This is a genomic window from Streptomyces sp. NPDC059169, from assembly GCF_042755225.1.
Taxonomy (GTDB): domain Bacteria; phylum Actinomycetota; class Actinomycetes; order Streptomycetales; family Streptomycetaceae; genus Streptomyces.
The window spans coordinates 60,352-148,307 of record NZ_JBHZCF010000022.1 but is presented as its reverse complement, the minus strand read 5'-3'; the positions used below and the strand labels follow the sequence as shown (position 1 = coordinate 148,307).

The 87,956-nt window shown below is 69.9% G+C and carries 72 protein-coding genes and 6 pseudogenes; 37 read left to right on the top strand and 41 right to left on the bottom strand.

From position 1 onward, the window contains the following. Positions 1-80: 80 nt before the first annotated feature. The 3 genes from ACFXOM_RS31695 to ACFXOM_RS31685 all read right to left on the bottom strand — a co-directional run bounded on the left by ACFXOM_RS31695 (position 81) and on the right by ACFXOM_RS31685 (position 2,560). The gene (locus ACFXOM_RS31695; RefSeq protein WP_385040711.1) at positions 81-839 is read right to left on the bottom strand and encodes a transposase; all 759 of its coding nucleotides are present in this window, start codon (positions 837-839) and stop codon (positions 81-83) included. A gap of 280 nt (positions 840-1,119) precedes the next feature. Then, positions 1,120-1,521, bottom strand: coding sequence for a hypothetical protein (locus tag ACFXOM_RS31690; protein ID WP_385040709.1), 402 nt, complete (start codon positions 1,519-1,521; stop codon positions 1,120-1,122). Positions 1,522-1,705: 184 nt separating this feature from the next. Beyond that, on the bottom strand, positions 1,706-2,560 hold the full coding sequence (locus tag ACFXOM_RS31685) for a hypothetical protein (protein ID WP_384945972.1): 855 nt from the start codon (positions 2,558-2,560) through the stop codon (positions 1,706-1,708). 387 nt (positions 2,561-2,947) lie between these two features. Between ACFXOM_RS31685 and ACFXOM_RS31680 the strand changes: the two genes are divergently transcribed. Further along, a complete protein-coding gene (locus ACFXOM_RS31680; RefSeq protein WP_385040706.1) occupies positions 2,948-3,397 on the top strand; it encodes a hypothetical protein in 450 nt (149 codons plus the stop codon). Here the strand turns inward: ACFXOM_RS31680 and ACFXOM_RS31675 are convergent. Both ACFXOM_RS31675 and ACFXOM_RS31670 read right to left on the bottom strand, forming a co-directional pair. Beyond that, positions 3,357-4,229, bottom strand: a complete 873-nt coding sequence (locus tag ACFXOM_RS31675; RefSeq protein WP_384941958.1) for a serine hydrolase — start codon at positions 4,227-4,229, stop codon at positions 3,357-3,359. The two genes, ACFXOM_RS31680 and ACFXOM_RS31675, sit on opposite strands and share 41 nt — an antisense overlap. A gap of 277 nt (positions 4,230-4,506) precedes the next feature. After that, positions 4,507-4,755 (bottom strand): hypothetical protein, encoded by a 249-nt coding sequence (locus ACFXOM_RS31670; RefSeq protein WP_384941956.1) that lies wholly within the window; start codon positions 4,753-4,755, stop codon positions 4,507-4,509. Positions 4,756-5,212: 457 nt separating this feature from the next. Here ACFXOM_RS31670 and ACFXOM_RS31665 point away from each other — a divergent pair, with 457 nt between their 5' ends. Next, positions 5,213-6,430: an MFS transporter gene (locus tag ACFXOM_RS31665; protein ID WP_385040703.1), complete on the top strand. Its 1,218-nt coding sequence runs from the start codon at positions 5,213-5,215 to the stop codon at positions 6,428-6,430. On the opposite strand, the gene ACFXOM_RS31660 is transcribed toward ACFXOM_RS31665, so the two are convergent. After that, positions 6,341-7,039: an SAM-dependent methyltransferase gene (locus ACFXOM_RS31660; protein ID WP_384941952.1), complete on the bottom strand. Its 699-nt coding sequence runs from the start codon at positions 7,037-7,039 to the stop codon at positions 6,341-6,343. The genes ACFXOM_RS31665 and ACFXOM_RS31660 overlap by 90 nt on opposite strands. A gap of 32 nt (positions 7,040-7,071) precedes the next feature. Between ACFXOM_RS31660 and ACFXOM_RS31655 the strand changes: the two are divergent. After that, positions 7,072-7,197: pseudogene (locus tag ACFXOM_RS31655) on the top strand (XRE family transcriptional regulator); the annotation flags it as partial. 30 nt (positions 7,198-7,227) lie between these two features. On the opposite strand, the gene ACFXOM_RS31650 reads toward ACFXOM_RS31655, so the two are convergent. The 5 genes from ACFXOM_RS31650 to ACFXOM_RS31630 all read right to left on the bottom strand — a co-directional run bounded on the left by ACFXOM_RS31650 (position 7,228) and on the right by ACFXOM_RS31630 (position 11,209). Then, entirely contained in the window at positions 7,228-8,289 is a 1,062-nt protein-coding gene (locus ACFXOM_RS31650; RefSeq protein WP_384941950.1) for an NAD(P)/FAD-dependent oxidoreductase, read from the bottom strand. Between the two features lie 953 nt (positions 8,290-9,242). Further along, positions 9,243-9,734: an RNA polymerase sigma factor gene (locus tag ACFXOM_RS31645; protein ID WP_384941948.1), complete on the bottom strand. Its 492-nt coding sequence runs from the start codon at positions 9,732-9,734 to the stop codon at positions 9,243-9,245. A 60-nt stretch (positions 9,735-9,794) separates the two neighbouring features. Further along, positions 9,795-10,409 carry a class F sortase gene (locus tag ACFXOM_RS31640; protein ID WP_384941946.1) on the bottom strand — a complete coding sequence of 205 codons (615 nt, stop codon included), beginning with the start codon at positions 10,407-10,409 and terminating at the stop codon, positions 9,795-9,797. Continuing rightward, a complete protein-coding gene (locus ACFXOM_RS31635; protein ID WP_385040701.1) occupies positions 10,406-10,780 on the bottom strand; it encodes a sortase-dependent protein in 375 nt (124 codons plus the stop codon). The genes ACFXOM_RS31640 and ACFXOM_RS31635 overlap by 4 nt, the downstream gene beginning before the upstream one ends. A gap of 132 nt (positions 10,781-10,912) precedes the next feature. Beyond that, positions 10,913-11,209, bottom strand: a complete 297-nt coding sequence (locus ACFXOM_RS31630) for a hypothetical protein (protein WP_384941942.1) — start codon at positions 11,207-11,209, stop codon at positions 10,913-10,915. Positions 11,210-11,480: 271 nt separating this feature from the next. Between ACFXOM_RS31630 and ACFXOM_RS31625 the strand changes: the two genes are divergently transcribed. The 12 genes from ACFXOM_RS31625 (at position 11,481) to ACFXOM_RS31570 (ending at position 30,513) form a co-directional block, all read left to right on the top strand. Next, positions 11,481-11,651, top strand: coding sequence for a thiazolylpeptide-type bacteriocin (locus ACFXOM_RS31625; protein WP_031128743.1), 171 nt, complete (start codon positions 11,481-11,483; stop codon positions 11,649-11,651). A 449-nt stretch (positions 11,652-12,100) separates the two neighbouring features. Further along, a complete protein-coding gene (locus ACFXOM_RS31620) occupies positions 12,101-13,951 on the top strand; it encodes a BTAD domain-containing putative transcriptional regulator (RefSeq protein WP_385040698.1) in 1,851 nt (616 codons plus the stop codon). 124 nt (positions 13,952-14,075) lie between these two features. Then, entirely contained in the window at positions 14,076-16,340 is a 2,265-nt protein-coding gene (locus tag ACFXOM_RS31615) for a TOMM precursor leader peptide-binding protein (protein ID WP_385040695.1), read from the top strand. Further along, the gene (locus ACFXOM_RS31610; RefSeq protein ID WP_385040692.1) at positions 16,330-18,282 is read left to right on the top strand and encodes a TOMM precursor leader peptide-binding protein; all 1,953 of its coding nucleotides are present in this window, start codon (positions 16,330-16,332) and stop codon (positions 18,280-18,282) included. Before ACFXOM_RS31615 ends, ACFXOM_RS31610 begins: the two co-directional genes overlap by 11 nt. Positions 18,283-18,353: 71 nt before the next feature. Beyond that, complete coding sequence (locus ACFXOM_RS31605; RefSeq protein ID WP_385040689.1) at positions 18,354-20,027, top strand: nitroreductase family protein; 1,674 nt, start codon at positions 18,354-18,356, stop codon at positions 20,025-20,027. A 20-nt stretch (positions 20,028-20,047) separates the two neighbouring features. After that, entirely contained in the window at positions 20,048-22,876 is a 2,829-nt protein-coding gene (locus ACFXOM_RS31600; protein WP_385040686.1) for a lantibiotic dehydratase, read from the top strand. Continuing rightward, positions 22,876-24,009 (top strand): lantibiotic dehydratase C-terminal domain-containing protein, encoded by a 1,134-nt coding sequence (locus ACFXOM_RS31595; RefSeq protein WP_385040683.1) that lies wholly within the window; start codon positions 22,876-22,878, stop codon positions 24,007-24,009. The genes ACFXOM_RS31600 and ACFXOM_RS31595 overlap by 1 nt, the downstream gene beginning before the upstream one ends. Further along, on the top strand, positions 24,006-25,214 hold the full coding sequence (locus ACFXOM_RS31590) for a peptidase M50 (RefSeq protein WP_385040680.1): 1,209 nt from the start codon (positions 24,006-24,008) through the stop codon (positions 25,212-25,214). The genes ACFXOM_RS31595 and ACFXOM_RS31590 overlap by 4 nt, the downstream gene beginning before the upstream one ends. Positions 25,215-25,337: 123 nt before the next feature. Beyond that, positions 25,338-26,300 carry an ATP-binding cassette domain-containing protein gene (locus tag ACFXOM_RS31585; RefSeq protein ID WP_384941927.1) on the top strand — a complete coding sequence of 321 codons (963 nt, stop codon included), beginning with the start codon at positions 25,338-25,340 and terminating at the stop codon, positions 26,298-26,300. Further along, on the top strand, positions 26,297-27,052 hold the full coding sequence (locus ACFXOM_RS31580) for an ABC transporter permease (protein WP_384941925.1): 756 nt from the start codon (positions 26,297-26,299) through the stop codon (positions 27,050-27,052). Before ACFXOM_RS31585 ends, ACFXOM_RS31580 begins: the two co-directional genes overlap by 4 nt. A 29-nt stretch (positions 27,053-27,081) precedes the next feature. Further along, positions 27,082-29,058 carry a TOMM precursor leader peptide-binding protein gene (locus ACFXOM_RS31575; protein ID WP_384941982.1) on the top strand — a complete coding sequence of 659 codons (1,977 nt, stop codon included), beginning with the start codon at positions 27,082-27,084 and terminating at the stop codon, positions 29,056-29,058. A gap of 60 nt (positions 29,059-29,118) precedes the next feature. Beyond that, positions 29,119-30,513 carry an amidohydrolase gene (locus ACFXOM_RS31570; RefSeq protein ID WP_385040677.1) on the top strand — a complete coding sequence of 465 codons (1,395 nt, stop codon included), beginning with the start codon at positions 29,119-29,121 and terminating at the stop codon, positions 30,511-30,513. A gap of 129 nt (positions 30,514-30,642) precedes the next feature. Here the strand turns inward: ACFXOM_RS31570 and ACFXOM_RS31565 are convergent, their stop codons facing one another. After that, a complete protein-coding gene (locus ACFXOM_RS31565; RefSeq protein WP_385040675.1) occupies positions 30,643-31,023 on the bottom strand; it encodes a hypothetical protein in 381 nt (126 codons plus the stop codon). Positions 31,024-31,756: 733 nt separating this feature from the next. On the opposite strand from ACFXOM_RS31565, the gene ACFXOM_RS31560 reads away from it, so the two are divergent. Together ACFXOM_RS31560 and ACFXOM_RS31555 are read left to right on the top strand one after the other, a co-directional pair. Further along, on the top strand, positions 31,757-33,139 hold the full coding sequence (locus ACFXOM_RS31560) for a hypothetical protein (protein WP_384941919.1): 1,383 nt from the start codon (positions 31,757-31,759) through the stop codon (positions 33,137-33,139). Further along, entirely contained in the window at positions 33,136-38,115 is a 4,980-nt protein-coding gene (locus tag ACFXOM_RS31555; protein ID WP_385040672.1) for a CHAT domain-containing protein, read from the top strand. The genes ACFXOM_RS31560 and ACFXOM_RS31555 overlap by 4 nt, the downstream gene beginning before the upstream one ends. A 16-nt stretch (positions 38,116-38,131) precedes the next feature. Here ACFXOM_RS31555 and ACFXOM_RS31550 read toward each other — a convergent pair whose 3' ends face one another. Next, complete coding sequence (locus ACFXOM_RS31550) at positions 38,132-38,656, bottom strand: Pycsar system effector family protein (protein ID WP_384941915.1); 525 nt, start codon at positions 38,654-38,656, stop codon at positions 38,132-38,134. Between the two features lie 261 nt (positions 38,657-38,917). On the opposite strand from ACFXOM_RS31550, the pseudogene ACFXOM_RS31545 reads away from it, so the two are divergent. Further along, a pseudogene (locus ACFXOM_RS31545) lies at positions 38,918-39,535 on the top strand (transposase); the annotation flags it as partial. Then, a pseudogene (locus ACFXOM_RS31540) lies at positions 39,421-39,660 on the top strand (hypothetical protein); the annotation flags it as partial. The pseudogenes ACFXOM_RS31545 and ACFXOM_RS31540, both read left to right, overlap by 115 nt. Before the next feature lie 234 nt (positions 39,661-39,894). On the opposite strand, the gene ACFXOM_RS31535 reads toward ACFXOM_RS31540, so the two are convergent. The 9 genes from ACFXOM_RS31535 to ACFXOM_RS31495 all read right to left on the bottom strand — a co-directional run bounded on the left by ACFXOM_RS31535 (position 39,895) and on the right by ACFXOM_RS31495 (position 48,957). Further along, complete coding sequence (locus tag ACFXOM_RS31535) at positions 39,895-40,770, bottom strand: DUF4394 domain-containing protein (RefSeq protein ID WP_384941913.1); 876 nt, start codon at positions 40,768-40,770, stop codon at positions 39,895-39,897. Positions 40,771-41,294: 524 nt separating this feature from the next. Then, the gene (locus ACFXOM_RS31530; protein ID WP_384941911.1) at positions 41,295-41,912 is read right to left on the bottom strand and encodes a hypothetical protein; all 618 of its coding nucleotides are present in this window, start codon (positions 41,910-41,912) and stop codon (positions 41,295-41,297) included. Between the two features lie 158 nt (positions 41,913-42,070). Beyond that, a complete protein-coding gene (locus ACFXOM_RS31525; protein WP_384941909.1) occupies positions 42,071-42,292 on the bottom strand; it encodes a hypothetical protein in 222 nt (73 codons plus the stop codon). An 86-nt stretch (positions 42,293-42,378) separates the two neighbouring features. Continuing rightward, positions 42,379-43,065 carry a M15 family metallopeptidase gene (locus ACFXOM_RS31520; RefSeq protein WP_384945941.1) on the bottom strand — a complete coding sequence of 229 codons (687 nt, stop codon included), beginning with the start codon at positions 43,063-43,065 and terminating at the stop codon, positions 42,379-42,381. Positions 43,066-43,337: 272 nt separating this feature from the next. Continuing rightward, positions 43,338-44,081: a hypothetical protein gene (locus ACFXOM_RS31515; protein WP_385040669.1), complete on the bottom strand. Its 744-nt coding sequence runs from the start codon at positions 44,079-44,081 to the stop codon at positions 43,338-43,340. A 72-nt stretch (positions 44,082-44,153) separates the two neighbouring features. Further along, positions 44,154-44,633 (bottom strand): ATP-binding protein, encoded by a 480-nt coding sequence (locus tag ACFXOM_RS31510; RefSeq protein WP_384936271.1) that lies wholly within the window; start codon positions 44,631-44,633, stop codon positions 44,154-44,156. Positions 44,634-44,933: 300 nt separating this feature from the next. Next, complete coding sequence (locus tag ACFXOM_RS31505; RefSeq protein WP_384945939.1) at positions 44,934-46,034, bottom strand: DUF917 domain-containing protein; 1,101 nt, start codon at positions 46,032-46,034, stop codon at positions 44,934-44,936. A gap of 23 nt (positions 46,035-46,057) precedes the next feature. Then, positions 46,058-47,605 (bottom strand): hydantoinase/oxoprolinase N-terminal domain-containing protein, encoded by a 1,548-nt coding sequence (locus tag ACFXOM_RS31500; protein WP_384945937.1) that lies wholly within the window; start codon positions 47,603-47,605, stop codon positions 46,058-46,060. 26 nt (positions 47,606-47,631) lie between these two features. Next, on the bottom strand, positions 47,632-48,957 hold the full coding sequence (locus ACFXOM_RS31495; RefSeq protein ID WP_384936280.1) for a purine-cytosine permease family protein: 1,326 nt from the start codon (positions 48,955-48,957) through the stop codon (positions 47,632-47,634). A 148-nt stretch (positions 48,958-49,105) separates the two neighbouring features. On the opposite strand from ACFXOM_RS31495, the gene ACFXOM_RS31490 reads away from it, so the two are divergent. Next, positions 49,106-50,122: a DUF917 domain-containing protein gene (locus tag ACFXOM_RS31490; protein WP_384936283.1), complete on the top strand. Its 1,017-nt coding sequence runs from the start codon at positions 49,106-49,108 to the stop codon at positions 50,120-50,122. Further along, positions 50,119-51,642: a PucR family transcriptional regulator gene (locus ACFXOM_RS31485; RefSeq protein WP_385040666.1), complete on the top strand. Its 1,524-nt coding sequence runs from the start codon at positions 50,119-50,121 to the stop codon at positions 51,640-51,642. Before ACFXOM_RS31490 ends, ACFXOM_RS31485 begins: the two co-directional genes overlap by 4 nt. Positions 51,643-51,895: 253 nt before the next feature. On the opposite strand, the gene ACFXOM_RS31480 is transcribed toward ACFXOM_RS31485, so the two are convergent. Beyond that, complete coding sequence (locus ACFXOM_RS31480; protein WP_384936290.1) at positions 51,896-52,042, bottom strand: hypothetical protein; 147 nt, start codon at positions 52,040-52,042, stop codon at positions 51,896-51,898. Positions 52,043-52,359: 317 nt separating this feature from the next. Here ACFXOM_RS31480 and ACFXOM_RS31475 point away from each other — a divergent pair, with 317 nt between their 5' ends. Next, entirely contained in the window at positions 52,360-52,815 is a 456-nt protein-coding gene (locus ACFXOM_RS31475; protein ID WP_384936292.1) for a DUF5946 family protein, read from the top strand. A 109-nt stretch (positions 52,816-52,924) separates the two neighbouring features. On the opposite strand, the gene ACFXOM_RS31470 is transcribed toward ACFXOM_RS31475, so the two are convergent. Both ACFXOM_RS31470 and ACFXOM_RS31465 read right to left on the bottom strand, forming a co-directional pair. Further along, positions 52,925-53,218, bottom strand: a complete 294-nt coding sequence (locus ACFXOM_RS31470) for a winged helix-turn-helix domain-containing protein (RefSeq protein WP_385040716.1) — start codon at positions 53,216-53,218, stop codon at positions 52,925-52,927. A 178-nt stretch (positions 53,219-53,396) separates the two neighbouring features. Further along, the gene (locus tag ACFXOM_RS31465) at positions 53,397-54,653 is read right to left on the bottom strand and encodes a protein-glutamine gamma-glutamyltransferase (RefSeq protein ID WP_385040714.1); all 1,257 of its coding nucleotides are present in this window, start codon (positions 54,651-54,653) and stop codon (positions 53,397-53,399) included. Between the two features lie 1,278 nt (positions 54,654-55,931). Here ACFXOM_RS31465 and ACFXOM_RS31460 point away from each other — a divergent pair. From ACFXOM_RS31460 to ACFXOM_RS31445, 4 genes are all read left to right on the top strand, one after another. Then, a complete protein-coding gene (locus tag ACFXOM_RS31460; RefSeq protein WP_385040664.1) occupies positions 55,932-56,426 on the top strand; it encodes a transposase in 495 nt (164 codons plus the stop codon). Beyond that, positions 56,419-56,904 (top strand): hypothetical protein, encoded by a 486-nt coding sequence (locus ACFXOM_RS31455; RefSeq protein ID WP_385040662.1) that lies wholly within the window; start codon positions 56,419-56,421, stop codon positions 56,902-56,904. Before ACFXOM_RS31460 ends, ACFXOM_RS31455 begins: the two co-directional genes overlap by 8 nt. A gap of 278 nt (positions 56,905-57,182) precedes the next feature. Further along, a complete protein-coding gene (locus tag ACFXOM_RS31450) occupies positions 57,183-58,082 on the top strand; it encodes an ETX/MTX2 family pore-forming toxin (RefSeq protein ID WP_385040659.1) in 900 nt (299 codons plus the stop codon). A 49-nt stretch (positions 58,083-58,131) separates the two neighbouring features. Further along, complete coding sequence (locus ACFXOM_RS31445; RefSeq protein WP_385040656.1) at positions 58,132-59,010, top strand: ETX/MTX2 family pore-forming toxin; 879 nt, start codon at positions 58,132-58,134, stop codon at positions 59,008-59,010. Positions 59,011-59,519: 509 nt separating this feature from the next. Here ACFXOM_RS31445 and tpg read toward each other — a convergent pair. Together tpg and tap are read right to left on the bottom strand one after the other, a co-directional pair. Then, a complete protein-coding gene (gene tpg / locus ACFXOM_RS31440; RefSeq protein WP_384936306.1) occupies positions 59,520-60,077 on the bottom strand; it encodes a telomere-protecting terminal protein Tpg in 558 nt (185 codons plus the stop codon). A 15-nt stretch (positions 60,078-60,092) separates the two neighbouring features. Beyond that, complete coding sequence (gene tap, locus ACFXOM_RS31435) at positions 60,093-62,324, bottom strand: telomere-associated protein Tap (protein WP_385040653.1); 2,232 nt, start codon at positions 62,322-62,324, stop codon at positions 60,093-60,095. A gap of 399 nt (positions 62,325-62,723) precedes the next feature. Between tap and ACFXOM_RS31430 the strand changes: the two genes are divergently transcribed. From ACFXOM_RS31430 to ACFXOM_RS31415, 4 genes are all read left to right on the top strand, one after another. After that, positions 62,724-63,503 (top strand): nuclear transport factor 2 family protein, encoded by a 780-nt coding sequence (locus ACFXOM_RS31430; protein WP_384936311.1) that lies wholly within the window; start codon positions 62,724-62,726, stop codon positions 63,501-63,503. A gap of 673 nt (positions 63,504-64,176) precedes the next feature. Next, positions 64,177-64,305, top strand: a complete 129-nt coding sequence (locus ACFXOM_RS31425) for a hypothetical protein (RefSeq protein WP_384936314.1) — start codon at positions 64,177-64,179, stop codon at positions 64,303-64,305. A gap of 179 nt (positions 64,306-64,484) precedes the next feature. After that, positions 64,485-65,372: an SDR family NAD(P)-dependent oxidoreductase gene (locus ACFXOM_RS31420; RefSeq protein ID WP_384936317.1), complete on the top strand. Its 888-nt coding sequence runs from the start codon at positions 64,485-64,487 to the stop codon at positions 65,370-65,372. Positions 65,373-65,429: 57 nt separating this feature from the next. Then, positions 65,430-66,221 carry an enoyl-CoA hydratase/isomerase family protein gene (locus ACFXOM_RS31415; RefSeq protein WP_384945925.1) on the top strand — a complete coding sequence of 264 codons (792 nt, stop codon included), beginning with the start codon at positions 65,430-65,432 and terminating at the stop codon, positions 66,219-66,221. A 426-nt stretch (positions 66,222-66,647) separates the two neighbouring features. On the opposite strand, the gene ACFXOM_RS31410 is transcribed toward ACFXOM_RS31415, so the two are convergent. Both ACFXOM_RS31410 and pip read right to left on the bottom strand, forming a co-directional pair. Then, positions 66,648-66,824 (bottom strand): hypothetical protein, encoded by a 177-nt coding sequence (locus ACFXOM_RS31410; RefSeq protein ID WP_384945922.1) that lies wholly within the window; start codon positions 66,822-66,824, stop codon positions 66,648-66,650. A gap of 118 nt (positions 66,825-66,942) precedes the next feature. Then, positions 66,943-67,908: a prolyl aminopeptidase gene (pip, locus tag ACFXOM_RS31405; RefSeq protein ID WP_384936596.1), complete on the bottom strand. Its 966-nt coding sequence runs from the start codon at positions 67,906-67,908 to the stop codon at positions 66,943-66,945. A 186-nt stretch (positions 67,909-68,094) separates the two neighbouring features. Between pip and ACFXOM_RS31400 the strand changes: the two genes are divergently transcribed. Further along, positions 68,095-68,907, top strand: coding sequence for an amidohydrolase family protein (locus ACFXOM_RS31400; protein ID WP_384936323.1), 813 nt, complete (start codon positions 68,095-68,097; stop codon positions 68,905-68,907). Positions 68,908-68,917: 10 nt separating this feature from the next. On the opposite strand, the pseudogene ACFXOM_RS31395 reads toward ACFXOM_RS31400, so the two are convergent. Next, positions 68,918-69,490: pseudogene (locus ACFXOM_RS31395) on the bottom strand (IS5 family transposase); the annotation flags it as partial. Positions 69,491-69,760: 270 nt separating this feature from the next. Then, positions 69,761-71,167 carry a cytochrome P450 gene (locus ACFXOM_RS31390; protein WP_384936326.1) on the bottom strand — a complete coding sequence of 469 codons (1,407 nt, stop codon included), beginning with the start codon at positions 71,165-71,167 and terminating at the stop codon, positions 69,761-69,763. Between the two features lie 293 nt (positions 71,168-71,460). Between ACFXOM_RS31390 and ACFXOM_RS31385 the strand changes: the two genes are divergently transcribed. Beyond that, a complete protein-coding gene (locus tag ACFXOM_RS31385; RefSeq protein ID WP_384936329.1) occupies positions 71,461-72,828 on the top strand; it encodes a cytochrome P450 in 1,368 nt (455 codons plus the stop codon). 243 nt (positions 72,829-73,071) lie between these two features. Here ACFXOM_RS31385 and ACFXOM_RS31380 read toward each other — a convergent pair whose 3' ends face one another. The 6 genes from ACFXOM_RS31380 to ACFXOM_RS31355 all read right to left on the bottom strand — a co-directional run bounded on the left by ACFXOM_RS31380 (position 73,072) and on the right by ACFXOM_RS31355 (position 78,769). After that, positions 73,072-74,193 (bottom strand): selina-4(15),7(11)-diene synthase, encoded by a 1,122-nt coding sequence (locus tag ACFXOM_RS31380; RefSeq protein ID WP_384936331.1) that lies wholly within the window; start codon positions 74,191-74,193, stop codon positions 73,072-73,074. Positions 74,194-75,134: 941 nt separating this feature from the next. Continuing rightward, the gene (locus ACFXOM_RS31375) at positions 75,135-75,461 is read right to left on the bottom strand and encodes a hypothetical protein (protein ID WP_384936334.1); all 327 of its coding nucleotides are present in this window, start codon (positions 75,459-75,461) and stop codon (positions 75,135-75,137) included. A gap of 188 nt (positions 75,462-75,649) precedes the next feature. After that, entirely contained in the window at positions 75,650-75,955 is a 306-nt protein-coding gene (locus tag ACFXOM_RS31370; RefSeq protein WP_384936337.1) for a DUF1330 domain-containing protein, read from the bottom strand. Further along, complete coding sequence (locus ACFXOM_RS31365; protein WP_385040650.1) at positions 75,952-76,641, bottom strand: type 1 glutamine amidotransferase domain-containing protein; 690 nt, start codon at positions 76,639-76,641, stop codon at positions 75,952-75,954. Before ACFXOM_RS31365 ends, ACFXOM_RS31370 begins: the two co-directional genes overlap by 4 nt. 89 nt (positions 76,642-76,730) lie before the next feature. Continuing rightward, on the bottom strand, positions 76,731-77,324 hold the full coding sequence (locus tag ACFXOM_RS31360; RefSeq protein WP_384945918.1) for a TetR/AcrR family transcriptional regulator: 594 nt from the start codon (positions 77,322-77,324) through the stop codon (positions 76,731-76,733). A 209-nt stretch (positions 77,325-77,533) separates the two neighbouring features. Then, positions 77,534-78,769 carry a cytochrome P450 gene (locus tag ACFXOM_RS31355; protein WP_384945915.1) on the bottom strand — a complete coding sequence of 412 codons (1,236 nt, stop codon included), beginning with the start codon at positions 78,767-78,769 and terminating at the stop codon, positions 77,534-77,536. A gap of 876 nt (positions 78,770-79,645) precedes the next feature. Here ACFXOM_RS31355 and ACFXOM_RS31350 point away from each other — a divergent pair. Further along, entirely contained in the window at positions 79,646-80,077 is a 432-nt protein-coding gene (locus ACFXOM_RS31350; protein WP_384936349.1) for a GNAT family N-acetyltransferase, read from the top strand. Between the two features lie 334 nt (positions 80,078-80,411). On the opposite strand, the gene ACFXOM_RS31345 is transcribed toward ACFXOM_RS31350, so the two are convergent. Both ACFXOM_RS31345 and ACFXOM_RS31340 read right to left on the bottom strand, forming a co-directional pair. After that, the gene (locus tag ACFXOM_RS31345) at positions 80,412-81,530 is read right to left on the bottom strand and encodes an NADH:flavin oxidoreductase (RefSeq protein WP_384945913.1); all 1,119 of its coding nucleotides are present in this window, start codon (positions 81,528-81,530) and stop codon (positions 80,412-80,414) included. A gap of 139 nt (positions 81,531-81,669) precedes the next feature. Further along, entirely contained in the window at positions 81,670-83,163 is a 1,494-nt protein-coding gene (locus ACFXOM_RS31340; protein ID WP_384936353.1) for an MFS transporter, read from the bottom strand. Positions 83,164-83,319: 156 nt separating this feature from the next. Between ACFXOM_RS31340 and ACFXOM_RS31335 the strand changes: the two genes are divergently transcribed. The 3 genes and pseudogenes from ACFXOM_RS31335 to ACFXOM_RS31325 all read left to right on the top strand — a co-directional run. Then, positions 83,320-83,745, top strand: coding sequence for a MarR family winged helix-turn-helix transcriptional regulator (locus tag ACFXOM_RS31335; RefSeq protein ID WP_384945912.1), 426 nt, complete (start codon positions 83,320-83,322; stop codon positions 83,743-83,745). 339 nt (positions 83,746-84,084) lie between these two features. Continuing rightward, the gene (locus ACFXOM_RS31330; protein ID WP_384945909.1) at positions 84,085-84,933 is read left to right on the top strand and encodes an alpha/beta fold hydrolase; all 849 of its coding nucleotides are present in this window, start codon (positions 84,085-84,087) and stop codon (positions 84,931-84,933) included. A gap of 72 nt (positions 84,934-85,005) precedes the next feature. Beyond that, positions 85,006-85,134: pseudogene (locus ACFXOM_RS31325) on the top strand (IS5/IS1182 family transposase); the annotation flags it as partial. A 367-nt stretch (positions 85,135-85,501) separates the two neighbouring features. On the opposite strand, the gene ACFXOM_RS31320 reads toward ACFXOM_RS31325, so the two are convergent. Together ACFXOM_RS31320 and ACFXOM_RS31315 are read right to left on the bottom strand one after the other, a co-directional pair. Next, a complete protein-coding gene (locus ACFXOM_RS31320) occupies positions 85,502-85,921 on the bottom strand; it encodes an RNHCP domain-containing protein (RefSeq protein ID WP_384945906.1) in 420 nt (139 codons plus the stop codon). A gap of 25 nt (positions 85,922-85,946) precedes the next feature. Further along, positions 85,947-86,057, bottom strand: a pseudogene (locus ACFXOM_RS31315) (RNHCP domain protein); the annotation flags it as partial. A gap of 376 nt (positions 86,058-86,433) precedes the next feature. On the opposite strand from ACFXOM_RS31315, the gene ACFXOM_RS31310 reads away from it, so the two are divergent. Further along, positions 86,434-87,486: a phosphatidylinositol-specific phospholipase C domain-containing protein gene (locus ACFXOM_RS31310; RefSeq protein WP_384936366.1), complete on the top strand. Its 1,053-nt coding sequence runs from the start codon at positions 86,434-86,436 to the stop codon at positions 87,484-87,486. Positions 87,487-87,956 lie beyond the last annotated feature (470 nt).

The window sequence follows — 87,956 nt, the reverse complement described above, 5'->3', positions numbered from 1 at the left end:
GAGCCATCGGAGGCAGCCAGCATGAAAACCATCCCTGCCCCACCCGCGCAGTCCCAGAGTCGCGAACTCACGGGACGCACTCAAGAAGGTAGGGCTGCATGACCTTCTAGAAGGGCGGTCGCTCGGTGTCCCTGCCCATCCTGATCGTCTCCATGAGCTGGGTAAGAGGGACGAAGCCGTCGGCCATTTCCGTGTTCCCTCGGAGTCGGGCCGGCCGGAGCCGTGCGCAAGGTGGCGATGTGCGCTCGGACCATGCCATAGGTGACGGGAGCCTGCTCGGCGACCAGCTCGCTGTGCAGTCGCGTGACGCTGGTGCATCCCTCGGCGAATCGCCGTTCCAGGTAGGGCTTGTAGGGGTCCAGCCTGCTGGACCGGGGCCGGTTCTCGCGGAGGGTCTCCCGCCAGCGTGCGGCGTTCGCGTATCGGAGCACGGTGTTGAGACCCCAGCCCAGTTGCCGGGCGATCGCCCGACGTGAGTGGCCCTGGGCGAGCATCTCGTGGACCAGAGCGTGCGCTGCCTTCTTGCGCTCGGCCCGCCGGCCGACGGGCTCCGCGTCGGTCTGCGGCCGATCCGAAGCCGGTCGAGTGTCCTGTGACAGGAGAGGCCGTTGGGCCTTGCGCAAGCAGTCACGATGCGCGGCGACGCAGGTCTCCTCGACGCGGTCGAGGCCCCGCCACAGATGGAACCGGTCGGCGACCTGCAGAGCTTCGGGTGCGCCGCGCCGGGCGCCCTCGGCATAGGCGCCCGCCCGGTCCCGGCAGATGATCTCCACGCCAGGGTGGCGGTCCAGCCAGGCAGCCAGCGGCCCGGCTTCACGCCCCGGGAGCACATCGACCACGCGGTGATCTTCAACACTGGTCAGCACGGTGGAGTAGGTCTGGCCACGACGGATCGCGCGTCGTTCTGCATGGCCAGCACCATCACCGCCCATCGCCGACTACAGCAGCAAACGGGGGCAACCTGAGGGAGCGTCACTTTCAGCTGTCATGGGACAAGACATACGCCGTCTCGCACGAGCCAGTCCCTCGCAATCGAACACCGACGTCACGCTCCGCGATGGCACCCCAAGATCTGTGCCAGAACCCAAAAGAAGGCACCTACGTGAGACCGGCGTTCCTTCACAGCGCGGCAGGACCTCCGCGATCCGCCAACTCGTCCTCCACGCAACGGCCCCCGTCATCGCGAAGGCACTCGGCTGCCACGACAAGACCGCCATCCGCCTGGTCACCGAAGCCGGAGACACCTGGAGCCGATACGCCCCCGGTGACCCCACGCGGTGAGTTGTCGTTCCACTCCAGCTGGCATGCTTCGTCACTCGGGAAAGGAAACCCCAGGTCACGCAGGCGGGGCAGGCAGGCTTCGAGGCACTGCTGCACCGACGCGACATCGGTACGCACGAGGACGTCGTCACGCAACGGGGCGCCACTGACCGCGAACGTCCAGGGCTTCCGCCTCTCTGCCATCCGCTCGGCATCAGCCTTGAACAGCACGGTTATCCCCTGTTCAGCCAGCGCTTCCATGATCGCGACAGCGTCCACCGGTGCCCCCAGAAGTGACTCGGACACACCGCGCCGAACCCATCCGCCCAAGGACGGACCACGAACACGGGCCTCGCCACGCAGAGTGATCACCGAGGACCGTCCACGATGGAATGCGCGACGCCTCACCATGCGGGACTACCAGTCACACCCGGGCTTTGTCCGGTCAGCCCACGAGCGGGCCGCCGACCGAAGCGGCAGGCACGGCCTGCGCACCCTTGGGAGGTGACGCCACGGTGACGGGCTTGCCCATATCAGTCAGGTTCATCGTCGAAGAGACCTTCATGCCGCCGAGCTCGCAGACCAGAAGGATGCGGGTGATCAGTCCGTCCTTGGTGACCCACACGTCAGCGGTCGCCGGAAGCCTGTCGCCGATCTTCACCATCGGCTCTTCCACCTTCTCGCGACGCTCCTTCACCATCCGCAGCAGCAAAGGCTTGTGGTTCAGCTTCCCGGTGTAATGCCGGGCCGCAACTCCGTTCACCTTCTGCTCGCCGACCACAGTGAGGCTGTGCGCCATGCTCACCTGGCGCAGCACGAACTCCGGATCGTTGAGGGGTGCGCGCAACAGTGCGTGGACTTCGGCCTTGTCCCGGGAAGTAGAGCGCCAGCCGGTGTCGCCGTTCGTTTCCTCGGGCATCCGGAAATAGACGGTGCTCCCGTGGAAGATCTCATCCAGGGGGACCGCAGCATCGGAGGAAGTGCCGGTCTGCGCCAGTGAGACCCTCAGGCGCCCATGGTCGGCCTTCATGTCAAAGGAGCCCTTGACCGTGGTGGTGAAGTCCTGGCCCATGCCGGCCACCCTGATCCGGTCGTCGATCCGGGCCGTGCTCTGCTTCGTGGTGTCGACCGCGGCCTGTACTTCCCGGCCCGCGTCGACGGCCGGTGCCGGAGACGACGCTGCGGACGTCGCCTGGCCCACGGAGCCCGACGAGCAACCGGACGCGAGTACAGCTATGGCACTGATGCCGATGAGAGTGGCTGAACGCCGCATGTGATCCCCGTAGATGCTGGTCGACAAGGCGGAGCCCGCCTTGCCTGTTACAGAACGGGCATTCTATTACCACGGCTCAGCCCGCCCACCCGCGCCGCAACTTGACCGCGGCCCCACCCCTCAGGGCAGAACATGCCCGGCGGCTGAGGCCGGAGCCCCCTACTCGCAGAGCCGCTGCGATCCCGCCTGCGATCACTGCTACGTCCACCGGCACGCCGACCAGAGCCGGCGCGGCCGCCCGGTGACCATGACCCGGGAGATCTTGCGGCTCACGGCCGACCGCATCGCCGAACACGCCGCCGCACACGGTCTGGCCCGGGTGCATGTGGTCTTCCACGGTGGTGAGCCGCTGCTCGTCGGAAGGGCAACGCCTGCGCGGACTCGCGCGCGAGTTGCGCCGCGCACTCGGCGGGGGTGCGCGACCTCGACCTGCGCAGGCAGAGCAACGGACTGCTGCTGGACGACGCGTTCTGCGCCATGCTCGCCGAGGAGGGCATCGTCGCTGGCGCCTCCCTCGACGGAGACCGCGCCTCCAACGGTCGGCACCGGATCAGATCCGACGGGTACGGCAGCTACGAGAGCACGGTCCGCGCCATCCGCCGGCTCGGGGCGCCCCGGTACCGGAGTGCCTTCGGAGGCATCCTGTGCACTGTCGATGTGGACAACGACCCGGCGGCCGTCTACCGTGCCCTGGCCGAACTGGACCCGCCCGGAATCGACTTCCTGCTCCCCCACGCCTCCTGGGATCGGCCGCCACCACGCGACGATTCATCCGCCGGCGGTGGCGAGCCGGGCGACCGCCTCGGCGATCTGGGTGGCGCAGTCAGCTCGTATGCGTCTCGACGGCCTTCGCTGCGAAGTTGAGGCCCTTGTGGATCGCGCTGGCCACCGCTTCGGTGGTGGCGACTCCGGCGGCCATTGTCTTGTTGTCGTGGGTGAGCACGGTGATGGTGTAGTCGTGCCCGTGGCCGGTGAAGGCGCCCAGGCCGTGCACCCGCCAACCGTGCGTGGCACGCGACAGCCAGCCGTTCTTCACATGAAGCACCGCGGAGCTCGGCGCGCCTGCGGATGTACCCCAGCGCTGTGAGGCGACGACCTTGTTCATCAGCTTCAGGGCGTAGGCGCGCGCCTTGTCGCTGAGCACGCTGTTCCTGCCCGTTATCAGGTCCATCAGCTTTTGCTCGTCACTGGCCGTGATCTGGGTCAGGCCCCACTGGCCGTTGCTGCCCGGCACTGTCCGGGTCATGTCTGCCGCAGACAGAAAGTTCTTGATCTTCGGCACTCCGAGCTGCTGCCACAGCGCGGTCGTCGCATCGTTGTCCGACTTCGTGATCATCGCGGTCGCGAGTTCGGTCTCACGCGTGGTGAGGTGGCGGTTGTGCCTGTTCACGTCCCACAGCAGCGTCGCCAGGACGGTGACCTTGACGGTGCTGGCGGAGTCGAACTTCTGGTCCGGCCGCAGCGTGCACACCGTGTTCGTCGTGCGATCGTGCAGTGAGACGGCAGTGATGGCTGTCCTGCCCCTGAGCGCGGCGGTGATGTCCCGCTGCAGCTTCGCGGCCAGCCCAGCCTTCTCCGAGCTGCACCTCACCCTCGGTGTCGCCGCGACGGCGTCCGCCGCCTCTGCCCCCACGACCACGGGAACGGCCGTTCCGGCGACGATCGCGGCGGTCAGGACACACTGGGATGATCGCATTCGTCCCACATTGCTCCGTCTCTTCTTGAAATCGGCCGGTTTGCTTGACCAGTGTTGGTGAAGAGGTCATGAGATGGGATGTGATCTCGGCCACGGAGGAGCTGGGCGGCCAGGGTCACGACCCTCGTGTCGGGTGCGGTGGACCGCTCTGCGCGGTCCCGCGCCAGGCCACGCCTTCCCGCCCCTGCCGGTCGCGGCTCAGCCCGGCTGTGACGAAGAACTCATCGTGTCCGTGGCCAGGTACGACCGCTCCGAGCCTCCCCGCCAGCGCGGAGTGTCAGCCGTACGACGGGCGAGGCACGAGATGCGGAAAGAGCGCCCACCACGGCTCCTTCTCGACGCTCAGCGGGCGCGTACGGCACAGCCGGCCGTAGGTCTTGTCGGCGTCGGTCGTGTCGGTGTCCCGGTCGATCGGGTGGATGTTGTCCAGCGACGTGATCCCACTGTCCTGTTTCGGCTCAACGGCGACGACCGGGCTCTTCCCCGGCAGCGGCGCGAGCCTCTGTGCCCGCTCCGGAGTGGCCACGGCAGGGGTATGCCAGCGACCGTCCGGGGCGACGCCCCAGATGCGGACTGCTCTCCGGTCACCCTTGCTTGGGTCGTAGCGGCCGATTGTGTTTCCAGCACAGGGTTTTTCCTCGTCGGGGAGGCCGGTCAGGGAGGCGCAGCAGGTGGTGGAGGGGTGTCAAGCCCTGGTTTCTGGAGTGACGTAGGAGGTTCGGCCGCGAGGTAGTGGTCGGCCTCGTGTTCAACGGAGGCGATGTGGCCGAGTTCGCCGTGGAGGCGGGCGCCGGTCGAACCGGTCGAGGTACTCGGCGACCGCGACCTCGGCGTCGTTGATGCCGGCCCGCCAAACCCGGAACTCTCCTCCGAAGGGCCCCGCGGCCGGTCCTCTCGGGCGAACAGCGTGGCGTAGTCGTCCGCGGAGTGTGCCCCGGTACAGTCGCGGGACATCCGTGCCGGGGAAGGAAAGCTTGCCGCCCGTGAAATGGGGACGTTATACCGACCTTGGCCCTGGATTCCGGTTCATCTGGGCCTCCGTGGCCGTTTCGGGCCTCGGCAGCGGGATGAGATTCGTGGCGCTGCCGCTGCTCGCGGCTGAGATGACGTCCGATCCCCGCAAGGTCTCCCTGGTCTCCCTCGCGGGCCAACTGCCCTGGCCCCTTGTGATGCTGTACGCCGGTGTGATTGCAGACCGCTTCGACCGGCGCCGGGTGATGTACACCGTGGACGCAGCGCGTGCCGGGGTCGCCGGTGCCCTTGCCGCCGCCGTCGCGTTCGGCGAGACAACGCTCCTGCTGCTCATGACGGTCGCCGCGCTGCTCGACCTCGGCCAGCGTTTCTACACCGGAGCCTGGGCGGGAATGGTGCCCGCGGTCGTGGCACCGACCTGGCGGGACAGAGGCAACGCCGCACTGCAGGGTAGTTCGGTGGTGGCCACGCTGCTCGTCGGGAACCCTGTGGGCGCCTTTCTGTTCGACGTGGACCATGCGCTTCCGTTCACCTTCGACGCGTTGTCCTTTGCCGTCGCGGCATTGCTGATCTTCTTGCTCAAGGGAGATTTCCGACTCCCGCACGAGACAGGACCAGGTGTCCGGAAGAGCTTCCGGCAGCAGGCCGCGGACGGATTCCGCCTCCTGTGGGGCCACCCCGTACTGCGCCGCATCGTCGTCCTCTCGGCCCTCTTCAATCTGGTCGGTGCCGCACAGATCGCGATCGGCGTCCTGTTCGCCAAGCAGGACCTGGGGCTGAGCAGTACGGGATTCGGCTTTCTCGTGGCCGCGTTCGGCGCGGGCAGCCTCGTCGCCTCCGTCTTCGAAGAGCGCCTCGTCCTCGCCATGGGCAAGGGACGTCTTCTCGTCACGGCACTGGTGACCTCCACAGCCGCCGCGGTGAGTGTCGGCCTGTCGGAGTCCGGCGGGCTGGCCGGCGTCTTCACGGCACTCTACGGTGCGTCGACAACCTTCTGGACCGTCACCGTGACGACCGTACGCCAAGACTGCGTACCCGCAGCGTTCATGGGCCGAGTGACCATGACGCACAAGACGGTGGTGCGCGCGGCAGCCACCCTGGGCGCCGCCGCCGGTGGAATCGTCGCGCACGCTCTCGGCCTACGCTCGGTCTTCCTCATCGGTGCCGTGCTCCTGCTCGCCGGAGTGCTGTCGGGTGGCCGACTGCTCCTCAGACATCCCCTCCCCTGACGGTCCACGACGGAGCCCATCTGTCACGGTCGCGTCGTCAGGGTGTCCGTCCCAGAGCGAGGACGTTCTCGCTGACGGTCGCGGTCTGGCCGTGGGGGCCGGTGGCGGTGCGCCGGGTGCGTGGCAGCGCTCGGTGCGCCGGCCGTCGCCGAGTTCCAGCGAGGCCAGGGTTTCCTCCGGAGTGGGGACGTGCACGTCTTGGTCCGCCTGCCAGGTCCGGGGCGCCACGGAGGTGTGCTCCATGACGATCAGCAGGCCTCCGGGGGGCGACAGTCCGGGTCGCGCGGCGCAGCACCTCGGCTCGGGGGATGTCGATGGAGGTAGGGAAGTCGGCGGCGCCGACCAGGTCGACGTCCCTGAGGAGAAGGTCTGGGCAAGGTCGTGGAGAGCAGGGTGCACCCGTTCGGACACGCCGGTGGCCTTGGCACCGGCGGCTACCCGGTCGAGAGCGGTCCGGGCGACGGCGACGGCGGTGACGTCCCAGCCGCGGGTGGCGAGCCTGATCGCACCGCCGCCGTGTCCGCAGCCCAGGTCCAGAGCCGTGCCGGGCGCGGGCGCGAGAGCGGTGACGAGGTCCTTGACGACGGCGTTGGGCCGCGGGTGCCCCACTGGTTGTCGAGGCGGAAGTAGTGGTTTTCCCGGAAGATCGCGGGTTCGACACCCATGTGCCCCACTGGCTCGGCCCCGACGGCGAACGTACCGTCGAACTCCTCGCCCTGTTCGGGCGCCAGGGAGAGCGGGCCCATCTCAAGGCCCGCACCACCTGAACCCGTGTCGCAGGACCGGCGCCGGACGCCTCAACTGCTGCCGGGGTGCGGATCCAGCCCGTGCGCCCGCACTCCGCGTGCACGCCGTGACACTTCGGCCTCCACCGGCCCGCTGAACACTCCCCCACCGGCCGCCCACGAGACGGCGGCCGCCCTGGCGTCAGCGGTGAGCAGGTCCATGTGGATCGCTGCCGCTGCGGTGACCCCGGCCGCGGCAGCGGCCGGAACCCCCGCGAACACATCACTGATGTTCCCGGCCGCCCAGACACCTGGCACCCCGGTGAATCCGGATCTGTCCACCTGTAGTTGCTCACCCGCCCCCGTGGGATGCCCACGCCGCGTCAGCCCCAGTCCGTCGAGGAAGTCCGCACGGGCGACGAAGCGGGGAGCGACCGCAAGTGCCCGCACCGGCACCACCGTCCCCGATGCCAGCCGCACCCCGGCCAGCCGGTCCTCGTCGTCGATCTCGAGGCCCGTGACCTCGCCGTCTACCACGGCGACGCCCAGAGAGGCCAGCTGCTCCCACTCCCCGTAGGCCAGTTCCGCCTCGGTATGCCGAAACAGCGTGACGTCCTCGGACATCTGGCGGAACAGCAGCGCCTGATGGAAGCTGCCCAGCACCCCGATCGGCGTGTCTCGGATCTCCCAGCCGTGACAGTACACGCAGTGCAGCACGTCCCGGCCCCAGCGTTCGGCCAGCCCCGGCACGTCCGGCAACTCGTCGATCAGCCCCGTGGCCAGCAGAACCCTCCGCGCCCGGACGCGGTATCCGCCCTCGGTGACCACCGAGAACTGCGCGCCGTCCCGATGGATGCGCACGACCCGGCCCGAAACGACACGACCGTCATAAGAAGCGACCTCTTTGCGACCGAGCCGCAGCAGCTCCAACGGGGAGATACCGTCGCGGCCGAGAATCCCGTGCGCCCCGACATCGTCCGCCGGAGCGTTACGCGGTTCCCCCGCGTCGATCACCAGCACCGACCGGCGGACCCGGGCCAGGTTCAGGGCGGCCGAAAGACCAGCCGCCCCACCCCCTATCACCACGACATCCCATCCCCGCTCTCCTGCCTGCGCCAGCTCGCATTCGCTCATGACGCCACCATCCGGCCTGCAGCGCCCGTCCAGCAAAGCCTCTTGCCGTTCCAGCAAGCGGAGCGCGGAAGTCGACGTCCTGAGTCCTGCAGCAGCGTCGGACGACCTCGCCGGTCGACGGGCGCCAGGCCCTGCGTACGCCTGTGGAAGGTCGGCATCAGACGGCGGTCACCAGCATCGACCGCATGCGGGGGAACACCGGCAGCCCCCACAGCATCCTGCATCGCAGCGATCTGACGGCCCGTACCGTGCGCACCGTCTGGACCGCACGCCGCACTGCCCGACCCGTGATCAACTCGGCATCCCTGCTCCCAGGTCGGGTACCGAAGCCCAGACGCAGCACATCTCCCCCACCGCCGCGGCTGCCCACACTGAGTGCGGTCGCTGCGGAGCGGAAACGCATCTCGGTGATCGTGTCACCCCGAACGTCACGTCGCGGGCCGGGGGATGCTGACGCCGCACCTGTCCCGGGGCACGTTCACCCGGGCCGATGGGGGGACACGGAGGCTTCTGCATCCGACCGCGGAGCGGTCGAGGTCGGAACACGGCGATGGGCGCCCCCGTTCCTCGGTGCACTGGGACTGCCATTTCCGGGCTGCGCGGTGGGGCGGGGGCTGACTTGCTCGAGCGGCACCGAGGGAGCCGACGGTGCGGGGGCTGGCTGAGTGGGGTTCCGCGGGACGGGAACGACCGTACGGTCGCTCACGGGGGGTGGCGACAGGGGGACCGCCGGGGGCGCGGGTGCCGCGAGGCGTAGCGGCAGTGCGACGAGGACGGCGAGGACACAGCACACACCGATTCCGGCCGCGGTTCGCAGCAGCCGTCGGCGGGCTGCAGCGCGACGGACGGCCGCGAAGTGGCCGGGGGGCGGTCCGAGGTAGGCCGACAGGGGCCGCAGGATCACCGCCAGTGGATCGTCGGCGGGATCGGCGGCGTCGGATTCCGGGCCTTTGTCAGGGCGTGTGGTCAAGGCTTCTCCTCATGTGCAGGCGGAGCAGTTCGCGGGCCGCGTGGAGGTCGGCTTTGACGGTTCCCTCCTTGCGCCCGGTCAGCATGGACACCTCCCGGATCGGCATGTCTGCGTAGTAGTGCAGGAGTATCGGGATGCGCAGCCGGTCGGGCAGCGACTGCACGATCAGCCGTACCGAGGGGTCGGTCTGTTCGGTGTGCTGCCGTACGGCGGCTTCGACCGTGGCCCGGCGCACGGCTCTGCGCTCGCGTTCCAGCTTTCGCCAGTGGTCCCGCACCAGGTTGGCCGCGGTGACGTAGAGGAAGCCGCGGGGCTCCTCCACTCGCGTCCAGCGGGCCCAGAGCCGGGTGAACGCCTCCGAGGCGATCTCGTGGGCCGTCTCGTCGTCGTCGACGAGACGGCGGCACCAGCCGGCGAGGCGCGGGTAGAGGGCGGCGAACAGCTCGGACGCTGCCTTGTCGCGGGTCCGTTTCAACGCTCTCCAGGTAGTGAGGGCACTTGATGGGACTCGGGGAGTCCCGGGAAGCAGAGGAACTCAGGACGCGGTGGAACCCAGCGTGGCGAAGACGATCACGTTGTCGAGGTAACCGTCACCGCCGCGGGAGCCTCCGCAGGTGATGACCCGCAACTCGGGCCGGTCCACGTCCCCGTAGACGTCCGCCGCCGGAAAGTCCGCCTTGGCGACCGTCCGCACCGAACTGACGGTGAACACCGCGGCGGTACCGTTCTCCAGGCGCGTCACGATCCGGTCGCCCCGGTGCAGCCGTTCAAGATGGCGGAAGACACCGTCCCCGTAGGAGCCGACGGTGACGTGGCCGAGGATGACCGACGGTCCGGTTTGGCCGGGGGTCGGCGAATGCCCGTACCACCCCGCCGGATCGTGCGCCGTGACCGGGGGTACCTGCACGGTGCCGTCCGCAGCCAGACCCAGCCGTATGACCGGGGTGTCGACACCGATGGCCGGTATCTGCAGCCGGACCGGAACCGAACGCCGCAGGGCGTGCACGGTACTCCCGGCGCCCGACGTGGACGGTGACGTACCCCGGGACGGCGCGGACACCGCACCTCCGCCACGTCCGTGTCCGCCGCAACCCGCGAGCAACGCGACGAGCACGGACGTGGCCAGGACGCGCCTGGAGAACGAGGTCATACGCCGGTCACCCGGCGGCGGCGTACGAAGTAGACTCCCGCGGCACCCGTGACCGACACCGCGGCTGCGCCCGCGCCGATCAGGCCTTTCTGACCACCGGAGACGGAGGACACCGCCACTCCGGTGTCGGGCGCGCCTTTCGGCACCACGGTCACCTGCCCCTGGCCCGTCCGCTCGACCGGAACCGGGCTGGCCGCCCCTTCGCCCCGGGTCGGTACGGCGCTGGGCGCCTCCGAGGGGTCGGCCGGAGTGGCGGCGCGGGAGGGGGCAGTGGTGGGGGTCGGGGACGCCCCGTTGGCGAACGCGGGCACGGTGCCCGCGAGGACGGCAGTGCACGCCAGGGCCATGGCGCTGAGGACGGTTCGGCGCATCGGATCGCTCTCTCTCGTCGGTCGGCCGACCCGGTGTACGGCGGGTCGGCTTACGGATCGAGCGGAGAGACGAAGCGGCGATACACCAGGTTGCAAAGAGAAGGTAAAGCCCTCGCCCGGCCATCACGAAGCTCACCAGGGATCGGTCGGCAGCCACGGAAGTGAAGGGGCGTCGGTATCAGGCGCCCGCCTGCCGCACGAAGCCCTCGGCAGTCCATTCTGGCCCTGAAGCCACCGAGCACGATCAGAGCTGCCAACGGGCCCGCGATCACCGGGACGGTGCACCGCATCAGGGCGGGCAGGCCCAGGTCGAGCGGGAGTCGAGCGTGCTCGTCTTGTACTGGCCCTGCGCCGTGTCGCGGCGTCGAGCCGCTTGTGCACGTCGTCGTCCTGCGCGGCGGCCCAGGCGACGACGCCGTCCGGACGCACGAGCAGGCTCGGCCGCTGCGAGTTCCTCGAGGTGGGTGACGATGCGGTTCTGCGACACGATCGGGATCTCGCGCACGGTCGCTGTTCCGGCCGCCTCCCGCCCTCCCGTCTGCCGCACCGCACTCCCACTTCCTCTTCGCGCCAGCGTCATGCCAGCGGTCTGCCAGCGGTTGGACCGCTGAACGGTGAGCGGCACGCGCTGGAATGGCCCCTAACTCACGGCGTACGCCGCCGGACGGCGGAGGAGCGCCTCGACGTATCGGGAGGCAGCATGAACAAGGACCTGAGCACCCTCGCGGACGAGATCCTGGAGCTGGAGGCGGAGACCTTCGAGATCTCCGACTACTCGGACGCCAGCGAGGTCGTACTGGCCGGCTGCACCAGCACCAGCTCGACCTCGACCTCCAGCTCCACCTGCAGCACCACCTCCTGCTCGGCCTGACCCTGCGTCGGGTGCGGCAGCGCCCGGTCGGCATCGTCCCCGCCGGGGGCGGGTGTCGACCGGGCATCCGGCATGCCCCGGGGCGGGTGGCCGGGGGTGCCCCTGCGGCGCGGATCCCGCGTTCCGCTGCATCCGCCTTCTTTGGCGCAACTCGGTTTTTTCAAAGGAAAGTTATGGACTTTCGGACGCGGCGGAAGTCCTCTCCCAGGTGTTACCCCAACCCCCTTGACCGCTGTTCTACGCCGGTAGAAACTCACCACTGCCGCACGACCGGGCGTTGCGTGACGACGTTGTCGCATGCATACCGGCCTGCCCTGGCCAGAGGGCGGACCGGTGTTCTGTGCGAGCCACCGCTCCCGACGGGGCGGACGGGGCGGCAGGAACACGCTTCCCGGGGGTGCCCTGGTGCACCGGTGCGGCAGGTGACCGACGGCCAACAGGGGACTCCGGTGCGATTTCAACTACTCGGCCCGCTCAGCATCACCGACGGGCGCGACGTGGTCGTCCTCCCGCCGGCGAAGCCGACGTCGCTGCTCGCGGCGCTGCTGGTCCGCCCGGGCGAAGTGGTCCCCGCGCACCGGCTGCGGGAGGCCGTCTGGGGGGAGGAGCAGCCCGCGACGGCCAAGGCCGCGCTGCAGAGCTGCGTCCTGCGCCTGCGGCGCCTCTTCGCCAAGTACGACATCGAGGAGCAGGCCGTCGTGGCGGTCGCCGGTGGGTACCGCGTACCGGCCGACGGGGACACCCTGGACCTGCTGCACTTCCGCCGCCTGGTCTCCGAGGCGTCCTCGGCCGGGGAAGCGGAACTCCCTCTGCTGCGCACGGCTCTCGGGCTGTGGCGGGGACCGCTCCTCGCCAACGTCCCCTCGGAGCTGCTGCACCGCGACGAGGTTCCCCGCCTGGTCGAGGAGCGCCTGCGCGTACTGGAGCGCGTCTGCGAGATCCAGCTCGCCCGGGGCCGGTGCCGCGAGGTCTTGGTGGACCTCTGGGAGGCCACCAGGACCCACCCGCAGCATGAGGGGTTCGCCGCGCAGCTGATGCGGGCGCTGTACCGGGTGGGACGCCAGATCGAGGCGCTGGCCGAATACCGCAGGATCCGGACCCACCTGCGCGAGGAGCTGGGCGTCGATCCGGGGGCGGAGCTGCAGCGCCTGGAGTTGGCCATCCTGCGCGGGGACGACCCCGGCGGTCCGGGCGCCCCGGCGGCCGCGGTGGCGGTGCTGTCGGATGCGTCCGACACCACCGGCGGACGGGAACCCGCCGCGGCCCCCGCCGTCACCACGGGGCTCCCTCAGCCGGACGGGCCGCAACTGCCCGAGATCCCCGGTTTCGCGGGACGGGCCCGGGAGACCGCCCTGCTGACGGAGGTGCTGAACGGCGGTCCCCGTGACGCGCGGCGCACCGTTGCCCCGGTGCTGGCGGTGGTCTCCGGCGGCCCCGGCATGGGCAAGACCGCACTGGTCCTGCACGCGGCCCGGCAGGCGGCCGGCCACTACCCCGGAGGGGGCGTGCTGCTGCCGCTGACCGGGCCCGACGGCCAGCCGCGAACCGCCGATGACGCGACCTCGGCGCTACGCGCCGCGCTCCCCCACCCGCGGCACGGGCCCTGTCTGGTCGTGCTCGACGACGTGGTGCACCCGGACCAGGTGCGGGACCTGCTGGACGTACCCGGTTGCGGGGCCGTCGTCGTCACCAGCCGCATGGGGCTCGCCGCCCTCGTCGCCACGCACGGCCCCGTGGTGCTGCCGCTGGCTGCGCTCACCCCCGTCGAGTCGCGGGACCTGCTCACCGCCGTGCTGGGGGGCGGACGTGTGACGGCCGAGCCGGCGGAGGCAGCGGACCTCGCGGAGATCTGCGGGCACGTTCCGCTGGCCCTGCGGATCGTCGCGGCCCGGCTGCTGACACGGCCCAGGCTGCGACTGGCGGACTGCCTCGCGTTGCTGCGACGGGACCCTCCCGCGTGGCTGGCGCTGCCGGACGACCCGCGGATGTCGGTGCCCCTCATCCTCGAAGGAGCCCTCGGACGGCTGCCCTCCCCCGTCGCCGAGGCCCACCTGCGGCTGGCCCGCTGTGAGGGGCGGATCACCCCGGCGGTGGCCGCCGCGGAGCTCGCGGCACCCGAGGCGGACGCCGAGGAGCTGCTGGAACGGCTGCTCGACGCCGGGCTGCTGGAGGAGGAGCAGCCCGGGGCCTTCCGGATGAACGCCCTGTTCCGCGCCCACGCCCTGCGGGCGGCCCGCTCCGGCGGCCCGCCCCCACCATCCGTCGCGGTCCGGCGCGCCCTGCCGTCCGCGGCGGGCTGATGCCCCGCGCGGCGGGTGGAGGCTCGCGAACACCCTGCCACGGCGCCCCCACCCGCCCTTGACCACCCGTTGCCGACCCGAGCGGCCGCCACGGCCCCGAAGACCCGAGAGGTGCGACGCCCGCATGCCCCCCACGCCGTACGAGGAAACCGCCGCCACCCGGCCCAGGGTGCGCCGCGACGTGCTGTTCACCGAGACCCCCAAGGGCGTGGTCTTCCACAACGCCGACGGCGGTTTCCAGCTCAGCTCCCCCTCCGCCTACCGGTTCGCCACCCTGCTCGTGCCGCATCTGGACGGCAGCCGGACCGTGGCGGAGATCTGCGCCGGGTTCGGCGAACCGCAGAAGGCGATGGTGGGCGGCCTGGTGAAGGCCCTGTACCAGCGCGGGTTCGCCCGCCCGGTCCCGGACGACGCCGAGGCGGGCGAGCGGGTGGAGCCCGCGGTCGCGGCCCGGTTCGCGGAGCAGATCGCCTATCTCGACCACTACGCCGACGGCGCCCAGGCGCGGTTCGCCCGCTTCCGTGCCACGCGCGTCGCCGTGTTGGGCGACGGCGGGACGGCCCACTGGTGCGCCCTGTCCCTGGTGCGCAACGGCTGCGCCGCCGTGGGCGTGGAGGCCGCTCTGGCCCAGGGTCCCGCGACCGTGGAGGGGTTCGGCCGGCTGCGGGCCGAGGCGGCGGAGCTGTCGGAGGAGTCCAGCCCGGTCGAGGTTGCCGTCCTGGCCCGCCCGGGGTCGGGCGGGGCGGCCGACTGGGCGGCGTACGAGGGGTATGACGTGGTGGTCGCCGCCTGCGGCGGGGACGCGTTCCGCACCGCGCTGGGCCTGCTGGGCCAGGGCGTGCCGCGAGGGCGTCTGCTGCTGCCGGCCTGGACCTTCGGGGACCGGGCCGTGGTCGGGCCGGTCTCCGGCGCGGGGACCCGGGGATGCGTGTCCTGCGCCGCCCTGCGGCTGGGTGCCACGGGGGACGCAGCGGTGGCGGCCGACCTCTGGAGCGGGCTGGCGCTGGGAGCCGCGCCCGGGGCCGCGCCGCGCGGCCCGCTGGCCGCGATGCTCGGCAACCTGCTCGGCTACGAGGTGTTCCGGCTGGTCACCGAGGCGCTGCCGGCCGAGACCCGGGGGCAGGTGCTGCTCCAGGACATGGCCTCCTTCGACGTCCTGGCGGAACGCCTCCTGCCGCACCCGCGCTGCGGCCTGTGTGCCACGGGGCCCGGGCCGGTGGAGCCCGTGGACCTGACCGCCGCGCCGGAGCGGCCCGCGTTCCGGCCGGTGGCCGCCGCGGCCCCGGAGGACGGCGCCGACGAGGGGCCGCTGGCCGAGCTGGAGCGGCGTTCGCCGGCGCTCCGTCCGTCCGTCGGGCCCTTCACCCGCTACGCGGACGAGCCCGTCACCCAGACCCCGTTGAAGGTCGGCGCGGTGGAGGTCCCGCTGGGCTCGGCCGGGACCCGGACGATCTCCGCCTTCGACGTCCACCACACGGCGGGTGCGCGGCTGCGTGCCCTCAACGCCGCGGCGGAGGTGTACGCCGAGCACGCGGTGCCGGCCTTCCCACAGGGGGACGGGGCGCGGAGCGGGCTGCGGCCGGGGGCCGAGGCGCCCCGCCTGGCCCCGGAGACGCTGACCACGGCCACCGGAGCCGGCGGGGACCCGGTGGCCGCCTGGACCCCGGCCGTCTCGCTGCTGACCAAGAAGCAGATGCGGGTGCCGTCCGGCGCGGTGCGGCCCTTCGGGCCGGACAACGGCGACCGCCGCTTCGAGCCCTCGCGGGCGGGGGCCGGGGCGGGCGGGGGCCTTGCCGAGGCCACGGCGGCCGGGCTGCTGTCGGCGCTCGCGTACGACGCGCTGCGCCGGGCCGTCCGGGGCACGGGCTCCGCCGCGGTGCTCGCCCCGGCGAGGCTCTCGGCGGATCCGGAGGCGGTGTTCCTGCTGCGCTCGGCGGGGCACCTCGGCCTGGAGGTGGACCTGATCGACCTCGGGGAGCGGGAGCGCACCGGGGTCACGGTGGTGCTCGCCCGGAGCCGGGCGACCGACGGACGGGGGCGCTGGGCGGTCGCCGCCGCCCTGGACCGCTCGGCGGCGGCCGTCGACGCCCTGCGCGACCTGCTCGGCGCTGTCCAACTGGGAACGGAGGGGGTGCTGGGCGTCCCCGACATGGGAGATCCGCTGCTCGCCGACCTGGACGCCTCCCTCGTCGCGGCCGCGGCGGAGGAGGAGGCCGCGGCCCGGGACACCGCCGGGCTCGCCACCGCGACCTGGTCGGGCGTGCTGGATCGGCTGGCGGCGGCGGGGCGGGACGCGCTGGTCGTGCCGACCCATGCGGCGGACCTGCCCGAGGCCGGCATCCACACGGTGCGGGTCCTGCTGACGACGGAGGCGGACGATGGCCGCTGACGTCGACACGGGCACCGTCGGCGCCGGCGTCCGGAGCGAGGCGTGCCGCCTCTTCGCTGAGCGGCTGCGGAGCGCGCTCGCGGACCAGGGGACGGCGGGGCCGGGCGGTGGTGTTCCGGAGCCGGCAGTCGCCGCCCTCGGGGTGGACGACGCCTTCGCCGCGCCCGTGGAGGACGGCGCGGCCGCACGCGGCGCCCTCCCGGTGCACCTCCACGGCCGCCAGGTGATCGTGGGCCCCTGGCCCCTGCCGGGGCGCCCGGGCTGCGGTCGCTGCCTGCGGCGTCGCTGGCAGGGGGTGCGGTCGGTGGGGCTGCGGGAGGGACTGGAACTGCGCGGCGGCACCCGCGAGGCGGGGAACTGGCCCTACGACACCCCTTTCGCCGCACAGGCGGTGGCGGCCCTCGTCGCCCGGATCGCCGCCGCGGGCGGGGACGCCGCGCGGCCCTTCCCCACGGTCTGGCTGGTGGACGCCGAGTCACTGACGATCCGTCACCACCCCTTGGTGCCCGAGCCGGACTGCCCCGTCTGCGCGGTCCCCGAGCCGATGACGGCCGCGTCAGCCGCCTTGGTGCTGCGGTCCGCGCCCGAGCACCGGCCGGGCGCCGGGCGGGTGCGGCCCCTGGAGTCCTACGGCTTGCCGGTGGACGCCTTCGCCAACCCCCACTGGGGTGCCGTCGGGCCGTCGGTGGTCTGCGACGTCACCTCGCCGACCACCGCGGCCACCGTGGGGTGCTTCTCCAGCCGCTCGGGCGACTACCTGCGGGAGACATTCTGGGGCGGCCACGCCGACTCCTACCGGGCCAGCACCCTCGTCGGCGTTCTGGAAGGGCTGGAGCGGTTCGCTGGAATGCGCGCCCGGGGGCGGTCCGTCACCCTCACGTCCACCCTGGACGCGCTCGGTCCCTCGGCCGTCGACCCGCGCGAGACGGGGCTGTACACGGCGGACTTCCACCGCGCGCACCCCTTCGTACCGCCGTTCGCCCCCGACCGGGAGATCCCCTGGGTGTGGGGCTGGTCGCTGCGGGACGCCAGGGCCCGGGCGGTCCCCGAGGTCCTCGCCTACTACCACAAGCCCGGTATCGAGCACCGTTTCGTGCAGGAGAGCTCCAACGGCTGCGCCTCGGGGGGCAGTCTGGAGGAGGCCGTGCTCGGGGGGCTGCTGGAGGTCCTGGAGCGGGACGCCTTCCTGCTCGCCTGGCACGGGATGCAGCCGCTGCCCGAGATCGATCCGGCCACGAGCACCGAACCGCACACCCGCGTGATGGTGGAGCGGCTGGCCCTGTACGGGTACCGGGCCCGCTTCTTCGACACCCGGATCACCTTCCCCGTCCCGGTGGTCACCGCCGTCGCCGAGCGCCTCGACGGCGGTCCCGGCCGGATGTGCTTCGGGGCCGGCGCGGCCCTCGACCCGGAGGCGGCGCTCGCCGCAGCCCTGTGCGAGATCGCCACCGACGCGGTGCAGCTGCTCGATCGGTTCCACCGCGACGAGGCCGGCTACCGCGCCATGGCCGCGGACGTCACCCGGATCACCGGCCTGCACGACCACCCGTTGGTCTACGCGGTGCCGGAGATGGGCCGTCACGCCGACTTCCTGCTGCGCCGCCCCGCGCCCCCGGCCCCGTCGGCCGTGGCAGACCTCCGCTGGGAGACAGCCGACGGCGCCGGGCCGGACGTACGGGACCGGCTGCTCGCCACCGTGCACGCGGTGACCTCGGCCGGCTTCGACGTGGTCGTGGTCGACCAGACGGCGCCCGAGCAGCGGGCACTTGGCCTGTCGACGGTGAAGGTCCTGGTGCCGGGGCTGCTCCCGCTCGACTTCGGCTGGACGCGGCAGCGCGCCCGGCACATGCCCCGGATGCGCACGGCGCTGCGCGAGGCGGGGCTGCGGCCGGACGACCTGGGCGCGGACGACCTGAACCCAGGCCCCCACCCGTTCCCGTGACCGCCGCGGCGAACCACCCCGGCGCGGGCATCGCGCCGTCCAACCGAGACCGACCACAGAAGGGGGAGCCCGTGGGGTACGCCCATGAGTACGCGCACGCCGTCCTGCACCGCGGCCGCGTCCCGATGGAGCCCACCGACCACGTGGTGGACTGGGCCGACGGGCCGCGCAGGGGCAAGTACTACCCGCACGCCGAGGTGTTCGCGCTGCCGGGGGCGGAGGACGTCCCGGACGTGCCCGTCGCCCCCGGCCTGCTGCCGGAGACCGCCGGCCCACTGCGGGAGACCGCCGGCGAGCCGGGGCGGGCCGGCACGCCCGGGTTCAGCCTCCCGCTGCTGTCCGCGATGCTCCGGGACTCCTACGGGCTGACCGGGCGGCGCCTGGGCATCCAGGCCAACACCGACCTGGCCGGGCTGCCCTTCTACCCGCACGCGAACTGGTCGCGCGGAACGGCGGGTGGCGGCGGGCTGTACCCGGTTGGCGTCCACTGGGCGTCGGGCGCCTCCGGCCCCCTCACGCCGGGGCTCCACCACTACGACGTCCACCGGCACGCCCTCCAGCGGCTGCTGGCCGGGGACGTCACCGACCTGGTGCGCGACGCCCTGGGGCCGGACGCGCCCCCCGAGGCCCTGGCGACCGACCAGTACCTGGTGCTGAGCGTGAAGTACTGGCAGAACTCGTTCAAGTACAACAGTTTCTCCTTCCACGTGGTCTGCACCGACGTCGGCACCCTGGTGCAGACCTGGCGGATCTGGGCCGCAGCCCGGGGCCTGCGGATCGCCCCGCTGCTCTGGTTCGACGAGGCCCGTCTGGCCGGGCTCCTCGGCGCGGAGGAGGGCCGGGAGGGCGTGTTCGCGGTGGTGCCTTTGCACTGGGACGGCGCCTCCTCCGGCGGTCGGGGCGCCGCGAGGTCGGCCCCCCTGACCGGTCCGCGTGACCGCCCCGCGGTCCACCACCGCCCGGCCGTCCGCCACCGGGACGCCGAACGCTCCCGCAGGCTGCTGGACTTCGGTGCGCTGGACGCCATGCACGCGGCGACCGCGGCGTGCGCCGACCGGCGGCCCGACCCCGGTGCGCTGGCCGCCGCCGCGGCACGCCCCGTCGCGGCCGGGGGCCGGCGGGAGCCGCTGCCCGCGCCGCAGGTGCCGGACACGGGGGTGCGCAGGGCGCTGCGGGACCGCCGCTCCAGCTTCGGGCGGTTCGACGCCCGACGCCGGCTGACTCCGGTCGACCTCTCCGCGGTCCTCGCCGCCTGCGCGGCGACCCGGCTGGCCGGCGACACCGACCCGTCCGGTGCCGTACGACCGTGTGGGCTGTACGTGTTCGCCAACCACGTGGAGGGCCTGGAGCCAGGGGCGTACGCCTACGACCCCGAGCCGGGTGAGCTGCGCCTGGTCGCTGCCGGGCCGCAGGGCGCGTTCCTCCAGCGGAACTACTTCCTGTCCAACTACAACCTGGAGCAGGCCGGTGCGGTCCTGGTGCCCACCGTGCGGACCACGGCCTTCCTGGACGCCCTGGGCGAACGCGGCTACCGGCTCGCCGTCGGCACGGCCGGCGCCGTCGCCCAGAGCTTCTACGTGGCCGCCTCCGCCCTGGGTCTGGGCGCGGGCGTGGCGCTGGGCTTCGACAACGTCTCCTTTGTTGAGCGCCTCGACCTGTCCGACGGCGACGAGGCGCCGCTGCTGGTGATGGCCCTCGGCCACGAACACCCCGCTCCCGCCGACTTCCGCCACGAGATCGCCTGACGGCCCCGGAGGAGAACCCCATGAGATCCGCAGAGCCCCGCGCCGCCGACCCGGGCGCCACCGTGCCGACCGAGGTCCGGTGGGAGCCCGGCGGACGCTTCGTCCTGCGCGCGGCGGGCCTGCCCATCGAGTCCGTCCACGGTCTGCGCTGCCCCGGCACCGGGCGCTGGGCCGACACCGTGCTCGCCGAGGAACGACGGCTGACGGAGGAGGGCGCGGCCCTGAGCGACCTGCTGCACACCCTGGTGAAGGCCACCACCCATGCGGACGGGGCCGCTGGCGGAGCCGTCGAGCGCCGCTCCCTGCTGGCCCTGCGGCGCGGGGTCTTCAACAACCGGCTGCCCGCGGACCCGGAGGCGGCCGCCGCGCTGGTGACCTCGCTGGACGCGGCCACCGGACGGCACACGAGCCGGTGGCTGCAGGGCCGTGCGCGCTTGGACGCGCTCCGGGCGGAAGGGGCGGAGCTCCTCGCCGGAGAGCTCCGCTCCAGCCGGGCGGCCTTGCGGAGCCTGCTGGAGGACCCCCGGCTGCGCAGTGGCCTGCTGCTCGCCTCCCCGACACTCGACGCGCGGCTCGACGCCTACCTCGGCGACCGCGCTCCGGTGCCCGGCAACCGCCTGCGCAAGGTGGAGCGTTCGGCCCTGGCGTACGTGTACCGCACGGCGTGCAAGACGAGCCCCTTCAGCACCTTCACCGGCATCGGCCTCGGTGGTTTCTCCGAGGACGGGCCGGCGGGCGGGTCCGCGAAGCGCGCTCGGGACGCCACGGACCTGCGCACCGGCGAGGGGTGGGTGAGCCGGGTGCGCCTGAACGTGGTGGTGCTGGCCCGGCTGACGCAGCTGATCACGGCCGACCCGGGGCGCCGTCGCGACCTGCCCGTGGTGCTCTCCCCGGGCTGGGGGCGGGACGCCGACCGCGTCCGCTTCGTCCGCCACGTGGTGGCGGCCGGGGACGACGAGGCCGCCGTCACCTTCGACGCGGTCCGGGACCGGCTCTTCTACCTGCGACGCAGCGGCACGCTGGAACAGCTTCTGGAGTGGCTCGGCGGCCGCTCCGGGCCGGTCCGCCACCGGGAGCTGGTGGACTGGCTGGAGCTGCGGCACGACGCCGGGCGCGAGGAGTGCGAGCGCTACGCCTCGGCCCTGTTGGAGCTGGGCATGGTGCAGGTGCCCGTGCTCCGGACCGACGTGCACGACGCCGACCCGCTGCGCGTCTACCGAAACGCCCTGCGCTCCCTCGGCGTGCCCTGGGCGGACCGGCTGGCAGCCCTGCTCGACGGGGCGGCCGAGCGCCTGGCCCGGTACCCGGAGGCGGACGTCGACGAGCGGCGCCGCCTGCTCACGGCCCTGCGCGAGGGGCTCCTGGAGGCCCAGCGGGAGCTCGGTGCCGCCGAGCCGTCCCTGCCGGGGACCCTGCTGTACGAGGACGTCGGCACCGGCGGCACGGCGCTGTGCGGTCCGGACGTCCTGCGCGGCGAGACGGGCCGGTCGCTTCGGGCCGTCGAGGACGTGCTGCCGCTGTTCGACCTGACGCTCCCCCAGCGCATCACCCTGACGGGCTTCTTCGTCGCCCGCTACGGCCGCGGGGGGCGCTGCGACGACCTGCTCGGCCTGGTGCACGACTTCCACGAGGACTTCTTCGACCAGTACGTGTCCTTCACCGCCCAGCGGTCCGCCTTCGACGAGCAGGGCGAGTACCGCCCCGAGGAGAACTGGCTCGGGCAGGAGGAGATGACCGCCCTGGACCGGGCGCGACGCCACTTCCACAGCGGCATGCGGGCCCTGTGGCACGACGCTGGGGCCGGCGGGGCGAAGGAGATCGAGATCCCGGAGCCGCTGCTGAGCGGGGCCGCTGAGCACCTCGCGCCGCTGGCGGGCCGCTTCGTGCCGCGGAGCCACCACGTGCAGCTCTCCCGGCCGCCCGGCGGCCGGCCTCTGCTCGTCCTCAACCGGTCCTACGGCGGACCGGCCTTCCCCTTCAGCCGGTTCACCCACCTCTTCGACAGCGGACCGGACGGGCACGGGGACGCTCCCTCCCTCTGCGACGTCCTGCGCGCGGAGACCGCGGCCCGCCGACCTCCCGGTGCCGTGTTCGCCGAGGTCACCGGAGGTCCGGTCACCAGCAACCTCAACCTGCACGGCCGCCTGACCGACCACCGGATCGTCTGCCCGGGCGAGGGCGGCGGCGTGCCGGAGGGGTCCCGGATCCCGCTCGAGGACCTGTTCGTCGAACACGACCCGGAGGAGGGCCGGCTGGTGCTGCGCTCCCGGCGTCTGGGCCGCGAGGTCGTGCCCGTCTACCTGGGGTACCTGGTGCCCCTCGCCCTGCCGGAGATTCCGCGCACCCTGCTCCTGCTCTCCCCCAGCACCCTCTCGCCCTTCGACGTGTGGGCCGGGGTGCCCGAGGGTGAGGCGGTCGACGGGGTCACCCACCGCCCCCGCGTCCGGCACGGGGACGTGGTCGTCGCCCGGCGCTCCTGGACGGCCCGGGCCGACACCCTCCCGGCCCGTCCGACCGGTGCCGGCGAGGCGGAGCACTATCTGGCGTGGCGCCGCTGGCAGCGCACCCACGGCCTGCCCGACCGGTGCTTCGCCACGGTCTCGCGCGTGGGCCGGGGGCCCATCGGCGCCAAGCCCGTGTACGTCGACTTCGACAGCCCGCTGTCCCTGGACGCGCTCGAAGCCCAGGTGAAGCGGGACCCGGACGTGCGGGTCGCCTTCCGGGAGATGCTCCCGGCCGAGGACGGGCTGCACCTCACTTCCCCCCGCGGCCGGCACGTCGCCGAGCTCGCCGTGGAGACCTTCACCACCCGCCATCTGCCGCCGTCGTCCCCGGAGGTCGCACCCTGATGCCCGAACTGACCGAGCCGGCCGCATTCCGTCCGGCGCCCGGAGAGGACGGCTCCTCCCCCTGGCTGGCGCTGCACGTCTACTACGCCGCCAACCCCCAGCCGCTGCTGGTGCACTGCGTCCGTCCGCTGGTGGACCGGCTGACCGAGGAGGGACTGCTGTCGGGGTACTTCTTCATCACCTACTGGCTGGAGGGCCCTCATGTGCGGCTGCGCCTGCGGCCGAGCTCCCCGGCCGCGGAGGCGGAGGTGCGGCGCCGCGCCGAGGAGGCGGTGAGCGGCTTCCTGGCCACCCGTCCCGCGCTCTACGAGGTCGACGCGGGCTTCCTGATGGACTTCTACAACGCCCTGTTCGACATCGAGTTCCCCGGTGAGGACCGGGCCCGGTACATGGGCGAGGACGGCCGGATGAACCTCCGGCCGAACAACTCCTTCTCCTACGAGGTCTACGCACCCGAGTACGCCAAGTACGGCGGGCCGGCCGGGGTGGAGCTGGCGGAGTGGCACTTCCGGCACTCCAGCGACCTGGTCCTGGAGGCCTACCGCACCATGAACCTGCACCTGAGGACGGTCCTGCTGGGCACTTCCGCCCAGCTGATGATGGTGATGGCCGGGTGCTTCCTCCCCGAGGAGGAGCGCCTCGCCGACTACCTGGATTCCTACTACGCCTTCTGGCACCGGCTCTTCCCCGGAACCGGGTTCATCGGGTCGGCCGAGTACGAACGGGCCTACGCGCGCATGGCCCCCTCCCTCGGGGCGCGCTTCGCCCACGTCAGGAAGGCCCTGGCGGACGGGGAGCCGACGCGGCTGCCGCCGTTCCTGCGGGGCTGGGCCGCGCACTGCCTGGAACTGCGGGAGCGGGCGGTGGAGCTCACCCGGCGCGGCGACCTCGCGTTCCCCGCCTGGGACGGCCCGCCGCGCGAGGACACCGGGCAGGAGCGCACCGCGGACCCCCAGGCGGCCCCCCTGGTGACGGCGACGCACGTGCCGGCGGTCCTGCCGAGGTTGCTGTCGCCGTACATGCATATGACCAACAACCGGCTGCACGTGACGATCCGGGACGAGGCGTACCTCGCCTTCGTGCTGGGCCGGGTGCTGCGGGAGTCTGCGGACGGACGGCGGGACGCCTCGTGAGCACCGCAGACGCGTCCGCCGGCCCGACCGCCGCCGACCGCCCGACCGCCGCCGGGCAGGTCGGGTCCGCGGGGTCCTCCGGCGGGCCGGCCGGTCGCGGTGGAGCGCTGTCCGGTGCCGCGCGCGCCTACCGGCCCGCCCTGCGCGCCGGCGTGCAGATCGGGCCGCCGCTACTGCGCGGACCGCGCACGGTCCACCTCATCCGACACCCGGTCAGCGGAGCTGCGTTCGAGGTCGGCCCCAAGGAGCACTTCGTCATCAGCCGCCTGGACGGCACCCGCACAGTCGACGACGTCGTCGCGGAGTACGCGGCCCACTTCCGCCTCCGGCTCCCCGAGGAGCAGTGGACGCGGCTGCTGGGGCTGCTCGGTGCCCGCGGGCTGCTGGAGGGCTCGCCCGACCCCGAGCCGCCGGCGCCGCGGCCGGCGCGCACCGGGAACGTCTGGAAGGGCAGCAGGAGGACCGTCGCCGACGCGCACGCCACCACCGGGCGCCTGCACCGGCTGCTGCGGCCGCTGCTGCGGCCCTGGGTGCAACTCCCGCTGGTGGCGGCCGAGCTGGCGATGATCGCCGTGCTCCTCGCCGATCTCCCGGGTCTGGTGGCCGGCGCGCGCGAGCTGGCGGCGCGTCCCTGGGTGCTGCTGCCCTTCGCCGTCTTCCTCTGGGTGAGCATCTGCCTGCACGAGCTGGCCCACGGCATCGCCGCCCGGCACCACGGCGGCGTGGTCTCCGAGATCGGGGTGCGCTGGCGGTTCCCGGCCGTGATCATGTACTGCACGGTCGACAACTACCTCTTCCTGCCCGGCCTGCGGGCGAAGCTGGTGGTCGCCGCCGCCGGGGCCCACGCCAACCTGCTGCTCCTGCTGCCCCTCGCCGTCGCCCGGGCCCTGCTGGACGCGGACGACCCCGCCCGCCCGGTGCTCACCGGAATGCTCGCCGTCGGCGTGGTGCAGGCCCTGAGCAACCTCGTTCCCCTGCCCCCGCTGGACGGCTACCGGATGCTCGGGCACGCCCTGGGGTCGGCCAACCTCGCACCGGAGACCCGGATCTACCTGTCGCTGCGCCGTCGGGGACGCGAGGCCGTGGCCGCCTACCCGCGCCGGGCGCGGCGGATCCACACGTCCTACGCCGTCGTGGCGCTGGCACTGGTGCTGTCGGCACTCGCCGGCACCTGCGCCGCCGCCGTCCTGCTGGTGCTGGGCTGACCGCCCCTACCCGGTGCCGACCGCCCGTGTCCGACCCTTCCGACTCTTCCGACCGCCCAGACGTCCACCGGGGCGCCGTCCGCCCCCGAACCGAAAGCCCCGTCCCATGAGCGAGGTACACCGATGAGCACCACCTCCCCCAACCCCGACCCCGAGGTGCCGCCGCCGGCCGTGATGGTCGACGGCGTCACCAAGAGCTACGGCGACCGGCGCGCGGTGGACGGGGTCACCCTGAGCATCCCGCGCGGCGAGTTCTTCGGGCTACTCGGCCCCAACGGGGCGGGGAAGTCCACCCTGGTGGAGATCATGGAGGGGCTGCGCAGGGCCGACGCAGGGACGGTGGCCGTCCTCGGCCGGTCCCCCTGGCCCCGGGACACGGGACTGCTGCCGCGGATGGGAGTGCAGACGCAGTCCTCCGCGTTCTTCGTCCGGCAGACCGTCCACGAGCACCTGCGCACCGTCGCCGCCCTCTACGGCGCGGACCGCGGGGCCGTCGACGCCACCCTTGACGCCGTGGGGCTCGCCGGGCGGCGCGATGTCCGGGTCGACGACCTCTCCGGAGGGCAGCGCCAGCGGCTCGCGATCGCCTCCGCGCTGGTCCACGGACCCGAGCTGATCTTCCTTGACGAACCGACCGCCGCTCTCGACACGGAGGGCCGGCGGGACCTGTGGGCGGTGCTGCGGGCACTGAAGGCCGAGGGCCGCACCATCGTCTACACCACGCACCACCTCGACGAGGCGGAGGCACTCTGCGACCGGGTGGGCATCCTGGTGGCCGGACGGCTCGTCGTCACCGACGCACCCCAGCACCTGATCGGCGCCTTCGGTGCGACCAGCCGGCTGCTGGTCCCCCTCGGCCGCGTCGACGAGGAGCAGGCCGCCGCCCTGCCGGGCGTGGACGGCGTCGCTGTCCGGGGCGGCCATCTCGTCCTGGAGACCCGGGCCACCGGCCGGGTGCTCGCCGCCCTCGACGCCCTCATCGGGCTTGACGGCGTGCAGACCCGCACGCCCAGCCTGGAGGACGTCTACCTGGAGCTGACCGCCCGCCACACCCCCCTCGCACCGGACCACCAGGAGCAGGCATGAGCGCCTACACCGCGCTGACCGCGGCGGGCTACCGAGCCCAGGTACGCGACAAGACCACCGTTTTCTTCACCTTCGCCTTCCCCCTCATCTTCCTGGTGGTGTTCGGGCTGGCCTTCCGCGGCCGGGACGTGGAGGAGAGCGGCTTCTCGTACCTGTCCTACACCGCCTCGGGAGTGCTCTCCTGGGGTGTGGCCAACGCCGCCGTCTTCGGCATCGGGTTCACCTTGATGCAGTGGCGGGCGGACGACATCCTGCGGATGATCCGCATGTCGCCGGCCCCGCTCTCCGCCGTGATCGGATCGCGCTACGTCCTGGCGCTGGGCGTGGGACTGGTGCAGTCGGTGCTGTTCGTGGGGGTGGCTATGCTCCCCGGGTTCGGTCTGGTGCCTTCCGGCCGCTGGCCCCTGCTGGTGCCCGTCCTTCTCCTGGGGATCACCACCTTCCTGCTGCTCGGGGTCGTGATCGGGAGCATCGCGGACACCCCCGAGTCGGTGGCCGGGATCGCCAACTTCCTGATGCTGCCGATGGCGTTCCTGTCCGGCTCGTTCTTCCCCCTGGACGCCATGCCCGACTGGCTCCAGCAGGTGTCGCGGATCCTGCCGCTGCGCTACCTCAACGACGCGGTGTCCGCGGCGCTGACGGGCCGCGGCGGCCTCGTCGACGTGGGCACGGGGTGTGTGGGACTCGTGGTGTTCGCGGTGCTTTTCGGGGCGCTCGCGGCACGCACCTTCCGTTGGACGAAGAGCTCGTGAGCGCGCCGCCCCTGCGGCTCGCCCGCCCGATGGATGAGGCGTGCAGCGCGCTCCAGGAGCACCTGGTCGCGCGGCTCGGCACCGACGGCGCCCCGCAGGTGGTGCCGCTCGGCGCAGTCGGCGCGGACCGCGCCCCCGAGGCACAGGGCCCCGAGGACGGGCACCGTGACCCCGGTGGGCGCCGTATCGGCGGCGACCCCTGGGCCGCGGTCCGTCCCCTGGCCCGGGTCCACATCAGCGCCTCGGCGATCCTGGTCGGCCCCTGGGGGGGCGACGGCGACGCACCCGCGTGCGGAAGCTGCCTGGGGTTGCGGTGGCAGCGGCTGCGCAGCCGCAGCGAACGGGACGCCCTCGAGGCCGGCGGGCCCGACGGGCCGCGCCCGGCCGGCAGGTGGCCAGTTCTCACCGACCACCACCGCGACGCCGTCCACGCCCTGTGCGCGGCGCTGCTGTGCGGACCCCGCGCGAGCCCCCCGGCCGGCGACGCGGCGGACCGGGCCCTGCCCCAGGTGACGCGGCTGGACCTGGCGTCGCTGACGGTCCGCACCTACCCGCTGCTGGCCGACCCGCTCTGTCCGCACTGCGGCCCCCGCTCCGGGGCCGACGGCGGGCACGCCGGCGCGCGGGGGCTCGCCCTCGCTCCGCGTCCCAAGCCGGACCCGGGGGTGTACCGTCTGCGCTCCGCCTTCGACCACCCGCTGCCCACCGCGGCGCTGGCCAACCCGGTCTGCGGGGCCCTGGGCGCCGGCACCTGGACCGACATCACCTCCTCGACCACCGCGCCGGTGGCGGGCAGCGTGTTCGTGCGGGGGTACGCGGGGCTGCACGACGTCACCTGGAGCGGTCAGGAGAACTCCTTCGCGACCAGTCGCCGGCTTGCCTTCCTGGAGGGGCTGGAGCGGTATGCGGGGACCCGCCGGCGGGACGGCGCCGAGCCGGTGGTCGGCTCCTACAACGCCCTGCGCGACGACGCCGTCGACCCCGCGGCCTGCGGCCTGTACGCGGCGGACACCTACCGCGACGACCCGGCGGTCGAACCCTTCGACCCCACCCGGCCGATCCCCTGGGAGTGGGGGTGGTCGCTGCGGGACAAACGGCCGGTGCTGGTCCCGTCGCGGCTGGTCTACTACAGCAGCCCCACGGCGGGCGACGCCTTCGTCTTCGAGTGCTCCAACGGCTGCGCGATCGGCGGCTGCCTGGAGGAGGCCGTCCTCGGCGGCCTGCTCGAACTCGTCGAGCGGGACTCCTTCCTGATCGGCTGGTACGGTGCCGCCCGGCTCCCCCGCATCGACCTCGCCACGGTCGGCCGGCCGGGACTCGCGGCCATGGTCGAACGGGCCGCCCTGCAGGGGTACGACCTCCACGCCTTCGACAACCGGATCGACCTCGCGATCCCGGCGGTCACGGCACTCGGCGTCCGGCGGGACGGCGGACCGGGCACCCTGTCCTTCGCAGCCGCGGCCTCGCTGGACCCGGCGGCGGCCGTCGAGGGCGCCCTGTCGGAGGTGCTGAGCTACCTGCCGCACCTGGCCCGGCAGACGGCCGAGCGCCGCGGCGAACTGGAGGCGATGGCCGACGACTTCAGCCGGGTGCGCCACCTCAAGGACCACCCGCAGCTCTACGGGCTCCCCCGGATGGCAGAGTACGCCCGCGCCTACCGGGAGCCGTCCGTGCCACTGCCGTTCGACGAGGTGTACCGCGACTGGGAGGACCACGGCCGTCCCCGCACGGGCGATCTGCGCGACGACGTCACGGCGGTGGTGCACACGTTGACCGACGCGGGGTACGACGTCGTCGTGGTCGACCAGACCCCTCCCGAACAGAAGCGGATGGGACTGCGCACGGTCAGCACACTCGTGCCGGGGCTCCTGCCGATCGACTTCGGCTGGAATCGTCAACGGGCCCTGGTGATGCCCCGGTTGCGCACCGCGCTGCGGCGCGGGGGGCACCGCCCGGACGACCTGCCGGACGCGGAGGTCCTGCGGGCCCCGCACCCCTTCCCCTGACCCCTCCCGCTCCGGGGCCGCGGCGCCGGAGCGGATCCCGTCGCATCCCCGGAGCCCGCCGTGACGCCTTCACCCCCCGAGACGCCGCACGCCCCCGGCACCCGGTATCGCCCCGATGCCGCAGCCCCGGAACCGTCCCCGGAGGACCTGCTCGCGCGGGCCGGCGGGGTCCTGCGGCCCGCGCTCGGCCTCTACCTGGACATCCACGCGGATCCGGAGCTCTCCGGTCAGGAAGCCCGCACCGCCGACCGGTTCGCCCGCGGCCTCGCGTCGGCCGGCTGCGAGGTGGTACGGGGCGTGGGCGGCCACGGGGTCGTCGGCGTCCTGCGCAACGGCGGCGGGCCGCACGTGTGGCTGCGTGCGGAGCTGGACGCCCTGCCGGTGCGCGAGAGGACCGGTCTGCCCTACGCGAGCACCAGCGAAGCCATGCACGCCTGCGGCCACGACCTGCACCTGGCCGCCGCGGTCGGGGCCACCGAACTCCTCGCCCGCCTCACCGACCGGTGGCGGGGCACCCTCGTGGTGGTGGGGCAGCCGGCCGAGGAGACGCTCACCGGCGCCGAGGCCATGCTGCGGGACGGCCTGTACGAGCGCTTCGGTCGGCCCGGTGCCGTGCTCGCCCAGCACGCCGCGCCACTGCCCTCCGGCACCGTCGCCCACGCCGTCGGCGGTGTGCCGGCGGCCGCGGCGTCGGCGATGCTCGACGTGGTGCTGCACGGCACGGGAGGCCACGCCGCGGCCCCACACCTGGCCGTGGACCCGGTCGTGACGGCAGCGGCCGCCGTCATGCGACTGCAGACCGTCGTCGCCCGCGAGACCGCGCCACAGGACCAGGTGTCCGTGACCGTGGGCACCCTGCGGGCGGGCACGGCAGCCAACGTCATCCCCGACAGCGCGGCGCTCGGGATCGGAGTCCGGGCGACCGACGAGGCGTCCCTGGACAGGGCGCTGTGCGCCGTGCACCGTGTCCTGGCCGCAGAGAGCGCCGCGTCCGGGGCTCTGCGGGAACCGTCCGTCACCGTCACCTCCCGTTCCGCGTCGCTGCGGTGCGACCCGGCAGTCACCTACGCGGTGATGCGGGCACACTCCGGGCTCCTGGGCGCCGCGCGCGTGCTGCCCTGGCCGGGCTCGATGGCCGCCGAGGACTTCGGACTGTTCGGGGACGCGGGCGCCTCGGTCCACGGGCTGCGGGGTATCCCGCTGTGCTACTGGATGCTGGGCGTCGTGGACCCGGGAGTGTGGGACCGGGCAGCGACCGGCGACCGGGGCTCCCTGCCGGCCCCGAACCACTCCCCGCACTTCGCCCCCCACCTCGGCAGCGCCCTGCGGCCCGCGGTGGCCGCGCTCACGGCCGCGGCCCTCGACCGCTTCGCGGGGCCGCGCGTGGCGGAGGGCCGTCCCGGGGCACGGGCCGACGGAGGGAGCGGGCGTACGGGCCCGGACGACGCGTCGTGAGGTGCGTCGGAGGCGCCCCGCCGGGTGTCACGACGCGGACCTGAGGCCCGGGACGCCCGGCGGGAAAGGCCGCACCGCCCGGTCAGCCGTCCCGCTCCCCCGTCGAACTCCCCCGGCCGGGGTGCGGGTTCAGCGATCCGGCACATCCGTGCCACTCCGTCCGGCGGGGTCCGCCGCGGCTTCGCCTGCCCTCCGGCGTTGGTCCCCTCCGCCGCTCTCCGGGCGCAGCTCCAGCGGCAACGGACTGCCGTCGAAGGATCCGGCGGGCACGAGGGCGAGGGTGGGGCCACCCTGCGGGCGGATGGAGGCGTTCGTCCGTGTCCGGTCGCCGGCACGCGCGGCCGCGCCCGCAGTGCGCCGGCACGGTTCGACAAGGCAACCGCGCCGCGGATCGCCGGCGGTGAAGGCCGCGATCGCCGCCGTCCCCATCGCGACGGCCTCGTCCGCGACGCCGCCGTCACCGGTGCGTACGAACAGGGACACCAGCGCGCTCTGCAGGTTGCCCGTCACGACGCCGCGCAGGGAGTCGCGGCGGTCCCGGGTGAGCGTCTCCGCCTCCTGTCCACGGCCACCGCCTCGTCCAGGGCTGCCCGTTCCCGGATGTCCTCGCCGTACAGCGAATGCTGGGAGTTGCACAGGTCGGCCATGCAGCCCCGCCGGTATGGGTCCTGGCGTCCCGAACGTCGTACGGCTTCCCGGTTCACCTCAACCGCTTCGGCCAGCAGGCAGGTGTCTCCCCCGTCGTTGGTGGAGTTCTTCCAGGGCCGCGCCGAGATTCAACGGCAGGGCGACCCGCGAGGCCGTCCGGCCGCCGCTTCACGGTCCCGCGCCCCCGGCCCGTCTCGACGGCCGCGGCCGACACTACGGTCTTCCCGGTCCGCTGGAACAGGGTGCAGCAGAGCGCCAGCGGGCTGGAAGAAGAGGGCCCGGAGGCCTGAAGGTTCCGCGACGGCTCTTCTCAGCGCACGTACGGCCTCGCGCAGCAAGGCGTCCGGGGCCTCCGTGCGCCGGCAGGTGTCCAGCCGTTCGCCGATGGACAGCCTGTGTGATAACTCGGGATCGACAAGCTCGGGAACGTCCACGTGTTCTCCCCGCTTTGCCGCTCTGTCGGGCTTTCGTCCGACCGAATGACTACGCTTCGTACTGCATACACCGCGCGCCACGAGCCGCGGGGCGGAACGTCCGAGTGCGGACGGTCATGACTCGTCGGGCCGGCGGGCCCGTACAGCGACGGAAGCGAGCCGTGTCCATGGAGTTCCTGGCCGAAAGCGCAGAATCCAGTGCCGAGTTACCCCCGCAGGAAGCCCAACCGCTGGCCGAGGTCGGGCTGTACCTGGTGGACGACGTCCGCTCCTGGACGGCACACCCGACGGGGGCCGCGGTCGGCAACATCGTCTTCCACGGCTGGCAGGTGCGGTCCCTGCCGCGTACGCCGTCCGGGCTACCGGACGTCGACGCGTATCTCGTGAAGGCGCGGTACGACGTGGATTTCGACCCGGAGGTGCCGGGGCCGCGCTGGGCGGAGGCGGGCTTCTCCTTCGACACCAGGGACCTCGTCGTCACCGCGGCGCTGCCCGCCGGCGTGACCGAGCCCGAGCCAGCCCAGACCTACGTACTGACGCGGGACCTGGACTTCGCCCTGCCGGAGGCAAACGGCACGGGGGGCTGGGACGGCGGCGGTGACGGCCCGCTCACGCGCGTGCCGCTGCCCGCGCTCACGCCGGACATCACCGTCTTCGGCGTCGGGGGACACACCTGTCGCTGGCGTCACCGCGCGGTGGACGGCGGCGAGGTCCGGCTGGGCTCGCACACCGGATGGTTCGTCCTGCTGGTGCCGGCCGATCGCGAGGAGGTGCACGTCACGGCGAAGGCGGGCTACGCCCTCGCCGAGGAGGCGACGCTGGGCATGCGCCCCCACACCGGCACCGAAGGGTTCACTGTACGACTGCCCGTGCCCGTCCCCGCTCTCCAGGTGGCCGAGCCGTCGGCGCCGCCCATGGCGCGGGACCCTGCATCCTCGTACGGGGACGGGGCGGAGGTGGCGAGCCGCTTCACCGAGATACGCATGGGCTTCGGCGTCGATGTGGTGGGCTACTCCGACCGGGACGCAACGGGCAGATCGGCCCTGCAGCGGCGTCTGGACCGACTCATTCACGAGGTCCTCAGCGACCTCGGGTTCGACCTGGCGCAGGTGAACCACCAGCGCAACGGGGACGGCATGAACGTCGTCCTGCCGCTGCGAACCGATGTGACCCGGGCCTTGCCAGGGCTGGTCAACTCAACGGAGGCCCGGCTCCGTCAGGACAACGACCGGCACACCGACCGGATGCGCCTGCGGATGGCCTGCGACGCCGGTACGTTCACGGCGGGCGCCAACGGCTACGAAGGCGAGGCGGTCCTCGGCTTCTGCCGCTTGTTGGACAGCCCTCCGCTGCGCGACGCCCTCGCGCCCCATCGGAACGCCGAGCTTGGCGTGCTGATCAGCACGTTCCTCTACGGGCAGGTACTGGCTCCGGGCCATCCTGGGCTGGACCCGGGCGACTTCACCCGGGTGACCGCAGTGGTTAAGCGCTTCCAGGCGGACGCCTGGCTGTACACGTCTCCGGCTGCCGGGGCCACGAGGTGACCCGGCCCGCGGCCGACCGCGCGGCCCTCCTCGCGACCGTCCGGGCGTACGCCGAGACGTCCGCCGGCGACGGCAGGGATGCCGCTGAGGATGCCTTGGCTCGCCTGCTGGAGCGAACCGGCGACCTGTTCGACGACGTCGAGGTGGCCGTCGCGGCCGGACGATTGCACCTCCGACACGCGGCGGCCCGAGAAGCCGACGGGGAAAGCGCGGAGGCGGAACTGCGGACGGCCGCCTGGTACTTCCTCCCCTTGGTCGCCGAGGGCTCGGAGCCGCCTCTGGCCGTCCGCGACCTCTACGAGCGGGCTGCGGTGACCGGTCTGCCCGGCGTCGGCCCCCCGGCGGCCCCTGGTCTCTCCCTCGGCGCGTGCCACGACGGGATGGTGACCGCGATGGAACGGCACGGACAGGGCCGCCGCGGCGGAACGGCCCTCCGGCCCGCCCTGTTCGTCCTGCGGCACCTGGCGGCCACCGAGCCGGCCGGCACCGGCCGCCGGGCAGGCTACCTGTCCAACCTCTCTGCCGCTCTGCTCACCCTGGCCCGCTTCGATGACGCGGCTGGGCTGCTGGACGACGCCGTCGCGGCGGCACGTGAGGCTCTCCGGCCTGCCGAGACCACGGCGGCCGCGACGACGGAGCCCGCCGAGGCCGCGCACCCCCGCACTGGCAGCGGCCCCGGGTCTGATCCCGGGTCCAGCCCCGGAATCGGTCCGGCTCCGACGGCGCAGGACGGACCGGCCGCCGGACCAGGCGACCACGCCCTGGCCGACCGCCTGATGAGCCTCGTAGGCGCCCTGCATGCCCGCTACGACCGGACCGGTGACGTGGAGGACCTGCGCGAGGCACTGGCAGCGGGCCGCAGGGCCGTCTCCCTCGATCCCGCACCGTCCGGAAGCCGGGCGCGCAAACGCACGAACCTCGCCTTGGCCCTCCTGTCGCACTACGAACTCACTGACGACGAAGACGCTCTCACCGAGGCGGCGACCCACGCTCGGCTGGTCGTCTCCCTCGAGCCCGACGGTCCCTCGGCCGCCGTACCCCTCGCCAACCTCTCCGCCGTCCTGGGAACGCTGGGAACACTCTGCGCGGACGCCGACACCGTACGGGAGTCCGTCGACGCGGCCAGACGAGCCGTGCAGTGCGGCGGCGACGCCCTCGACGGACCCGAGGAGTTCGGGCTCGCGCTGGCCCAGTCCCTCTTCGACCTGTACCGCGTCACCGGCGACCCATCCGTCCTCGACGAGTGCTCCGGGATCTGCCGCGGGGCTCTCACGGCATTGCCCGCTCGCCATCCGGAACGGCACCGGTACCTGCTGACGCTCGGCCGGGCACTGCGCGCGACGGCACGTTCCGCGGCGGACTGCGGACCCGCGCTGTCCGCCGTCGAAACCCTGCGGGAAGCGGTGACGGCCACGCCGCCCGGCCACCCGGCCAGAGCCGACACGCTCGGCAACCTCGTGCTCGCCCTGCAGGACGTCTACGACCGTACCGGCGTTCCCCGGATCCTGGACGAGGCGATCGACGCCGGCCGGTTCGCCGTACAGGCCGCAGCCTACGGCGGATCCGCACACCTGAAGATCCAGGGCAATCTCGCCAACTCCCTGCTCGACCGCTACTACCGGACCGGCGCCACAGCCGATCTCGACGAGGCGGTGGAGATCGGTCGCGGCGCGGTGGCTGCGACGCCGCCCGGCCACGCCGACGAAGCCGCACATCTCACGTCACTGGCTCACCAGTTGTTCGTCCGAGCCCAAGCGGTGGGGGAGGAGTCGGTCCTGGAGGAGAGCATCACCACGGCGCGCCGGGCCGTCGACGCGGCGCGCCCGGGGAGCACCACCGCGGTCGCCGCGCGCTCCAACCTGTCCACCGCGTTGGCGACGCTTTTCGAGCGGACCGGGGAACTGGCGGTCCTGGACGAGGCGGTGGCGCTCCGGCGCGAGACAATCCGCGCCACGCCGGCCGGCTCACCGGCGCTCGCGGGCCTGCTCTCCAGCCTCACCGGGGTACTCCGCATGCGCTACGACCGCATCGGAGACCGTGCCGCGCTGCGGGAAGCCGCGGAGTGTGCCCGCCACTTGATGTCTACGCTGCTCCCGGGGCAGCCGGAGTACCCCCTGCGCATGGCGAACGCGGCCGCCACTCTCCACCAGTGGAGCGACCTCGCCCAGGACGACGACGCGGGCGAGGCGGCCGCGGCCGCGGCCGGGCTCGCGGTGGACTCGGTGCCCGAGACTCACCAGGCGAGGCCTGCCCTGCTGAGCAACCACTGCGGCATCCTCCTCGGGCGCTACCGGCGGACCGGATCCCTCGCCCTGCTCACCGACGCCATATCCGCGGCCGACGCCGCCGTCCGCACCGCGCACCCCGACGACCCGGACCGGCCGCTGTACCTGCTGAACCTCGCGATGGCATCGCGGTCGCGGCACGAACGCGCCGGCGAGCCGGACGTCCTGGTCGAGGGCCTCCGCGCAGCCGAGGAAGGGCTTCGCCTCGCTCCAGCTGGCCATCCGCTCCGGCCTCGGCTGCTGTCCCAGATCAGCCTGGGGCTCCAGGCCCGCTACCAGCGCGGCAACGAGCTGCGTCACCTGACCGAGGCGGTCGAGGCGGCCCGCGAGGCCGCCGAGGCGTGCCCGTCCGGTCACCCGGACCGGTCCATGTACCAGTCGAACCTCTCAGGAGCCCTGCTGATCCTGCACCAGCGGCAGGAGCCGCAAGACGCCGAGCGGACGATCCGCGAGGCCGTCGCCGCCGCCCGTACCGCGGTCGTCGTCACCGAGCGCAGCCACCCGGACCTACCCGTCTTCCTCTCCCACCTCTGCGCGGCGTTGATGTTCCAGTACGCTGTGACCGGCGGCGCGCGGGAACTGGCCGCCGCCGTCACCGCCGGGCGCCGGGCCGTCGCCCTCTCGCCGGCCGGACACCCCGAGCAAACGCACCGTCTCGCCAACCTCACAGCCGCGTGGCGGCTCAGGTACCGCCACGACTCCTCGCCCCGCGCCCTGCGCGAGGCGGTGGCGACCGCCCGTCAGGCCGTCGCCTCCCTGGCCTCCGACCATCCCGACGAGGCGTCCGTCCTGACCGGCTGCGCCGCAGCGCTTCGCAGCGCCTGGCGCGCGGGGGCGGACCGGACCGACCTGGAGGAGGCGCTGTGCCTCTTAGACCGGGCCGTACGCTCCGCGGTGAGCCCGGTCGGCGACCGCATCCAGGCGGCCCGCGCGCTCGGCCGGGCCGCCCTGGAAGCCGCCGAGCCCGATCGGGCGCTGCGATCTTACGAGTCCGCCGTGAACCTGCTCGCGCAGCTCGCTCCCTGGCGGCTGACGCGCGCGGATCGGGAGTTCGGGCTCGGGGAGATGGAGGGGCTGGGCAGCGAGGCGGCGGGAGCGGCACTGAGCAGCGGTCATCCGACACGGGCCGTGGAACTGCTGGAGCAGGCACGCGGAGTGATGCTTCAGCAAACCCTCGACATGCGTGGCGACCTGGACGAGCTGCGCGCAGCCTCCCCGGAGCTGGCCGACGAGTTCGAGGCCCTGCGGAACAGACGGGACGCCGCCGACCACATCAGACTCGCCGAGGAGTTCGACGAGGCGTACGCCGGGCGGCCCTATGAAACGTCCGGTGCGGACAGCCCCGGCGGTCGCAACAGTGCCGACGGCGGTCCGCATGGTCCCGGTCGGGCCCTGCGGCGCATCGCCGCCGAACGGGCCTCGATGGACGCGGAATGGCACGCACTCCTCACCCGGATCCGGGCCCTTCCCCGACTGGAGGGCTTCCTGGGGCGCCCCGCCTTGGAGACACTCCGCGAGCAGGCGGACGGCGGCCACATCATCATGCTGGCGGTCGGCAGGCACCGGGGTGACGCACTGGTGGTGACCCCGGACCCCCGCTCCCCCGTGATCGTGATCGGCCTGCCGGACGTGACCGAGAACCAGGTGATAGAACGGGCCGAACGGCTTCTCGAGGGACGTGTACCGGGCTCCCCGCCGGTGACCGACTACGCGCAGGCCAAGCGGCGCATGCGGGTACTCACCGAGACCCTGGAGTGGCAGTGGGACCGGGTGGCGGGGCCCGTGCTGGAGCGGATCGGACTGACCCGGTCGTTCGGGCCGGAGGACGGCCCCGGTGAATGGCCTCGGATCTGGTGGTGCCCTGCCGGTGTCACCGCCTTCCTTCCCTGGCACGCCTCCGGCCACCACCAAGAGGACGCGACACGCGGCGGGCCCGCCCGCACCGTCATGGACCGGGCGGTCTCCTCGTGGACGCCGACCATCCGGGCCCTGGCCCACGCTCGGCGCCCCGCGCGGACGACGGCACCGGTCACCGGTTTCGGTGCCACCGCGCCCGGGACCGGTACGGGTGCCCTGCTGGTCGACATGGCCCGACCGGCCGGAGCTCCCCGCCCGCTGCGGCACGTGACCACCGAGATCGAACGCCTCGCCGTCCTGCTGCCCGGCGCCACCCGGGTCGGTCCTCCGCACAGCACGCCGCGGACCGTGCTGGACGGGCTGCCCGCCCACCCGGTGGTGCACTTCGCCTGCCACGCCGTCAGCGAATGGGGTGCTCCGGGACGCAGCGGACTGCTGCTGAACGACGACGGCGGCAGCGGACGTGATGGCGGGACGGCGCGGCTCACGGTCGACGCGATCTCCTCCCTGCACATCAAGGGCGCCGACCTCGCCTACCTGTCGGCGTGCAGTACCACGCTGACCAACCAGCGGCTGGTGGACGAGTCCGTGCACATCACGGCCGGGTTCCTGCTCTCCGGCTACCGCCGGGTGATCGGCACCCTCTGGCCCGTCGACGACACCGCGGCCGCGGAGATCGCCGTGGACTTCTACACCCGACTGACGGAGAACGGTGGTACTGCTCCGCAGACGGGGGACTCGGCGTACGCGCTCCACCTCGCCCTGCACCAAGGGCGAGCGCGGCGGCCGTGGGCCCCGTCCCTCTGGGCGGCGCACCTGTACGCCGGTGCGTGAGCGGGGCCGGGCGCGATCAGGCCGAAACCGCGGCGAGCACCACGAGGGCGAGGCCGAGCGCGAAGGAGACGAGGGACGACTGCAAGTGCCGGTGCTTGGTCCAGGCGATTCTGCTCATGATGATCAGTTGCCGGCTGAGCACGGGAAGCGGCTCGGCGCGCCGCAGCGACTCGGCCAGTTCCTCGGCCTCACGGTGCATCAGATGACCGAAATAGACGAAGTTATCGGGCGCTTCGGCTCGCAGGTCGGAGGTCCGCAGGCGGGGCGTGACGACGAGGGCCGCGAGAACGGCCGCAACAAGGATGGACGCACAGCCGGACCAGAGCAGGCACCGGACCACCCAGCCATGCGGGCCGAAGAAGATGTTGCCGTTGCCGGAAAGCGCGATGATCCCGGCCCCGGCGGCGGATTCGAGGGTGAGGGCGAACGATGCCTTGGCATCAACCCGAGCCGTCCACTCCCCCACCGCGGCGTGAACGCGCCAGGCCGTGTCCACGGCCTTCTCCTCGGCCTCGGGGCTCACCGCGCCGCTGGCGGGCATCAGGGCCTCCACCGGGGGGAGATGTGGCAAAACATCGTCGGTGTCCTCCTCGCAGGCGGCGCACGGCCCTTGCCGGTGCCGTGTTTATCGGAGGGCATACCCAACTTCCGGCCGGACAACGACGCGTATCCGGCACCCGCTCCCTGTCCTGCATCTCGCTGCCGGGTGGAGATGACGAGATGAACCGGGGTGAAGGGCGTGTGCCCTGGCAGGACAGAGGCATTCGGCGCAGTGCACCTCCCGTGCGGCCGGGCGCGGTTCATGCCGCATGTCGACCGTGCGCGGCCCGCGGAGGACGTCCCGGGCCGGTATGGTCGGCACCGGGTCAGGACAGGCTTCCGGACGGCCACTACCCTTCCGATCGCCGGCGGCTGTGCCCGCGGACCGGGCCACCGGCGGACTGCCCCGACCGGAGATCCGCATGCCGCCGTCGACACTCATCTCTCTCTGCCTCTCGTCACCGCCCTCCACCACCCGGCCAGGCCGGGCCGCCGGTCTCCCGGCCGAACCGGACGACCTGCGGGGTCGTGCTCCCCGAACCGCCGACACCCGATCCCCCCACACACCGGGCGGCGCGTGGCACTGACCCGCAGCATTCACAGTGTTCACCGAACCGAAGAGCCGCGGTCGGACGATGTGCCACTGCTGGTCTGCGGCAGCTTGAAGGATCTGCCCGATGCGTGGAGGCCGTCTGCTCGCACCCTTGTCCAGACGTGCATGGTTCACCTGCTGCGGAACCGGTTTCGCTGTGCCGCCCGTCAGGACTGGGACACGGTCGCCGAGGCCCTCGAGCTCGTCTACACCGCCCCGAAAGAGGACGCCGCCACGGAGCGGTTCCCGGAGTTCCAGGAGTCCTGGGGCCAGACGCATCCAGCGACCGTGAGGCTGCGGTCGAACGCCTGGGCCCGGTTCGCGTCCTTCCTTCCTTCAACGTCGAGAAACGCAAGGTCATCTGCAACACGCACGCGATCGAAAGCGTCAACCCTCGTATACGCAAGGCCGTCCGAACCCGCGGACACTTCCCAGACCAGGCCGCCGCCCTCAAGTGCATCTACACGGCGCCGGGGGCGTCCACCCGACCGGGGCAACGGCCGGCGCCGCTGGACGATGCACCGGAAGACACCGCTGAAGGCCTTCCAGATCGCCTTCGAAGGACACCGCATCCCACCAGCAGCCGCCGACCCTCAACCGACCGAGACGAGCCGTTGATTGGACACACTCTGAAAGGCGGCCGGGGATCAGGATCCGGTGAGGGAGATGGCCACATCCGTGATGTTCAGCGGGAACTGGCCGATGGATGTGGCCTGGCCGGTGAAGACGTCGACGCTGTACAGCGAGGGGGTGCTGGCACCGTACGGAGTGAGGGAGGCGAAGGCAGCGTTGTCGACCGTCTTCCCGCCGGACAGGGTGCTGTAGATGTCCAGGCCGGCGTTGATCCCGGCGTCGATGCCGAGGTTGCCGGTCGGGGCGAGCGTGCCGTTGTTCGCCGGGGACTGGAGGACGACCTGGTCGCTGGTCGTGTTGATGTCGATCAGCGTGGTCGCGGTGGACGCGTTGAGGTCGTTGTTCGTGTAGGCGGCGGCCGAGACTCCCTTGGTCGTGCCCTCGAGTGGTGGAGTGGTGAGGTTCAGGTCCTGGATGGTGCTGTGGTCGTTGAGGTTGTGCCGGAGGTTCTGGCCGTGGTCGCTGATCACGCGCAGGCGGTCGGCCGCCGGGTTGAAGTCGACACCGAAGTTCGTGCCGCTCAGCGCGTACTGGAGCTGGGACACCTTGGTCACCACGACGTCGGGGGTGGTCGGCGGGGTCTTGATCGTGTAGATGCCACCCTTGTTCCCGACGCCGTACATCAGGCCGTCCTGCACCCTGAAGTCGATCCCGACCAGACCCGTGTCGCCGCTGAGGCCGATGACGACCCTGACCCAATCGAGGACCTGCGGCCGGTTGGTCGTGAACGTGGCCATCAGCGTGCCATCGCCACTGATCCCGAACGCGCGCAGACTCGCCGTGGCGGCGGGGGTGGCTGAGCCGGTGCCCGGTGTGCCGAGCATGAGCGCCGTCGAGGTGACCACGACTGCGACCAACGCCGTGATTCTCTTTCTCGCGCCTGCTCTCATCAGAGTTTCCCTCCCGTTTGGGCGAGCGCCATTCGAGGCGCCTGACTGATAATCCCCCGCTCCTGCCCGTACTGATCACCCAGCCATGCCGGAGTCACTCCGGAACGATTCCGAAGGTGTTCCCACTACAGGCTTGTATGAGGTTCTCATCAAGGCTGGTTCACGACTCCCCCACAAGCAGAAGGAGTTGAGAGAACGCCCGGAGCCGGTAACTTTGCGCACTACAGCAGAGGCCGCGCCGATACGGTCGCCGCCCTGAGCGAGACTTCGCACCGAACCCGTCCGGCCGGGAGGCCGGGAGGCGCCAGGTCGGCCCTGTCCACCACCGTGCCGCCCCGCAGACTTCATCGCCGGTCAGCGTCCTTCATGTCTGCCGGACACCGCATTCACACTCCGGACGGTCAGCCGCGTGCCCGAATCACCGAGCGATATGATCACACGTCGACATGCAAGAATTGAAGGGAAAAGAGGCTGGGAGTCGTCATGTAAAGGCCTCACGACTCATCTCTGGGAGCAGCCCTCGACTATCGCACCTCAAGGCCCAGGATGATGCCGTCGAAGTCGAATCCGTTGGTATCCACGGCGAGTGGACTCCGGCCGCCCCCCTGCCCGGCCCAGGGAGTGTGGGCGGGGATGCCAGGCTGGTTTTTGTCGACCGCGGTCACCGACAGCCGAAAGTCAACGAGCGACGCCGACGAAGGCCAGGCACGGGAGTCGAGGAAGAGTCGGTACTGGTCCGGGTCCCATCCGTTGTCGTCCGTGACGAGGGCTGATTCCCCGCCGCCTGCACTGGCCCACGGCGTGTACTGGATCGGCCCGTAGTGGCTGCCCTTGTCCATGGCTTGGGCGCCGATACGGAAGTCGCGCCCTACCAGAGGATCGCCCGGGTTGGTTTCCAGATTCAGCCGCACGGCGTCGGGGTCAAACTTGTTCGCATCGCCGGCCCAGTTTGACGAACTGTTGCCGAACTTCACATTGTTGGTGAACTGCTCCAAGCCGAACTGGGAAGAGCCTCCGTCGTCGGCCAGTTGGATACCTACCCGGAACGTAGGGAGATCCGCAGCTTGCGCGGCGGCCGGGCTCATCAAGAACGAAAACCCGGCCACAACCGCAATCGAGCCTGACAGAATTCCAGACTTCACTCTCGTCGCCACTTTCCCCTGTCGAAGAAATCCATTGCCAGTAGACCGCCCATCACATTAGAGAAGTTCACTCGCACGCTGAAGAACACATTTGGCCAACTCCCTCAGGGCATGATCGGTTGAGTTGGCCTCCGTCCTTCAGGCCTGATCGCCGCCGGTTAAACTACCGCGCTGCACACCGGCTGCACTATCTGGCACAGCAGGTGCATGCCGTGGCTCGCAAGGGGGTCGCGGACGGCACTGCCCATCGAGGCAGGCGTCGAAGCCGCCTCCGGCTCGCGCAGTCGCTCCCGCACACCGACCTGACGCGGGGACTGCTCACCCAGGACGGCCAACAGCACCACGTGCCGGACGGTTCCCATCTCGTCGCGGATGCCCAAGTGCCGTGGACGGGACTACCCGCCCGTTCCGCATCGGCAGGACAGCGAGCGACCACTCAGCACATCGACGAGCGCCCTCCCGAGCGTCACCAGGGCTCACTTGAGTGGGCTCCAGATCCTCGCCTGAACTCGATCGGACCGTAGACGGCCGCCTCGGACTGCGTGGCCAGGGCCCAGTACCGATCCCCGAAAGACCAGTGCCACCACTCCGTCGGATAGTTGACCATACCGACAGCGGTCAGGGCAGATGCCAGGATCTGCCGATAGGTTCGAGCTTCCTCGCTGATGTTGTCGGCCTGCGTGTAGCAGGCACCTGCGCTCACCTCCGGATTCGCATTCACCGGGGATCCAAGGTCAAGCTCGCGGCCATCGGCATCGGCGAGCGTCAGGTCAACGGCCGCCCCAGCACTGTGCGGGGCGACCTCAGGCGGTGACACGTAGCGGCTGGCTGCCGAACGGATCCGCTCGGCCGGCCAGTCGGGATGGGCAGCACTCAGCCCGGCGGCGTACTGGTCGAAGTAGCGCCGTTGCAGAGTCGACGGACGGTACCCCTCGACGAAGAGCACACGCAGTTTCTCGGGAAGGTTCTTCTGGGCTGTCAGGAGGCGCTCGAAAACACCCTCCCGTAGCTGGGTGAACGCGCCGGAGCCGTCCTGTTGCCGCTCGTCGATCAATATCTGACCGCCGCGGCGCGCATCCACGAGCCGCTCGCCACAGTCGCGCGTGGGTACGGCGGCAACCTTCGGATCGGACATCAAGATGATCTCGTTCATGGGGTGATGGCCTCGAAAAGGAAGTGCGTCCTGATGATCACTGCTGGGGCTATGGGGGTGCGGGCGGAGGTGGGAGGCCGTCGGCCGTGGCCTGTCGCGTCCGGTCAGAACTGAGGGCTGAGTCTGATCCGGGTGCTGCCGGGAAGGACGGGAGCGCCTCGACAACAGCATGGTGGGGCGGCGCTGTGGAGTGGCGCGGGACCGGTTGAGCGGGACGGCCCCTCTGCTGCCGTGGCTCCTCGGTGACCGTGCGCCCCTCGGTCGCGGCGGACTCAAGGGCTCCATGTCATACGACCGCTTGCCGCGCCGAGCAGGGTGCGCAAGCCACCCCCGGCGGCTGGACGCGGGGTGGCGGCCGTGTCTTCGCCCGGAGCTTCGGGGGGATTCGACGGTTCCTGGAGGGCGCCCGACTGTGGGATGAGGTAGGCGTCGACGTCGCGGTGGTACAGATGGTGAGCTAATGTCCAGGCAAAGTGGACCAGATCTTCCTCGGTCTCGGTCAGCGCGTGAGCGACCAGTGGTCGTTCCAACTGGGGCCACTCGGTCAACAGCACGCCTCGAAGGGCGGCTGCGCGGACCGGCGGCTGCGGGGCGAAGAGGGCTGAGATGATGGCTTCCCCCACGTCAGGACAGTAGCGATCGGGAGCTGATGCGGCGACGGCCGTGAGAACGCGCGGTTTGGCCTCAGCGCCCGTTGAACGCAGCAAGTTCAGCGCTTCCGTTCCCGTGAAGCACCGGAAGGCGCGGCGCACCATGGCTTCTGCCTCAGCCATGGCGCGTTGGTGGAACTCCGGTTCGGCCGCGCTCACCTCCGCGATGGCCACGCAGACGTCGGCTTGCGGGTAGAGGCGGATGACGGCACCGTCGAGGCTGGACCACGTCGGTGTGGGGCCGAACCACCCGTGTTCCACTCGGCCGGAATAGGTCCAGCCCGTGCGTGCCGCGAAGCCGCCGAACGCCTTCTCGTCCGGGGGGTCGGTGAAAGCGACCCTGCGCCATCGCCACCAGCCTGCCATGTGCGTTTGCTCCTTTCCGGTGATCTCGCGGGTCGCGACCGGTGGCGCGCCCGTCGTGACGGTCACGGCGCGCTAGGGCGCCAACCGGCCGCCTGCGCCCCGATGCAGACTCCGGCGCCCTTGTGCGAGCCCCTGGGGGCGCATGAGTTCACACCAGATGCGTTTGCCGTGTGCGAACGCGTCCTGACCCCACCGGTCTGCCAAGGTCTCGACCAGGTCCAGGCCCCGTCCGTGCTCGTCTTGTTCCGCGGGTTCTTCCCGTTGGGCCGGCCTGGTCGAAGCGTCGGTGACTTCGACACGCAGCACGGGATGTCCCCCGCGCCAGGTGTGGAGGAGCAGGAGCCCGACTGGTCCCTCGGCATGTGTCACCGCGTTGGTGACCAGTTCGCTGACGAGCAGTTGTGCGGTGTCCAGGACGTCATGGGGAATCAACCATTCGGCGAGTGCGTGTCGCACCAGTCGACGGGCAGCGGACGGGGTCCGGATCGTCTTGGGGAGTTGGAAGGCCTTGCACCGGCTTCCGGTACCGAAGGGCTGGAGCGGTGTGGTCATGGCCGTGCCAATCGTCGGGAATCGACGGGGGTTGCATCTCGCGGATCGGCCGGATCCGCGGCGACGGGTGTGTGGTCAGCTGCGGACCGGTGTCAACCGTGTCTCTCCCCCTATGCGACGGATGGTGCGGAGAGCCGGGGCACGGAGCACGATGGACGGTGCACGAGCGGATCACGGGCGGCGCCCTTCGGTGTCTGGGTCGGTCGGGCCGTCGATGGTCTGCGTTCCGGTACCAGACGCCGGCGCCATGCCCGTCACGCGCCGCGGTTTCGCAGGGGGTCCGCGGCGCGTGACGCGCTTTCAGTTCATGATCTCCTCCAGGGGCTGCCATGGCTCGGTCAGGCCGAAGGCGGCCGGGCCGAAGACTTCGAGGGCGGCGGAGGTGCGCATGATCGGCGGAGTGGAGATCCCGAAGACACGGACGCGCATGCCGTAGCGGAGGGTTTCCGTGGTGATGGGCATCGCCGTGTCGGCGTCGAGCAGGGTGATCAGATCCGGCACGATCGCCACGACTCGGCCGTCCACGGTGGCCAGCAGGTTCTCGTTGCGGAACTCCACGCGCATTCCGGCGGTGCCGCCGCCGAACTCCTCGATGAGCGCGTGTCCTTGGGTGAACCCGTCGCTGACTCGTCGTACGACGTCGACCACCTTGCCGGTGAACAGCACCCGTCCATGCTCGTAGGGGGTGTGCCGCAGCGCGTCGACGAGCGCATCGAAGGGGTCTTCGTGGCGACGCTTTGCCTCGCGCGTCGTCCGGCCCAGGGTGAGTGCCAACTGCAGCGTCCTGGGGATGGCAGTGCGCTTGACCTGCTCTCCGGTCATGGGGTATTCAGCGATGTGTGCCGAGCCTCCCATGCGGATGGTCAGCGCGCGTGCGTACCACTCGGTCCGCTGGTTGTCGGCACCCGTGTCCACGATCGCCGTGTGGCCTCGCTCGTCCGCGATGGCCAGGGGGGACGCCGATATCCCGTAGACGCTGAAGGTCTCCATCTGCAGTTCGGGAAAGGCTCTGCCCATCCCGTCGGCGTCCACTACCGGCAGATCTGCGCGGGCGGCGACGAGGAGCGGGATCATCGAGTTCAGACCGCCGCATTCCATCGGGATGATCGCATCCGCCTTCCGCCCGAGATGTTCCTCGAGGCGGCGGAGTGCGGTCAGCGACTCGAGGCCCGTGGGGATCTTCTCCAGCACCACTGTCGGTGCTCCCATCATCGCCGACGCGACGACCAGCGTGTCCTGTTGGAGTTCGTCGGGGTCAAGGACCCGGATTCTGCAGCCGTCGGCAAGGGCCTGTTCCACCAGGAGCCGTCCGATCAGCGGGTCTCCTCCACCACCGGTGCCGAGCAGCGCGGCACCGGTTGCGAGATCGACGAGGTCTTCTTTCATCAGTTCGTAGGCCATGATGGCTCCTCCCTCGTGGGTCGTCAGGACGTGGCAGCGAGGTCGCCGGCGGCCTTCACCCGAATGCGGGTGGCGTTGCCGGGCAGATAGGCCAGCGGCACTTCGTCGACGTCGACGATGTGCACGGTGGAGGGCTCTGCACCCGCCGCGACAGCTTTGGCCACCGCCTCCTGGCGTGCCTGGTCCAGGACGGCGTCGCGGGTTCCGGGAGCGACGGAGAACACCCGGTCCACTTCCGCTCCGATCTGGGCCATCGCCGCGCCGACGGCGTTCGCCACGGCGAAGTGCTCAGGCCGAAGCACCTTGGTCGCGCCATCAAGTTCGTCGGGGACGAGGATGCTGCCACCGCCGACGGCGACCACGGGCACCGGAGTCGGGCTCGTGCGCATCCGGTCGACCACGTCCTGGATGCCATGGGCGATGTGTTCGAGAGCCGTGCTCACCAGGGTCTTGTCCAGGTGGGCGACACGGGCGGGATCTCCGATGTCGGCGCGCCCCGCGGCCACCGCGATGTCGGTGGCCGTGAGGGTGTCCCCGCCGAAGACGAGGGCCTGTTGGGTCACCTGGTAGCCGACGCTGTCCGGGCCCACCGTCACCGGCCCGTTGCGGAACACCCGGCTGCCGCCTCCGATGCCGACCGAGAGGACGTCGGGCATCCGGAAGTTCGTTCGCACGCCGGCGACTTCCACCTCGGTGGCCGCTTCCCGTGGGAACCCGGACTGCAGCATGCCCACATCCGTGGTTGTCCCACCGATGTCAACCACGACGCACTGATCCACTCCGGAGAGGTAGGCGGCGCCGCGCATGGAGTTCGTCGGTCCGGACGCGAAGGTCGCCACCGGGTAGCGGCGGGTGAAGCCGATGTCCATCAGGGTGCCGTCGTTCTGGCTCAGGAACAGCGGCGCGGAGATACCCGCTCGGTTCAAGGCATCGCCCAGTGCGGTACAGACGTGCTCGGCGACATCGCGAAGACATCCGTTGATCACCGTGGCGTTCTCCCGCTCCAGCAGCCCCATCCGTCCGATCTCGTGGGACAGACTCACGTGAACTCCCGGAAACCTGCTGGTGATCAACTCTTCTGCCTGCCGTTCGAACTCGGCGTTCACCGGCGAGAACACGGAGGAGATGGCGATGCTGCGGATGCCGTTGTCGACCGCGTCCTCGACCGCAGCTACCACTTCCCCCTCGTCGAACGGGGAGATGGTGCGCCCGTCGAACTCGTGGCCCCCGTGGCAGAGGTACGACCTGCCCTTGATGGCTGCAACCAGTCGCTCGGGCCAGGCGATCAGTGGTGGCAGACCGGAGGTCGCGGGCAGCGCGAACCGGATGGCCGCCGTCGGTGCCAGCCCCTTCGCCTCGACGAGTGCGTTGACGAAGTGCGTGGTTCCGATCATGACGGCTTGGATATCCGCAGGGTCGAACTGCGCCTGCCGGCGCAACATGTCGACGGCCCGCGAGATTCCGGTGGTGACGTCTGGTGTGGTGGAGGTCTTCGCCGTGGACCGCACCTGGCCGCCTTCAGTGAGGACGGCATCGGTGTTGGTACCGCCGACATCAATCCCGATCCGCATTGCGGTTCCCCTCTCGTGACAGTTGCTCACATCGCCACCAGTGTCTTCGGCGCCTCGATAGCGGTGGGCTGAGTGGAGGCGGGCCGGATCAGCCCAGTCTTGCCAGCGAGTGTGTAGAGCACGATCGAGGCGATGAGCGAGTTGAGGGCACCGATGCCGATCGGGGCGTACCAGCCGATCAGAGCGGATGCCAGCCAGACGACCAGAGTGGCGGGTACCCAGGTGGGCTCACTGGCAGGCAGCGCCGTCCCAGCGGCTTCGAGCTCGCCGCGGAAGCGCTTGACGACGAAGTACTCGGCGACCATGATCCCGGCGATCGGTGGGAAGGCGACCCCGAGCAGGATGAGGAAGTCGATGAAGTGCCCGAGGATCCCCGCAGCCGCCAGCACACTGCCCACCAGTCCGACACCAGCCGTGACGACCTTGCGATTGAGTGAACGTCCGGTCGTGGTCGAGACGAAGTTGACGACACCGAGGGAGCCGGAGTACAGGTTCCAGTCGTTTATCTTGAGCGTGCCGGCGATAAGGATCAGTGTTCCTACCCAGCCGGTAGTCGAAGTGATGATGTTGACGATGTCGCTGGTCCTCAGGGCATGAGCAAGCAGTACTCCGGCCAGGGCGACCATGTACTCCCCCAGGGTCACTCCCACCAGCGTCTGCTTGACGACGTCGCTGGGCTTGCGGTTGAAGCGGGTCATGTCCGGGGTTATCACCATGCCCACCATGAAGCCGCCCGCGACGAGGGTGGTCCCGGCAGCCAGACTCAGCGCCTCCCCTGGCGGGCCTTCGGTGACGAGTGCGCCGATGTCGTGCCGAGACAGTTCGGAGACGATCGACCACCCAGCCAGCGCAAGGAAGGCAGGAACGGTCAGGTAGGCGGCCCAGGCCATCGAATGAAAGCCGAAGATCACTACTGAGGTGACCACGAGACCGAAGAGGAGAGAGAGCACCCCCACCGGCAGCCCCGGTAGGAACTGGTGCAGCCCCTCAGCGGATACGGCGCTCTGCACACCGAACCAGCCGATCAGGCTCAGCGCGATGACCAAGCCGATGAGGCTCGAGCCGTACCGACCGAAGCCGGTCCACCGCGCGAGCACCGACGTGCTCAGCCCCTCCCGCTGGCCGATCAGGCCGGTGCAGATCGCCACGGCTTCGAGGATCACCGAACCCAGCGTGATCGCCAGCACGGCGTGCCAGAACGTCATGCCGAATCCGAGTGCCGCGCCGAGCAGAAACTGCGACAGAGCGGAGATCTGGCCGAACCGCTGGACCGCGACGGTCCACCAGGAGTAGCGGGCACCTGCGGGGACACGCTGAAGCACGTAGTCGTCCCCGGCCTGTCTTTGTTCCATGGAACACCTCTGTTCAAATCAGGATGAACTGGACCACTGCGGTTGTCTCCGACGCTAGGTCTTGAAGGGGGGACTGTCAGTGGGCAAACTGTCCATGAATCACGATGCAGGTGGGTAAAGTGCCCTCTCCGAGACGAGAGAGGTGACCATGAGCTGGATCCTTGACGCGGCCGATCTACGGCCTCTGGCCACCGGGGCCTCGGTACTGGGCTCAGGGGGCGCTGGGGACCCCTGGCTGTTCGAACTGTTGGCCCGGGAGGTGCTGGCCACGTACGGACCGGTCACCGTCTACGACCACGCTGATCTACCGGACGAAGGCATGCTGATCAGCACCGGTCTGGTCGGCTCCGTCACCGCGTTCACCGAGAAGCCGAGCAACGGCTATGAATGCACCCGTGCGTTCACCCGGCTACGCGACGCACTCACCCCAACGCGCCCCGTGTATGTCTGCGGCTACGAGACCGCCGGCGTGAACGCCTTCCTCCCCCTGATCGTGGCCGCACAGACACAAACGCCCCTGGTGGACGTCGACTGCATGGGGCGAGGGCTGTCCTGGCTGGACCAGACCACCTACGACGCGGTCGGTATTCCGATCGCACCGTTCACTCTGAGCGACTCTCGCGGCCACACCATCACCGCCGAAGCCATCACCGGCCACGAAGCCGAGCGGTACATTCGCACCCTCACGGTGACGATGGGTGGCTGGTCGGCGTTCGCCGGGTATCCCGTCGACACTGCAGCTGCGGGAGCAGCAGGCGTCCATGGCGCACTCGCCCGAGCACTGGGACTCGGACGCTCCCTTGACGCCGAGCCGAGCCGTCACCTCGGATCCGGGCGTGTCAGCGAGGTGACGTGGCAGCCCGGAGTCGAAGCCGCGCACGGCAGCGTTGTCGTGTGGCTGGGCCCACCGGACAATCGCCCGCTACGCATCGAGACCCGCAACGAGTTCCTCATGGTGCTCGACCGGGGCCAGATCGTCGCCACGGCACCGGACATCATCTGCCTGCTTGACCAGCGCACCAGGACGCCCTTGCTCACGGAGACGGTAGCCGCCGGCTACCAGGTCGACGTGCTTGTCTACCCAGCCCCCAGCCGGTGGACCGAACCAGCGTTCTCCCATCTCGCTTCACCCGCGGCATTCGGATACAGCTGGGCTCAGTCATGACCGGTCATCCCACAGTCCGTCAACTTCTCGCCGGCACGGTGCTCGACGGAGCATCCCTGCTCGGCGGGGCCGGGGGACTCGAGCAAGCCGTGGCCGACGTACACCTGTGCGCCCCGACGGAACCGGACCTGACCAGGTTCAGTGCTCATGCGGCCCTGGTCCTCGACGACCCGAGCGGATACCAGCTCGAGACCTTGCTGCCGAGGGCCCGCGTATCCCAGGCCAGCGCACTGATCGTGCACACCGCAACGGCGTCGGTCCTCAGCTCTACCAGGTGGCTGGCCGATCGCCTGGCGCTGCCCCTCGTCTCCGCGTCCGGAGCCACGCCATTGGACCTCGCGCAACGCCTGCACGCCCTTGTACACAGCGCTGAAACACAGCGGGGACTCACCTGTGCCCGGCTCGCGGCGCACCTCAGTCGACGCCCCGCCAGTCCTGCGAGCACCGTGCGAGCCCTGAACACCCTTCTGCCCGCTCGCTGCGCGATCCTGAGCTCCGAGGGGACCCCGCTGGCCGGGGAGGCTCCGACCCGACAGTTGGACGACACGCTGCGCACTGCGGTTGCCGCGACGATCCGAGACGAATCCGGGGTGCTCGTCGCACTACCGGCCGGCACGACCGGCAGGCGTGGAGCACCGCTATGGCTGATCGCCGAGACACCCGACGTCACCGACGCCGAACTCGACACCGTCAAAGCCGCCCTCGATATCGCCGCTTGGGCCGTCACGGCCTGGTCCACGACCAACCAACTCGAAGCCGCGCGTGATGCCGCCTTCCAGTCCTCGGTGCTCACCGAACTCCTGACCCTGGGCGACCAGGTCACGCCGCCAACAGTCGAGCAGGCCCTCGAAGCAGGCTGGACCCTGGACGGCTGGCACATCGGCGTACGCATCCGCCCGACGGCGACGACCACCCCGCGGAGCCAAGCCACCACTTCACGCCTGCGCCACGCCCTGGAATTCCAAGGGCTCGTCGCTCCCCTGGTGGAACTCGGCGGCAGCTGGGCAGCGTGGCTGAGTGAGCGAGACGAACCGACTCCCAGTCGGTTCTCCGCCATCATCAACGCCGTCCGCCGATCACTCACCTCCATCCCCGGCACGGCCCTGGTGGCTGGAATCGGCAGAGCGCAGCCGGGGCCCTCCGGGCTGGCCAAGTCCCTCACCGAAGCCTGGGAGCTCGCCCAGATCGCAGGATTGTCCCCGGGCCGGCACCGGGTCGAGCACGCCGACACGACGGATCCCCGCCGCCTCATCCTTACCGTCGCGTCGGGCAACGAGACCGTACGCCGTAGCCACCTCCTGCTCGGCGCACTGCTGGAACCTGCCAACAAGACACTCCTGGACACCCTGGAGACGTATCTGACACTGGAGTCCTCGGCTTCCGCCACCGCCAAGAGCCTCCACGTCCACCGAAACACCGTGCTCAAACGGCTGGACCGGATCGAGAAGCTACTCGACATGCGGCTGGAGGACCCAGCCATCCGATTCGCCCTGCGCATCGCCTGCCGTGCAGCGCGCTGAGTTCTTTCGTCCGTGGTGGTGTACCTCTTCGCGGTACGGCCGATCAAGCGCTCGGATGCGCGGGTCATCGCCGCATCGACGCGGCTCGGGCCGTCCATGGCGCTGATGGCAGGTCAGCCGTCCGCGGCACAAGAGGCATACCGCGACGATCACATATCGCCAGCCCCGACGACAGCACGCCAAAGTCAGCGGCTCGACTCGGTGCAGGGTGAGTTGTGCAGGAGCCTTCCACTTTGATCGTGTACACCGGTTGTCACTCTGCGATGGCCAACGTAGTTGATCTTTGTTCGAAGACGGCTGACGTGGGGTAGCCGATCGTGGAGTGTCGGCGCAGGCGATTGTCGAAGTCGAGCCAGCGGAAGACCACGAGCCGGGAGGCTCGTTCGGTCGTGCCAGCCACGCCCGTCGGGAAGGATCTCCCGCTTGAGCGAGGCGAAGAAGGACTCCGCGGGGCGTTGTCCGCGGAGGTGCCGACCGCTCCCATGGATAGGCGGATCCCGGCCTGGTGGCAGGCGCCGGTGAACACCTTCGCCCCGTACTGAGCCCCGTGGTCGCCGGGAGGTGCGGTGCGGTCGCTTCAACCCCACAAGACGGAAAGCAACCCGTCTCTACCGTCACGGAATCGGGACGCACTGCACCGTCCTGAGGAGCCAGGATTTTCAGCTGCGCGACTGTCGCGAACGTCCTACGCTGCGCTTCGACGATCAAGGAGAGGGCATGGAATCCTGCGCGGAGTGCGGTGTGTCCCTGGACCAACGATCCTGTGGCGATCTTTTCCATGTCCTGCTCGCGTTGGACCATGAGCGGCAGGCACCCTGGGGGCCGTTGCACGGCGTCTCGGTCGCTTGCTTCCTGTTCCAGCATCCCAGCCGGCTTCCCGCTGACGGCGGTGCGATGGCATGGACGCTCCTACACACCTATCTCGAAGGCGGCCTCAGCGAAGTGGACCGGCTTGTCGGTCGGGCTCGTCGTGGCAACTCCCATCGCGTGACGGGCATGCCTTCACGAGTCGCCGGCGAGGCAGCACTGCCGCAACGGGACACGCCGCCGCTCCGTTTCTCTGTCACGATCGAAGATGTCGCTGTCGACGGGACGTTCCCCGCCGAAGAGTTCACGGAACGCGTCCGGGCCTGGGCCGCCGCCACCGTCGACGCGTGGAGTCGCAGCACGTGACCGACCGTGGGCCCGTCGAGGAGTGAACCCACAGCCTGCTGGGGATGCTGAACGTGACATGGGTGATGCCGGTCAGCCATTCATGATCAGGCCGGTGCCGGTGCGGCAGCTATCGAGCAGGTCCGGGCGGTGCTGGATCTGCTTGAGCCGTTGCTTGACGGCCCTGGTGATCTGGCACAGGTCGGCTACGGCGCGGTTGCGGACTGACCGGCCTCGTCCTCGAACACGATCCAGCCGCCTCACTCAGCCGTGGTGCTCTGGCCCACGGCCAGTCCTCCTTTTTCCACAGCTCGACCGCCTCGTCGCTACGTTCGATGGCTCGGCACGCGGGCGGCTGCCGGGACCAGCCGTGCTGTTTGAGCAGCCGCCACGTGCCTTCCACCGTGTAGGAGACGCGGAACAGTCACCCGATCAGCGTCTTCACCCGCGCCAGCGTCCACCGCTGGTCCACCCACCCGTGAGCAAGCGGACCGCGCTCCAGTTCCCGCTCCAGCCTGGCGATCCATCCCGGGAGCCCGTCGCATGAGGCAGCGGCAACGTGAAGGCAGCTGCGCCAGGCTGGTTTCCGGTGAGGGGCCGGGTTACGGCCAGCCTTGCGTCACCTTGGCGGGGGCTGTGTTCCAGCTTTTGGGTATGAACGTGATCACGTAGGCCCCGCGGTCGAAGTCTGCGTATCCGGCAGACCAGTTCCGGAATTTGCTCTCGTATACCCGCATCGGGCCCATGCCACCGTTGGGCGAGTGATAGTGGTTGGCATGCGTCCACACGGTCTGGTTGCGATCTGCTACTTTTTGGTCCCCAAACCATCCGTAGTCGAAATTGACATAGCTTTCGCCGGAGTTGCTGGGGTTGCGCGAGGTGTTCCTGTCCTTCGACATGTCGACCAGGCCGGTGCTCTGGTTGGGGCGGAAAGCATCAGGGTCGCCGTACTTCCTCTTGTCGGAGGAGCTCCGCGGGTCCTGTCCGCTCCAGAAGTGCTTGGAGTAGATGACCGCCTTCATCCTGGACGGGTCGTAGTTCCCCCCATCTCTGCTCCTGAAGGAGGGGGTGTTCCTCAGCGCCGCGTAGAAGTTCGAGCGGGCGTCTTCGTTGCGCAGTGCGTCGTTGTTTCTTGCGAGTTCTGCCTTGAGGTTATCGAGATAGGTCCCCTCGTCGTGGGCGTTCTCCAGGGCCTTGTTCATGATGGATGCCACGTCGCGAGCCCGTTTGAATCCCTTTCCTTCGTCGAAACTCTCCTTGGCGATGCGCCCTTCGAGCTCTGCCTGTGTCTCGCCTGGCCGGGGGTTGGTGTTCTCCAGAGCGTTTTTGTATGTGCTCTCGTCGAAGGAGGCGAACGCCAGTCTGTTCGTCGGGTAGGGGCCTGAGTTGACCCAGGTGACGCCAACGCAACCGTAGGACAGTTGCTCTCGCTGCTCTTCGGTCATCTGCCGTACCCGGCCATCGCGGTGGCTGTAGACCTGTTGCCACTTGCGTATGTAGTTGCTGACGCCCGTGGTCGCCCTTCCCCCGTACGCTCGGTAGGCGTCAGGGATTCTGTCAAGCGGCTCGGCGGGAGGCGTAACCCTGCCGCTTGCCGCAGCGGAAGCCCCAAGGGATTCGATGGGGCTCGGCAGCGACACCCCTGACGGCTTGCCGGGCTGCCCCAGGCTCAGAGCCTTCTCGTTCAATGCGTTGATGTGCCTGACATCATCTGCCGTCAGGCCGTGCTCTGTGGCGTAGGACTCCCTTTCCTCCCCGTCAACCCTGTTGGCGGCCTGGCTGACCGAAGGTACGAAAGCAGCGGTGCACATCACTACGCCCACGGTGGTGAAGGCGAGAAGTCTCGAGCGTTTGTGCATGAAAATCACGAACTCCTTTGCAGTGAAACGTCATGGAGCGACGGCATGCGAGAGGGACGACGCCGTACAGGGGAACGTCGTGCGCTGCCCTCCGGGACCTGGCCTCGCACTCCTGCGTCGCTGCACCGGAAGCGGTGAGGCATCGGCGCAAGGAGACGCACGGGGGTGCGGGGGACGGCGATGGTGAGTCGCCGGACAGATGGCCACGTCGTCTCAGCCGACCGGAGACCACCACGATCAGGATCCGGTCCGGCCGGACCGATCAGGCAGGGCCGCCGACCCGGCAGTTCGGGCCCCGGGACGACGATGCGTCCCGGACCGGGTGGCCTGGGTCGCGGTGGCGGACCGCGGCACGCGGGGCGGAGCCCATGAAGCTGACACCGTCAGGCGCCGACCGTGGTGAACGTGCGCGTGCACGGCGTCCGTAGCGCGGAAAGAACCGGGACGGCCTGAGTTCGGGCCCGGGCTGAGGACTCTCCTTGGGCTTCCTCTGCGCGACGGTTTCCAACGGTCCCGGGATCGGATCCTTTCACCGTGGTCTCCGGGGACACGGGGATCGGAAGCCAGCCCGCAGGCCGTCCAGTCCGTCCCGTTGAGGGGTTGGTGCATCACATCTCGACTCCCGCACGAATGGTCAGGTTGTACGAGAAAGGATCATGTCCCGGTGCCAACTCCCCGACAACTCAGTGGCTTCACATTCGGCCACGCCGTCGCACAGGGCAGTATTCGGTCACCGCTCCGAGCCAGCCCAACTCTGGAAACGGAGCGGTAACACTCTCCGTACCCCGGGCACATGGTCTGAGGTGAGGCTGCTGGCAGTGAGGTCTCTAATCCCGGGGAGCGTTCGATGACGGCGCTGCCGACCGGGACGAAGGGCCCCGTAGAGAGGTGGTGACCCAGCTGCGGAAGCCGCGGTCAGCACTCGGCAGTTCAAATCCATACGAACCACGCCCGCCTCCAGAAGCGCTGGATCTCCGCCATTCGCCACTGCGAGCTCTCGCTCGCCTCACTCCACCGACAGCCCCGTCACTCGCCCTTCCCCTCTGTGAAAAGGCTGGTAAAGCTCCCTCCGGCCATCACGCGAGTATTGACGGTTCCGAGGCGCCTGGTGTTCGGTTCAATAGTTCAACCGGGAACACTCCGGCCTAAGGGCTCCGTGTGAAAGCGCCTTCGCACAGCTGAAGTCCCGGGAATTCCTGGCGAGTCACATGCTCCACCCACCGGATCGGTGCCATCCTCCAGGCCGTCCACAGACTGCTGGCCCTGAAGCCGCTCGGGATGAAAACGTCCTCCACCGACTGCGTGGGAGCGGCTCATGAGTGCTCCGGGACGCTCGGCGGTATCGGTCTGTGCCAGGACGCCGTGCACCTGACCTACGCCTCCCGATGCGGACACGTCCTGATCGAGCGGGAGTTGCACCTGGCGGCCGGCTGGGCTGGGGACGAGGAGCGCCGTCCGCTGCGGCACGTGCCGGACGAGATCGGTTTCGCCACCAAGCCGCAGCCTGCCGCCGTCATGCTCCGGCGAGCCGGCCCCCTGCGGCATACACCCGGCCGCTGGTTTGCCGGAGACGAGGTATACCGCGGCCCGGCGCTGCGCCGCACCGCCCGCTCACTCGGCTTCGACTACGCCCTGGCCGTCACCGCCGACCACCGCGTCACCAGCGGTGCGGGCCCCTTCACCATCGCCACGCTGGCCGCCAGGGGCCCGGCCCGCTCCTGGATGCGGATGCGCACCGGGCACGGCTTGAAGGGCGACCTGCACTATGACTGAGGCCCTGATCGACGTACGCGCCCACGAAGCCCCTGCCGAGGACACCTGGCACAGCGGCGGACAGGCCGTCGTGATCGTGTGCCGCCACCGCTGCACCTGCGAACTGTCCTTCTACCGCTGCCACTCCACCACCCCGTCAGCCTCGCCGACCTCGTGGACATCATCTGCACCAGATGGGAGATCGAAGAGGACTTCCAAGGCGCCAAGGGCCACCCCCGATCTCGACCAGGGCCAGGTCACCTGCTGCAACTCCTGGATGCGCTGGAGTCTGATCGGCCTGCCGGCGGCGGCCGTCCTCGCCGTCGCCCACAGCCGCGGCTGCAGCCGCGAGTTCGGCGCCGCCGATGCCGAACTCTTCCCCGCCGGCCTTCAGGAACTGCTGGCCATCCGGCGCGTCGTCGTCATCCCTGCGCCTCGCCGCGACCTGGAGCACGTCCTGTTCTGGTGCGCCTGGCGCCGCCATCACCAGCAAAAGTAGCAGTCGGCCGCCGACTCTCGAACAACCTCATTGCAGAGGCGACCCGTTGATTCAGCATCACAGTCAAAACTCACAGCTGCCGTGTACGGGCAGCACATACAAGTCCCGTATCATTTCTACGTATTGACACATATTCATCTCGACATACGAGATGCTCAGATGTAGGAGTGAATCGAGAAGATACCTTCCCTTACATTCGCTGCCACAAAGACCGGCAAACGTAGGGCTTTTGATGTCGCGCTACCACGGTCATACATGAGATTGCAAAGGGAGAACTGATGAAAACTCTAAAGATCGCAGGAATTTCCGGAGTGACGCTCCTCGTGGGCGTGATGGGCACGGCGACCGCTTCCGCCGACACGGCCCAGCTGACCGACCTGGACAAGACCATCGCGTCGCAGTTGCCCTACTGCAACGTCGGGAAGATCGGTGACCCCCAGCCCATCATCAAGATCGACTCGACGGGGGTCACGAGCTCCCATGTCACGGCCGTGCAGGACGGTGATCCCGACATCAGCGTCGGCGACAGCTGGTACCTGGGGACGAGCGAACTCACCAACTCCACGGACAAGACCATCAAGCTCACCAGCCAGTCGTTCACCAAGGCCATCTCCGAGAGCGTGAAGAACTCGGTCAGCCAGGGACTCAAGGTCACCAACAAGATCTCCGCGAAGTTCCAGATCACCAAGGGCATCTCCATCGGTGACGACTTCACCACGGAGTACTCCTTCAACTCCACTACGGAGAGCAGGAAGGAGGAGACGTTTTCCTTCACCTCCCCTCCGCAGGAGATCGACGTCCCGCCGCACACCGTGGCTCATGTCACGGTGAACCTGCAGAAGGTCGAGGCCACCGGGAAGGTGGCGCTGAAGGCCACCCTCGGTGGAACCTTCGACGAGGTCCAGTACGCCCGGGACCACTCGTACGGCATCGGCGAGAAGAACCTCTCACTGTACGACTGCCTCTCCACCGCCCAGAAAACGGGCAGGGCCCCGGCACTTCCCAGCACCCTCACCCTCGACGACGCCAACAAGAAGGTGAAGTTCAACGGCACCGGCACCTACACGGCCACCTACGGGACGAACTACCTCGTGAACGTGACGTTCGCTCCGCAGGTCCCGGGGGCCACGGTCCCCAAGCCCTTCAGCCGCACCATCAGCACGAACGAGAAGGCGTGAGATGTGGCGAAAACTGCGCTTCGCGCCTACGAGGGAAACAACAAGGGCGATGAAAGTCGTCGGACTCTCCGGCTCGTTGCTGCTCGTCGGTACGCTCACGGCGCCGACCGCTTCCGCCGACACGGCCCAGCTGACCGACCTGGACAAGACCATCGCGTCGCAGTTGCCCTACTGCAACGTCGGGAAGATCGGTGACCCCCAGCCCATCATCAAGATCGACTCGACGGGGGTCACCAACGCCAACGCCGTCGCCCACGCGGTCGGTGAGCCCAGCGTCAGCCTCGGCGACGGTTGGTACATGGGGACAAGCATTCTCACCAACGACACCGATGACGCCCTGAAGCTCTCCACCCAGTCCTTCACCAAGAAGGTTCCCGAGGCCATCAGCACGTCCGTCAGGAACGGTGTCACCTTCAAGGGCAAGGTACTCGGCTTGTTGGCCCAACTCGCCAATGTGCCGAAGAAGTTCACCAACACCACGGTGAACTTCGGTGAGAAACAGGTTCAGGAAGTCAATGCGGTGGGAACCTACACCTCGCCCACGCAGCAGATCGAGGTCCCGCCGCACACCGTGGCTCATGTCACGGTGAACCTGCAGAAGGTCGAGACCACCGGACAGCTGGCGCTGAAGGCCACCCTCGGTGGAACCTTCGACGAGGTCCAGTACGCCCGGGACCCCTCGTACGGCATCGGCGAGAAGAACCTCTCACTGTACGACTGCCTCTCCACCGCCCAGAAAACGGGCAAGGCCCCGGCACTTCCCAGCACCCTCACCCTCGACGACGCCAACAAGAAGGTGAAGTTCAACGGCACCGGCACCTACACGGCCACCTACGGGACGAACTACCTCGTGAACGTGACGTTCGCTCCGCAGGTCCCGGGGGCCACGGTCCCCAAGCCGTACACCCGGACCGTGACCGCGCACTAGACGGACGAGTCCCGATGCCGTCGGCGGCCGTAGGCGGTCAGCGTTCGATGGAAGTGTCGAACACGGCCTCCATCAGCCGACGGGCAGGGGAAACGCGGGTCTTCAAGGGCAAGGTGCGGAGGCAGTGACGCGTAGTTGAGCGGCATCCGCCCTGGTCAAGAGAGAGCGGGAGATCGCATACGAGAACGGGACCTCTGGTAGTGCAGTGGATCAACCAGGATCTACCAGCTGCCAGAGGTCCCGTTGACGTGTCAGTCTGCCGTCACCATTCACACGCGCACATCCACGATTGCCAGTTCACTGGGGAGCCTGTCCAAGGGCAGGATGATCGAGCCCTTGTCGTCGCGCTCGGAGATGACCTGGAAGCCAGCACAAACGAGGGGATGCGGAGGCGCTGATCGGCATGCTGGGCCTCCCCCGCGCTGTTCCCCCCTCCCAGCACGCGACGTCCTGATGTACTCGCGGGGCCCGGCACCGATGACGGGCTCGCGGGTGGTTTCGTGGCGTTGTCATAGGTCGAACTCGAGGTGCTCGACGTCCGAGAAGCGGATCTCCTCCAGTTGGCCGGCTCGGCGGCCGCCGTCCTGGAAGTACACCTCCTTGAGCGCTTCGGCAGCGATCTCCTTGAGTTCGCGGTCACTGGCGCCGGCCTGCTGGGCGTCGAAGAGGCGGGCGGCGTAGTGGGGCGGCAGGGCGACGGTCAGGTGGCGGATGCGGTCTTCGTCCGTGGAACCGATCGGCGCGGTATAGCCGAGGCGAGCGCGGGTATCGATGACGATGCCGCCCGTGGTCGCCGCCTTCTGCCGGGCCTTGGCCCGGATCTGCGGCTGCCACCGCTTCTTCACCTCACGCTCCAGGCGCGCGGCGAGGGCCGTGCGAGGGTGGCGGGCCTGGCCGGCCACGTACCGTTCCACCTGGCGCTGGGAGATCCCGAGCAGTTCAGCGACCGCCTTGGTGCCCTTGAGCTGTTTGACCAGGTACCGCACTTGCGGGCCCGCGTGCTTGGGCGCCGGGCGGGTGAACGCCTTATGCACGGCGGTGTCCAGGCCGTCCCCGAACAGACTCATCGTCCATCTGCTCCATTACTCGCCGTTGTCGACGTCGGTGACGGTGCCGTCCTTGATGTACCGGGCGAGGTTGAGTTCCGGTGCGTTGAACCGCTCGCGCACTTCTTCGCCCCACAGCACCTCCTGGGTGCCCTCGTGCTTGACCAAGCCGGGGTTGACGCCGAGCTTGAAGCCGCCGGGCAGCGGCTTTCCGTCCCGGTACGGCAGGAAGTTCAGCGGCGAGGGGCCGTTGGCCGCGTAGACGACGCAGTCGGAGAGGATCGCGACCGGGTACTGCCCGGTGAAGGCGGCGTGCTTGACGATCTTGCGGTGCAGGTTGATGCGGGTCCGGGAGATGACTGCCGCGCGGATGTCCGGCCGCCAGGTGGGCCGGGACAGGGCGCGCCACGGTTCGCCGGGCCGCCAGCCCTCGCCGCGCGGGCGCTCGCGCAGCTTGCCCAGGCCGCCCTTCACCGTGGCTTTGATCGCCGAGGCGACGATCGCGAGCTCCGGGTCGCGGCCCTTGTAATCGTCCATCGCCGTGAGGAAACCCTCCGGCGACAGGTCGGCGTCGACGCCGAGGTCAGCCATCGTGGCGAGGTAGGCATCACGCAGCCGGTTGTACCAACCGTCCAGGTAGCGACCGTTCTCGCGCCGCACCCACGCCTCCAGCGGACGCACCTCGTAGCCGAGCTCCACTGCGTACGCCACCGTCGGAGTCGCGTACCAGGCCGGACCCCCGGGTCGGTCGCCCTTCGGCGTGAACGGAGAGGGCAGCAGGCTGCCGTCCAGCGCCACCCACTCCTCGCCGACCTTCACGCGGGACAGGTCGACGTGGCTCAGGTCGACGCGCCACGAGCCGGGCAGCTTCGGGTCGAACGCCGGGGCCTTGACGTACGTCGCCGCTCCGAGGCCGACGGACAGCCCGTTGGCGCCTGCTGCGAAGGCCATGTTCACGTCGATGCCGACCAGGTACCGCAGGGTGCACTCGGCATCGGTCATCGGGCGCGCCCAGTCGTAGGCCTCCTCGAACAGCTTCTCTTCCGGTCCGCGCACGTGGAAGCGCGGCAGGTCCTTGAGTACCGGGTGCCCGTCGGGAGCTTCGCACGGCGCCGGGTCGACCGGGTTCTTACCCAGGCTGCCGGGGTTGCGCTCGGAGTGCCGCTTGCCGTCAGCGTCCGGCTCGGAAGCGCGGGTCGCCGGGTGCAGCGCGGTCATCAGCTCCAGGCCGGTCACGGCGGTGGATCCGCGCGGCGTCATCACCCGCGAGGCGTACACGCCCAGGACCCGGGCCAGTTCGGCCGGCGGGAGCTGCCCGGCCGCGCCCCAGTGTCGGGTGTCCAGCGCATGCCACGACGGGATGCACAGCTGTACGCAGGCCCGCTCCGAACCGGTCGCGGGGCGGTAGATCCGCGCCCACGGCCCCAACCCCCGCTGCGTGAGCTTCCACTCCGCACGCACGAGTTGCTTGACGACCTTGTGCCCCTCCCCCAGACGCCCGGCGAGCCGCTCCTCCTCCGTGAGCGTGACCGGGAGTCCGTAGCGCTCGAGGGCGGCTTCGGTCAGCACGAGCAGCGGGTCGGCGTCCTTGCCCGGCCCGGACAGCTTCGCCTGACCGAGCTTCGCCTCCTTGAGTGTCCAGTCCACCAGGTACGGCAAGCTCTTGGCGGGAACGTCCAGCACCAGGCCGCCGGTGCAGTACGCCAGAACCTGCCCGTCTTCGACGTCGACGACCGCCAGCGGCCCGTTCTCGAACCGCGGGTCGGCGCCGCCCGTCGAGACTCCGGCCGACGCCGCCTTCCGCGCGCCGGGACGGCGCGAGGTCGACGACGGCCCGGTGGTGCGCGCCCGGCGGGGCGCAGCGGCCGGAGCGGCGGGGCGCCGTGCGCTCTTCGCAGGCTCTGCAGTCGGGCTTGTGACTCCGGTGCGGTCTTGGACCGGTTCGGCAACCGACGGTGCAGGAGCGGTCACGGCCGGAACGGCAGGCGTCTCGGGAACCGCCGTGTCTTTAGGGGGCACCGGAGCATGGGCGGGGTACAGCTGGGCGAGTTGCTTGAGCATGCGGGCGTATGCGTCGCGCTCCGGCGGCCGCGGCTCGGTCCTACCGCCCTCCCAGCCACTGACCGTCGCGCGCCGTACCTTCAGTGCGGCGGCCACCTCGTCCAGCGTCAGACCGTGCGCCTGGCGCAGTCGTTTGCGTTCCGCCGGGGGCGGCAGCGGAGATCGGGAGGCGACCAGCGCGTCGACCGCGTCGAACAACTCGGACATGGGATACCTCCTGGCGATCAGGCTACCCCATGAACCGTACTTTTCACGTACATTGCACGTACGAAGGTCGCCCCTATCGCGCACAATTCCTTTGATGGTCGTGACGTGTGAACGGCTCCGCGATCACGTCCGCGCGTGTCCTGTGCCATCGAAGTGTGATCAGTGCGGAGTGCGGGTGGTCAGGGGTGGGGGCGGGGCGACTCGCGGAGGCGTACGCGGATGCGGATCTGGCCGCGTGCGAGACGACGTCGACCAACCGGGACCGGGTCCCGGGACGGGTGGTTCAGTCCGGGTGGTGCGTCGAGTCTCGGTGCTCGGCGGAACCGAGAGACCGCGGTAAAGGTCTGAGGCGGTCAGGCAGCCGGACGCCGCCCTGCCCCACCATGAGACCATGGCCGAATGACTGCGAAGCTCGACAACGCACGTGGCCTGTACCTTCACGGGATTCGCGACGGCAAGGCACGTGAGGCCCTCGACCGGTACACCGGCGACCGGTACACGCAGCACAGCACGGGAGTAGGTGATGGCAAGGAAGGCTTCCTCTCCTTCTTCGAGCCCTTCCTCGCACGCAATCCCCAGCGTGACATCGAGGTGGTCCGCGCGATCGAGGACGGCCGGTACGTGTTCCTGCACGTGGCGCAGACCTTGGGCGGCACGACGCACTGGGTGACCGCCGACCTGTTCGACACCGACACCAACGACCGGATCGTCGAGCACTGGGACACGATCGCCGCCGGCGGGCGGACCACCCCGTCCGGCCACACCCAGACCAGCGGTGCGACCGAGGTCACCGACCTCGACCGCACGGAAGGGAACAAGCAGAAGGTCTCCGACTTCCTCGTCACGGTCCTCCAGGACGGACACACCGAGCGCATCGCCGAGTTCATCTCCCCGGATCAGTACGTGCAGCACAGTCCCGAGGTGGCTGACGGCATCGACGGCTTCACCGCGTTCATGGCGGGTCTGGCGGCTGGGGGAAAGTCGCTGACGTATACGAAGGTGCACCGGCTCATCGGCCAGGGGAACTTCGTCGTCGCCCTCAGCGAGGTCGACTGGGCGGGCACTCCCACGGCCGTGTTCGACATCTTCCGCCTTCAGGACGGTCTGATCGTCGAGCACTGGGACGTCGCCGAACCGATTCCGTCCCCTTCTGCGGCGAACAACAGCGGCAAGTTCTGACAGCCGGGCCCGGCCCGGCCCGGCCCGGCTCCGAGAGCGACAACCCCATCACCACAGGCCGGCGCCGAGTCCTGCCGCCTTGCCCAGACCGAGGCCAAGCAATCGCAGGCGAAGAAGCATCCGCCCAAAGCCGGCTGACCGGGGGGCGACTAACCTCCTTGGCCTCGGGCTCGGCGATCCAGGTACTCCATCAGCCGTGTTTCCGAACGTGCAAGCCTCTCCCGTTGTTCGCCCGGAAGCGAAGCGAGGGCGTCGTCCAGAGCCCGCTCTCGTGGTACATGCACCATGTTGCCGGAGTAGATCCGGCAGCGGGCACACCAAGCAAGTGCGATGCACCGCTCGAACATGGACGACTCGGGCGGATGGAATCGGTACTGGTACGAGCGGACGGTCGTTCCGCAAGCGGCACAGACCCGACGGTCCCCGTCGAATGTCGTGTCCCAGGTCGCGACCTTGCGCCAGGGCTGCCGCCCGGCCGGTGCTCTTCAAGTCGTCATGTCCAGCATTCTCTCCCACAGCGCATCGTTCGGCACAGACGTCCCGAGCAAGCCGGGACCGGAGGAAACCCCCGTACCTCATGAACCGGCGCAACTGCCGGCTAGCGATCCGTCGACCTGCTGGGGTACCAGGTCGTTTGAGAAGGCTGCGGCACAAGCTTCTCGAACGACCTGGCATGCGCGGACGTCGCGATCTCGGCAGGGGAAGGACCTCCGGTGGAAGGGTCCTGGGTTGGGAGAGGTTGCCGCCGGAGGACACCGAGCGGAGGACGGAGCTGCTGGTGGACCGACTCGCCCTGCTCTGACACACCGTTCGGGCGGACGGGCGGCCGAGCACAGGGGGCCGGCCGCCCCTGAGCCGTCGACCGGGCCCGGTACCCTCGCCCGGATCCCGCGCCGGCCCTGCCGGAAGTCTTGACACCGCACCCTCCACCAAGGCTAACTGATTGATCAGTCAGACTAGTGGGTTCGGTCAGGAGGATCCGTGCGGAGCACTTCGTATCCGACGTCCGCCGGCCCGGAACCCGCGCGCCGACGCGTACTCCGCCCGGATGTCCACAGCGGCACGGTGGCCCTGGTGACCGGTGGCGGCACCGGGATCGGGCGGGCCACCGCGCTGGACCTCGCGGCCGCCGGAGCGAGTGTCGTCGTCTGCGGCCGCCGCGCGGATCCCCTGGAGGAGACTCGGCAGGCCGTGGCAGAACTCGGCGGCTCCTGCCTGGCCGTGCCCGCGGACATCCGCGAGGAGGAACAGGTCACCAACGTGGTCGACCGGGCGCTGGAGGCGTACGGACGCATCGACGTCCTGGTCAACAACGCGGGCGGCCAGTTCTCCGCCCCCGCGGAGGAGATCAGCCCCAAGGGCTGGCGGGCCGTGCACCGGCTCGCCGTGGACGCCGCGTGGGCAGTCACCCGTGAAGTGGCCCGCCGGGCGATGATCCCGCAGTGTTCGGGCGTGGTCGTCTTCGTCGGTTTCTCGCCCCGCCGGGGCATACCTGGCTTCGCCCACGCCGCATCGGCGCGGGCGGCAGTCGAGAACCTCGCCTCGGGCCTCAGCCAGGAGTGGAGTCGCTACGGCATCCGCACCATCTGCGTCGCGCCCGGCACCATCGCCACCGAAGGGCTCGCCGAGAACTACTCCGAGGCCGAGCGGCGGAGCTGGGGCCCATCGGTGCCGCTGGGACGTTTCGGCCGCCCGGAGGACGTCTCCGAAGTGATTGCCTTCCTCGCCTCTCGCGCGGGCTCGTACATCACCGGTACGACGGTGGTCGTCGACGGCGGTGCGGACGCCTGGGGCGCCGGGCGGGCCGTCCCGGCGCGCGCGGAACCCCGGCGCGAATCCGGGGACGGTGACGCAAACCACGCGCCCTGAGCCCGCTGCCACCCCGAGCGCGCATCCGCCCGCGCTCACCCACTCCACGGAGCAACGATGGATTCCGACACCCGCCCCGACATGCCGGCCGGTGACGACACTCGTGTCCCGTCCGCCCCGGGCACCGTCGAGACGCGGCTGCACGGTGAGATCGCCGTGGTCACGCTGCGACGCGAGGCCAAACTGAACGCCCTTTCCACCCACATGGAATCGGCCCTGCTCGCAGCCCTGGGCAGCGACCAGGTGGCCGGCAGCCGCGCCGTGGTCGTAACCGGAGGGCCAGGGGTCTTCTCGGCCGGTGCCGACACCACCGAGCTCCGGGAGATGACCCCGGCGACCATCGCCGCGTACTACCGCTCGACCGGCGCGGTATACGAGACGTTCGCCGCCCTCCGCCAACCGACGGTCGCCGCGATCTCCGGCTACTGCCTGGGGGGAGGGCTGGAACTCGCCCTGGCAGCCGACATCCGCGTCGCCGACCCGACCGCCTCGTTCGGACTGCCGGAGGTCGCCATCGGTATCCTGCCGAGTTCCGGCGGTGTGACGCGGCTGGTCCGGACGGTCGGACCGGCGCGGACCCGCGATCTGGTCCTGCGGTGCCGACGGATGAGCTCCGCTGAGGCGTACGCCTGGGGCCTGCTGAGCGAGGTCACCGGACCAGGCGTACCGTGCCTGGACCGCGCGCTGGAGATCGCCGAGGAGATGGCCGCCCACCCGCCGCTGGCAGCCGCCGTGGCCAAGCAGATCATCACGGCCGCCATAGACGCCCCTCGCGAGAGCGCACTCCTGCTGGAGCAACTCGGCTACATGGCCGTCAACAACTCGGCCGTGAATGACCGAGCTTGTTGACTCGGTTCGGTACGGCCTTGTTCATGTTCCCGACTGCCCCCTACCGCAGGGCGGTCACGGGTCACATCTACCGGCCGCGCTCAGGCGGGGGCCGGGTCGGGCATGTTGACGAATACCCACACCGTGGCCCCGCGCTTGGCGATGTTGGCCCCAGCGGGCCGGGAGAACAGGTGAAGCGGACTCGACCCGGCCGTCCAGCATCCAGATCGACACCGTCCGCTGGTCGTAGTTCCACGACAGGCTGCGGTCGTCGTAGGAGTGGGCAGCGTGCGGGCGGAAGACGACCGGCTCGGAATCCGCCTGACGCCGCCGCTTCGAGTCCTGCGGTCCGAGGTTCCCGGCCCGGATGTTCGCCCGGAGCGTAGTGTACGCGTCGGCCACACGCTTGATGATGTGCTGCGCGGCCTGCGCACCGAACCCGCCGGCCTACAGCTCGCCGTAACACAGCTTCCGCAGCTGGGGGACGCTTCCCTTGAGCTTGAAGTACCCGAAGGAGACTGCGGATGCCCGGTTCGTGGCCTCGTTGACCGCGTGCAGGGTCCGCCCAAGCGCCGGGGCCTGCGCGGCATCCGGCGTGAGCTTGATCTGCACGACGACCTTCATATGCGTGACCGTATCACTGCTCCATGTCACCACGATGGGGACCAAACCCTGATGTACGCAGGGGAGGAAGCGTTGTTACACCCTCCACGCACACTTGGTCTTCACGTAACGGGGCGGGTCAATGTTCGACCCTGCCGAACCGCGCGGTCGCCTCGAGGATCGCGTCCTGCATCGCGGGGCTGCCCGTGTGGCCCGATTCGTCGATCACCTTCAGCTCCGCGGTCGGCCACGCCTTGGCCAACTCCCACGCGGTCTTGAGCGGGCTTCCCAGATCGAGCCGGCCATGAATCAGCACCGCCGGGATCCCGGCCAGTCGGCCCGCGTCGCGCAGGAGTTGCCCGTCCTCGATCCAGGCGCCGTTCGCGAAGTAGTGCGCGCAGATCCGGACGAAGGCCAAGAGCGCGTCATCGGGCTTGTCGCTGTACGCGCCGGGCCTGCCGAGTGCCTCGTGGGCGATGACGGCGTCCTCCCAAGCACACCAGTCGCGCGCGGTCTTGACCCGGACCGCCTCATCCTTGCTGCTCATGAGCCGGTCGTAGGCGGCCACGAGATTACCGCCTCGGTCTGCCTCCGGCAGTGCGTCGCGGAACGCCTCCCAGGGTCCGGGCAGCAGGCGCCCGACGCCGTGGTAGAGCCAATCGATCTCCTCGGGCCTGGTCATGGTGACGCCGGCGATGACGATCTGGGACACCCGCTCGGGGTAGCGCTCGGCATAGGCGACGATCAACGTCGAGCCCCAGGAACCGCCGTACAGGAGCCAACGCTCGATGCCCAGGTGCTCGCGGAGCTGCTCCATGTCGGCCAACAAGTGCTCTGTGGTGTTGTGATCGAGACTGACGGCCGGGTCGGAGGCGTGCGGCTGGCTCTCGCCGCAGCCGCGCTGATCGAACACGACGATCCGATAGACCTCGGGGTCGAAGAGTCGACGGCTGCTGCGGCCTCCCCCGCTGCCGGGACCGCCGTGCACGCACACGGCCGGCTTTCCGTCAGGGTTGCCACTGGTCTCCCAGTAGATCCTGTTGCCGCCGCCGACATCGAGAAGGCCGTGCGCGTACGGTTCGATGGGCGGGAACGGCTGGGCCATGACGGTCTCCTCCTGCGCGACGAACAACCTCCCGAGCCTAGCTAGGTTCTGTCTCTCTGGTGCACGAAGCGGGCCGTTCGAGGGGTGGTTGTGTACGGCACGCAGGGACTAGGGTCGTGATAAGCGGTCGCTTAGCGCTTCTGGAGCGACAGGACCAGCGGCGCCGGGAGAGAGTTAGGGAGTCTGATGCCCGTCATCGATGCGTGGATGCAGCACCCCTCGCTGCGTCACTCCAACCACGAGATGTTCGAGTCGCTGCGCCGATGGACGGGGCAGGGCCTGCTGGAGGAGCCGTTGCCGGTCAAGGCCACGGTGGCCGCACTGGCCGCGGCGGACGTCGCGATCGGCCTGTCGGCCGCCTGGTACGGGCCTCAGGGTCCGTTGATCAGCAACGACGAGGTGGCCGAGTTCGTTGCCCAGTCCGAGGGGCGGTTGCGCGGGGTGGCCGGCGCGGATCTCACCCGCCCGGTCGAGGCGGTACGGGAATTGCGCCGCGCCGTCGAGGAGCTCGACTTCGTGGCACTGCGGATCGTGCCCTGGCTGTGGCAGCTCCCGCCCACCGACCGGCTGTACTACCCGCTGTACGCCGCCTGCGTCGACCTCGGCATCCCCTTCTGCACCCAGGTCGGGCACACCGGCCCGCTGCGCCCGTCCGAAACCGGCCGCCCCATCCCCTACATCGACCAGGTCGCGTTGGACTTCCCCGAACTGACCATCGTGTGTGGGCACATCGGGTACCCGTGGACCACGGAGATGATCGCGGTGGCCGACAAGCACGCCAATGTGTACATCGACACCAGCGCGTACACCGCCCGTCGTTACCCGCGTGAGCTGGTCGACTACCTGCGTGGCCGGGGCCGCAGGAAGGTGCTGTTCGGTACCAACTACCCCATGATCACTCCCGGCCAGGCGCTGGAGCACCTCAGTGAACTGGGCCTGGACGAGGAGGCCACCGAGCTGTTCCTGTCCGGCAACGCCCGACGGGTCTTCGGCCTCTGACCGCACCAGGTCACCGTCGGGCCCACGAAAGGATCGCAGCGAAGTGGAGGCGGCCTGGTAGGCGAGAGCGAGTTCGTCGGTCCGCATGGCCAGGTCGCGCCCGCTGCTTGAACCGGCTGATGCACCGTTCGACAGTAGTGCGTTCCTTGCACGATCGGGCATCGAATGCGGGTGGGCGGCCTGCGGCACGGCCCCGTCGGACGCGGTGTCCTGCCTGCTCGGAGAGCTGTGGGATGCCCCCGGATCCCGCGTCGGCGGAGCTGCCCGCGGACAGCGCGGGAGGAGTACGCGCGGTCCGCAAGGACGGCTTCCGGTCGGGTCCCGGGTCTGCCGAGTCCGGTTCGCGGAACGCGGACCCTGGCCATCACCGCCTCGAACGCGGACGCATCCCTTGCCTGGCCTGCAGTGACATGCAGGGCGAGAGGTCCCGCCCGGCAGTCACTGGCCATGAGAGTCTTCAGGCTCGGTCCGCCGAGGGAACGGCCGAGGGCGTGATCGTCGGGCTCGGACCGGCCGGGCACCCCTGTTCCTCGGCTCCGGCGGCATGCTGGTGAGCCCGGCAAACGGTGGAGTCCACCGCCGCCTTCCGCCCCGGCTCGTGATGTGGAAGAAGGCACCGCCACCGATCGACAGGACGAGTCTCCGTCCTGTCGATCGGGCAACAGGGCGTCCCCCCTGCGAGCAGCCTCAGGCGAGAACAGTTCGGTGACGTTGCTCCCGTTGCCGCCCGTCACGGTGGCGGCAAGCGGATCCCCTCGGCGCCGCTGATCACATGAGAGTGCTGCCCGTTCTGGCACGCTCAACGGGAAGAGCCCCGGACCTCTGCGATCCGGAGCTCTCGCCCGTCAGCGGGTCATCGACGGCCCAACCACCTCCGTAGCCACGAACGAGGCGCTGGGCTCGGTGCGATCGGCTCGTGGAATGCGGGCGTGGAGAGCGGGGGAAGAGCTGTCCCGACCCCAGGCAGGGACGTTTCGCCAGTTGAGTCCGTGGGCCGGCGCGGTGTGAAGCCGACAGGGAGGCTTTTCAGGCGGCGGGACATCCAGTTGCCGACCACGTTCAACTCGGACGCGTCAATGGTGAGCATCATGTCGGGCAGTCGGGACAGCAGGAGGTCGACGCCGGTGTCCGCTATGGCGCGTCCGATGTCCTGACCGGGGCACTCGTGAGGACCGGCGCCGAAGGAGAGATGCGAGCGGTTGCCGTGGACGGGGATTCTCAGGTCGGGTCGGATCGCCGGATCGGCGTTGCCAGCGGCCAGGCCGAGCATCACCATGTCTCCGGCCCGGATCTCCTTTCCTCCCAGTACGGTGTCCCCGACGGCCCAGCGGGTCGGGACCACCGCGAGAGGAGGGTGGTCCCACAGGACCTGCTCGAGAGCGTCGGGGAGGGTCATGTGTCCGCCGGAGAGGCTGCCGCGGAAGCGTTGGTCCGTCAGTACGCCGCGCAAGGTGTTCGCGATCAGGTTGACGCAGTTCTCCAGCGAGGCGACGAGTGCGTGCCGGAGGTGCTCGACGACTTCTTGCCCGGTCAGCTGGGACTCGTGGCGGATCAGCCAGGAGGCGAAGTCATTGCCGGGCTCCGTCATCTTACGCTGGACCAGGTCAGTCATGGTCTCGACGATGAACGCGTTGGCTTGCAGTGCGTTCTCGCTGCCACTGATCACGTCGGCGACCGCGGTGCCCAGGGTGATCGCGTGTTCCTCGGCGATGCCGAACTGCTGGGCCATCACGAGTGCTGGCAACGGCTTGGCGTAGTCCGTGACGAGGTCAGCCTTGCCCCTAGCGGCGAAACCGTCGATCAACCTGTTCGCATACCGGTTGATGTAGCGGCGCATGCTGTGCCGGTTGACGTTCTCCAGGCTCTCGGTCACTGCACTGCGCAGCCGTACGTGTTCCGGGCCGTCCGTGAACGCGACGAGCGGCTGCCACGCGGTCATGGGCACGAGTGGGGAGTCAAGCGACAGTCGGCCTTCCCGGACGGCTCGCCAGTGGCGGGAATCGGACGAGAACCGGGGCGAGCGCATGACCTCCAAGTTCTCCCGGTGTCCGAGGACGAGCCAGACGGGTACGTCCCCGTAGAGCAGCACGGGCGCCACGGAACCGTGCTCTTGGCGGAGCACCTCGTAGAACTCGTAAGGCTGTTGCTCGGCCTCGGGACCGAAAAGCCTGCGCAAGCCGCTCTGGCCCTCGACATGTACCGGGCATCCCGGAGGCGGAGCCGTCGCGGTGCTGGTCGGGTCGTGGTGCGGGGTGGTCACAAAGCCTCCGAAAGCAGCGCGTTGAACCGGTTTGGACTGCCTACCTCGCACCGAGAGTGACGCAGCGGCAGCGAACCGCAGCATACTTCCGCTTCCACTCGGCCGTGCGGCCGGATGGCTCCTCCAACTCGACTACCGGCCATTCCACTTGGATAATCGTGATCTCCGTCAGTTGCCGTGGCGGGACTCCAGCCAGACCCAGCACAGCGCGATCGCATGCGCACCGTGGTGGTGAACGAACGTCGCGGCTCACGCGGTGACGCGCTCCCCCGTGGCTACAGAGAGGTAATGCAGTGTCAGCAGTCGGAATGATGCCGGCGGATGTGCGAACGGTGCCCCGGGCTCCGGGGGCGGTGCCGCTCCTCGGGCACGCGTTGAAGCTGTGGCGCGACCCGTACGGCTTCCTGGTGTCGTTGCGGCAGCACGGCGAGCTTGTCCGGACCGATCTCGGTACCATGCCGCTGTACGTGGCCACCTCCCCTGAGCTCGTCCAGGAAATCCTCGTCGACCAGGCACGCAGCTTTGAAAAGGGGCGGTTCTTCGACCGGCTGCGGCCCCTCGCGGGCAACGGTCTCGCCAACTCCGACGGGGAGATCCACCGCGCACATCGCCGCCTCATGCAGCCGATGTTCTCCAAGGAGCGCATCGCCCACTACTCCGAGGCGATGAGCCGCACCGCCCATGCGCTCGCCGAATCCTGGAAGCCCGGCCAGGAGATCGACGTCGAGCAGGAGGTGGCATCGCTGTCAGTCGAGACACTGACCGCGACGATGTTCTCCACCGACATCGGTCTGCCCGCTGTTGAGGCCGTCCGCAAGCACCTGCCCGTGCTGCTGGAGAACCTCTTGATACGTGCGGCCTCTCCGAAGTTCCTCGACCGCATTCCGATCCGCGCGAACCGGGACTTCGACGCTGCGACCGCGGCGTTGCGCCGGGTGATCGATGAAGTCGTGGCCACCGCCCGCCGCACCGGACGTACCGACCGGGGTGATCTGCTCTCGCTGCTGCTCACCGCCCAGGACGAGGAAAGCGGCCGGGGACTCACGGACACCGAGGTACGCGACGAGCTCAGCACAATCCTGTTCGCCGGAGTGGAGACGACCACGGCGACCCTGGCCTGGGCCTTCCATGAGTTGGCCAACCACCCTGAGGTCGAGGAGCAGATCGTCGCGGAAATCCGGGAGGTCGTCGGCGACCGTCCGGTCACCGTCGCCGACGTGCCCCGGCTGGAGGGAATCCGCCGGGCCCTGGACGAAGTGATGCGTCTGCACAGCGTCACCCTGCTCATGCGGCGCACCACCCGGCCCGTCGAGCTCGGTGGCACGCTGCTGCCCACTGGCACCGAAGTCGCTTTCAGCCTCTACGCGATCCACCGCGACCCCAACCTGTACGCGAACGCCGACCGCTTCGATCCCGACCGCTGGCTTCCCGAGCGACAGAAGGCGGCTGGTGTCACCCGCAAGACGTACATGCCGTTCGGCGCGGGGAATCGCAAGTGCATCGGTGACACCTTCGCCTGGACCGAGGCGACCATCGCCATCGCGACCGTGCTCGCCAAGTGGCGGATGGTGCCCGTACCCGGCCACACGCCGAAGGCGTCCGTGTCGGCCGTCGCCCACGCCGACCGCATCCCGATGACGGTCCTCCCCCGCACCAGCTGACCAGCGGTGGCGGTCTTCCCGTGGCCGGGTGGCCAGACCGCGCCACTGCTTGGGGCGATTGATGCAGCGTTCGACGGTGTTGCCGCTACCGGCGGGCGATGGTACTGCCGAGGTCCGCCGGGCACGCACCCCTGCCCAGGCGACCCCACCCACACCCGACGGGGGCGCGCAGTCATGAGGCCCGTCGCGGGCCCGCGTCACCGCGCGAGACGGGTGGAGTCGGCCCTTCTGCGATCGGTGGACTCAGGCGTGCGCGGGAGTGGAACGGAGATTGCCGTACGGCACTACGGTCTGCTCCAGCGGTTCTACCCGAGAATCCGGCACAAGGTCCCACCACCAGGAGATCGACGGGATGTCCAGGGGTTCCCGACTGTCGTCGGTCGGCCGGTCGGAGAATGAGGACGAGAGGGCTGCCGGGTCGTCCGGGGTGGTGTAGCGCAGGGAGCTGACGCTCCAGTCCTGGGTCGCCCTGATGAAGTCGGCCAGCGAGCTGACGTACTGCCGCACCTGGGGGCTGCCCTCGTCCTCCAGCTGCCCGCGCAGACTCAGGAACAGGCACATCACCCTGTCTCGCTGGGCTATCGCACGGGTCAGCGCATCGTCGGATCCGAGCCCGTACTCGTTCTCGAGGACCCGGATTGCGTTGAGGTAGTAGTGTCCAGCGCGGCTCTCCTTGTGGTGGGAGTAGATGTCGTTGTCCCAGGTGGTGATGAATGAGGTCATCTCGCCGGCGGCCCGCACCACCTTGCTGTCCCGTTCGTGCGGCTGGAGTTCGTACCCGTGGCCCATCTCGAGGAACGGCGGCACCACCGAAGTTGCTCCGACGTAGAGGCGCATGAGCGTGTAGTCGTTCAGGCAGGGGATTCGGCCGGCAGCCCGGTGCTCCGCCTCCCACACCACGGCGAAGAAGTACTCGCGCAGGGTGTCCACCCAACGGGCGGCCTGCAAGGGTGTTCCCCAGCGGGAGACCCGCAGCGTCAAGTCCCGCAACCCTTGGGCTAGGGGATCGTCCACGAGCATGGGAACCTCTGGGTTCTGAGCGATACGCAGTAGCCGACTCAGCGTCGCCGCCAGCTCACCCGGTTTGAGCCCGAGGTCCCCCTCTTCGCAGTAACCGTCGTCCACTCCGAAAAGCCAGATGACGAAGTCGGAGAGGAGGGAGACGACTTCCTCCCGCCCCTCGGGGAGGATCCGCGCGGCGAATACGCCGATGTCCTGGGTGATGAGCCGGCTTCGCCACTCGGGTGATCCAATGTTGTACTCATCGGCCCATGCCGCGGTCCGGGCATCGACGGCTGCGTGGGCCGGATGCAAGGCGGGGGGGATAGGTGCATATATGGGGGGAATTGCCAGTGCAGGCCTCACGTTTGAGTCCCTTTCAGTTGTTTAAATGAATGAAGTCGCTTTGGGGGGATGCACAGGACATGGCCGGATCTGCACTCGACACAATCAAGTACTAGGCGGCATCGTAGTGACCGAAAGCCGCTTACCCAAGAGGTCTTCAGCCCAGGGAAGCACGGGAGCCGGCGATGGCGCCCCGCCGAGCGGTAAAGCAGCGACCACCGCGAAAGCACAGGTCATGGGCAAGATACAAACAGTCGCGGACCGGGTAGACCTGACGCTACGTCATAGGCAAGAATCCATGGCGCGGCACTGCCCACCGTGCCACGAACTTCTCCGAGGCCAGGACGACGGGCTCGCCCTGGCCACCTCAGCAGAGACCACCTAGCTGATGAGCCGTCAGAAATCATCTTGGGAGTATTCGGCAGGCAGTGACGGGGGTGCGGGGTTTGTCGCCATCGGAGCCCCCTACCACGATGCCGTACGAGGAAGTGCTACGCGACACTCGCCCCGTGGAGTGGTTCGGGCAGGCCCGGGCAGCGGAACAGCGCCGGGATTGGCATGCGGCCATAGCGTTGGTAAGCGCCCACGCCGAGTGCTACTCCACCGATCCGTCCCGGCACGACAACCATCTGTGGCACATGGATTTGCTCGCCCGTGCGGAACGGATCTCGGAACTCACGGAGCGCGCTCTCACAGATGTTCACGCACGTCGAAGACTCAACGCATCGCTTGGCGAGCGGGGGATGGAGGATTCCCTACGCAACCGCGCCGAAGACAGTGATCGTGGTGCCCTGCATGTCCTTGTTCGGCTGCTGTGCGAGATGGGTCGGACGCAGGAGGCTCATCGAGCGGTACAAGACATCAGCCCGGACGACCCATACGCCCACGAGATCGTGACCCGCTTTCGATCGCCGTCGAGCGGTTCACAGTAGCACTGGGCACCTGTCGTGCCCGACCTGCCTTCACCGCTTCCGTACCGGCACCAGGTGAGCGAGCACGCCGGTCAGGCGGCGGACCATGACGTGGGTCATCGCCCGGTAGACGCGCGACGCGGAGGAGAAAGGCCGGCGCCGACGGTCACGGACCAGGCGCCGGCGCGACATCGAGACGCCGTAGGTCTGTTCGCCCCTCCACCGCTTCGGCTGCGGGGCGAACCCCGCCTCCTGCGGGTTTCGTTCGACGAACTCGGCGTGGATGCCGGGGCCGTTGTCGTGCACGACGACCTGGTTCTCCAGGTCTTGGTCGACCAGGACCCCTCGGCGCCGTCCCCGGTTCGGCGATGCGAGCAAAGGTCACCAGGAGCGCCTCGGGGCCTCGGTCTGGCCGGCCCGCGCAGCAGGCCGGCCACCGTGTCGCCGTGGGCAGCGAACTGGTGGGCGAGCCGACTGCCGCGGCGGTGCCGGACTGGACGGCCTCCGTGATCCCTCCTCGGTTCCCCCGGGGAGGAAGGGCACAGGTGGCCTGTGGACAAGCAGCCTCAGCGGCCCTGGGGGGCGTCGACTCCTTCGACGATGAACACGCGGTAGTCCGCACCGGCTTGGCGGTGGGGCAGCGCTGCTTGATAGGCGGGGCTCTCGTACCATGCCCGTGCGTCCTCGACGCTCGGGAAGCGGTGGATCAGCACACCCTCGAACGGCGTGCCCTCCAGGGTTTCGATCGCTCCGTATCCGACGACCGGTGTCACCTCGCGGCCTGCCCGGGCCGCCCGGGCCGAGCCGACATAGACAGCCAGCTCGGCCGGGTCGGTCACACGCTCGCGGAGCATGACGACGTAGGCACTCACGCGCCGCCCTTGGTGACCAGCTCGATCAGGGCATCGGCTGCGGGAGCCGAGGAGGCCGGGTTCTGCCCGGTGATCAGCAGACCGTCCGTAAGGACGTAGGGCTGCCAGTCGTCGGTCTTGGAGTAGACGCCCCCGAGCTCGGTGAGCTCGTCCTCGACCAGGAAGGGGACGACGTCGGTGAGCTGGACGGCCTCCTCCTCGGAGTTGGCGAATCCGGTGACGTTCCTGCCTCGCACCAGCGGGGTGCCGTCTTCGTTGACGGTGTGCCGCAGCACGCCGGGGGCGTGGCACACCAGTCCGACCGGCTTGCCGGAGCGCAGGGTCGTTTCGATCAGTCGGGCGGAGACGGCGTCCTCGGCAAGGTCCCAGAGCGGGCCGTGGCCGCCGGGGTAGAAGACCGCGTCGAAGTCGTCGGCCGAGACCGAGTCCAGGCGCACGGTGTTCTTCAGCGCCTCGGTTGCCTCCGGGTCGGCCTCGAAGCGCCGGGTGTCGTCGGTCTGGAAATCGACCTCGTTGCTCTTGGGGTCCAGCGGCGGCTGCCCGCCCTTGGGCGAGGCGAGCACGATCTGCGCGCCGGCCTCCTTGAGGCGGTAGTAGGGCGCCGCCAGTTCCTCCAGCCAGAACCCGGTCTTTTGACCGGTGTCGCCCAGCTCGTCGTGCGAGGTGAGAACGATCAGAACCTTCATGACACGCTCCTTGATGATCAGTAGACCAGTCTACTATTCGAGGGTGGGGTGCACTCCCGCGACCGGGGCGGTCACGGGGGCAGGGTTGATTACAGATGCAGCAGCCTGCGGGTCACCGCTTGCGCGGTGTCGAGCGGCGCCAGACTGCGATGGATCTTGCACATGACGCTCGCGCCGAGCCACATGTCGTACAGCGCCTGCGCGACGTCGCGGGGGTCACCGTCGACCGTGAGGGATCCCTCCTCCAGGCCGCTGGTGATGGTGCGCTCAATGCGGTCGACGACGGCGCTCGTGCCTTCTTTCAGGGCCAGACGCATCGACTCCGACAAGTCCGCGACCTCGGCGCCGAGTTTCACGGCCAGGCACTTGCCCTGACACTCCTCGAGGCTCTGCGTCTCCCGCCACTGCTGCCAGTAGGCCATCAGCCGCTCGGCCGCCGACTGGCCGGACCGGGCGAGAGTGCCGTCCATGTCCGCGAGATAGTCCGCGAAGTAGCTTTTCAGGATCGCTTCACCGAAGGCGTCCTTCGAGGAGAAGTAGTGGTAGAAGGATCCCTTCGGCACGCCGGCCTCCGCGAGCACCTCATTGATACCGACGGCGGAGTAGCCCTTGTGAGCCATGATCCGCTGGGCGGCGTCGAGGATGATCTGACGGGTGTCTGGTTTGTGCGCGGTGACCGGCATGCATGAACCATACCATTAGAGTAGACCAGTCGTCTAGAAGGCTTCTGCAGCACCACACCGCTCTCCTGCCACACCGTGGCCGCAGCTCCCACCGGCCGGTCGCCACCACCTCGAACGCCTCCGCAAGGCACCGAGCGGGCCCCGTCAGTGCGTGCCTTCTGGTACAAGTCTGGCCATCATGCATCCGCTCCAGGAGCGCAGGGTCCGGGTCAGGGCCGGATGTCGTCGCAGGCGATGGGCAGATGCCGGGGGCCGCGCAGGACCGCATTGTGGCGATAGGGCGGGGGGTCTTCCAGCAGCCGGGGGTTGTGCAGCCTGCGCGCCAGGTGACTCAGGGCGAGTTGTGTCTCCTGCCGGGCGAGCGGTGCACCGAAGCAGATGTGGATGCCGCTGCCGAAGCCCAGGTGCTGGTTGTCCCCGCGTTCGGGGTCGAACCGGTCGGGGTCGGCGAAGCGCCGGGGGTCCCGGTTGCCGGAACCCAACACCAGCCAGAGCGCGGAGCCACGGGGAATGGTGACATCCCCCATGTCGATGTCCGCGACGGCGGTGCGGTTCGGGAGGAGTTGCACCGGAGGCTCGTAGCGCAGCAGTTCTTCCACGATGCGCGGGACCAGCCCGGGATCGTCAGCCAGCCGCCGGAGGATCTGCGGGTTGCGCAGCAGGGTGAGCATCCCGTTGGTGATCAGGTTGACCGTGGTCTCGTGGCCGGCGATCAGGAGCAGGGCCGCCGTGGTGATGGCCTCTATCGTCGACAGCGGATCATCTGCCCCGGAGTCGTTCGCGAGTTCGGAGAGCATGTCGTCGCCGGGGCGGCTGCGGCGCTCCTCGATGAGTTCTGCCAGGTAGCCGCCCAGTTGCAGTTGGGCCTCGCGGGTCCGTCGGTTGCGTTCCGCCGGGTCCTCCCCGGGCATGGGGTCCAGGCTGGCCGCGAGGGTGTCCGCCCATGTGTGGAAGCGTGTTTCGTCCTCGCGCGGGACACCCAGGAGGCGGCAGATCGCGGTCACGGGGAACGGGTACGAGAACTGCTCGACGAGGTCGATCCGTCCCGTGTCCTCGATGCCGTCGATGAGGCCGGAGACGATCAACTCGAGTTCGCTGCGCATCTCCAGGACGCGCCGGGGCGAATGCGGCGGCCCGAAAGAACGGTTGGTGATGGTGCGCAGTCGGTCGTGCTCCGGGGGGTCCAGGCGCAGGAACGGTGTGGGCAGGGTCGAGTCCTCGCTCCCTTCCTCGGTCAGGCCGTAGATGTCCTTCACCGTTCGCTTGCGCCGGTCGGAGCTGACCCGCGGGTCGTGGAGGAGGCTCAGGATCTCCCAGTAGGCGCCGATGACGTAGGTGCCGTGCCCGTCGTGGAGCACCGGCGTCTCGCGGAGCTTGGCGTACAGGGGGTAGGGGTTCGCGCGGTTGCCGTAGTCGAGGATCTGCCGGATCAGCGGTTGCGTCATCACGAGTCCTTGGAAGTCCCTCGCCGTCGGTGCCGGGCGTCGGGTCCGGCGGCGTGCCGTGCGGCGGCGGTCGTACGGTCCACGGCCGCGGGCCGTGACGAACCGCCTGGTGGCCCGCGGCACGAGGGCGCCCCACAGGGCCTCCCTGACGACCCTTGCCGATCCCGGCAGCTACCCGGGCGCGCCGTCCGCCCACGACAGGTGGAGCACGCCGGCCCACCCCTCCCCGGTCCCCACCCCGCACGGTCACACGGCAAGGAGGACAGGGACAGTCTCGTCCGCCGGCTCCACCACCAGGATGACGGCCGACTGCCGACTGCGCGAACCGGAGCACGGCGGTGGTCCGATCACTACGGGGCACACGCGCTGCGCCGACCTCGGAGTGACGGTCTCGCCCCTCAGGAGAATCCACGGGTTGGGCCCGCCGTGGCAGTCCCACACGTTGCGGGACGTCCCCGCCGCGTAGTCGCCGCCCCGAGCACCTCCGGGCACCGGTCGTGTGTGAGGGCGCTGGGCAGGCCCGTGCCCGTGTCACCACGACTCCTGGTTGCGGCCGCCGAGGGTGACCACTTCGTGATCGGTGAGCCGTCGCAGTGCATGGAGCAGATCCAGCGTTGCCAGTCGCTCGGGGTGGGGCATTCCCCGACCCCATGGACTGCGGCAAGCCCCGCTCGACCCGGTCGAAGCGTCGCCCACCCCTTCGGGACGCAGGTGCTGCCCCGGGGGCGGCGAGGATCCCCCCGTAGCTTGGAATCCGTCAGCAACGGCTCGATCTCCTGCCACTGCGCGTCCGTCGCCTCACGTCACCGCACCGCCCCTCAGGGGAATACAACGAGTCAGTGGTTCTGGCGCGGCCCGGGCTGCTTGTATGCGGTCATGAGTACTGATCTCCCAGCTGCCTACGATGTGTCCACCGACGCAGCCCGCCTCGACCATGCAGTCATCCACCAGTGGCTGTCCGAAGATTCGTACTGGGCCAAGGGCCGGTCCCGGGAGAAACAGGACGCAGCCATGGCGAACTCTCTGAACTTCGGGGTCTACGACGCCGCGACCGGCGTCCAGCTCGGATACGCCCGTGTGGTCACGGACAAGGCCACGTTCGCGTGGCTGTGCGACGTCTACATCGCTCGTGACAGCAGGGGGAAGGGTCTGGGGCACGCGCTGGTCACTGCCGTCTGCGAGCATCTCGAGCCCTATGGACTGCGCCGCGTGCTGCTGGCCACCGCGGACGCCCACGCGGTCTACGCCAGGGTGGGCTTCGCGTCGCTGGAGAAGCCGGAGAAGTGGATGACGCTCGGCGAACAGTAACGGTCGGGGCAGTCCTTGCCTGCCGGGTGCGCTCGCCGTGTCCGGCCCGGCGATGCAGGCAGGGCGTCCCAGGTCGTTCTGCGACGGATGACCTGGGACGCCCTGCTCAGCGCACTCCGCGTGAAGATCGACGATGAGTTCACGGACACTCGATGGCTGGGCCGTCCTCCCCGGCTGACGGACTTCGAGATCGTGTCTTTCCGTGGCTCCCGGCCGTGGTCCTCGCCCGCACCGCCGGCGTCGGCACCACCGCCACCGTCAGGTGCTTCCTCGACCCCGAGGTACACCGAACGCTTACGGTCCCGTGCTCGACGCAGCACGGTGAACATCAAGCTCAGTGCAGGGACTTGAGCATCTCTGCGTCGAGGGGGGCGATGTCCGCGGTACGGCCGGCCAACGTCTTGGCTGCCCATTGGGGGTCGGCCAGAAGCGCACGTCCGATGGCGACGAGGTCGAACTCGTCGCGCTCCAGACGGTCGAGCAGTTGGTCGATGCCGCTCACGCCGGAGTCCTTGCCCTGGAAGGTGTTGAAGAAGTCGCTGTCCAGGCCGACGGAACCGACGGTGACAGTGGGCTTGTTGCTGATCTTCTTCACCCAACCGGCCAGGTTGAGGTCCGTGTCGCCGAACTCCGGCGTCCAATAGCGGCGGGTGGATGCGTGGAAGACGTCGACGCCGGCCTCGGTCAGCGGGGCAAGCAGTGCATCCAGCTCCGCGGGTGTCTCGGCGAGCCTGGCCTCGTAGTGGCCCGTCTTCCACTGCGACAGCCTGAAGAAGATGGGGAAGGAGTCGGACACCGCTGTGCGGCAGGCTGCAACGATCTCGGCCGCGAAGCGGGCCCGCGAGGCGATGCCCCCGCCGTAGGCGTCGGTGCGGCGGTTGGTGGAGGCCCAGAGGAACTGGTCAATGAGGTAGCCGTGGGCGCCGTGCAGTTCGATGCCGTCGAAACCCAGGCGCTCGGCGTCGGCAGCTGCGGCCGCGAACGCGGCGACGACGTCGTCGAGGTCCTGCTGCGTCATCGCGCGGCCGTTGGGCTCGCCCTGCAGAGTCAGCGCCGACGGGCTCACCGGCTGGGCGTCCTGTACGGGTGGCGCTCCCGGGGCCCGGGTGGCGCCGACGTGCCACAGTTGCGGGATGACCCTTCCCCCTGCTTGGTGCACGGCGTCCGCCACGGCTGACCATCCCTCGAGGGCGTCCTCGCCGTAGAACCTCGGAACCTTGTCGCTGGTGCCTGCGGAGGTGTGGTCCACGTAGGTGCCCTCCGTGATGATCAATCCCACGCCGCCGGCGGCTCGCCGGCTGTAGTACTGCGCCACATCGCGGCCTGGGACTCCACCCGGTGAGAACTCCCGGGTCATGGGCGCCATGACGATCCGGTTGGGCACCTTGAGTCCACGCACCTCGAACGGACGCGAAAGGCTGTGCGGGGTGCGGCTTGTTCCGAAATGAGTCATGTCATGTCTTCTTTGTTCGTAGGAGGCATCGTGATGTTGCTGGCGTGGATGCCTGTCGGGGCGTGGTGAATCCCGGGACCGGCTCTGTGCTCAGGACGCGCCGGAGGAGGTCCGGCCGTGGCTTCCTCAGCTGACCTCGTCATTCGGACAGCACCCTCTCGGCGTTTGCTTCCGGCAGGCGCCGCGCGTCCGTGGCGGAGGCGGGGGCGTCCTTCGCCTTCGTGCGACGTGCCGCCAGGGCTATGGCCACGACGAAGACGAGGGCGAAGGCGACGCCGGCGAGGGCGAAGCTCACGGTGTACCGGCTCTCCGTGGGCAGTGCGGGTACTCCGGGAGGCAGGTCGTCGATCGTCTGCGAGGACAGCAGCGAGGTGATCACAGCACTGCCGATGGCGCTGCCTGCGGAACGGGAGATGGAGTTGATGCCGTTCGCGATGCCGGTCTGGTGGGGCGGAACACCCATCACGATCAGGGCCGGCATCGCGGCGTAGCCGAAGCTGGCGGCGAGGCCGATCAGCATGCCGGCCACGATGACCCATGCCGTGCTGTCGTGTGCGAGGGTCAGCCAGGCGAAACCGATGAGACCGAAGCAGGCGCTGGCGGCGAGGGTGCCGCGTGCGCCGATGCGGCGCACCAGCGTTCCACCGAATTGGGCAGCGACGAGCGAGACGAGTGCGGCGGGCAGCAGGTACACGACGGACGCGTCGAGCACGGAGGCGCCGAAACCGTAGCCGGCTATGTCGCCGGGTGTCTGGACGAGGTAGGAGACGCCGATGAACAGGAAGAACAAGGCGAATCCGACGAGCAGTCCGGCGATGTTGGAGAACAGCACCGGAGGATGGACGAACATCTTCATGTCGACCATGGGTTCACGGACCGTCCGCTCGATGACGACCCAGACGACGGCGGTGACGGCGGCCCCGGCGAACAGCGTGAGCGTGCGTGCGGCGGTCCATCCCCAGGTGTGCCCCTGCGAGATGGGCAACAGCAACTGGACGAGCATCAGGGCGAGGACTGCGGCACCGAGCCAGTCGGTGCGTCCACCGGTCCGGTTCCGGGAGTCGGGTACGACGACGGCGACGGCGGCGAGGGCAACGACGGCCAGGGCGGTGGCCAGCCAGAAGACCCGGTGGTAGTCGGGATCGACCCCCTGGGTGAGGAGTCCGGCACCCACCAGCGCAAGGCCGCTGCCGAACGCCAGCGTTCCGCTGACCAGGGACATGGCGCCGGGCAGCCGGGCCGGCTCGACCTGCTCACGCAGAACGGTCAGGGCGAGGGGGAAGATCGCCGTGGCGGCGCCCTGCAGCACGCGGGCGAGGATGAGCAGCGGCAGGGAGCTGGTGGCGGCGGCGAGGACCGATCCGGCAACCATCAGCATCAGCACGCCGATCAAGGTGGGCTTGGTGCCGTGCTGGTCGCCAAGGCGGCCGAAGAGCGGAGTGAAGACCGCGGCGGACAGCAGGGTCGCCGTGGTGACCCAGCTGACCTCCACGGTGGTGGTGCCGAGGTCGCGCTGGATCGTGCCGAGGATCGGCACGACCAGTGTCTGCATCATGGACACGACCATGGCGGCGAGGCCGAGGGTCATGACGAGGCCGCGGCGCTGGTGCGCAACGGGAAGTGAGGGTGTCACGGGCTTCTTTCCGGTTGGATCGGCCACCGATGCACGCGCCCACATCGGTGGTAGTCGTCAATGGCTGAACACGCATGTACTTGAGGCCATCAAGTAATCTGGTGAAGGTAATCATCAAAGGTTGAAGTAGTCAAGCTTTCGCGGTACGGTCAGTCCGTGCAGTCCAACACCACCACCCCGGACAAGCGGCAGCTCCTGGAACTGCTCGCCCACTCGCTCAGTGCGCACTTCGCCGACTTCTCCGCCGCGGCCGCCAGTGCGGGCCTCACCGCCATGCAGGCCAAGACCCTCACGGTGCTGCGGCGCGCACCCGCCTCGATGCGCTCACTCGCGGACTCCCTGACGTGTGACGCGTCAAATGTGACCGGCATCATCGACCGCCTGGAGAAGCGTGATCTGGTGCGCCGCGAGGTCAGCCCCACCGACCGCCGGGTGAAGATCCTCGTACTCACCGACGAGGGTGAAAAGGCGATCGACATGATCCGCGAACGGATGGAGCAGGTGCAGACCGGCCTGGACAAACTGTCCGACAAGGAGCGCAGCGAGCTCTTCCGTCTACTGACGACCGTCTTCCCGCAGTGACCGGGAGCAGGCTCCGCGGTGCTCGCGACCTGACACCACTCTCGGCGGGCGACGGAGGGAGGGAGCGGGGCGTCGTGCCCCATCCCATCGCCGGTGGACACACCGACAGGCGTGGCCTCCGGCGCTATGAGCAGGCCTCATGCCCGGCGCCAACCGACACGCAACAACGTCGAGGAACGTCACCCCCTCGTTGACCCGGACCGCAAGCCTCCCACCCGCGTCCGATTGGTCCACATCACACACACCGCTCGGCCTGCCGAGCGGGCTTCCAGCCGACGCACGACATCCTGATTGCCCGGACGTCGCCTCGTGTGACACCCAGATGAAAGGCGCTGCACCGTGCCCACCGCGACCGCCACCCAACTGATGGTCGGCCCCTACACCTTCGATGCCCTGACCGCCGGCCCCCGCGACGGTGAACTCGTCCTGCTCCTGCACGGCTTCCCCGAGTTCGCGGACTGCTGGACCGAGGAGATCCACGCCCTCGCCCAAGCCGGCTACCAGGCCGTCGCCGTGGACCAGCGCGGCTACTCCCCCGGCGCCCGCCCCGAGGCCGTCGAGGAGTACGCCATCGACAAGCTGATCGCGGACGTCATCGGCTTCGCCGACGCCCTCGGTGCGGAGCGCTTCCATCTGGTCGGGCACGACTGGGGCGGCATGGTCGCCTGGGCACTTGCATCCGCCTACCCGGAGCGACTGCACACGCTCTCCGCGCTCTCCACTCCGCACCCCCACGCCCTCTACCGCGCCCTGAACAACAGCAGCGACCAGCAGGAACGCTCCAAGTACGTCGAGGACTTCCGCCTCCCCGGCCACATCGCCGAGCAGAGCATGCTCGCGCACGACGCTGCCGGACTCCAAGCGGTGTACCGGGGCGCACTGTCCGAGCAGCAGATCCAGTCCAACGTTCGCAGACTCGCCGACGGCGCGCTCACCGGCGGACTCAACTGGTACCGGGCGCTCAGCTCGGACCTTCAGGTACCCGCGGGCGAGATCACCGTGCCCACCCTCTACCTGTGGGGCACCGCGGACCGCGCGTCCGGACGCGAAGCAGCCGAGCTCACGGCGGAGTACGTCAAAGCCCCTTACCGCTTCGTCCCTCTGGAGGGCGCCCCTCACTGGCTCCCCGAAGCCAGCGCGGACCAGGTCATCCCGTTCCTCCTCCCTCACCTCGCCGGCACCAACTGATAACCGACCGTTTCAGAATGAGTTGAGCTGTCGGTCCTGTGCCCGGCGATCTTGGGTTGCAGTGTGTCCGGAGTGCGTACTGATCTTGTTCCGGATGACCTGTGGGAGCGGGTGGCCCCGCTGCTACCACCCGCTCCCGAACGGCGCCGACGTCATCCCGGGCGGCTGCGGGTTCCCGACCGGGCGGCTCTGGCAGGCATCCGCCGCCTCCAGAACTCGTCCTGAAACGATCCGTGCGGGCGTTCTCGCAGCTCGGGAGCTTGTCCGATTCATGACGAAGCCCCAGGCGCCGGCATCCTGGGGCTTCGCTGTTCCGGCTACGCCGGCTGGTAGACGCTGATCGCGTCGGTCACAGGCGTGCCGAAGGTCATGTCACCGGGCGGGATGGGGTGGTCGTCGAGGGAGAGCACCATCTTGGCCTCGTCGGGGCCGGCGCTGAGGGTGCAGGTGACCTGGTGGCTTCACTGCTGAGGCGTTCCTCTTCGGTGGAGGTGAAGATCGTGAGTCGGGGTGCCGTGGGCGGGGCGGTGCTTCGGGGGCCGCCCCGCCCACGGCCGGCGCGGCCGGGTCACAGGGCGAGCAGGGCGCGGCCGCCGGTCCCGGGATCGGCGAGGGGCCGGAGGGCGAGGCGGATCAGGGTGAGCGGGTTGTCGTCTCCTGCGACGCGATTGACACTGAGGTCGCCGCAGGAGACGCACTGGTGGATGACCGTCCACTCGCCGTCCGGGCGGACGGCGATGCCCAGCGCCTCCATCCGGCCCCGGCAGTCGGCCGCGCGGTCGCCGGGGATCCGCCGGTCGACATGCAGACTGGCCAGGCAGTTGGGGCAGTGGTTCCGGTGCGTGGTGCCGGGTGCGTCCAGGGAGACGTCGAGCCGGCAGGACACGCACCGGAAGTCGTTGGCCCGGTGCCGGCCCTGGGTGTGCAGGACGTCCTTGGACCGCTGCGGGCGACGCCGCCCGCGAAAGCCCCGGTTGTTGCGCGACATGGCGGTGCTCCTTCCTCGCCGGGCGTCAGAGAGTTCCGAACGCTTCTAGAGGGAAGGGCGGTTGGGCCAGCGGCCGGACCGCCATGCGCATCAGGATCAGCTGGTTGTCGTCCGCGCACACCGGGTTGGAGGTGAGCCCTGATCATCCAACGCGGCTTCGGCTTCCACACCGCCGACGGCCTCATCGCCCTCGTCATGCTCCCGCGAGACCGCGAGGGCAGCTTGAGTCCGCGGGCAAGGCGGGCATTCCCTCCGGGTGACCAGCGGGCCCACGTCGGCCCGAGAGCCGTACAGAGCGCTCCAGGTCGGCGAGCCTCCGCGGGGCGTCACGATCCCCCTGCGGCACGCCGCGCGGAGTCGGCGGGTGATGCGTCCTCCCGTCGCAGGACACTGCGGCGAACCGGCGCTGCGAGTGCGGAGAATCCCGTGAATATTGCCATGCCCATGCCATATATGCGCTGCTGCTTCTATGCTCTGCGGCTGTCCTTGCCGGTCTCCCTCATGGAGGCTCCATGTCGCTCCGTCGCGCCCTGGTCGCCGCAGCTCTGGCGATCGCCACCCTCACGTTACCCGCCCCGTCCGCAGCAGGTGCCCCCACAGCCGACACACCCTTCACCTCCGCCACGACCGTCGGCATGCACAACACGTACGAACGCAGCGCCTTCTCCTACCTCGCCCAGGCCCTGGACACGGGAACCAGTCTCATCGAGATCGACGCGTGGCCCAACATCTTCACGAAGAGATGGCACGTCAGCCATGCGAAGCCGCTCGCCAACGACAACAACTGCACCACGGCGTCAGGGCCGGGCGACCTCTACACCGGCGGTACGAGCAAGTACCTCGAACACTGCCTGGACAACGTCCGCGTCTGGCTCGAAGCGCACCCCGACAGCGGCCCACTGGTGATCAAGCTGGAACTGAAGCTGGGGTACGCAACGGCCTTCGGCATGGGCCCGGCCCAGGTGGACAAACTGATCCGAGATCACCTGGGGTCACGCGTCTTCCGGCCGGCGGACCTGCTGGCCAAGCCCGGGGGCGGCGCATACGCCTCCCTCGACGAGGCCGCGCGCGCCGGGAATTGGCCCACTCGGCAGCAACTCTCCGGGCGTGTGATGCTGTCCGTTATCCCGGGGACCGTCGAGAACAGGAACCCGTTCGACTTCTGGCCCAGCAACGAACAGTACGCCGGCCGACTGCGCGACCTCGCCGAGAAGGGGAGGATCGGGGACGCTCAGATCTTCCCCGTGGCCAAGTTCGGAACGGGCGACCCCCGCGCGGCCTACGGCAGCAGCATCCGTCCCTGGTTCGTACTGTTCGACTCCAACGCCTCGGCCTGGCTGAGCGACTCGGTGGACACTTCCTGGTACGACACCAACCACTACGTCCTGGTCATGACCAGCGCCCACGCCGTCCAGCCGCCCATCAGCAGCACCAAGCCCACGCCGGAGGAGGCGCGAGCCCGGGTGGCCCAACTGGCCGCAGCGCACGCGAGCATCGTCACGAGCGACTGGTCCACGCTCCCCGAGATCCAGTCCCTGGTCCTGCCCCGGGGGCCGTCGGCCTGAACGCCGCCGACGCCGTCCGTTGTGGGTCGGTCCGTACCGGCGTCCTGCTACAGCGACCGGAAGTAGCCGCCCCGTACCGCGGCCACCGCCGCCCACTCGGTCAGCACCCGCGAGGCCGAGGGGCCCCGCTCCCCCGGGTCCGACAGGCTGCGAGCCCGCGGGCGGCGACGGCGCCAACGACGAACACCACCGGGTCCACGGCGCCGGACAGGCGCGAGGAGCACCAAAGGCGCCCGTAGCCGAGCCCCGGCCGCCCCCTGAGAGGGCGGCCGGGGCTCGGTGGGTGGCGTGCGCAGCACGGCGAAGGCGATGTCGACCGGGTCTTGCGGTCCGGCGGCCCCGGAGGCCGCCCAGCACCCGTCGGGGCTGCACCGGGCCCCGGTGCGGGGGCACAGGACCCCCCCCACCCCCCCCCCCCCCCCCCCCCCCCCTGGGGCGCCCCCTTCCCCTCCCTTTCCCCCCACCCAACC

Coding starts and splice junctions, on each gene's coding strand:
- ACFXOM_RS31485 (WP_385040666.1), top strand. CDS start 50,119: ATGACCGGTCATCCCACAGTCCGTCAACTTCTCGCCGGCACGGTGCTC.
- ACFXOM_RS31650 (WP_384941950.1), bottom strand. CDS start 8,289: ATGAGCGAATGCGAGCTGGCGCAGGCAGGAGAGCGGGGATGGGATGTC.
- ACFXOM_RS31415 (WP_384945925.1), top strand. CDS start 65,430: ATGGATTCCGACACCCGCCCCGACATGCCGGCCGGTGACGACACTCGT.
- ACFXOM_RS31465 (WP_385040714.1), bottom strand. CDS start 54,653: ATGCACAAACGCTCGAGACTTCTCGCCTTCACCACCGTGGGCGTAGTG.
- ACFXOM_RS31615 (WP_385040695.1), top strand. CDS start 14,076: ATGCCCCCCACGCCGTACGAGGAAACCGCCGCCACCCGGCCCAGGGTG.
- ACFXOM_RS31360 (WP_384945918.1), bottom strand. CDS start 77,324: ATGCCGGTCACCGCGCACAAACCAGACACCCGTCAGATCATCCTCGAC.
- ACFXOM_RS31310 (WP_384936366.1), top strand. CDS start 86,434: ATGTCGCTCCGTCGCGCCCTGGTCGCCGCAGCTCTGGCGATCGCCACC.
- ACFXOM_RS31585 (WP_384941927.1), top strand. CDS start 25,338: ATGAGCACCACCTCCCCCAACCCCGACCCCGAGGTGCCGCCGCCGGCC.
- ACFXOM_RS31580 (WP_384941925.1), top strand. CDS start 26,297: ATGAGCGCCTACACCGCGCTGACCGCGGCGGGCTACCGAGCCCAGGTA.
- pip (WP_384936596.1), bottom strand. CDS start 67,908: ATGGCCCAGCCGTTCCCGCCCATCGAACCGTACGCGCACGGCCTTCTC.
- ACFXOM_RS31410 (WP_384945922.1), bottom strand. CDS start 66,824: ATGAAGGTCGTCGTGCAGATCAAGCTCACGCCGGATGCCGCGCAGGCC.
- ACFXOM_RS31430 (WP_384936311.1), top strand. CDS start 62,724: ATGACTGCGAAGCTCGACAACGCACGTGGCCTGTACCTTCACGGGATT.
- ACFXOM_RS31500 (WP_384945937.1), bottom strand. CDS start 47,605: ATGCGGATCGGGATTGATGTCGGCGGTACCAACACCGATGCCGTCCTC.
- ACFXOM_RS31490 (WP_384936283.1), top strand. CDS start 49,106: ATGAGCTGGATCCTTGACGCGGCCGATCTACGGCCTCTGGCCACCGGG.
- tap (WP_385040653.1), bottom strand. CDS start 62,324: ATGTCCGAGTTGTTCGACGCGGTCGACGCGCTGGTCGCCTCCCGATCT.
- tpg (WP_384936306.1), bottom strand. CDS start 60,077: ATGAGTCTGTTCGGGGACGGCCTGGACACCGCCGTGCATAAGGCGTTC.
- ACFXOM_RS31690 (WP_385040709.1), bottom strand. CDS start 1,521: ATGGAAGCGCTGGCTGAACAGGGGATAACCGTGCTGTTCAAGGCTGAT.
- ACFXOM_RS31535 (WP_384941913.1), bottom strand. CDS start 40,770: ATGAGAGCAGGCGCGAGAAAGAGAATCACGGCGTTGGTCGCAGTCGTG.
- ACFXOM_RS31595 (WP_385040683.1), top strand. CDS start 22,876: ATGCCCGAACTGACCGAGCCGGCCGCATTCCGTCCGGCGCCCGGAGAG.
- ACFXOM_RS31550 (WP_384941915.1), bottom strand. CDS start 38,656: ATGCCCGCCAGCGGCGCGGTGAGCCCCGAGGCCGAGGAGAAGGCCGTG.
- ACFXOM_RS31320 (WP_384945906.1), bottom strand. CDS start 85,921: ATGTCGCGCAACAACCGGGGCTTTCGCGGGCGGCGTCGCCCGCAGCGG.
- ACFXOM_RS31520 (WP_384945941.1), bottom strand. CDS start 43,065: ATGAACGAGATCATCTTGATGTCCGATCCGAAGGTTGCCGCCGTACCC.
- ACFXOM_RS31350 (WP_384936349.1), top strand. CDS start 79,646: ATGAGTACTGATCTCCCAGCTGCCTACGATGTGTCCACCGACGCAGCC.
- ACFXOM_RS31425 (WP_384936314.1), top strand. CDS start 64,177: ATGCGCGGACGTCGCGATCTCGGCAGGGGAAGGACCTCCGGTGGAAGG.
- ACFXOM_RS31400 (WP_384936323.1), top strand. CDS start 68,095: ATGCCCGTCATCGATGCGTGGATGCAGCACCCCTCGCTGCGTCACTCC.
- ACFXOM_RS31355 (WP_384945915.1), bottom strand. CDS start 78,769: ATGACGCAACCGCTGATCCGGCAGATCCTCGACTACGGCAACCGCGCG.
- ACFXOM_RS31495 (WP_384936280.1), bottom strand. CDS start 48,957: ATGGAACAAAGACAGGCCGGGGACGACTACGTGCTTCAGCGTGTCCCC.
- ACFXOM_RS31475 (WP_384936292.1), top strand. CDS start 52,360: ATGGAATCCTGCGCGGAGTGCGGTGTGTCCCTGGACCAACGATCCTGT.
- ACFXOM_RS31625 (WP_031128743.1), top strand. CDS start 11,481: ATGAACAAGGACCTGAGCACCCTCGCGGACGAGATCCTGGAGCTGGAG.
- ACFXOM_RS31515 (WP_385040669.1), bottom strand. CDS start 44,081: ATGGCAGGCTGGTGGCGATGGCGCAGGGTCGCTTTCACCGACCCCCCG.
- ACFXOM_RS31640 (WP_384941946.1), bottom strand. CDS start 10,409: ATGACCTCGTTCTCCAGGCGCGTCCTGGCCACGTCCGTGCTCGTCGCG.
- ACFXOM_RS31610 (WP_385040692.1), top strand. CDS start 16,330: ATGGCCGCTGACGTCGACACGGGCACCGTCGGCGCCGGCGTCCGGAGC.
- ACFXOM_RS31445 (WP_385040656.1), top strand. CDS start 58,132: ATGAAAGTCGTCGGACTCTCCGGCTCGTTGCTGCTCGTCGGTACGCTC.
- ACFXOM_RS31675 (WP_384941958.1), bottom strand. CDS start 4,229: ATGCGATCATCCCAGTGTGTCCTGACCGCCGCGATCGTCGCCGGAACG.
- ACFXOM_RS31460 (WP_385040664.1), top strand. CDS start 55,932: ATGAAAACGTCCTCCACCGACTGCGTGGGAGCGGCTCATGAGTGCTCC.
- ACFXOM_RS31505 (WP_384945939.1), bottom strand. CDS start 46,034: ATGGCCTACGAACTGATGAAAGAAGACCTCGTCGATCTCGCAACCGGT.
- ACFXOM_RS31450 (WP_385040659.1), top strand. CDS start 57,183: ATGAAAACTCTAAAGATCGCAGGAATTTCCGGAGTGACGCTCCTCGTG.
- ACFXOM_RS31455 (WP_385040662.1), top strand. CDS start 56,419: ATGACTGAGGCCCTGATCGACGTACGCGCCCACGAAGCCCCTGCCGAG.
- ACFXOM_RS31510 (WP_384936271.1), bottom strand. CDS start 44,633: ATGACCACACCGCTCCAGCCCTTCGGTACCGGAAGCCGGTGCAAGGCC.
- ACFXOM_RS31345 (WP_384945913.1), bottom strand. CDS start 81,530: ATGACTCATTTCGGAACAAGCCGCACCCCGCACAGCCTTTCGCGTCCG.
- ACFXOM_RS31600 (WP_385040686.1), top strand. CDS start 20,048: ATGAGATCCGCAGAGCCCCGCGCCGCCGACCCGGGCGCCACCGTGCCG.
- ACFXOM_RS31365 (WP_385040650.1), bottom strand. CDS start 76,641: ATGAAGGTTCTGATCGTTCTCACCTCGCACGACGAGCTGGGCGACACC.
- ACFXOM_RS31575 (WP_384941982.1), top strand. CDS start 27,082: ATGGATGAGGCGTGCAGCGCGCTCCAGGAGCACCTGGTCGCGCGGCTC.
- ACFXOM_RS31635 (WP_385040701.1), bottom strand. CDS start 10,780: ATGCGCCGAACCGTCCTCAGCGCCATGGCCCTGGCGTGCACTGCCGTC.